Annotated in this window: 106 protein-coding genes (2 of these 106 only partly in view); 55 read left to right on the forward strand and 51 right to left on the reverse strand. The window is 71.0% G+C overall.

The genetic code is table 11. The features are described 5' to 3' along the window. The 4 genes in view from B4N89_RS17530 to B4N89_RS17545 are tightly spaced (at most 35 nt apart) and all read right to left on the reverse strand, a layout consistent with a single transcriptional unit that may run on beyond the window. Positions 1–1,470 carry the 5' portion of an acyl-CoA synthetase gene (locus B4N89_RS17530; protein WP_078976764.1) on the reverse strand. It extends 108 nt beyond the left edge of the window, so 1,470 of the gene's 1,578 nt are visible here — the first part of the coding sequence; the start codon lies at positions 1,468–1,470; its stop codon lies off the left edge, out of view. A gap of 2 nt (positions 1,471–1,472) precedes the next feature. Continuing rightward, positions 1,473–2,360 carry an SDR family oxidoreductase gene (locus B4N89_RS17535; RefSeq protein WP_235618668.1) on the reverse strand — a complete coding sequence of 296 codons (888 nt, stop codon included), beginning with the start codon at positions 2,358–2,360 and terminating at the stop codon, positions 1,473–1,475. Beyond that, positions 2,357–3,061, reverse strand: coding sequence for a nitroreductase family protein (locus B4N89_RS17540; protein ID WP_078976765.1), 705 nt, complete (start codon positions 3,059–3,061; stop codon positions 2,357–2,359). Before B4N89_RS17540 ends, B4N89_RS17535 begins: the two co-directional genes overlap by 4 nt. 35 nt (positions 3,062–3,096) lie before the next feature. Then, positions 3,097–4,272, reverse strand: a complete 1,176-nt coding sequence (locus tag B4N89_RS17545; protein WP_078976766.1) for a CaiB/BaiF CoA transferase family protein — start codon at positions 4,270–4,272, stop codon at positions 3,097–3,099. Between the two features lie 212 nt (positions 4,273–4,484). Here B4N89_RS17545 and B4N89_RS17550 point away from each other — a divergent pair, with 212 nt between their 5' ends. From B4N89_RS17550 to B4N89_RS17570, 5 genes are all read left to right on the forward strand, one after another. Beyond that, the gene (locus B4N89_RS17550) at positions 4,485–5,111 is read left to right on the forward strand and encodes a TetR/AcrR family transcriptional regulator (protein WP_078976767.1); all 627 of its coding nucleotides are present in this window, start codon (positions 4,485–4,487) and stop codon (positions 5,109–5,111) included. An 18-nt stretch (positions 5,112–5,129) separates the two neighbouring features. Continuing rightward, complete coding sequence (locus B4N89_RS17555) at positions 5,130–6,302, forward strand: cytochrome P450 (RefSeq protein WP_078976768.1); 1,173 nt, start codon at positions 5,130–5,132, stop codon at positions 6,300–6,302. 188 nt (positions 6,303–6,490) lie between these two features. Further along, positions 6,491–8,260 carry a serine/threonine protein kinase gene (locus B4N89_RS17560; RefSeq protein ID WP_078979427.1) on the forward strand — a complete coding sequence of 590 codons (1,770 nt, stop codon included), beginning with the start codon at positions 6,491–6,493 and terminating at the stop codon, positions 8,258–8,260. 114 nt (positions 8,261–8,374) lie between these two features. Further along, a complete protein-coding gene (locus B4N89_RS17565; RefSeq protein ID WP_143657998.1) occupies positions 8,375–9,235 on the forward strand; it encodes a hypothetical protein in 861 nt (286 codons plus the stop codon). 309 nt (positions 9,236–9,544) lie between these two features. Further along, positions 9,545–9,733, forward strand: coding sequence for a DUF397 domain-containing protein (locus B4N89_RS17570; RefSeq protein WP_078976770.1), 189 nt, complete (start codon positions 9,545–9,547; stop codon positions 9,731–9,733). A 105-nt stretch (positions 9,734–9,838) separates the two neighbouring features. Here the strand turns inward: B4N89_RS17570 and B4N89_RS52630 are convergent, their stop codons facing one another. The 6 genes from B4N89_RS52630 to B4N89_RS17595 all read right to left on the reverse strand — a co-directional run bounded on the left by B4N89_RS52630 (position 9,839) and on the right by B4N89_RS17595 (position 14,880). Continuing rightward, positions 9,839–9,961, reverse strand: a complete 123-nt coding sequence (locus B4N89_RS52630; protein ID WP_020556480.1) for a hypothetical protein — start codon at positions 9,959–9,961, stop codon at positions 9,839–9,841. Between the two features lie 394 nt (positions 9,962–10,355). Beyond that, complete coding sequence (locus tag B4N89_RS17575) at positions 10,356–11,267, reverse strand: helix-turn-helix domain-containing protein (RefSeq protein ID WP_161500746.1); 912 nt, start codon at positions 11,265–11,267, stop codon at positions 10,356–10,358. A 224-nt stretch (positions 11,268–11,491) separates the two neighbouring features. Further along, positions 11,492–12,430: a TauD/TfdA dioxygenase family protein gene (locus B4N89_RS17580; RefSeq protein ID WP_078976772.1), complete on the reverse strand. Its 939-nt coding sequence runs from the start codon at positions 12,428–12,430 to the stop codon at positions 11,492–11,494. A 42-nt stretch (positions 12,431–12,472) separates the two neighbouring features. Beyond that, the gene (locus tag B4N89_RS53020; RefSeq protein ID WP_078976773.1) at positions 12,473–13,162 is read right to left on the reverse strand and encodes a TetR/AcrR family transcriptional regulator; all 690 of its coding nucleotides are present in this window, start codon (positions 13,160–13,162) and stop codon (positions 12,473–12,475) included. A 93-nt stretch (positions 13,163–13,255) separates the two neighbouring features. Beyond that, complete coding sequence (locus tag B4N89_RS17590) at positions 13,256–13,687, reverse strand: hypothetical protein (RefSeq protein ID WP_126640807.1); 432 nt, start codon at positions 13,685–13,687, stop codon at positions 13,256–13,258. Between the two features lie 221 nt (positions 13,688–13,908). Then, positions 13,909–14,880 carry a hypothetical protein gene (locus B4N89_RS17595; protein ID WP_078976774.1) on the reverse strand — a complete coding sequence of 324 codons (972 nt, stop codon included), beginning with the start codon at positions 14,878–14,880 and terminating at the stop codon, positions 13,909–13,911. A gap of 311 nt (positions 14,881–15,191) precedes the next feature. On the opposite strand from B4N89_RS17595, the gene hemL reads away from it, so the two are divergent. From hemL to B4N89_RS17635, 8 genes are all read left to right on the forward strand, one after another. Next, positions 15,192–16,508 (forward strand): glutamate-1-semialdehyde 2,1-aminomutase, encoded by a 1,317-nt coding sequence (gene hemL, locus B4N89_RS17600; protein ID WP_078976775.1) that lies wholly within the window; start codon positions 15,192–15,194, stop codon positions 16,506–16,508. 2 nt (positions 16,509–16,510) lie between these two features. Continuing rightward, positions 16,511–17,191 carry a histidine phosphatase family protein gene (locus B4N89_RS17605; protein ID WP_078976776.1) on the forward strand — a complete coding sequence of 227 codons (681 nt, stop codon included), beginning with the start codon at positions 16,511–16,513 and terminating at the stop codon, positions 17,189–17,191. 100 nt (positions 17,192–17,291) lie between these two features. Next, on the forward strand, positions 17,292–17,891 hold the full coding sequence (locus B4N89_RS17610; RefSeq protein WP_078976777.1) for a TlpA family protein disulfide reductase: 600 nt from the start codon (positions 17,292–17,294) through the stop codon (positions 17,889–17,891). A gap of 26 nt (positions 17,892–17,917) precedes the next feature. Beyond that, the gene (locus B4N89_RS17615) at positions 17,918–18,652 is read left to right on the forward strand and encodes a cytochrome c biogenesis CcdA family protein (protein WP_078976778.1); all 735 of its coding nucleotides are present in this window, start codon (positions 17,918–17,920) and stop codon (positions 18,650–18,652) included. Continuing rightward, positions 18,652–20,376, forward strand: a complete 1,725-nt coding sequence (gene resB / locus B4N89_RS17620; RefSeq protein WP_078976779.1) for a cytochrome c biogenesis protein ResB — start codon at positions 18,652–18,654, stop codon at positions 20,374–20,376. The genes B4N89_RS17615 and resB overlap by 1 nt, the downstream gene beginning before the upstream one ends. A 44-nt stretch (positions 20,377–20,420) precedes the next feature. Then, positions 20,421–21,440, forward strand: coding sequence for a c-type cytochrome biogenesis protein CcsB (gene ccsB / locus B4N89_RS17625; protein ID WP_078979429.1), 1,020 nt, complete (start codon positions 20,421–20,423; stop codon positions 21,438–21,440). A gap of 137 nt (positions 21,441–21,577) precedes the next feature. After that, positions 21,578–22,462, forward strand: a complete 885-nt coding sequence (locus B4N89_RS17630) for an SAM-dependent methyltransferase (RefSeq protein ID WP_078979430.1) — start codon at positions 21,578–21,580, stop codon at positions 22,460–22,462. 68 nt (positions 22,463–22,530) lie between these two features. Next, positions 22,531–23,154, forward strand: a complete 624-nt coding sequence (locus tag B4N89_RS17635; protein ID WP_078976780.1) for a rhomboid family intramembrane serine protease — start codon at positions 22,531–22,533, stop codon at positions 23,152–23,154. Between the two features lie 153 nt (positions 23,155–23,307). Here B4N89_RS17635 and B4N89_RS17640 read toward each other — a convergent pair whose 3' ends face one another. After that, positions 23,308–25,125 (reverse strand): N-acyl-D-amino-acid deacylase family protein, encoded by a 1,818-nt coding sequence (locus tag B4N89_RS17640; RefSeq protein ID WP_235618669.1) that lies wholly within the window; start codon positions 25,123–25,125, stop codon positions 23,308–23,310. A gap of 105 nt (positions 25,126–25,230) precedes the next feature. Between B4N89_RS17640 and B4N89_RS17645 the strand changes: the two genes are divergently transcribed. Further along, the gene (locus B4N89_RS17645) at positions 25,231–26,133 is read left to right on the forward strand and encodes an IclR family transcriptional regulator (RefSeq protein ID WP_078976782.1); all 903 of its coding nucleotides are present in this window, start codon (positions 25,231–25,233) and stop codon (positions 26,131–26,133) included. A 108-nt stretch (positions 26,134–26,241) separates the two neighbouring features. Here B4N89_RS17645 and B4N89_RS17650 read toward each other — a convergent pair whose 3' ends face one another. The 3 genes from B4N89_RS17650 to B4N89_RS17660 form a co-directional block, all read right to left on the reverse strand. Beyond that, entirely contained in the window at positions 26,242–26,691 is a 450-nt protein-coding gene (locus B4N89_RS17650; protein ID WP_078976783.1) for a PLD nuclease N-terminal domain-containing protein, read from the reverse strand. A gap of 91 nt (positions 26,692–26,782) precedes the next feature. Continuing rightward, positions 26,783–28,432: a DUF4139 domain-containing protein gene (locus B4N89_RS17655; protein WP_235618670.1), complete on the reverse strand. Its 1,650-nt coding sequence runs from the start codon at positions 28,430–28,432 to the stop codon at positions 26,783–26,785. A 1-nt stretch (position 28,433) separates the two neighbouring features. After that, positions 28,434–30,578, reverse strand: a complete 2,145-nt coding sequence (locus B4N89_RS17660) for a DUF4139 domain-containing protein (protein ID WP_143657999.1) — start codon at positions 30,576–30,578, stop codon at positions 28,434–28,436. A 114-nt stretch (positions 30,579–30,692) separates the two neighbouring features. Here B4N89_RS17660 and B4N89_RS17665 point away from each other — a divergent pair, with 114 nt between their 5' ends. From B4N89_RS17665 to B4N89_RS52635, 3 genes are read left to right on the forward strand one after another with little or no spacing between them, the layout of a single operon-like run. Next, positions 30,693–32,144 (forward strand): menaquinone biosynthesis decarboxylase, encoded by a 1,452-nt coding sequence (locus B4N89_RS17665; RefSeq protein WP_078979432.1) that lies wholly within the window; start codon positions 30,693–30,695, stop codon positions 32,142–32,144. Beyond that, positions 32,141–33,055 (forward strand): menaquinone biosynthesis prenyltransferase MqnP, encoded by a 915-nt coding sequence (gene mqnP, locus B4N89_RS17670; RefSeq protein ID WP_414646374.1) that lies wholly within the window; start codon positions 32,141–32,143, stop codon positions 33,053–33,055. The genes B4N89_RS17665 and mqnP overlap by 4 nt, the downstream gene beginning before the upstream one ends. Beyond that, the gene (locus B4N89_RS52635; protein ID WP_268812544.1) at positions 33,013–33,501 is read left to right on the forward strand and encodes an amidohydrolase family protein; all 489 of its coding nucleotides are present in this window, start codon (positions 33,013–33,015) and stop codon (positions 33,499–33,501) included. The genes mqnP and B4N89_RS52635 overlap by 43 nt, the downstream gene beginning before the upstream one ends. Before the next feature lie 19 nt (positions 33,502–33,520). Here B4N89_RS52635 and B4N89_RS17680 read toward each other — a convergent pair whose 3' ends face one another. From B4N89_RS17680 to B4N89_RS17725, 10 genes are all read right to left on the reverse strand, one after another. Beyond that, positions 33,521–34,009: an NUDIX domain-containing protein gene (locus B4N89_RS17680; RefSeq protein ID WP_321170723.1), complete on the reverse strand. Its 489-nt coding sequence runs from the start codon at positions 34,007–34,009 to the stop codon at positions 33,521–33,523. A 21-nt stretch (positions 34,010–34,030) separates the two neighbouring features. Beyond that, positions 34,031–34,195: a DUF397 domain-containing protein gene (locus B4N89_RS17685; RefSeq protein ID WP_235618672.1), complete on the reverse strand. Its 165-nt coding sequence runs from the start codon at positions 34,193–34,195 to the stop codon at positions 34,031–34,033. Continuing rightward, entirely contained in the window at positions 34,192–34,572 is a 381-nt protein-coding gene (locus B4N89_RS17690; RefSeq protein WP_268812515.1) for a Scr1 family TA system antitoxin-like transcriptional regulator, read from the reverse strand. The genes B4N89_RS17685 and B4N89_RS17690 overlap by 4 nt, the downstream gene beginning before the upstream one ends. 326 nt (positions 34,573–34,898) lie before the next feature. Beyond that, positions 34,899–36,002, reverse strand: a complete 1,104-nt coding sequence (locus tag B4N89_RS17695; RefSeq protein WP_078976788.1) for a ferritin-like domain-containing protein — start codon at positions 36,000–36,002, stop codon at positions 34,899–34,901. Between the two features lie 49 nt (positions 36,003–36,051). Next, positions 36,052–37,317 (reverse strand): acyl-CoA dehydrogenase family protein, encoded by a 1,266-nt coding sequence (locus B4N89_RS17700; protein WP_078976789.1) that lies wholly within the window; start codon positions 37,315–37,317, stop codon positions 36,052–36,054. Positions 37,318–37,332: 15 nt separating this feature from the next. Further along, positions 37,333–38,394 carry a methyltransferase gene (locus tag B4N89_RS17705; RefSeq protein WP_078976790.1) on the reverse strand — a complete coding sequence of 354 codons (1,062 nt, stop codon included), beginning with the start codon at positions 38,392–38,394 and terminating at the stop codon, positions 37,333–37,335. Beyond that, positions 38,378–39,106, reverse strand: a complete 729-nt coding sequence (locus tag B4N89_RS17710; RefSeq protein ID WP_078976791.1) for a hypothetical protein — start codon at positions 39,104–39,106, stop codon at positions 38,378–38,380. Before B4N89_RS17710 ends, B4N89_RS17705 begins: the two co-directional genes overlap by 17 nt. Positions 39,107–39,124: 18 nt before the next feature. Next, on the reverse strand, positions 39,125–39,793 hold the full coding sequence (locus tag B4N89_RS17715) for an iron-containing redox enzyme family protein (RefSeq protein ID WP_078976792.1): 669 nt from the start codon (positions 39,791–39,793) through the stop codon (positions 39,125–39,127). Positions 39,794–40,021: 228 nt separating this feature from the next. Beyond that, positions 40,022–40,468: a PaaI family thioesterase gene (locus B4N89_RS17720; RefSeq protein WP_078976793.1), complete on the reverse strand. Its 447-nt coding sequence runs from the start codon at positions 40,466–40,468 to the stop codon at positions 40,022–40,024. A 409-nt stretch (positions 40,469–40,877) separates the two neighbouring features. Further along, entirely contained in the window at positions 40,878–41,828 is a 951-nt protein-coding gene (locus B4N89_RS17725) for a hypothetical protein (RefSeq protein ID WP_078976794.1), read from the reverse strand. A gap of 170 nt (positions 41,829–41,998) precedes the next feature. On the opposite strand from B4N89_RS17725, the gene B4N89_RS17730 reads away from it, so the two are divergent. After that, positions 41,999–42,664 (forward strand): UbiX family flavin prenyltransferase, encoded by a 666-nt coding sequence (locus tag B4N89_RS17730; protein ID WP_078976795.1) that lies wholly within the window; start codon positions 41,999–42,001, stop codon positions 42,662–42,664. Between the two features lie 98 nt (positions 42,665–42,762). Here the strand turns inward: B4N89_RS17730 and B4N89_RS52640 are convergent, their stop codons facing one another. After that, positions 42,763–42,897 carry a hypothetical protein gene (locus B4N89_RS52640; protein WP_268812554.1) on the reverse strand — a complete coding sequence of 45 codons (135 nt, stop codon included), beginning with the start codon at positions 42,895–42,897 and terminating at the stop codon, positions 42,763–42,765. A 180-nt stretch (positions 42,898–43,077) separates the two neighbouring features. On the opposite strand from B4N89_RS52640, the gene B4N89_RS17735 reads away from it, so the two are divergent. The 7 genes from B4N89_RS17735 to B4N89_RS17760 all read left to right on the forward strand — a co-directional run bounded on the left by B4N89_RS17735 (position 43,078) and on the right by B4N89_RS17760 (position 49,567). After that, a complete protein-coding gene (locus B4N89_RS17735) occupies positions 43,078–43,536 on the forward strand; it encodes an Lrp/AsnC family transcriptional regulator (RefSeq protein ID WP_026219445.1) in 459 nt (152 codons plus the stop codon). A 55-nt stretch (positions 43,537–43,591) separates the two neighbouring features. Beyond that, the gene (locus B4N89_RS17740; RefSeq protein WP_078976796.1) at positions 43,592–44,551 is read left to right on the forward strand and encodes a threonine ammonia-lyase; all 960 of its coding nucleotides are present in this window, start codon (positions 43,592–43,594) and stop codon (positions 44,549–44,551) included. Positions 44,552–44,631: 80 nt separating this feature from the next. Next, the gene (gene mqnE / locus B4N89_RS17745) at positions 44,632–45,795 is read left to right on the forward strand and encodes an aminofutalosine synthase MqnE (RefSeq protein WP_078976797.1); all 1,164 of its coding nucleotides are present in this window, start codon (positions 44,632–44,634) and stop codon (positions 45,793–45,795) included. A gap of 42 nt (positions 45,796–45,837) precedes the next feature. Further along, entirely contained in the window at positions 45,838–46,218 is a 381-nt protein-coding gene (locus tag B4N89_RS49825) for a hypothetical protein (RefSeq protein ID WP_161500747.1), read from the forward strand. Beyond that, positions 46,211–47,296, forward strand: coding sequence for an SUKH-4 family immunity protein (locus B4N89_RS17750; protein ID WP_161500748.1), 1,086 nt, complete (start codon positions 46,211–46,213; stop codon positions 47,294–47,296). The genes B4N89_RS49825 and B4N89_RS17750 overlap by 8 nt, the downstream gene beginning before the upstream one ends. 144 nt (positions 47,297–47,440) lie before the next feature. Continuing rightward, on the forward strand, positions 47,441–47,746 hold the full coding sequence (locus B4N89_RS17755) for a DUF4229 domain-containing protein (protein WP_235618938.1): 306 nt from the start codon (positions 47,441–47,443) through the stop codon (positions 47,744–47,746). A gap of 516 nt (positions 47,747–48,262) precedes the next feature. Further along, entirely contained in the window at positions 48,263–49,567 is a 1,305-nt protein-coding gene (locus tag B4N89_RS17760; protein ID WP_101897107.1) for a dicarboxylate/amino acid:cation symporter, read from the forward strand. 59 nt (positions 49,568–49,626) lie between these two features. Here the strand turns inward: B4N89_RS17760 and B4N89_RS17765 are convergent, their stop codons facing one another. Further along, positions 49,627–50,640, reverse strand: a complete 1,014-nt coding sequence (locus tag B4N89_RS17765; RefSeq protein WP_078976801.1) for a helix-turn-helix transcriptional regulator — start codon at positions 50,638–50,640, stop codon at positions 49,627–49,629. A 74-nt stretch (positions 50,641–50,714) separates the two neighbouring features. Here B4N89_RS17765 and B4N89_RS17770 point away from each other — a divergent pair, with 74 nt between their 5' ends. Next, a complete protein-coding gene (locus tag B4N89_RS17770) occupies positions 50,715–52,469 on the forward strand; it encodes an MFS transporter (protein ID WP_078976802.1) in 1,755 nt (584 codons plus the stop codon). Between the two features lie 222 nt (positions 52,470–52,691). Here the strand turns inward: B4N89_RS17770 and B4N89_RS17775 are convergent, their stop codons facing one another. Next, entirely contained in the window at positions 52,692–53,168 is a 477-nt protein-coding gene (locus tag B4N89_RS17775) for a hypothetical protein (protein ID WP_078976803.1), read from the reverse strand. Positions 53,169–53,357: 189 nt separating this feature from the next. Next, complete coding sequence (locus B4N89_RS17780; protein WP_078976804.1) at positions 53,358–54,023, reverse strand: NAD(P)-dependent oxidoreductase; 666 nt, start codon at positions 54,021–54,023, stop codon at positions 53,358–53,360. A gap of 112 nt (positions 54,024–54,135) precedes the next feature. Between B4N89_RS17780 and B4N89_RS17785 the strand changes: the two genes are divergently transcribed. The 3 genes from B4N89_RS17785 to B4N89_RS17795 all read left to right on the forward strand — a co-directional run bounded on the left by B4N89_RS17785 (position 54,136) and on the right by B4N89_RS17795 (position 55,693). Beyond that, the gene (locus B4N89_RS17785; protein WP_235618673.1) at positions 54,136–54,522 is read left to right on the forward strand and encodes a winged helix-turn-helix transcriptional regulator; all 387 of its coding nucleotides are present in this window, start codon (positions 54,136–54,138) and stop codon (positions 54,520–54,522) included. 105 nt (positions 54,523–54,627) lie between these two features. Then, a complete protein-coding gene (locus tag B4N89_RS17790; protein WP_078976806.1) occupies positions 54,628–55,146 on the forward strand; it encodes a GNAT family N-acetyltransferase in 519 nt (172 codons plus the stop codon). A 49-nt stretch (positions 55,147–55,195) separates the two neighbouring features. Then, positions 55,196–55,693: a DUF4186 domain-containing protein gene (locus B4N89_RS17795; RefSeq protein ID WP_078976807.1), complete on the forward strand. Its 498-nt coding sequence runs from the start codon at positions 55,196–55,198 to the stop codon at positions 55,691–55,693. Positions 55,694–55,742: 49 nt separating this feature from the next. Here B4N89_RS17795 and B4N89_RS17800 read toward each other — a convergent pair whose 3' ends face one another. Beyond that, positions 55,743–56,702, reverse strand: coding sequence for a fibronectin type III domain-containing protein (locus B4N89_RS17800; RefSeq protein WP_235618674.1), 960 nt, complete (start codon positions 56,700–56,702; stop codon positions 55,743–55,745). A gap of 274 nt (positions 56,703–56,976) precedes the next feature. Between B4N89_RS17800 and B4N89_RS17805 the strand changes: the two genes are divergently transcribed. The 3 genes from B4N89_RS17805 (at position 56,977) to B4N89_RS17815 (ending at position 59,957) form a co-directional block, all read left to right on the forward strand. Then, entirely contained in the window at positions 56,977–57,825 is an 849-nt protein-coding gene (locus B4N89_RS17805; protein ID WP_078976809.1) for a hypothetical protein, read from the forward strand. Positions 57,826–57,900: 75 nt separating this feature from the next. After that, a complete protein-coding gene (locus B4N89_RS17810; protein ID WP_143658001.1) occupies positions 57,901–58,722 on the forward strand; it encodes a hypothetical protein in 822 nt (273 codons plus the stop codon). 86 nt (positions 58,723–58,808) lie between these two features. Continuing rightward, positions 58,809–59,957: a cystathionine gamma-synthase gene (locus B4N89_RS17815; protein WP_078976811.1), complete on the forward strand. Its 1,149-nt coding sequence runs from the start codon at positions 58,809–58,811 to the stop codon at positions 59,955–59,957. 96 nt (positions 59,958–60,053) lie between these two features. On the opposite strand, the gene B4N89_RS17820 is transcribed toward B4N89_RS17815, so the two are convergent. Both B4N89_RS17820 and B4N89_RS17825 read right to left on the reverse strand, forming a co-directional pair. After that, positions 60,054–60,749 carry a hypothetical protein gene (locus B4N89_RS17820; protein ID WP_143658002.1) on the reverse strand — a complete coding sequence of 232 codons (696 nt, stop codon included), beginning with the start codon at positions 60,747–60,749 and terminating at the stop codon, positions 60,054–60,056. Beyond that, positions 60,746–61,252: a hypothetical protein gene (locus tag B4N89_RS17825; RefSeq protein WP_078976813.1), complete on the reverse strand. Its 507-nt coding sequence runs from the start codon at positions 61,250–61,252 to the stop codon at positions 60,746–60,748. Before B4N89_RS17825 ends, B4N89_RS17820 begins: the two co-directional genes overlap by 4 nt. A gap of 297 nt (positions 61,253–61,549) precedes the next feature. On the opposite strand from B4N89_RS17825, the gene B4N89_RS17830 reads away from it, so the two are divergent. The 4 genes from B4N89_RS17830 to B4N89_RS17845 all read left to right on the forward strand — a co-directional run bounded on the left by B4N89_RS17830 (position 61,550) and on the right by B4N89_RS17845 (position 65,687). Further along, a complete protein-coding gene (locus B4N89_RS17830) occupies positions 61,550–62,047 on the forward strand; it encodes a MarR family winged helix-turn-helix transcriptional regulator (protein WP_078976814.1) in 498 nt (165 codons plus the stop codon). A gap of 167 nt (positions 62,048–62,214) precedes the next feature. Continuing rightward, positions 62,215–63,438, forward strand: a complete 1,224-nt coding sequence (gene ilvA, locus B4N89_RS17835; RefSeq protein WP_078976815.1) for a threonine ammonia-lyase — start codon at positions 62,215–62,217, stop codon at positions 63,436–63,438. A 348-nt stretch (positions 63,439–63,786) separates the two neighbouring features. After that, positions 63,787–64,827: an ATP-binding cassette domain-containing protein gene (locus B4N89_RS17840; protein WP_078976816.1), complete on the forward strand. Its 1,041-nt coding sequence runs from the start codon at positions 63,787–63,789 to the stop codon at positions 64,825–64,827. After that, on the forward strand, positions 64,827–65,687 hold the full coding sequence (locus B4N89_RS17845) for an ABC transporter permease (protein ID WP_078976817.1): 861 nt from the start codon (positions 64,827–64,829) through the stop codon (positions 65,685–65,687). The genes B4N89_RS17840 and B4N89_RS17845 overlap by 1 nt, the downstream gene beginning before the upstream one ends. A 94-nt stretch (positions 65,688–65,781) precedes the next feature. Here the strand turns inward: B4N89_RS17845 and greA are convergent, their stop codons facing one another. Together greA and B4N89_RS17855 are read right to left on the reverse strand one after the other, a co-directional pair. Next, positions 65,782–66,279, reverse strand: coding sequence for a transcription elongation factor GreA (greA, locus tag B4N89_RS17850; protein WP_078979433.1), 498 nt, complete (start codon positions 66,277–66,279; stop codon positions 65,782–65,784). Between the two features lie 297 nt (positions 66,280–66,576). Further along, on the reverse strand, positions 66,577–66,963 hold the full coding sequence (locus tag B4N89_RS17855) for a DUF4307 domain-containing protein (protein WP_078976818.1): 387 nt from the start codon (positions 66,961–66,963) through the stop codon (positions 66,577–66,579). A 169-nt stretch (positions 66,964–67,132) separates the two neighbouring features. On the opposite strand from B4N89_RS17855, the gene mca reads away from it, so the two are divergent. The 3 genes from mca (at position 67,133) to B4N89_RS17870 (ending at position 70,454) form a co-directional block, all read left to right on the forward strand. Continuing rightward, positions 67,133–67,987, forward strand: a complete 855-nt coding sequence (mca, locus tag B4N89_RS17860; protein WP_078976819.1) for a mycothiol conjugate amidase Mca — start codon at positions 67,133–67,135, stop codon at positions 67,985–67,987. Between the two features lie 117 nt (positions 67,988–68,104). Then, complete coding sequence (locus B4N89_RS17865; RefSeq protein ID WP_078976820.1) at positions 68,105–68,353, forward strand: hypothetical protein; 249 nt, start codon at positions 68,105–68,107, stop codon at positions 68,351–68,353. A gap of 37 nt (positions 68,354–68,390) precedes the next feature. Next, complete coding sequence (locus B4N89_RS17870) at positions 68,391–70,454, forward strand: thioredoxin domain-containing protein (protein WP_078976821.1); 2,064 nt, start codon at positions 68,391–68,393, stop codon at positions 70,452–70,454. A gap of 63 nt (positions 70,455–70,517) precedes the next feature. On the opposite strand, the gene B4N89_RS17875 is transcribed toward B4N89_RS17870, so the two are convergent. The 3 genes from B4N89_RS17875 to trhA all read right to left on the reverse strand — a co-directional run bounded on the left by B4N89_RS17875 (position 70,518) and on the right by trhA (position 73,582). Beyond that, on the reverse strand, positions 70,518–71,147 hold the full coding sequence (locus B4N89_RS17875) for a TetR family transcriptional regulator (protein ID WP_078976822.1): 630 nt from the start codon (positions 71,145–71,147) through the stop codon (positions 70,518–70,520). Continuing rightward, entirely contained in the window at positions 71,119–72,741 is a 1,623-nt protein-coding gene (locus B4N89_RS17880) for an MFS transporter (RefSeq protein WP_078976823.1), read from the reverse strand. The genes B4N89_RS17875 and B4N89_RS17880 overlap by 29 nt, the downstream gene beginning before the upstream one ends. Before the next feature lie 175 nt (positions 72,742–72,916). Further along, positions 72,917–73,582: a PAQR family membrane homeostasis protein TrhA gene (gene trhA, locus B4N89_RS17885; RefSeq protein ID WP_078976824.1), complete on the reverse strand. Its 666-nt coding sequence runs from the start codon at positions 73,580–73,582 to the stop codon at positions 72,917–72,919. Positions 73,583–73,827: 245 nt separating this feature from the next. On the opposite strand from trhA, the gene B4N89_RS17890 reads away from it, so the two are divergent. The 4 genes from B4N89_RS17890 to B4N89_RS17905 all read left to right on the forward strand — a co-directional run bounded on the left by B4N89_RS17890 (position 73,828) and on the right by B4N89_RS17905 (position 79,446). Beyond that, complete coding sequence (locus B4N89_RS17890) at positions 73,828–75,630, forward strand: phosphoenolpyruvate carboxykinase (GTP) (RefSeq protein ID WP_201260856.1); 1,803 nt, start codon at positions 73,828–73,830, stop codon at positions 75,628–75,630. A 302-nt stretch (positions 75,631–75,932) separates the two neighbouring features. Continuing rightward, the gene (locus tag B4N89_RS17895) at positions 75,933–76,694 is read left to right on the forward strand and encodes an isoprenyl transferase (RefSeq protein ID WP_078976826.1); all 762 of its coding nucleotides are present in this window, start codon (positions 75,933–75,935) and stop codon (positions 76,692–76,694) included. 291 nt (positions 76,695–76,985) lie between these two features. Further along, positions 76,986–78,302: a PhoH family protein gene (locus B4N89_RS17900; protein ID WP_078976827.1), complete on the forward strand. Its 1,317-nt coding sequence runs from the start codon at positions 76,986–76,988 to the stop codon at positions 78,300–78,302. Between the two features lie 586 nt (positions 78,303–78,888). Next, positions 78,889–79,446, forward strand: a complete 558-nt coding sequence (locus tag B4N89_RS17905) for a lytic transglycosylase domain-containing protein (RefSeq protein ID WP_321170696.1) — start codon at positions 78,889–78,891, stop codon at positions 79,444–79,446. Positions 79,447–79,542: 96 nt separating this feature from the next. On the opposite strand, the gene B4N89_RS17910 is transcribed toward B4N89_RS17905, so the two are convergent. Further along, complete coding sequence (locus tag B4N89_RS17910; protein ID WP_078976829.1) at positions 79,543–80,703, reverse strand: steroid 3-ketoacyl-CoA thiolase; 1,161 nt, start codon at positions 80,701–80,703, stop codon at positions 79,543–79,545. Positions 80,704–80,950: 247 nt separating this feature from the next. Here B4N89_RS17910 and B4N89_RS17915 point away from each other — a divergent pair, with 247 nt between their 5' ends. After that, entirely contained in the window at positions 80,951–82,258 is a 1,308-nt protein-coding gene (locus tag B4N89_RS17915) for a TetR/AcrR family transcriptional regulator (RefSeq protein ID WP_078976830.1), read from the forward strand. Positions 82,259–82,526: 268 nt separating this feature from the next. Here the strand turns inward: B4N89_RS17915 and B4N89_RS17920 are convergent, their stop codons facing one another. From B4N89_RS17920 to B4N89_RS17930, 3 genes are all read right to left on the reverse strand, one after another. Then, positions 82,527–83,051 carry a carboxymuconolactone decarboxylase family protein gene (locus tag B4N89_RS17920; RefSeq protein ID WP_078976831.1) on the reverse strand — a complete coding sequence of 175 codons (525 nt, stop codon included), beginning with the start codon at positions 83,049–83,051 and terminating at the stop codon, positions 82,527–82,529. Between the two features lie 3 nt (positions 83,052–83,054). After that, a complete protein-coding gene (locus B4N89_RS17925; RefSeq protein ID WP_078976832.1) occupies positions 83,055–83,606 on the reverse strand; it encodes a peroxiredoxin in 552 nt (183 codons plus the stop codon). A 386-nt stretch (positions 83,607–83,992) separates the two neighbouring features. After that, positions 83,993–84,328: a cupin domain-containing protein gene (locus B4N89_RS17930; RefSeq protein ID WP_078976833.1), complete on the reverse strand. Its 336-nt coding sequence runs from the start codon at positions 84,326–84,328 to the stop codon at positions 83,993–83,995. A 72-nt stretch (positions 84,329–84,400) separates the two neighbouring features. On the opposite strand from B4N89_RS17930, the gene B4N89_RS17935 reads away from it, so the two are divergent. Then, positions 84,401–85,375 (forward strand): GlxA family transcriptional regulator, encoded by a 975-nt coding sequence (locus B4N89_RS17935; RefSeq protein ID WP_078976834.1) that lies wholly within the window; start codon positions 84,401–84,403, stop codon positions 85,373–85,375. A gap of 196 nt (positions 85,376–85,571) precedes the next feature. After that, a complete protein-coding gene (locus B4N89_RS17940) occupies positions 85,572–86,075 on the forward strand; it encodes a hypothetical protein (RefSeq protein ID WP_078976835.1) in 504 nt (167 codons plus the stop codon). 99 nt (positions 86,076–86,174) lie between these two features. On the opposite strand, the gene B4N89_RS17945 is transcribed toward B4N89_RS17940, so the two are convergent. From B4N89_RS17945 to B4N89_RS17960, 4 genes are all read right to left on the reverse strand, one after another. Then, positions 86,175–87,626, reverse strand: coding sequence for a class II fumarate hydratase (locus B4N89_RS17945; protein ID WP_078976836.1), 1,452 nt, complete (start codon positions 87,624–87,626; stop codon positions 86,175–86,177). A 90-nt stretch (positions 87,627–87,716) separates the two neighbouring features. Further along, on the reverse strand, positions 87,717–88,358 hold the full coding sequence (locus tag B4N89_RS17950; RefSeq protein WP_321170697.1) for a LutC/YkgG family protein: 642 nt from the start codon (positions 88,356–88,358) through the stop codon (positions 87,717–87,719). A 2-nt stretch (positions 88,359–88,360) separates the two neighbouring features. Next, positions 88,361–89,857: a lactate utilization protein B gene (locus B4N89_RS17955; RefSeq protein WP_078976838.1), complete on the reverse strand. Its 1,497-nt coding sequence runs from the start codon at positions 89,855–89,857 to the stop codon at positions 88,361–88,363. Beyond that, positions 89,854–90,669 (reverse strand): (Fe-S)-binding protein, encoded by an 816-nt coding sequence (locus tag B4N89_RS17960; RefSeq protein ID WP_078976839.1) that lies wholly within the window; start codon positions 90,667–90,669, stop codon positions 89,854–89,856. The genes B4N89_RS17955 and B4N89_RS17960 overlap by 4 nt, the downstream gene beginning before the upstream one ends. 152 nt (positions 90,670–90,821) lie before the next feature. Here B4N89_RS17960 and B4N89_RS17965 point away from each other — a divergent pair, with 152 nt between their 5' ends. The 3 genes from B4N89_RS17965 (at position 90,822) to B4N89_RS17975 (ending at position 95,373) form a co-directional block, all read left to right on the forward strand. Continuing rightward, positions 90,822–93,599, forward strand: coding sequence for an alpha/beta fold hydrolase (locus tag B4N89_RS17965; protein ID WP_235618675.1), 2,778 nt, complete (start codon positions 90,822–90,824; stop codon positions 93,597–93,599). Continuing rightward, positions 93,599–94,495 carry an ABC transporter permease gene (locus B4N89_RS17970; protein ID WP_235618676.1) on the forward strand — a complete coding sequence of 299 codons (897 nt, stop codon included), beginning with the start codon at positions 93,599–93,601 and terminating at the stop codon, positions 94,493–94,495. The genes B4N89_RS17965 and B4N89_RS17970 overlap by 1 nt, the downstream gene beginning before the upstream one ends. A 191-nt stretch (positions 94,496–94,686) precedes the next feature. Continuing rightward, positions 94,687–95,373 (forward strand): DUF402 domain-containing protein, encoded by a 687-nt coding sequence (locus B4N89_RS17975; protein WP_235618677.1) that lies wholly within the window; start codon positions 94,687–94,689, stop codon positions 95,371–95,373. 166 nt (positions 95,374–95,539) lie between these two features. On the opposite strand, the gene B4N89_RS17980 is transcribed toward B4N89_RS17975, so the two are convergent. After that, on the reverse strand, positions 95,540–96,448 hold the full coding sequence (locus B4N89_RS17980; RefSeq protein WP_321170698.1) for a LysR substrate-binding domain-containing protein: 909 nt from the start codon (positions 96,446–96,448) through the stop codon (positions 95,540–95,542). A gap of 267 nt (positions 96,449–96,715) precedes the next feature. On the opposite strand from B4N89_RS17980, the gene B4N89_RS17985 reads away from it, so the two are divergent. Further along, entirely contained in the window at positions 96,716–98,716 is a 2,001-nt protein-coding gene (locus B4N89_RS17985) for a ricin-type beta-trefoil lectin domain protein (RefSeq protein WP_078976842.1), read from the forward strand. 75 nt (positions 98,717–98,791) lie between these two features. Here the strand turns inward: B4N89_RS17985 and B4N89_RS17990 are convergent, their stop codons facing one another. Continuing rightward, entirely contained in the window at positions 98,792–99,607 is an 816-nt protein-coding gene (locus B4N89_RS17990; RefSeq protein WP_235618678.1) for a DUF1707 SHOCT-like domain-containing protein, read from the reverse strand. Positions 99,608–99,617: 10 nt separating this feature from the next. Next, entirely contained in the window at positions 99,618–101,009 is a 1,392-nt protein-coding gene (locus B4N89_RS17995) for a PLP-dependent aminotransferase family protein (protein ID WP_078976843.1), read from the reverse strand. Between the two features lie 149 nt (positions 101,010–101,158). Between B4N89_RS17995 and B4N89_RS18000 the strand changes: the two genes are divergently transcribed. From B4N89_RS18000 to B4N89_RS51475, 3 genes are all read left to right on the forward strand, one after another. Beyond that, positions 101,159–102,091, forward strand: coding sequence for a DMT family transporter (locus B4N89_RS18000; protein WP_078976844.1), 933 nt, complete (start codon positions 101,159–101,161; stop codon positions 102,089–102,091). A gap of 59 nt (positions 102,092–102,150) precedes the next feature. After that, positions 102,151–103,809, forward strand: coding sequence for a fumarate hydratase (locus B4N89_RS18005; RefSeq protein ID WP_078976845.1), 1,659 nt, complete (start codon positions 102,151–102,153; stop codon positions 103,807–103,809). Between the two features lie 278 nt (positions 103,810–104,087). After that, on the forward strand, positions 104,088–104,372 hold the full coding sequence (locus tag B4N89_RS51475; RefSeq protein ID WP_268812516.1) for a WhiB family transcriptional regulator: 285 nt from the start codon (positions 104,088–104,090) through the stop codon (positions 104,370–104,372). Between the two features lie 7 nt (positions 104,373–104,379). Here B4N89_RS51475 and B4N89_RS18015 read toward each other — a convergent pair whose 3' ends face one another. Both B4N89_RS18015 and glpX read right to left on the reverse strand, forming a co-directional pair. Then, positions 104,380–106,416 (reverse strand): MFS transporter, encoded by a 2,037-nt coding sequence (locus B4N89_RS18015; RefSeq protein ID WP_101897110.1) that lies wholly within the window; start codon positions 106,414–106,416, stop codon positions 104,380–104,382. A 242-nt stretch (positions 106,417–106,658) separates the two neighbouring features. Next, positions 106,659–107,690 (reverse strand): class II fructose-bisphosphatase, encoded by a 1,032-nt coding sequence (gene glpX, locus B4N89_RS18020; RefSeq protein ID WP_078976848.1) that lies wholly within the window; start codon positions 107,688–107,690, stop codon positions 106,659–106,661. A 216-nt stretch (positions 107,691–107,906) separates the two neighbouring features. On the opposite strand from glpX, the gene B4N89_RS18025 reads away from it, so the two are divergent. Both B4N89_RS18025 and B4N89_RS18030 read left to right on the forward strand, forming a co-directional pair. After that, positions 107,907–108,431, forward strand: coding sequence for a DUF4245 domain-containing protein (locus tag B4N89_RS18025; RefSeq protein WP_268812517.1), 525 nt, complete (start codon positions 107,907–107,909; stop codon positions 108,429–108,431). Between the two features lie 357 nt (positions 108,432–108,788). Continuing rightward, entirely contained in the window at positions 108,789–111,554 is a 2,766-nt protein-coding gene (locus B4N89_RS18030) for an immune inhibitor A domain-containing protein (protein WP_235618679.1), read from the forward strand. Between the two features lie 162 nt (positions 111,555–111,716). Here the strand turns inward: B4N89_RS18030 and B4N89_RS18035 are convergent, their stop codons facing one another. Further along, positions 111,717–111,980 carry an exodeoxyribonuclease VII small subunit gene (locus B4N89_RS18035; RefSeq protein ID WP_078976850.1) on the reverse strand — a complete coding sequence of 88 codons (264 nt, stop codon included), beginning with the start codon at positions 111,978–111,980 and terminating at the stop codon, positions 111,717–111,719. A 29-nt stretch (positions 111,981–112,009) separates the two neighbouring features. Further along, on the reverse strand, positions 112,010–113,759 hold the 3' portion of the coding sequence (locus B4N89_RS18040) for an immune inhibitor A domain-containing protein (RefSeq protein WP_078976851.1). The gene runs 953 nt beyond the window's last position; 1,750 of the gene's 2,703 nt are visible here — the last part of the coding sequence; its start codon lies beyond the right edge, outside the window; it ends in the stop codon at positions 112,010–112,012.

A 113,759-nucleotide genomic window follows, 5' to 3' on the forward strand; every position in this document is an offset into this window, starting at 1 on the left:
GCCGGCCAGGTGGGTTTGGGTGTGATTGGTGAGTTCTGTCAGGGTTAGGGTGTGCGCCGGGCGTAGGGAGACCACCGCGGTGACTCGTTCGCCGAATCTCGGGTCGGGGAGGCCGACCACCACCGCGTCGTAGATTGCCGGGTGGGCCTTGAGGACGCCCTCGACCTCTTCGGGGAAGACCTTTTCGCCGCCGGTGTTGATGCATACCGAGCCGCGGCCGAGCAGGGTTACGTCGCCGTCGTCCTCGACGCGGGCGTAGTCGCCGGGGATCACCCAGCGCACGCCGTCCGGGTCGACGTGGAAGGTGTCGGCGGTCTTGACCGGGTCCTTGTAGTAGCCGAGCGGGATGTGGCCGGTGCGGGCGATGCGTCCGGTCTCGCCCACCCCCACCGGGCGCAGGTCCTCACCCAGGATCGCGGTCTTCGGCTTCATCGGGAATCGGCCGCCGGGGGTCTGCGAACCGCCCGCGCCGAACTCCGAGGCGCCGAAGCTGTCGGCGATGTACAAGCCGGGGATCAGCCGGGTGAGTTGGGCCTTGACCGTGGGGGAGAGCAGGGCGCCGCCGGAGCCGATCACCTTGAGCGTGTCGACGGCGTACGCGCCGCTCTCCAACTCGTCCGCGATCGGGCGGGCCATCGCGTCGCCGACCAGCATCATCGTCACGCACCCCTCGCGGGCGACGGTGCGCAGGATCTCGGCCGGGTCGTAGCGCGGACCGGTCCACAGGACCGCGGTGCCCGCCCCGAACAAGGTGATCCAGGTGATCCACTGGCCGTTGCCGTGCATCAGCGGCGTGGTCAGCATCTGCACCAGCGGCGCGCCCCCGGCCTTCTCGGCGAGCAGTTCGGGGTCGGCGATCGGCTCGCCGCCGAAGTTCCCGCCGCCCATCGCCGCGCAGAAGATGTCGTGCGCACGCCATTCGACGCCCTTGGGGAAGCCGGTCGTGCCGCCGGTGTAGACCATGTAGCGGTCGTCGGGGGAGCGCGGCCCGAAGTCGCGGTCGGCGCTCTCGGCCGCGAGCGCCGCCTCGTAGTCGATCGTGGCGTCGAGCCGGTCGTCGTTCTCGTCGGCCAGCACGAACACCGGCCCGAGCGCGGGTGCGTCGGCCCGCACCGCGGCGACCTTGGGCAGATAGCCGCGCTCGACGACCAGGGCCGCCAGGTCGGCGTTGTCCACGATGTAGCGCAGTTCCTCTTCCACGTAGCGGAAGTTGATGTTGATCGGCACCATCCGCGCCTTGAACGCGCCGATCATCGCCTCCATCCACTCGGCCCGGTTGCGCGAGTAGATGCCGATGTGCGCGCCCACCGGCAGACCCGCCGAGGCGAAGGCGTGTGCGGCCCGGTTGGCCCGCTCGTCCAGTTCGCGATAGGTCAGCCGTACCTCGCCCGCGACCAGCGCGAGCCGGTCCGGACACGCGTCGACCACCACCTCGAAGAGGTCGGCCAGGTTGAACACCCGCTGGGTCATTGTCAGTTCCCTTCCGCGACGATGCCGCGCAGGCCGTCCGCACCGAAGACCGGCTCCAGGAAGGTCCGGAAGTCGGGGCCGCGGCGCAGGTGGTGGCCGCCGTCCACGTTGATGTTCTGGCCGGTGATCCAGGTCGACTCGGGGCCCACCAGGAACGCCGCGAGCGCGGCGATGTCCTCGACCCGGCCGACCCGCTCCAGCGGGGTGCAGGCGAGGTAGTCGTCCAGCACCGGGCCGCCGGCGGTGACCGCGCCGACCATGTCGGTGGCCACCAGGCCGGGCAGGATGCCGTTCACCCGCACGCCGCTCGCGCCGAGTTCGTCGGCCGCGAGCCGGACCAGGTGGTCGATGCCGGCCTTGCTCACCCCGTACGCGCCGAACCAGCGGTGCGTGACGGCGGAGGCGATCGAGGAGATGGCCACGAACGAGCCGCCGCCGGCCGCCGCCATCAGCCGGGCCGTGTGCTTGAGCACGAGCATCGTGCCGGTCAGGTTCAACTCGACCGTCTCACGCCACTTGGCGGTGTCGATCCGGGTCAGCGGACCCATCGTCGAGTTGCCCCCGGCGGAGGCCAACACCGCGCGCAGCGGGCCCAGTTCGGCCGCCGCCGCCACCGCCGCCTCGACCTGCGCCTCGTCGGTCACATCGGTCACCGCGTACCCGACGCGCGCGCCGGCCGCGGCCACCTTCTCCAGTTCGGCCACCGCGCCGCGCAGTCGGTCCTCGCTGCGGCCGGCGATCAGCACGTGCGCCCCGTCGGCGGCGAACCGCTGCGCACAGCCGAGCCCGATCCCGCTGCCACCGCCCGTCACCAGCGCCACCGAACCCCGCAGCGGCGGCTCGGCACGTGTCACCGCGCCCTCCGCGCCCACCGCACTCTCCGCGCTCATCGGCCGGCTCCTTCCACGTCGGTGGGGGTGTACGCCGCGCCCGCCGCGGGCCACAGCGGTGCGGGCACCTCGAAGCCGACCGGCTCGCCCCACGTGTTGCGATAGGCCACCTCGTGCGCCGGGGTGCGCGGTGCGATGCCCCACGTGCCCGTCGGGTAGCCGAACGACACGCAGCACGCCATGTGCCAGCCCTCGCCGCCCGGCACGCCCAGTACCTCCGCCACGGCGTCGCGGTGCGCGATCCCGAGCACCGCCGTCAGCGCGCCGCCCACCCCTTCGGCGCGCGCCGCCAGCATCGCGCTCCACACCGCCGGGAAGATCGAGCCGCCGGTGGGGTCGTGCCGGGCGAAGCCGAACAGGAACAGCGGAACCTGCTCGAAGTTGTCCGCGAGCCACTGCGAGGAGCGGCGCATCCGGACGAACGACCGGCTTTCCGCGCTGTCCGGATCCGCCTCGGCGGCGGCCACGCGCGGCGCGTACACGGTCGTCCACAGCGCGTCCATCGCCTCCCGGTACAGCGGTCCGAGCCGGCCCTTGACGCCCGGGTCGTCCACCAGGAGGAAGCGCCAGGCCTGGGCGTTGCCGCCGCTGGGCGCGCGCACGGCCGCGTCCAGGATCCGGGCCTGGACCGTTGTCGGGATCGTGTCCGGGGCCACCCGGCGCATCGCGCGAGTGCTGTACAGCGCCTCGTGTAGTTCCATGAAATCCCTTACCTGTACTGGGTGGTGATGCGGCGTCAGACGACCGCGCCGGCGTTCCGGAAGCGCTCGACCTCGGTCGGGGACAGGCCCCACGCGGCGAGCGCGGCATCGGTGTCGCCACCGGCGGCGGCCGGGCCCGGGTGCACCGGGCGGGCGGGCACGGCGGCGGCGGTGCGGGAGAACCTCGGCGCGGGAGCCGGTTCGGGCAGACCGTCGGCGTGCAGGAACGTGCCGCGGGCCACGTGGTGCGGGTGGGCCGGCGCCTCGCCGGGCGAGAGCACGGGCGCGAAGCAGGTCTCGGTCCCCTCCAGGAGCGCGCACCACGCGTCCCGGGTCCGGGTCGCGAACACCTCGGCGAGCCGGGCCTTCATCGCGGGCCAGTGCGCCGGATCGTGTTGCCGGGAGAGGTCGGCGAACACGGGGTCCTCGGCCAATCCGAGCCGGTGGATCAACTCGGCCCAGAACCTCGGCTCGATCGCGCCGACCGCGATGTAGGCCCCGTCCTCGGTCGCGTACACGTCGTAGAACGGCGCGCCGCCGTCGAGCATGTTGGTGCCGCGCGGACCGAGCATGCCGGCGGCGCCCATGGTGAACCAGGTCGCGCCGAGCGTCGCGGCGCCGTCGATCATCGCCGCGTCCACCACCTGCCCCCGCCCCGAACGGCCGGCCTCGACCAGCGCGGCGACCAGGCCGAACGCGAGCAGCATTCCGCCGCCGCCGAAGTCGCCGACCAGATTGAGCGGAATGCTCGGCGGTTGCCCGGCCCGGCCGATCGGCTCCAGCATCCCGGCCAGCGCGATGTAGTCGATGTCGTGCCCGGCGGCGGACGCGAGCGGGCCGGTCTGTCCCCAGCCGGTGAGCCGGCCGTACACCAGCCGCGGATTGGCCGCGGCGACCACGTCCGGGCCCAGGCCCAGGCGCTCCATCACGCCCGGCCGGAACGGCTCGATCAGCGCGTCGGCGTCCGCGCACAACCGCAGCGCCAAGGCGACGCCGTCCGGGTGCTTGAGGTCGAGCGCGATCGAGTGTTTGCCCCGGTTCATCGGGTTGCGCGGCGGCTTGGCGTAGCCCTTGCGGGCCTCGGCGGCGCGGTCGATCCGCAACACGTCGGCGCCGAGATCGGCGAGCAACATGCCGCAGAACGGGCCCGGCCCGAGGCCGACGAACTCCACGACGCGGATTCCCGCGAGCGGTCCTGCGGTGGCGGTCACGGCGGCTCCGGCGTCGATCGCATGCGGAAGCGGGTCCGAAACGGGCCCGGAAATTACTGGAACACGTTCTCAGTGGATCTGACGAGACGTCAGACTAGACTTCCGTCTCATCCGTGGGCAAGATCGCCGCGGAACGAGTCGGCACCCGATCCGACCGCCCGCGAACATCCCGCCCGACCCGCGTGCACGACTCCCACAGGACAGGCTCACCGGTGGCCGAACCCCGTACCGAATCGACGATCACCCTCACCAGATCGCTCACCCGCGACCAGCAGGCGCGGCGCGAGCGACTGGTGCGCGCCGCGTGCGATCTCGCCCTGGAAGGGGGCTACGCCGCGGTGACGATGCATGACGTCGCCGACCGCGCGGGGGTGGCGCGGGCCACCGTGTACCGCTACTTCACCTCGAAGAACCACCTGCTCAGCGAGGTTTCGGCGCTGTGGATCGGCGAGTTGTCCGACGAACTCGCCCGTCGACCGCTGCCCGCGGACCCGGCCGGGCGACTGGCCGCGCTGCTGTGTCGGATCGTCGAGGTCAGCGCGGAGAACCGCCTGCTGACCGAGGCGGTGGTGCAGGCCGCGACCGCGCCGGACCCGTCCGCCGGACAGTCCCAGGAGAACTTCCACCAGAGCATCCACCGGATCACCGGCCTGGCCTTCGGCGAGCCCGGCGAGGACGCGGACGGCGCCGTGGCGGCCCGACGGCACGACATCGAGACGGTGCTCGGCCACGTCCTGCTCTCCGGTCTGGTCAGCCTCACCGCCCGCGGTCGCGCACTCGACGAGGTCCAGGACCTGATGCGCACCGCCGTCCGCCTGTTCGTACCGCTCGACACGTGATCACCCCGGAGGCCTGCCGTGACGACTCCCGCGATCCGCGACATCCATCTGCTCGACCGGGACTGGTACGCCGGTGACCCCTACGCCGACTACGCGTGGCTGCGCGAGCACGCGCCGGTGTACTACAGCGAACGCGCCGGCGTCTGGGGACTGTCCCGGCACGCCGACCTGTCCTGGGCCGAGCGCAACCCGGAACTGTTCTCCTCGGCCAAGGGCTCGCGCCCGCTCGGCTACCCGCAGCCGTCGATGATCGACTCCGACGACCCGCTGCACTACCGCCGCCGCAAGCTGGTCTCGAAGGGCTTCACGCCCCGGCAGATCGCCGCGATGGAGGACCACGTCCGGGACATCGTGACCTCGCTGATCGACGCGATGCTCGCCGGCGGGCGCAGCGCGGAGTTGGTCCGCGCCTTCTCCGCGCCGCTGCCGATGACGCTGATCGGCGAACTGCTCGGCGTCGGCGCCGAACACCGCGACCAACTCCAGCACTGGGCCGACGTGATGGTGATGCTCTCCGACGGCGGCGAACTCAGCCACAAGGCCGGCGAGGCGTTCACCGAATACGTCGCCTACACGACCCAGGTGATCGAGGACCGGCGCAAGACCCCCTCCGACGACCTGATCGGGATCCTGGTCGACGCCGAGATCGACGGCGGGAAGTTGTCCTTCGAGGAACTGATCGGCGAGTCCCTGCTGCTGCTCGTCGGCGGCAACGAGACCACCCGCAACGTGATATCCGGCGGCATCGCCGCACTGCTCGCCCACCCCGGGCAACTGTCCCGATTGCGCGAGGACCCGGCGCTGATCCCCACCGCCGTGGAGGAGTCGCTGCGCTGGGTGTCGCCGGTGGTCAACATGGCCCGGCACACGACACGTGAGGTGGAGCTGCACGGGACGGTGATCCCGGCCGACTCGACGGTGATGATGCTCTACGGGGCGGCCAACCGGGACGCCGAGGTGTTCGCCGACCCGGAGCGCTTCGACGCCTTCCGCTCGCCCAACCCGCACATCGCCTTCGGAAGCGGACCGCACTTCTGCCTCGGATCCTCGCTGGCCAGGCTGGAGATCCGGGTGGCCTTCGAGGAACTGCTGCGGCGCCTGCCGGACCTGCGGTTGGCGCCCGGCGCCACGCTCGCGCACGGGCCGTCGTCGTTCATCCGGGGGCTGGTCGAGCTGCACGTGGAGTACTGAGCCGACGGCGGCCCGCCTCCCCGGCCCGGCCGTCGTCGCGCCTTTTGCCCCCGCTCCGGCCCGGGGTCGGTCCGGGTCCCGGTGCGAGGGAAGCACCTCGGATCCGGGCCGGACCGCTCGTGATTCGCCCGCGCAAAGTGGACACCCGCGTATTCTCGGGCCAACTGCCGGACGACGAGGGGGGCGCCGTGAAACGGCTCGAACCCGCGGATCCGCGGCGGATCGGCGGATATCGAGTGCTTCGCGTGCTGGGGGCGGGCGGAATGGGCCGGGTCTACCTCGGCCGCAACCCGGGCGGCCGGGTGGTCGCGATCAAGGTGGTGCGCTCCGAGTGGGCCGACGACCCGGGATTTCGCGAGCGCTTCCGGCGCGAGGTGGACGCCGCGCGACGGGTCGGCGGCGCGTGGACCGCGCCGGTCCTGGACGCGGACACCGAGGCGGACACGCCCTGGGTGGTCACCGGCTACGTGGCCGGACCCAGCGTGTACGAGGCGGTGTCGGGCCGCGGGCCGCTGCCCGAGGAGACCTTACGCACGCTGGGCGCGGGCCTGGCCGAGGCGCTGACCGCGATCCACGCGGCGGGCCTGGTGCACCGCGACATCAAACCGTCGAACGTGCTGCTGTCCCTGGACGGGCCGCGCGTGATCGACTTCGGCATCTCGCGCGCGATGGACGCCTCGGTGCTCACCCGGACCGGGCACACCGTCGGCTCGCCGGGCTTCATGTCGCCGGAGCAGGTCGACGGGCGCGACATCGGGCCGGCCAGCGACGTGTTCTCGCTCGGCTCGGTCCTGGTGTTCGCGGCGACCGGTGCCGGGCCGTTCGGCGAAGGCAGCGGTCAGGCGCTGATGTACCGGATCGTGGCCCAGGAGCCGCGCCTGGACGACCTGCCGGGGTGGTTGCGCGAGGTGGTCGCGGCGTGCCTGACCAAGCACGCCGGATCCCGGCCGGCCCCGGCCGAGGTGCTGGCGGCGTTGGCGCCGGCGGGAACCGGTGAACTGGTCGCGGGGAACTGGCTGCCGGCGGACCTGACCACCGCGCTGTCCCGCCGCGCGGTCGAACTCCTGGAACTGGACGAGGACGGGCCGCAGGACGCGGGCGGATTCGTGGCGACCGGCAGCGGGTCGCCCACGTGGGACGACCGGCCGGCGGGGGCGCCGGCGGAGCCGACCGAGGGGACGGACGGCCCGGCGGAGCCGACCGGTGCGGCGTACCCTCCGCCGGGGCTCCCGCCGCCGTCCCCGTCCCCGGTGCCGGCAGCGCCGGCAGCACAGCCCGCGATCCCACGGTCTCCGAATGCGTCCGCGCTCCCCGGGGCGCCCGAGACGTACGTGCCCGACCGTACGCCGTCGCCGAAGCACTCGCGCCGGAGCGCCCCGTGGGTGTACGCGCTCGTCGTCGTGCTGCTGCTCGCCGGCGGCACCACGGCGGCGCTGCTGTGGCACGGGGGTGGCGACAAGGACACGCCGGCGGCCGCACGCGAGTCCGGTTCGGGGCCGTCGTCCGCGTCGGAGTCGTCGCCGAGCCCGTCCTCCTCGGGGCAGGCGTCCCCGAACCCCTCGTCCCCCGGCAGGGTGTCGCCCGGCTCCACGACGGACACCGTCCCGGTGTCCTACTACGGCACCTGGACCGGCAGCACGACCTCGGACTACGGCAGTGTCACGCAGATCGTCGTCACGCTGACCGGCGGCAAGGTGGGGGACAGGAAGGTCGGCGTCACCAAGTTGACCGGCACACCGGTGGGCGGCCCCCCGGCCGACTGCGACGCCGACCTGGAACTGCTGTCGGTGTCCGCGGACAAGGGCGTCGAACTGACCAGCCATCTGACCCGCAACCAGGGCTGTGTGGACGGTCGCGTCTTCGTCAAACAGCTGACGCCGACCACCTTGTCCTACGAGTCACCCGGTGACAGCCCGTGGACCTCGTCCTCCAAGGGACAACTGACGAAGAAGGGCTGACCCCCGGCCGGGAACCATCGTTCCCGACCCATGCGTCAAACTGGACACCTGTCGAATGCGGAACGGCCGTCGGGCCGGTAATGCCCGGTCGAGTGGGGGATGGCGAGTTCGGACATGCGGCACAGCCCTGAGAACGCGGACGACGAGCACGGCGCCGACGTGCTCGACGAGCGTTTTCGCGAACTCGTGGTCGACCTCGCCCCGCAGGTGCCGCTGCCGCCCGTCGCCGGGATCCACCGGGTGGTGCGCCGCCGGCGGCTGCGCAACCGGGTCCTGGCCGGAGTCGCCTCGCTGGTGGTGGTCGCGGGTGGGGTGACCCTGGCGAGCACCGGATTCGGCGGCGACGACGCGAAGCCGACGCACCGGGAACAGGCGGCCGTGACCCCGAGCATGCCCCCGTCCCCGGCGGTGACGTCGGTCGGCCCGCCCACGACGTTGAGCGAGACGTTCTACCCGACCGCCCAGGAGTTCCCGGCCGTGGCCGGGATCTACGACAACTGGCGGGTGGTGGAGACCCGGGAGGCGATGGGCGAGGAACTGGGCCCGTGTACCTCCGAGACGATCGCCGGCCTCGGCGCGGTACAGACCGAGGAGCGGCTGTACCGGCACGACGGACAGGGCGGCGGCCTGGTGCGGCTGGTCCGCTACCCGGACGAGCGCACCGCCGTGGCGGCGGTGGCCGACTTCACCGGCGGGCTCGCCGGGCCCTGCCCCGCGAGCAACCGACCCAACGCGATGGCCGACGGCACGTTGCGGATCACGGCGCTGAACGCGGACGGCTCCGCCTGGCGGATCCAGGGCCTGGTCAGCGGCGAGGACCAGTACGCGGACTTCGGCGTCGTGCGCAACGGCCCGGTGGTGGCGGTGGCGCAGGAGACGACCATCGGTCCGGCGAAGGCGCCGCCCACGGACGGGTTCCTCCTGTTGGTCGACACCCTCCGGAAACGGCTGGGAAAGCCCGGGTCCGGGCCCTGATGTTCCGAATTCCAGCCTTTCGCCGGCCAATACCGCGGGCAATAGGCGAGCCCGGTCGTCGAATGCTGCGAACGGGTGAGCGACACGGCAATCCGACACCTGGCTATTCGCCACTCGCGCGCCGGCCGGATTTCACGCGTACGGCCCAGGGGGTATGCAACGCCGTGGCCGACAACAGGCGCTAAGCTGTGCGCGCGCCCTCGAAGTCGGTCAACCCGCAGAGGTGTCCACCCTGCATGGAATCACCCTGCACGGAATCATCCGGCTGCCGGCTCACCTATTCTCATCGGCTCTTTTCGGAGGCAATGCATGGCGGAGTTCGAGCCGCTGGGAAGCGCATGGCGCAAGAGCACCAAGAGCGCGGACGTGAACTGTGTCGAGGCCAGGCACCGGGACGAGGTCGAGGTCAGGGACTCGAAGGCGCCGGTGTCGCGGCTGGCGTTCGGGGCCCGGTCCTGGGGTTCGTTTCTGCATGCAACCGGTCGTTCGGCGAACTGATCCGGTTGCTCCCGGCGACTGTGCGCGCCGATACGTGAGGCGGCCTGCCGTTCGGCAGGCCGCGATTGATATGGGCGCAGGGCCCGAGGACGGGTTTGGTATCCGTTACCCGATGAGGGTGAGCAGTCCGGCGGCCCGGAGCGTGTAATAAAGCGCTCCCGCTGTCACCGCGGCCACGGCTACCAGCAGAAAGATCACGCGGAGCATCCTCTCGAAGTCGTCCTGCACGAGTTCACCTCCTTTCCCCGATCAGGCGTCCTTTCGTTTCGACGGTGTGTACCGTGCAAGGGCGGGGAGGACGGCGTTGTTGCCCTCATCTGTGATTGTGCATGCGGATGTCCGCTTTCGCCAGAGTGAGTCGAGTCTGCTATGCGTGGTCCCACGCAAAAAAGAACGAGTTGTCCCGAGAAGTCATAAAAACTGACCTCGGGACAACTCGTTCGAAGCCTCGCAGTGGCCGCTGCGAAACCGTGCTGCTCATCGACATCGAGCAACGGATACGTACCTGTCATTATGCGCAGGGATGTGCAATCAGCCAAGTGGCTCTTGGCATGTAATCAACTCGCGTCCTGGCTGCGCGCGTGCTGTCGGCCGGCCTGCTGCCACAACGCCCGGTACACCCCTACTCGGGGGGATCGATGCCGGTGGGCGGCGGGGTCGAGCCCGGTGCGAAGCGTTCGAGCGCGGCGTCCAGCATCGCCGGCGCCTGCTCTCGCGACGCGAGTTGTTCGAGGCCCCAGAACGTCTCCAGGTAGGAGAGCGGGGAAACGGTCGGCGGATCCTCCGGGTTGCCCTCGCGGATGACGATGTTGCCGGAGGGCGTTTCGATGAACAGCACCGCCTCGTCCTCGAGGTCGGGGAACTCCATGAGCTGGTAGGCGATGCGGGCCCGGTGGTACAACCCGGACTCGAACGGCACCACGCGGATCGTGATGTTGGGCCACTCCGCGTACTTGCGGATGCGGCGGATCTGGTTCCGCATGACCGCCGGGCTGCCGACCGCGCGATGCATCACGCTCTCGTCGACGATGAAGTGCAGTGTGGGTCCGTCCGGGCGCATCAGCCGCTCCTGCCGGTCCATCCGCAGGGCGACGTTCTCGTCCAGCGCGGGACCGGCCGGCGTCATCACCCGGAGCACCTCGCGCGAGTACTCCTCGGTCTGCAACAGGCCCGGGACCAGGATCGGTTCGAAGTTGCGGATGACCGTGGCCGAGGACTCGTAGCCGAGGAAGACCTTCGCCTCCGCGGTGAGGATGTTCCGGTAGGCGTACCACCAACTGCGTTGCTTCGACGCCCTCGCCATGTCGATGAACTCGGCGACTCGGGCCGGCTCCACCACACCGTAGTGCTGGAGCAGGGCCTTGAGGTCGGTGGTCGAGATGTTGACCTGACCGGTTTCGATCCGGATCAGCTTGGAGAGCGACCAATCCATCTCCAGCGCAACGTCCCTTTGGATGTAACCGCAGGCCTCGCGCGTCTGCCGCAGCAGGGCGCGGAGCCTGCGTCCCTGGAACATCGGGTCCCGTGTACCCATCGGCCGCCCCCCAAAGGTTGTCGGCAGCGATCTCGCATCCAGCGAGGGCGCAGAACGGGTGGTGCACAAATGCCACCCGGAGAACAGCATCGCGTCGAATCGGCCGACGCGACAAGCCCTCACCGAGGTCCGAAGCACGCGGATCCGGCGCCTGGTCGGTCGACGCGGCGCCGGATCCGGGGGATGTCCGCACAAGGGGGTCGAGCGCTGCCCGCAGGGGCCGATCAGCCCTCCAGCGCGAAGGACTCGGCGCCGTCCGGGCCGACCGGCTTCGAGCCCTGGAGGGTCACCCGCTGCATGGAACGGCGCATGCCCGGCGGCACGTCGGTGGGCACGAGGTGCACCGTCGCGCGGTTGTCCCAGAACGCGATGCTGCCCGGCTGCCACCGGAAGCGCACGCTGAACTCGGCGTCGGCGATGTGCGCGTAGAGCATCTCCAGGACGTGGGCGCTCTCCTGGCGGGTCAACTCCCGGATGTGACTGGTGAAGTTCGGGTTGACGAACAACACCTTCTCGCCCGTCTCCGGGTGCACCCGCACCACCGGGTGCACCGCGCGCAGCCCGTCGCCCAGGAACTGTTTGCCCAGCTTGCTCTGCATCTCGCCGCGCTTGATCGGCAGCGCGTTGTGGTGCACCGCGTGCAGGCCGTCGACCAACTCCTTGAGCGGGTCGGACAGTCGCTCGTAGGCCAGGGCGAGGTTGGCCCACTGGGTGTCGCCGCCGTACGGTGGCACGATCACCCCGCGCAGGATGGACGCGGTCGGCGGGTCGGGGATGAACGTCACGTCGGTGTGCCAGCGGCTCTCCACGAAGCTGCCGCCGCCGCCCATGCCCAACTGCTGGTTGTCCAGCAGCAGGATCTCCGGGTGTTCGGGGAAGGCGGCGGGCAACGTGGGGTGTCCGGGGGCGAGTTCGCCGAAGGCGAGGGCGAACGCCTTGTGCTGTTCCTGGGTCAGGTGCTGGTCGCGGAAGAACACCACCTTCCACTTCAGCCAGATCGCCCTGATCTCGGCGACCAGCTCGGCGCTCAACGGCCGGGCCAGGTCGACGCCGAAGATCTCGGCGCCGATGTGCCCGGCCATCGGCCGCACTTCCAGGCCGAGCGCGGCGGCCGCGGCGGGGGTGGGGTCCTCGTACGTGGGCTGGTCGATGATGCTCGTCATGGCCGAACCTCCTGAGCGAAGCGAAGTCCCGTGGCGGGACCGCTATGCGGACGGGTCGAGCGCGGCCGCGGTCCGGGCGGAGACCGGGGCCAGGTAGAGCGCGACGGCGGTGTCGGTCAAACCCGCCAAAAAGAGCTCCCGAGCGGTCGGGGTGTGCCGGCCGGGGTGGTGCAGCGCCATCTCGCGGTCGGCGAGGGCGTGGGTGAGGTAGGACGACATCAGCAGCCAGCGGTCGTCGCGCAGGTGCGCGGGCAACTCGGCGAGCAGGCCGAGCATGCGCTCGCGCACGGTGTGGATGCCGCGCGTCCACTCCTCGCGGGCGAGATCGCGGACGGCGGTGCCCTCCAGGAACGCCGCGTGCACACAAAAGCGCAGATACCAACTGGGCTTGCCGACCTCGCCGAGGGTGTCGGCGAGCGGGTACAGGAACGCCTCGACCAGACCTCGGGCGTCGTATCCGCGCCCGGCGGCGTCGAGTTCGTCCAACATCGCCAGGCGCCGCGCGTTCACCGGCTCCATACGATGCCGGAAGACCGCGTCCACCAGGGCCTCCTTCGACCCGAAGTGGTAGCGCGCGGCGGCGGTGTTGCGCTGCCCGGCCTGGGCGCCGATCTCGCGCAGCGAGACCCCGTTGATGCCGCGTTCGGCGAACAGCCGCTCCGCCGCCTCGATCATCAAAAGGCGTGCGCCGGCGCCGCGGTCCGACGCCGAAGCGCCGTGCGTCCCTGTCATGGCCGCACGTTAAACCGCGTGAGTGAATAACTCAAGTGGGTTAATCAAGCTCGTCCGTCGAGCCCGGGTCCGCCGCACCGCGGCGGCGGGCGCTCAGGAGTGCATCAGGCAGTACAACTGGTGCCCCGCGTGGTGCAGATCGCGGGCGAACTTGGTCCAGTCGTGCAACATCCGATACAGCAGATACGCGTCGCGCGGCACCCGACGGTCCGGGAACGTCGACCAGATGAAGGCCGCCGCGCCCAACTCCTCCTCGGTGGCGTTGCGCAGCACGTCCATCAGCATCGGCGGCAACTGCATCACCGCGTGCGCGGGATGCAGCACGACCAGCTCCAGCGGCGGCGTCGCGTCGGGCGGGGTGTCCCCGAGCAGCGACAACACCATCGCGCTGACCGTCTCCGGCTTTACGATCGACACGTAGGAATTGGTGGGGCGTTCGACCGTGTCGGTCGGATCGATCAGTGGTGGCACCCGCGCGGCGGTCGCGCGATCGGGTGCGCCGAAGTACTCATATGTCACGCCCACGTGTGCACCTCCCGACCATGGTCGGTTCCGTGACACGTGCGCACACCCGTGGCGCCCGACGCCATCGCTCCCTGCTCGCTTGTCTCGGTCTGCTCGCTTGTTTCGATCCGAGGGGGATCGAGGGGGACTCGTTGAAGATCGTCGCAGGTCGCGCGGGCTTCCCATACCGCGGTTGGGTAACAGGTGTGCACCACTCGGAACCGGTGCCGCGCCGGCATGCGTCAGGACTCCCGGCCAGGCGGCCCGCCCGCGAGGATCCGCGCGAGCGACATGTCGTTCAACGCCTTGACGAAGACCCCTGTTCGCACCGAACCCGCCGAACGCGCGGTGATCTTCACCACGTTCGCCCCGACCACCTCGGCCCGGACGTCGGCGAGCATCGCGTTCCACGGCACACCCTGCGCGGTCGGCTCGCCGCCGGTGAACACCCCGTGCAGCCGATCGGCCTCGGCCCGGGCGGCCTGTTCCGACTCGCGGGCCACGCACAGCACGTTCGTCCCGGGCACCCCGGCCTTGCCCGTCACACCCACCGCGATCCGGGGCCCGCTCGGCTGCTCGCCACCGCCGGCGCGGTCGGTGAGCACCGCGGCCAGCGGCCGGTCCAGGCAGTCGGCCAGCGCGCGCACGGTCGGGTCGGCGCCGAGCCGGGTGCCGCCCCGGGAGAGGTCGGCGCCAAGCAGGGTCGAGCCGTAGCCGATCTGCCGGTCGGCGACCCGCACCGCGTTGAAGTGGTCCACCCCCGACGGCAGTTTGCGCGCCAACGCGTCGTCGACGGACAACTCGTTGTCGGCGCGCAGGCGGTACACGCTCGCCGCGGTCGGGTCCGGCTTGCCGCCCAACTCCTTCAGCTTGCCGACCACCGCGCCCTTGTCGAAGCCGCCGGCGATCACCCCGCCCTGCTGCGGCGGCCGGCCCGCCGACCACGCCTCGTTCGTCTTCGCCGGATCGAACCCGAGCGCCGGCGCCACCTGGGGCCCCATCGCGGCCAGATCGGGATAGCCGGTGCCGAGCAGCGCGCCGTACGGTCCGGTCGCGGCGGTGCCGCCGTTGGCCTTGGCGATCGCGGCGGTGTCGCCGTATTCGAACCAGCCCCGGGTCGACGCGTCGTCGCGCACCCCGTCCAGCGCACCGCGCAGGCCCGTGGATCCGGCGTCGTGGGAGTCGCCGCCGCACGCCGCCGTCCCGGCCAGCATCAGCAGCGTCGCCAGTGTCGGAACGAGGCCGCCGGCTATCCGCCCGCGTCGCCCGGACCGCCCACTCCGACGTGTTCTCGCCGCCACGCGCGCACCCCGATCGTCGTGCTGCACCCCACCGGACATGCCTCACCCGTGGGCACGAGTCCGGGTGGTCCGATCATACTGCGCCATACCCCCGGTTTCGCTTCCCGGATCCCCGGGAACCAACGCGAATCCGCGCACACCCGCTCCGGTCGTCGTAGGCCGGCGGCGCCCGGCGCCGCGGCGGGGAGCGGAGCGGGTCCGGATTTGTTTGAGAGCATGACCGGGTGAGCTCTGCCAACGAGAACCCCGCACCCGCCTCCGCCGCCCTGTTCGCACGCGCCCGGGCCGTCACCCCCGGTGGCGTCAACTCGCCGGTACGCGCCTTCCGCGCGGTCGGCGGCACCCCCCGCTTCATGGTCTCCGGCACCGGCCCGTACCTGACCGACGCGGACGGCCGCGAGTACGTGGACCTGGTCTGCTCGTGGGGCCCGATGATCCTGGGCCACGCGCACCCCGCCGTCCAGGAGGCCGTCCGCGAGGCGGTCGCGCGCGGCACGTCCTTCGGCACCCCCGGGGCCGGCGAGGTCGAACTCGCGGAGGAGATCGTCTCCCGGATCGCCCCGGTCGAGCAGGTCCGCCTGGTCAGCTCCGGCACCGAGGCGACCATGTCCGCGATCCGGCTGGCGCGCGGCTTCACCGGCCGGGCCAAGGTGGTGAAGTTCGCCGGGTGTTACCACGGTCACGTCGACGCGCTGCTCGCCGCGGCCGGCTCCGGCCTGGCCACCTTCGCGCTGCCCGACACGCCCGGGGTCACCGGCGCCTCGGCCGCCGACACCATCGTGCTGCCGTACAACGACCTCGTCGCGGTCGAGTCGGCCTTCGCCGCGCACGGCGACGAGATCGCCTGCGTGATCACCGAGGCCGCGCCGGGCAACATGGGCGTGGTCACCCCGCGTCCGGGCTTCAACGCCGGGATCAAGGCGCTGTGCGAGCGGCACGGCGCGCTGTTCGTCTCCGACGAGGTGATGACCGGCTTCCGGGTGTCCAAGGCGGGCTGGTTCGGTCTGGAGGGTGTGGTCCCGGACCTGATCACCTTCGGCAAGGTGATGGGCGGCGGCTTCCCGGCGGCGGCCTTCGGCGGGCGCTCCGACGTGATGTCCCAGCTGGCCCCGCTGGGCCCGGTGTACCAGGCCGGCACGCTGTCGGGGAACCCGGTCGCCACCGCCGCCGGCGTGACCACGCTGCGGCACTGCACCGACGCGGTGTACAAGCACCTGGACCGAACCTCGCTCGCGCTGCGCACGGAGGTGTCGGCGGCGCTGGCCAAGGAGGGCGTGGCACACACGGTGTCCACCGCCGGGAACATGTTCTCGATCTTCTTCACCGACGCGCCGGTACACGACTACGACCAGGCGCGCACCCAGGAGTCGTTCCGCTTCGGCCCGTTCTTCCACGCGATGCTGGACGCGGGCGTGTACCTGCCGCCGAGCGCCTTCGAGGCGTGGTTCCTCTCGGCCGCCCACGACGACGCGGCCGTGAACCGTATCCTCGACGCGCTGCCGGCCGCAGCCCGCGCCGCAGCGAGTGCCCAGGAGAACTGACGATGGCTCAGAAGCCGCAGACCAACCGCGACGTGACGATCGTCCACCTCATGCGCCACGGCGAGGTGCACAATCCGCACGGCATCCTGTACGGCCGCCTGCCCGACTACCACCTGTCGGAACTGGGCCTGAAGATGGCCGAGCGGGTGGCCGACCACCTCGCCGGGCGCGATATCACCCACGTGGTGTCCTCGCCGCTGGAGCGCGCCCAGGAGACCGCCGCGCCGATCGCCGGCCGGCACTCCCTGGAGATCGCCACCGACGATCGCCTGATCGAGGCGGAGAACATCTTCCAGGGCAAGACCTTCGGGGTCGGCGACGGTTCGCTGCGCAACCCGGGGCACTGGAAGCACCTCACCAACCCGTTCAAGCCCTCGTGGGGCGAGCCGTACATCGAGCAGGTGGTCCGGATGATGGGCGCGCTCGGCGCTGCCCGAGACGCCGCGCGCGGGCACGAGGCGGTGTGCGTCAGCCACCAGTTGCCGATCTGGGTGACCCGCTCGTTCGTCGAGCGGCGGCGCCTGTGGCACGACCCGCGCAACCGGCAGTGCTCGCTCGCCTCGCTCACCACGTTCACCTACGAGGGCGACAAGATCGTCTCCGTCGGCTACAGCGAGCCCGCTCGGGACCTGCTGCCGGCCAAGCTCGCGGGCAAGAAGCAAAACAAGAGCTTCGGGGCATAGCCCCCTATTTATTTGGGACGAATCGGGATGATTTAAAGCAGTGTCGGTGGCACGACGGACCCCGAGTGGAGCGGTCGTGAGGGCATGCGAAACTTTTCACATGCTCACACGCCGCCTCCCTCGTCGTGCCGCACTGCTCACCGCCGCGGCCCTGCTCGCTCTCACCGGTTGCAGCGGGATGAGCGCGGGCGGCAAGAGCGGCGGCGACGGCAAGGGCTATGTCGACAGCGACAAGAGCGGCATCGCCCGGGCGAAGCCGGCCGACCGCAAGATGGCCCCGGCGGTCTCCGGCAAGACGCTGGACGGCAAGGACATCAGCCTCGCCGAGTTCAAGGGCAAGGTCGTGGTCCTGAACGTGTGGGGCTCGTGGTGCAATCCCTGCCGGGCCGAGGCCGCCGACTTCCAGCGCGCGTACGTCGAGAACGCGGACAAGGGCGTGCAGTTCCTCGGGATCAACACCCGCGACGGCAGCCAGGAGAACGCGCTCGCCTTCGTGAGCAGCAAGGGCATCACCTATCCGAGCCTGTGGGATCCGGACGCGCGCGAGATCCTGAAGTTCACTGGCAACCTGAACCCCAACGCGATCCCCAGCACGCTGGTCATCGACCGTGAGGGCCGGATCGCGGCCCGGGTGCTGCGCGGGATCGACATCGACCAGCTGCGCTCGATGATCGACCCCGTGTTGAACGAGAAGGCCTGATCGAGGTGCTTCTCGCAGCCCAGGGGATGAACGACACGGTCTACACGGGGTCGCTGTTCGCGGCGATGCCGATCGCCCTGCTCGCGGGGTTGATCTCGTTCTTCTCGCCGTGTGTGCTCCCGCTGGTGCCGGGCTACCTCAGCTATGTCACCGGAGTCTCCGGTGCCGACCTGAAGGACGCCCGACGCGGTCGGCTCTTCCTCGGCGTGCTGCTGTTCGTGCTCGGCTTCACCGCCGTCTTCGTCTCCATGGGCGCCGCCTTCGGCTACTTCGGTCAGACCCTGACCGAACACCAGTCGACGCTCACCAAGGTCTTCGGCGGCGTCACGATCGTGCTGGGTCTGTCGTTCATGGGCGTACTGCCCGGACTCCAGCGCGAGTTCCGCGTGCACAAACGACCGACCATAGGTCTGGTCGGGGCACCCCTCCTGGGCGTGGTGTTCGGCCTCGGCTGGACCCCGTGCATCGGCCCGACGTTGTCGGCCGTACTCACCCTGTCCACCAGTGAGGCGAGTGCCAATCGGGGAGCGCTGCTCACGGTCGCGTATTGCCTGGGCCTCGGCGTTCCGTTCCTGCTCACCGCGGTCGCGTTCCGCAAGGCCCTCGGTGCGTTCGGGTGGGTCAAGAAGCACTACGTCTGGGTGATGCGCCTGGGCGGCGGCATGCTCGTGCTGCTCGGGGTGCTCATGCTCAGCGGGGCGTGGGACCACCTGATGCGCGAGATGCAGTCGTGGGCCCAGCAATACACGATCGGATTCTGATGAGCATCGAGACCCACAGCGACGACGTCGTCCGGGCCGACCCCGGACCGGACGACGACCCCGAGCGGGTCGCGGCGACCGAGGCGCGAGCCGGCGCCGGGATGTCCACGGCGCCCGTACAGGACAGTGGCGACGAGGAGATCCGCCAACCGCAGTTGGGCGCGGTCGGCTGGCTGCGCTGGCTCTGGCGGCAGTTGACCTCGATGCGCGTCGCGCTGATCCTGCTGTTCCTGCTGTCGATCGCGGCGACGCCGCCGACGCTGATCCCGCAGCGGCCGGTCAGCCCGATCAAGGTCAGCCAGTATTTCCGCGACCATCCGACCCGCGCGAAGATCATGGACAAGTTCCAGCTCTTCGACGTGTTCTCGTCGTGGTGGTTCGCCTCGATCTACATCCTGCTGTTCGTCTCGCTCCTGGGCTGCATCGTGCCGCGCTGCTGGGCGCACGCGAAGACGCTGCGGGCCAAGCCGCCGGAGGCGCCGCGCAACCTCTCCCGGATGCCCGCGTACGCCCGGTGGGAGACCTCGGCGGACCCCGACGCGGTGTTGGCCGCGGCGCGCGCCACGCTGAAGAAGCGGCGCTTTCGGCTCAACCCGGGCAGCGACACGATCGCGGCGGAGAAGGGCTACGCGCGCGAGACCGGCAACCTGCTCTTCCACATCGCGCTGTTCGGCATTCTGGTCGCGTTCGCCCTGGGCAGCCTGTACAGCGTCAAGGGCGGCAAGATCGTGGTCGAGGGCGGCAGCTTCGCCAACGTGCTCACCCAGTACGACGACCGCCAGTTCGGCGCGCTGGTCGACGAGGACAACCTGGAGCCGTTCGGATTCCGGCTGAAATCGGTCGACCAGACCTTCCAGCCGACCGGGGCCAAGCGCGGCGAGCCGCGCTCGTTCACCGCGCACATCGAGTCCTGGTACGGGCACGAGGGCAAGGACAAGTCGGGCACGATCCGGGTCAACCACCCGCTCCAAGTGGGCGACACCAAGGTCTTCATGATCGCCACGGGCTACGCGCCCGAGGTGACCGTGCGCGACGCCAAGGGCAAGATCGCCTACAAGGGCCCGACCGTGTTCCTGCCGCAGGACGGCAACCGCACCTCGACCGGCGTGATCAAGGTCCCGGACGTCAGCGCCGGCCTCAAGCAGCTCGGCTTCGACGCGCAGTTCCTGCCCAGCGCGCCGATGGACCAGGACGGCAACCTCCTGGTGGACCCGAAGCGCGGTCCGATCTCGGTGTTCCCGTCGCTGCTCAACCCCCGGTTGATGATCAGCGGTTACGAGGGCGACCTGGGCATGGACTCGGGCGTGCCGCAGAACTACTACGCGCTCAAGGCGAACAAGATGTCGAAGTTCATGGACGGCAACGACATCTGGCGCAAGGCGCTCAAGGTCGGCGACACCGTGGACCTGCCCAACGGCGCCGGCACGATCACCTTCGACGGCGTCAAGACCTGGGCCAACTTCCAGGTCGCCAGCGAGCCCGGCAAGGGGCTCGCGCTGATCAGCACGATCGCCGCGATCGTCGGTCTCGTATTGTCACTGTTCGTACGCCGCCGCCGGATGTGGGTGCGCGCGGCGGAAGGCCCCGACGGTCACACGGTCGTCGAGGTCGGCGGGCTCGCCCGCACCGAGGGTGGGGGCCTCGGCGATGAGGTACAGGAGTTCGTGGACGCGTTGCGCGAGGCCGCGCCGGCGAACTCTCCCGGCACCAAGGTCAAGGAGTGAGCGTGGGCGTCAACGAAAACCTCGCCCAATTCAGCAATGTGCTGATGTATTCGGCGATCGCCGTCTACCTGATGGCGTTCTTCGCCTATTGCATGGAATGGACCTTCGGCAGCAGCGGGACGGTGGCCAAACGCTCCGCCGACCTGACCGTCGAGGTGCTGGAACCGGCCGCCGCCGAGGGCGCGGGCGGCGGGGTCGCGCTGGCCGAGCGGCCGGTGGTGGTGCTGCGCGACGGCGCGGACACCGGCGCCGGCGCCGAGGACGAGGGCAACGTGGCGGGCGGCAGCGAACGGGCCGACCGCATCGGCCGGGTGGCGGTCTCGCTGACCGTACTGGCCTTCCTGCTGCACGCCGGGTCCGTGCTGACGCGCGGCATCTCGGTGGAGCGGGCGCCGTGGGGCAACATGTACGAGTTCTCCACGTCGGTCGCGCTGATGGTGGTCACCGCGTTCCTGGCGCTGCTGTGGAAGTACCCGGTGCGCTGGCTGGGCCTGTTCGTCACGCTGCCGGTGCTCACCACGCTCGGCGTGGCGGTGACGGTGCTGTACACCGACTCCGAGCAACTGGTCCCGGCGCTGGACTCGTACTGGCTGTGGATCCACGTCGCGTCCGCGATCGTGTCGTTCGGCGCCTTCCACATCGGCGCGCTCGCCTCGATCCTGTTCCTGTTCAAGCAGCGCTACGAGCGCCGGCAGGCCGACCCGGCCGACACCAAGCGGGGCCGCTTCGACGACCAACTGGCCCGTCTGCCCAGCGCTTCCTCGCTGGACAAGACCGCCTACCGGGTCAACGCGATCATCTTCCCGCTGTGGACGTTCGCGATCGTGTGCGGCGCGATCTGGGCGGAGAACGCGTGGGGCCGCTACTGGGGCTGGGACCCCAAGGAGGTCTGGTCCTTCATCACGTGGGTGGCCTACGCGGCCTACCTGCACGCGCGCGCCACGGCCGGCTGGAAGGGCTCGAAGGCGGCGGTGGTCTCGCTGGTGGCCTTCTCGTGCTTCCTGTTCAACTACTACGGGGTCAACATCTTCGTGAACGGGCTGCACTCGTACGCGGGGGTGTGATTCGCACATTCCTCGACGGGTCCGCCCCGTTGCCCCGACCGGGCAACGGGGCGGACCCGTCTCGGCGTTCGCCGCCCCGTGGGAACTGGCCGATTTCCTCGGTGTCCGAGTGGTCACACAGCGCTATGGTGGCGACCATGGCAGTGGACGAATACTCGGAAAGTGCCCAGGCCGCTCCCACTCCCGAAGAAGTCGGCGCCTCCTACGACGAGTTCGGTGATCTGTACGGTCTGATCCTCGGCGACGCCGCCATCCACGTCGGCATGTGGGTGACGCCGGGCGCACGGACTCGGGCCGCCGGCCTGACCGACCTGGCCAACCTCGCCATGGATCGGCAGACCGACCACTACATCGCCGCCCTGGACCTCGGGCCGGACGATCAACTGCTCGACATCGGCTGCGGCACCGGCGGCCCGGCCCTGCGGGCCGCGCGCGCGACGGGGGCCCGGGTCACCGGCATCACCGTCAGCGGCTCCCAGGTGGAACTGTGCCGGGCCCGCGCCGACGAGGCCGGACTCGCCGACCGGGTGGGCTTCGCCCTCGCCGACGCGATGGACCTCGGCAAGGAGTACGAGGACGAGTCGTACGACGCCGCCTGGGCCATCGACTCGTTCGCCCACATGGACAATCGCCTCGCCGTGCTGCGCCAGGCATGGCGCGTACTGCGTCCCGGCGGACGGCTGTTGTTCACCGAGTTCACCAAACGCGGCGAGCCGACCCCGGAACACCTGGCCGTATGGCGCGCGGTGTGGACGTCCCCACCGCCCCAGGCACCCGCGGCCCTGCTCGAACGCGTCACCACCGAGGCCGGGTTCGACCTCGAACGCCTCGAGAACCACACCGACAGCTTCGTGGTCACCGGCGACCTGATGGACATCTTCTACCGCGAGCACCACGAGCGGATCCTGGCCCGTTACGGCGCGGAGACGACCGCGAGCATGGACGCGGCGATGCCGAAGCTCCGCGAGTTGATCGACGAATACATGGGCTACTACGTCTTCGTGGTCCGCAAACCACACTGACCCCCGGCACGCCGACGGTCCATACTGTGGCCCGTGGCGGCATCACGTGCCGCCGGGGAGGGTGGAGCATGTCATCCCGCATATCCATATCGGGAGTTCGCGACGCGGTCCTGATCACCGGCGTGCTGATCGGCGCCGTCTGGGTGGTCCAGGCGATCAACTACGCGACCGACGACTCGCTGCTGACGCACGGGGTGACACCGCGCCGGGCGGACGAACTGCCCGACATCCTCACCGCGCCGTTCCTGCACTTCGGGATCGGGCACATCGTGTCCAACACGCTTCCGCTGATGGTGCTCGGCTTCCTGGCCGCGCTGCGCGGGGTCGCCCGGTTCCTGCTCGTGCTGCTCACCATCACCGTGGTCGGCGGCTTCGGGGTGTGGCTCACCGCGCACTCGGGGTCGAACACGGCGGGCGCGAGCATCCTGGTCTTCGGCCTGTTCGGGTATCTGATCGTGCGCGGCTTCGCCGACCGGCGACTGCTCGACGTGCTGATCGGTTTCGCGGTGGTGGCCCTGTACGGCAGCTCGTTCGCGACGGGAGTCCTCCCGCTCGCGGAGGGCGTCTCGTGGCAGGGCCACCTGTTCGGCCTGATCGGCGGAGTGATCGCGGCGGTTGCTTTCCGTCGCCGCCGCCCCACCGCCCACCGCGACACGCCACAGCCCTCCCCCGACGGGCTGCCGATCATCTGAGGGCCGCCGCCACGGAACCGGCCACCCGTACGCCTTCGCGACCGAGTCGCCGCCATCCGCCGCCGAAGGCGAGGGTGAAGGTCACCGGCCGGGGTGGGTCGGTGGCCTTCACCGTCGATCCCTCTTGTCCCGCAAAGGGCCGCCGGGTGTGGGTCAGCGGGCGCCGCGGATCAGGCGGCCGGGGCGGGCGCCGGTGTCTTGGCCGTTGCGGCGGGTGATCTGGCCGGCGACGATCGTGGCTATGTAGCCCGTGGCCTGCTGGAGCATGCGGCCGCCGCCGGCGGGGAGGTCGTGGACCATGCGGGGGCGGTGCAGGGTGAGGGTGTCCGGGTCGATCACGTTCAGGTCGGCGCGTTTGCCCTCGGCGATCACGCCCCGGTCGGTCAGGCCGTACAGCGCGGCGGTGTCCATCGTCTGCTTGCGGACGAGGAACTCCAGCGGCAGCCGCTCGCCGCGGGTGCGGTCCCTGGCCCAGTGGGTGAGCAGGAACGTGGGCTGGGACGCGTCGCAGATCATCGAGCAGTGCGCGCCGCCGTCGGCCAGGCCGAACACGCTCGCCGGGTGGGTCAACATCTCCCGGATCGCCTCGTGGTCGCCGTCGGAGTAGTTGAACATCGGCACCATCAGCGTGGTCCGCGCGTCGTCGGCCAGTTGCAGGTCGTACAGCGTCGCCAACGGCTCCTCGCCCCGGGCCCGCGCGATCGCGACCACGGTCCGGTCCGGCAGCGGCTCGTAGTCCGGGACGGGGTCCATCGGGTACATCCGGTCGAGCATGTACTGCATCGCCAGATTGACCGAGTCACCGGGGACGTTCGGGTCGCTGGGCAGGTCCGCCTCGGCCAGAATCGCCGCCTTGACCTCCGGCCGGGCCAATTCGGCCGCGAACGCCGCGTCGTCCAACTCGCCCGCCACGCGCCGGTCGTCCAGCGCCCGGAAGGTCGGTCGTTTGCTGAACGCGTTGCGGGTGCCGAACCCGGTCAGCATCCCGAACGGACGTCCCGCGATCTGCGGATGCAGTTGCGCGCCCGCCTCGTTCGCCGCCTGCGACTCGGCCATCAACTCCCGCCACAACTGCGGCGCCGCGTTCACCTGGAGCAGCGCGAACGACACCGGCATGCCGATCTCGGCGGCGAGTCGACGCATCCAGGCCACCTCCGAGGCGGGCTTGACGATGTCCTCGCCGGACGAGCCGGTCGGCGCCAGTTCGAACACGGCCCGCCCGCCCGCGGCCATCGCCCGGCCCAGGCCGAAGAGTTCGTCCTCCGTGGCGAAGGTGCCCGGCACCGGCTCGCCGCCCATCGCCTTGTGCGCGACGGTGCGCGAGGTGGAAAAGCCCAGCGCGCCGGCCTCGATCGCCTCGGTGACGATCGCCGCCATCGCCGCGATGTCCTCGGGCGTGGCCGGTTCGTTGCGCGCGCCCCGCTCGCCCATCGCGTACGCCCGCACCGCGCCGTGCGCGACCTGGACGCCGATGTCGGCGGCGAAGGTACGCCGCTCCAGCACGTCCAGGTATTCGGGGAAGGTCTCCCAACCCCACGTCATGCCCTCGGCCAGCGCGGTGCCGGGGATGTCCTCGACGCCCTCCATCAACCGGATCAGCCAGTCCTCGCGACCCGGCCGCACCGGGGCGAAGCCGACCCCGCAGTTCCCGGAGACCACCGTGGTCACCCCGTGCGAGGTGGACGGGTCGAGCACCTCGTCCCAGGTGGCCTGGCCGTCGTAGTGGGTGTGGATGTCCACGAAGCCCGGCGTGACCAGCCGGCCGGCCGCGTCGATCGTCTCGGCCGCGGCGCCGTCCAGGGCCGGATCCGGGCCGTCGTGCCGGCGCACCGCGACGATCAGTCCGTCCCGGATCCCGATGTCGCCGGCGAACCGATCCGCGCCGGTGCCGTCGACGATCGTGGCGTTGACGATCTTGAGGTCGTAGACGGGGGTCCCGACGTCGTGCACAGGAGTTTCGAGGTCGTTCACAGCAGCCTCCCCGGTAAGGTGGGCAGACCGTACGGCTGCGCACTGTGCGAGTCAAGATGTGCACTATGCGAAAAGATCGGCGGATCGATCCGATATGGTCCCGCCATGGCCCCACGCCCCTCGCCACAGACCGACCGACTCGTCTCGCTGATCGACGCGATCGCCGAACGGCCCGCCGAGGGGCTGACCCTGTCCGAGATCGCCCGGCACCTCGCGGTGACCCCCGCGACCTGCCATCCGATGCTGGCGAGCCTGACCTCACTGGGCTGGCTGATCCGCCACCCCACCCGGCGCACCTACCGACTGGGTCCGGCCCTGGTCGCGGTCGGGCGCGCCGCCGCGCGCGGGCTCGGCGTGCTCGACGTGGCCCGGCCGGTGATGCGCCGGCTGCGTGACGAGACCGGGCTGACCTGCTTCGCGATGACCCCCGGGGAGCGGCACGTGGCCATCGCGGAGGTGGTGCGCGCGCCGGGCGCGGAACCGCACCGGCCCAACATCGGTGCCCAGGCCCCGATCACCCCGCCGCTCGGCATCGGCTACGTGCCCTGGGCCGACGAGCAGACGGTCCGCCGCTGGTTGGACGAGGCCGACGGCCCCGTCGCGCGGACCCGGATGGAGCATGCCATCGACAACGCGCGGCGCGGCGGGTTCGCGATCGAGCTGGTCACCGATGTGGAGACCCGGCTGGGCGAGACGCTGGGCGAGTTGGACGAGCACCTGGAGGGCCTGGATACGCTCGGCGCGGGCGCGTCGGCGGCCCGGCTGCGCACCCTGCTGGAGGAGATCGCGGCCGAGATCGGCGGCTCCGACGGTGGCCAGATCGACGAGCTGGAGGCCGATCGGGACTACCGGGTGGGCGCGATCAGCGCACCGGTGCACGCCCCGGACGGCGACCTCGTACTGATCCTGAGCCTGCGCGGCTTCGCGCCGCGCACCGACGGCCGCACTCTGGAGCGCACCGGCCGACTGCTCGCGGACGCGGCGGCCGAGGTGGCCGCCGCACTGTAGACACCGTCGCCACGGCGACGAGCGATACACCGCCACCACGGCGACGAGCGCCGGCCGGATCGCCGGCCGGCGCTCGTCCACACGGCACGCGCGGTCCCCGCGCCGCGCTCAGTCCTTGTCCTTCGCGTCCTTGTCCTTCGCGCGGCCTTCCGGGTTGTCCCGGTCGGGGCTGCGCAGGTCGTCCTCGCGGTGCTTGAGGTCTTCCTCCCAGCGCCGCAACATCTCGTCCTCGTCGGTGCCGGGCTTGGGCGCGTCGCCCGGCTTGCGCTCGTTCCTGGCCAGCGACGCCAGGAACTCGGGGTCGTCGTCGGGGGCCATCTGCCGGCCCCGGCCCCGGCTCACGAACCCGCCACCGGAGCCGGGGACGTGCTCGTTCCTGGGACGTCCGGCGACGAACCAGCCGATCGGTCCGAGGAAGACCGGCCAGAACAACAACAGAATGAAGACCCAGGCGATCTTGGGCAGGCTGCGGACCTTGCGTTCATCAGTGGTCAGACAGTCGATGAACGCGTAGATCCCGACGGCCAGGGGCAGCAGCAACAGCAGGACCCTGATCATGTGGCGGTCTCCCAGGCAGGTACTCGGCGCTCGGTACTCGGACGCGTCTCCCATCCAGCGTAAACGGTCGGCTTCATGAACACCGGATCGCTCACAACCCGGTGACCTTGCCCGACGCGTGCAGCTCGTACACCAGCGTCAGCCGCCGCCGCTCGCCGGCCGACAACGCCACGTCGTAGCGCACGATCCCCTGGTCGTCGATCGCGTCCGGGGCCGGCTCCGACAGGTCGCGGCGCACCTTGACCTCGACCGCCGACACCTCCGACACCGGCACCCGCTCGCGCAGCACCACCGTCCCGGGCGCCTCGGCTCCCGGCGCCGCGATGTGCGAGACGAAGACGGTCACGGTACGGGTGATCACCGTGCGCCCGGTGAGCGCCGCCGTGGTGCGCGACTCGGTGACCTCGCGGACCACCCGGAAGTCGTCCTCGCTCCCGAAGGGCAACCGCACCTCCTCGCCCGGCGCGGCGAAGTCGAGCCGCCCGCGGCCGACGTAGCCGCTGCCGCGCACCAACTCCACCGGGCCCGCGAGCAGCACGTGCCCCGCGTCGTTGGCGAACCGCACGACCTGGCTCACGTACTCCGACAACTCCGGCGCGCACGCGGCCTCGGGCGCGCAGTCGGCGGAGAAGGTGGTCAGCCGGACCCGGTGCGGCCGGCCGTCGCCGGGCACGTCCACCGGCCCGGGCGCGGCCAGTACCCGGACCTCGCCGCCGTCGTCCACGCCGGGCAATTCGGCGGTGCCCGAGGGGGCGGCCGCGACCTTGCCGACCGCGGCGATGTCCTCCTCGCGCAGGTCCACCTCGACCTGCTTCTTCTCCTCCTGGGTGCGCTCGCGCAGGGTGAGCCGGTCCTCGACCAGGCTCGGCGGCCGTGCGGCAAGGGTCGGCCGCGCGGTGGACAGGGACAGTGCGATCCCGGACCAGTCCTCGCCGGTGCGCTGCCAGACCATGGCGTCGCACTCCAGCTCGATCGAGCGACGGTCGGGAGCCAGCGTCGCGCGGTAGGCCGGTCGCCACAGCGCGCAGGGCACCAGGTGCGTCACGCGCAGCTCGGCCGAACCCGCCCGCTCCGCGTCGATCACCACCTCGACGGTCGCGGTCAGCTCCTCCGGCGCCCGCTCGGCGAGGTCGAGAGCCGCCTGCGCGTCGCGCGACCGGCGGACCAGCGCGCTCTTCTCCTCGGTCAACGTGTGCAGGTCGGCAAACCGCAGTTCGGCCTCGGCGGAGAGCCGGTCGAGTTCGCCGGCCCAGCGCTGCGGATCGGTGCTTCCGTAGCCGGTGTGCTCGACGATCTCGCGGCGCAACTCGTGTTCGGCCTGCGTGATCAGCGCGAGTCGGCCGCGCAACCGCTCCTCGCGCCGGGTCAGTTCGATGTCCTTGGTATGCAACTCGTGGACCAGTCGGCGCAGTTCGGATGCGTCCGGACCCGGACCGTTCGCGGGTTCGGGGGTGTACGTGCGTACCACCCGTGCGTCGATCGCGGTCGCGGTGCCGTCGTCGGCGACCACCTCGGCGCGCAGCGACCGGTCCACCGCGAGGGGGGTCACCGGCCCGATCAGGACCCGCTGTACCCCCTCGGTCAGGCCGAGCCGGCCGGACCGGGTCACCTGGGCCCGGTCCTCCAGGCAGGTCACCGCGGTGATCGGCAGCGTCTGCGGCTTGGGATCGGCCGGCGTGCCCTGCGTGCGTGTCGACCGAGCCGTCGGTTGCGTCGTCGGCCGAGCCATCGGCTGCGTCATCTCAAACCCTCCTGTTGCCGCCGACCACGGCCTTCGCCGCCGGGATCCGGATCTCGTAGCCGCCGGTCAGGTCCTTGCGCTCGCCCGGGGCGAGCTCGACGTGCCACACCCGCGCGCCCGCGACGTGGCGTCCGTCGCGCAGCTCGGTGTCCTCGACCCAGCGCGGGGCGCCGTCGTGCTCCTCGATCCGCACGTCCTTGTCGTCGGTGACCGGGACCCGCTCCAGGATGTCGAGCCGGATCGGGCGGGCGAGGTGGTTGACCGCCTCCACCTCGATGCGGTGGTCGAGCACGACGGTGCCGCCGCGAAGACCCGCGGTCGACTCGCGCATGTGCGCGTTGCGCGAGACCTGCACGCTCTCCACCACGCCCACCCCGACCCGCTCGCGCGCACCCGGCGCCAGCGTCGGCAGCGGCACGGTCATCAGGAATTCGCCCGCCACCGACACGTCGGCCGGCCCCGCGAGCAGCGCGTGGGGGGAGGCGTTGGCGAGTACGACGGTGCCGAACACCGCGTCGTCCAGGGCGGGCACACAGACGAACTCGGGGTCGAGGCCGATCTCGATCTCGCACACCGGGATGGTGTGCCACGCGCCGTCCGCGGCCACCTCGGCCGGGGCCGCGGTGTCGAAGCGGTAGTCGTACGACCCGGCCGCGTCGCGCGGCGCGAGCGCGTGCTCGGGCAGGGTGAGCCGGGTGACCTCGTCGGCGCGCCGGCGGTACTCCGCCGCCACGCCCCCGGGTTCGGACGCCGCGGCGCGCAACCGGCCCCGGGCCTGCGGTTCGTCGTCGGCGCCGCGCAGTTCGAGCGCGGCGTAGTCGAGCAGGTCGGCGCCCGGCTCGGTCGGGACCGACGGGTCCTCGTCGGTGTCGACGAAGCGCGCGTCGGCCTCGGGGGCGAAACCGGACTCCTGGAACGCGGCGAAGCCGGCGCCCCCGTACGTGTCGCCTCCGTACGCGTCGCCCCCGGCCGCCTCGGCCGAGGCACCGCGGCGGAAGCGGCTGCGCGGGGCGGGGCGGGCGGCGGCGGGCGGGGGCGGGCCGCCGTAGCCGCCGGGTGCCATCGGCGCGGCCAGGGGTGCCGGGGCCGCGGTCACCGGGGCGGGCGGCGGGGCGGCCCGGTACACGATCCGGTCCTCGTCGTCCATCGTTTCGCTCGCCACGGCCATCTCCACCGCGCCGGCCGCCGCCCCGGGCCCGGGCCGGCTCGATCGCGCCCGCTCGGCCCGGCTCGCGTCGTACCCCGCGAACAGGTCGGCCAGCCCGGTCGGCGGCTCGCGCCACCCCGCGTGCGCGGGCGCGCTCTGCCGCCGGCCCAGCCGCAGCGACTTGAGCTCGGGCAGGTCGGCGCCGCGGGCCAGGTCGGCGGTGGACAGCCCGAGCCGGACGTCGGACCAGTCCTCGCCGGTGCGCTGCGCGACGCAGGCCCGCATCACCAGCGTGCCGCCGGTCATCGCCTCGTCCAGGCGCAGTTGGTACATCGGCGCCCAGCGCGCGCCGGGCACGTGGTACTCCACCGCGAGTTCGACCGGGCCGGCCCCGCCGGTGTGCTCCAGGGTGACCACGGCGGTCCCGGACGCCTGGGCCCGCTCGGTCCGCTCGGCGCCGGACCCGGCGTTGAGCCGGAACCGGTACACGTCCACGTCGCGCATCGCCTCGCGGATCTCCGCGTCGCAGGCGGTGATCCGCTCGTGCAGCGCCGCCGACCGCTCGTCCGCGAACGCGGCCAACTCGAGCAGCGCGGACACCGGCGCGGTGCGCGGCGGGTCGCCGCGGCGCACGGGCGGCGACACCGGCTCCAGGCCGGCGATCCGGCCCAGTTCCGCGTCGAGACGGGCGCGTCGCTCGCGCAGCGCCCGCAGCCGCGACTCGGCGGCCTCCAGGTCCCGCAGGACGTCCGGCAGATCCGCGTCGTCGACCACCTCGACGTCGACCGCGGGCCGCACATCCGTGACCCGTACGCCGGCACCACCCGCGACCACCCGCGCCCGCAACCGGTCGCCGTACGCGGTCAACGGGAAACCGGTGATCCGCACCCGTACCGGCCCCGACGCCTCCGCCGGCAGGTCCACCTCGCAATTTCGTACGCATACCGCCCCGACGGCGTGAACGACCACCGAACGCAATTCCGAAGCGACCGTGAGCATGTACCCCTCCCTGCCCGTCCCTGCCCGTCCCTGCCCGGCACGAAGGCACCAACGTAGCCCGAGGGGGCGGGTGCGCGTGCGGGTCCGGCGAGTCCGTATCGGATACTGGCACGCATGGCATACGGGACCTTGCGCGCTTTCCTGAAGGCACTGGAGAAGCGCGGTGACCTCAAGCGCGTGCGCGCCGAGGTCGATCCGCATCTCGAGGTCGGCGAGATCACCGATCGGGTGAACAAGGCCAAGGGCCCGGCGCTGCTCTTCGAGAACGTCAAGGGCAGTTCGATGCCGCTGGCGATGAACGTCTACGGCACCGACGAGCGCATGCTGATGGCGCTCGGGCTGAAGAGCTACGACGAGTTGTCGGAGAAGATCGGCGGCCTGCTCAAGCCCGAACTGCCGCAGGGTTTCGGCGGGATCCGCGAGGCGTTCGGCAAGCTCGGCGCGGTCGCGCACATCCCGCCGAAGAAGATCAAGGACGCGCCGTGCCAGCAGGTGGTGTACAAGGGCGACGAGGTCGACCTGGACACCATCCCGGCGCTGTTCACCTGGCCCGAGGACGGCGGCTCGTTCTACAACCTGGGCCTGACCCACACCAAGGACCCGGACACGGGCGTGCGCAACCTGGGCCTGTACCGCCTCCAGCGGCACGACAAGCGCACCATCGGGATGCACTGGCAGATCCACAAGGACAGCCGCAACCACTACCAGGTGGCCGCCAAGCGCGGTGAGCGGCTGCCGGTGGCGATCGCGTTCGGGTGTCCGCCGGCGGTGACGTACGCGTCCACCGCGCCGCTGCCCGGGGACATCGACGAATACCTGTTCGCCGGCTTCATCGGCGGCAAGCGGATCGAGATGGTCGACTGCGTGAGCGTGCCGCTCCAGGTCCCGGCCGAGGCCGAGGTGGTGCTCGAAGGCTGGTTGACCCCGGGCGAGATGTTGCCCGAGGGCCCGTTCGGCGACCACACCGGCTTCTACACGCCGCAGGAGCCGTTCCCGGCACTGACCATCGACTGCGTGACGATGCGCGAGAAGCCCCTGCTCCAGTCGATCGTGGTGGGCCGGCCGCCGACCGAGGACGGGCCGCTGGGCAAGGCGACCGAGCGGTTCTTCCTGCCGCTGCTCAAGATCATCGTGCCGGACATCGTGGACTACGACCTGCCCGAGGCGGGCGGCTTCCACAACTGCGCGATCGTCTCGATCGACAAGAAGTACCCCAAGCACGCGCAAAAGGTGATGAGCGCCATCTGGGGCGCGCACATGATGTCGCTGACCAAGCTGATCGTGGTGGTGGACGCCGACTGCGACGTGCACGACTATCACGAGGTTGCCTGGCGGGCTTTCGGCAACACCGACTACGCGCGCGACCTGATGCTGGTCGAGGGGCCCGTGGACCATCTCGACCACGCGTCCTACCAACAGTTCTGGGGCGGCAAGGCGGGCATCGACGCGACCCGCAAGCTGCCCGAGGAGGGCTACACCCGCGACGGCGGCTGGCCGGAGATGGTCGTGTCGGATCCGGAGACCGCCGCCAAGGTGACCCGCCGATGGAAGGAATACGGGCTGTGACGTCCGCTGCTCTACCCGCTCCCGGAGCACCGTCGGAGGTCGGCCGGGTCAAGGCGTTCCTGCGTCTGGTGCTGATCGAGCACTCGGTGTTCGCGTTGCCGTTCGCGTACATCGCGGCCTTCACCGCGATGTACGAGACCAACGAACGCCTGCACTACTGGGAGCTTTTCCTGGTCACCGTGGCGATGGTCGGGCTGCGCACGTTCGCGATGGCCTGCAACCGGATCATCGACCGGGAGATCGACGCGCGCAATCCGCGCACCGCCACGCGGGAGTTGGTCACCGGCGCGGTCTCGGTACGCACCGCGTGGATCGGCGCACTGGTCGCGCTGTTCTTCTACCTGCTGGCCGCCGCGCTGCTGAACCCGCTGTGCCTGGCGCTCGCGCCGGTGGCGGTGATCCCGATGGTGATCTATCCGTACGGCAAACGCTTCACCAACGTCCCCCACGCGATCCTGGGCATCGCGCAGGCGATCGGCCCGGTCGGCGCGTGGTTGGCGATCACCGGCTCGTGGTCGTGGGAGGCGGTGGTCCTGGGCCTGGCGGTGGGCACCTGGATCGGCGGCTTCGACCTGATCTTCGGCTGCCAGGACGTCGCCGCCGACCGCGCGCACGGCGTCAAGAGCGTGCCGGCCAAGTGGGGCATCGCCGCCGCGCTGAACGCCTCCAAGATCAGCCACGTGGGAACCACGCTGCTGCTCGTCTGGTTCGGCGCCCTCACCGGCGCGGGCTTCTTCTGGTGGCTGGGCCTGCTGATCGTGGCGGCGGCCTTCGTCTACGAACACAGCCTGCTCAAGCCGGACGACCTGAGCAAACTCAACCGAGCCTTCTTCACCACGAACGGCTTCATCGGCATCGCCCTGTTCGTCTGCGCCCTGCTGGACCTCGGCATCCGCGGCCTGCGCCCGTAGCCCACCATCCGGCCACCGCAACACCGCCCCGGACCACAGCCACCCCAGGAGCACCGCGGGCGTGCCATCCGCACGACGCGGCCGACCGGACCACGGGAAGCTCACGGCCGAGTTGGCCCGGCCCAAGGTCGAGGCGGCGATCCCGGCCGAGACGGCTGCCGCTGGAGTTCCTCGTCCGCAAGCAGACGATGGACACCGCCGCGCTGTACGGCCTGACCGACCGGGGCGTGATCGCCGAGGGCAAACGCGCCGACCTGAACGTGATCGACCCGGACACCCTCACCCTGCACCGCCCCCGCATGGTCCACGACCTCCCCGCCGGCGGCGGCCGCATGCTCCAGCAGGCCACGGGCTACCTGGCCACGATCGTCGCCGGCCAGATCACCCGCCGCAACGGCCAAGACACCGGCGCCCGCCCCGGCCGCCTGATCCGCAGCGCCCGCTGACCCACACCCGGCGGGCTCGTTATGGGGCAAGGGGACGATGGTGAAGGTCACCGGCCCATGTCGGCCGATGACCTTCACCATCGTCGTTCAGCGGCGGATGGCGGTTACTCGGTCGCGAAGGCGTACGTCGGTGATGCTTTCGGTACCGCCACGCGGCGTCGGCGACCTCGTCGTCCTCGCCCTTGCCCGCGTTGGCGGGGATGGAGTGGATGTCGATGTGCACAGGATCGTCCCGGAGCGGAACGACGAGATCGAAACGGATACCCGTCTCCTCGGCGAGCTCCCGCATGGCCGCACCGATCAGGGTGGTGCCGGTGGGCTCCGGATGACCACCGGGAAGGAGCCACGCGTCGAGGGCGAGGTGGCGGACGAACAGGACCTGCCGGCGGCGTCGGTCAGGATCGCGCCGGCGGTGGCGTGCCCTCGGAATTCCTTGCGGTCGGTGGCACGGGGAAGGCGCCGCAATCTCGGATGCCCACGTGACGGAGGCCCGCCGTCCGGCATCCAGGTGAAGTCCTCTGGCAGGCGGCTATTCGCGCAGCTCCGCGACCAGGGCCGCCCACGCGCGGGCGCGCAGTGGAATGACAGGGGACGCCGCCAGCTTGCTGTCGCGTACGCCCATCGCCCGGTCGTCGAAGGTGGCCACCTCGACGCAGCTCTCCCCCTCGGTGTAGGAGGACTTCCGCCACTTCACAGGCTCGTCTCGATCGCCGTGCATGCTTCCCGCCTCTTCCTGTCGATCAACTCGAGCGAGGCAGCCGGGTCGAGCGCCGCCCCCTCCAAACGCTCGAACAGCACCCGCAGTTCGGCCGTATCGTCGGGGCCGGTCACCAGGGCCGACCCTGATCGCATGTCGATCCAGGCCACCATCTTGCCGGGCGAGGATTCCAACAGATAGAGCGGAATCGAAGACGCTACGGGAGAACTGGAGGGCAGGACCTGGATCCGCACCGACTCGAAGCGCGCGGCAAGGTCGAGGAGGTGTTCGAGTTGCTCGGCGAGCGTGGCCAATCCACCGACCGCACGACAGGCCCCATGAGCTTGCGGGCACTGACAAGACACATCGGGCATGGCTTTCCGGCCGGCTACCACCGATGCACGTCGGCGCGGAGCGACGTGATGAGCCGGCCGGCCCGAGCAGGTCCCGGATGGCTGCTCGCGTCGTGGCCGCCGCCGGTCGACCGGTCAGGTGCTCGGCAGCCCGTCGGGCGAAAGTCGTGTCGCGTCGCGGTGGCGTTCCGCGGCGCAAGGCCACGGCCGCCGAGACGACATCGACGCCGCGCTGACGACCTGGAACGATTTCCTGGTCACCGCCGAGGGCATCCGGTCGATCAAGGTTACCGAGGCCGTCGCGAAAATGCGGGCTCGCCTGCAGCGGCTCGAGCACGTGCCCGCCGCTACTCCGTGCCCAGTTCCATTGCCGCGTCGATCTCTGCCTTGCGGGTGGCGAGTTCGGTGGCGGCTCGGGCTTTGTCGTATTGGTCGGCGATTTCCTCGTCCTGGCGCATCAGGGCCAGGAGGTCGGACTTGGCGTGGTCAAGGACGCCCATGGACTCGTAGGCGGAGCGGACGCCGTCGCCCCACAGGCCGATGTCGCGGACCACCGGCACGATGCGGCTGAACAGGTGGGAGCGGTAGAGGTGGAACATCTCCGACGACTCGACGCACTCCATGCACTCGTCGACCGGCATGTCCAGCGTCTCGAACACCTCGCGGCCGGTGAAGCGGTCGCGCATCAGCAGGCTGCCCTCGATCACGAACTCCTCGCGCTCGGCCCGCTCCCGGTCGGTCAGTTCGCGGTAGTAGTCCTTGAGCGCGAGGCGGCCGAACGCCACGTGTCGGGCCTCGTCCTGCATCACGTAGGCGAGGAGGTGCTTGACCAGCGGCGCGGTGGCCAGGTCCCGGTACAGGCCGAAGGCCGCGAGCGCGAGGCCCTCGATCAGTACCTGCATGCCGAGGTAGGGCAGGTCCCAGCGGCTGTCCTCCAGCGACTCGGCCAGCAGCTTGGCCAGGTCCTGGTTGACCGGGTAGTACATGCCGATCTTCTCGTGCACGAAGCGGCCGAACAGCTCCACGTGCCGCGCCTCGTCCATGGTCTGCGTCGCGGCGTAGAACTTGGAGTCCATGTCCGGCACCGACTGCACGATCCGGGCGGAGACGGTCAGCGCGCCCTGCTCTCCGTGCAGGAACTGGCTGAACAGCCAGGAGCCCTGGTGGCGGTCCACCTCGTCGCGGTCGCGCTGCGACATCCGGCCCCACAGGTCGGAGCCGTGCAGCGGGTTGAACTCGTCGGGCAGGCCGGCCACGTTGATCGGGTCGATCTCCAGGTCCCAGTCGATCCGGTCCCGGGCGTCCCACTGCTTGTCCTTGCCCTTTTGGTACAGCGCGAGCAGCCGCTCCCGACCTCCGTCGTATTCCCAGGAGAAGCGGGCGGACCCGGCCATCGGCACGTTCCAGGTGTCGGCGGACACCGGGGTGGAGTAGAGCGGGAACGACGTCACGACAGTCCCTTCGTGGTCGGATCGGTGGTCGGATCGGTCGGGTCCACGGTCAGATCAACCCCTCCGCCGCCAGGGGGTTCCTGGTCAGGGCCCGTTCGACGCCCAGCCACATCGCGCCCGCCATCTCCAGAATCTTGGGCTGGCCCATCAGGTGCTGACTGATCGTGGTGAGGTCGCGCAGGTGGCGCTCGATCGGGCAACCACGGTAGATCGAGGCGCTGCCGACCGCGTCGGACAACACGCCGGCGGCGTCGCGGCAGGTCCGGATGGTGTGCATGTAGCCGCCGACCAGGGCCGCGCGCAGCCGCAACGACGGTTCGGCGCCCTGCTCCAGCGCCGACCACAACTCGCCCAGCACGTCGTACAGATGGCTGCGCGCCGCGCCGACCATCGCGTGCGCCTGGGCGACGCCGGTCCGGACCCGGGGGTCCTCCCGGGCCGGGCGCATCTCGGGCACCGCGATCTTGTCCGCCAGCAGGTCCTCGGCCGCTTCCAGCGCCGCCCGGGCGATGCCGAGCGGCACGCCGGGGAGGTTGGCGAAGAACATGCCCGGCCAGGCGTACAGGACCCCCTCGCGGCGGCGTTCGCGCAGGTCGCGGAAGCGGAAGGTCTGCTCGGCCGGGACGAATACGTCGTCGATCCGGTAGTCGTGGCTGCCGCTGCCCGCCAGGCCGGTGGTGTACCAGGTGTCCAGGATCTCGAACCGCTCGGCGCGCAGGAGGGCGACCCGGGTCTCGGGCCGGCCGTCGTCGGTGTGCGCGGGGGCGCCGTCCTCGTACACGATCGCGCCGCCGATGATCACGTCGGCGTGGGTGCAGCCGCTGCCGAACTGCCAGCGGCCGGTCAGGCGATAGCCGCCCTCGACGCGGTGGAGCCGACCCGCCGGCACGATCCAGCCCGCGGTGACCGCATCCAGGTCGGGGTAGAGCTTGCGGCCCACGGCGTCGTCCAGCGCGGAGCTGTAGTAGCCGCCGTCCGAGCCGATCATGGCGCACCACCCGGCCGCCCCGTCGGCCGCGGACAACTCCTCCACGATCCGGGTCTGGGTACGGATGTCCACCTCGGGCCCGCCCCACGCCCGGGGCATCGGCATGCGGAACACCCCGGTCGAGCGCAGCGCGTCGACGGCCCGGGGGGTCAGCCGGCGACCCCGCTCGTTCGCGTCGGCCTCCTCGCGCAGCACCGGGGCCACGGCCCGGGCGTTGGCCAGGATCGCGGCACCGTCGACGGGCCTGCCGCAGACGGGCCTGCCGCCACCGGGCCTGCCGTCGACGGAGCCGCCGTCGACGCCGGTCGGGTCAATCGTGCGGGACATGATCGATACCCCTTCTCAGGCCGGCGTCGCTTCGATCACCCGGAAGTCGAAGCGGGGGAGTGCGGTGATCCGGGTCGTCGCGAAGCCCGTCGCGTGCAACAGGCGCCGAAACTCCTCCTCGGTACGCTCGCGGCCGCCGGTGGCGACCAGCATGTGCAGGTCCAGCAGGAGTGCGGCGGCCTCGGACCGGCTGCCGGGGGTGACCGTCTCGGGCAGCGCGCGCTCCAGCAGGAACAGCCGGCCCGCCGGGGGGATCACCGCGCGGATGTTGCGCAGGATGGCGCCTGCTTCCTTGTCGTCCCAGTCGTGCAGGATCTGCTTGAGCAGATAGGCGTCGCAGCCCGAGGGCACCGCGGCGAAGAAGTCCCCGCTCACCACCCGCGCCCGGGCCGCCACCCCGGCGGCGGCGAGTGTGTCGGCGGTGGCGGCCAGACCGGTGGGCACGTCGAACACCACACCCTCGACCTCGGGATGGGCCCGCAACACGTGCGCGAGGAGGGTGCCGTCGCCGCCGCCGAGGTCGACCACGGTACGAAACCGCCCCAGGTCGGCGGCGGCGAGCGCCTCGGGCGCCACGTCGCGGGTGTGCTCGGCCATGGCCAGGTTGAACGTCTCGGCGGCGTCGGGATGGGCCGCGTAGTACTCGGTCCACCCCATGCCGTGGGCCAGCTCCCACGGCGGCTCGCCGGTACGCACCCCCGCGACCAACTCGCCCCAGCTCCGCCAGACTTCGGGCCCGCACATCATCCGCATCAAGCCGCGGATCGAGTCCGGCGCGTCGGTGCGCAGCGGTTGTCCCAGCTCGGCCAGCTCGAAGCGGTCCGCGCCGACCGGGGTCAGCACCCCCATCCCGGCCAAGGCCAGCAACAGGCGGTGCAGGGACGGCCCGTGCGCACCGATCCGTTCGGCCAACTCGGCGCTGCTCCGCGGCCCTCCGGCGAGCAGGTCGGGGATGCCCAACTCGGCCGCCGCGTGGACCGCCTTGCCGGCCAGCACCTGCACGATCATCGCGGAGAGCCGGGCCGAGGGCGGCGGTTTTCGCCCGTCCCCGCCCACGGCGTCAGCCGCGGAGCGCATCGGTCGGACACAACGTCGATTCGGCCACGTCGGCGGCGATTTGCTTCATGGTGACCTTTCGATGGAAATAGTGGTAGCTCCGGGAGACCGCGTAATCGACGTGTTCTTTCCGGTCGGTCATGAAGTAGGTCACGTAGTCGCAGATGGCCTCGTCGCCCAGAAGATGCAGGGGCGCGTGACGCACCGGAATCGTCCCGAAGTCCACGAACATGGGCAGGATCTCGTGCCGAATCAGCCCGGCGACGTAGTCGAAGCCCTTGGCGTGCGAGAGCAGCGCACAGTTGCGCATGATGATGCCGAGCAGGAGGTCGCCCTTGAAGGAATGTTCGATCGCGACATTGTTGACCTCGATGATCCGCCGGCCTGCGGCTCCCGGTATCACCTCGTGATAGATCGAATCGGGCGCGGCCGGGGTCAACCTGAAGATGGCCGCCATTCGGCCGTCGAAGGTGACCTTGTAACAACTCGACGCCACTCCGGGGAGGAACTTCTCGCGATAGATGCCGAGCGGCCTGAGCGCTTTCTCCAGGAAGTCGCGGTATTCTTCGCGTTCCTGGGTCTCGGTGATCATGCACGTCTGGTACTTGCGCACCTCGGCCAGGACGGATTCGTCCTTCGGCGCGGCCACGAACGCCACCGGTGAGGTCGCCATCGCGTGGTCGGTCGGAATACCGTCGTCCTCGGGCCGCAGCTCTTCCCGTACGCTCCTCATCCCGTCGGATCCTCGACTCTAGGACGGGATGGGAGTGGTCAGCACATCGTCGAACATCCGACTGTAGTAATGGATCGTCATCCTCCTGCCCTGGATGACGTCGGCCATGTCGGATTCCTTCACCAACAACTCGTTGACGGCGCGCTTCACGTCCTCGATGTGCTTGGCGTCGAACCCGCCGTGGCTCTTGATGAATGTCACCTGGTTGCGTTCGAGGCCGTACTGGTCCCGGAGCACCTGCGCCATGACCTTGCCCAGTTCCGCGCCGAGGCCCTCGGTCAGACTGGCCACGCCGAGGATGCCCACGGGGTTGCCGTAGGTGGCCATGTAGTAGTTCTGCGAGACCAGTCCCCAGGACCCGGGCTTCGGCGGCACGGCGAGCACCCGTGCCACGTCCTCACCCAGGTTCCGCAGGTCGTTCATACAGAATTGGTCGTGATTGTTCTCTTCCTGGACCTGCTCGAAGAACCAGTCGCGCAGACCCCGGTAGTCGTCGCCGAGCCGCGCGCCGGCCAGCGACAACATCCGCGAGGTGTGTCGCACCATGTGGTACGTCTCGCGCAGGTAGCTCACGTAATGCTCGCGTTTCATCGCGCCCCCGAGTACGAGCTCGATCAGCCCGTTCTTTTCGATCGAGGCCTTGTAGTCCTCTTCCGTCGCGGCGAGCAGGTCGTCGAAGTTGCTCATGATCGGTGCTCCATTCGTTCCGGCGGGCTGACGGACGGTGGTGGCGACAATCCGGCCGAGGCGGGGTTCGACCGCGGTGCGAGAGCGATGACGAAAAGCGGAACCGGGAGCGGGAACCGAGAGCGGAAACGGAAACGGGAAAGGAAGCGGGAACGGGAAAGGAAGCGGGAAAGGAGCGGAAGCGAGAGCCGGGTCGGCAGCGCGAACGGCGGCCGGGCGACCCGGCGATCAACGGGTTTTCGGCGGCGGCTTCGGGAACGGGAGCAGCCGGTAGGTGCCGATCGCCCGGGCCAGGATCCGGCCCTCGGTATCGGTCAACCTGGCCTCCAGAAAGGCGGAGCTGTTGCCCCGCGACGTGATGTGCCCCGTACCCAGGAGCCGACCCACGGAAATCGGTTTCACGAAGTCGGTGGACAGGGAGACGGTAACCGGCATGAACTCCGCGTCGGTGAGACCGACGATGGCCGAACCCATGCACTCGTCGAGCATGGCGACAATGAACCCGCCGTGCACGTTGCCGGCCGGGTTGGTGAACTCGGGCAGGGCGGTGAAGGAAAGGTGGATCGAATCCGATTTCTTGTCGAGTTCGAGCAGCGTCCAGTCGACGAGAGCGGCCACCTGCGGCAGATCCCCCAGGCGGTCGAAAACCGTCTCTTCGACGTTCGTATTCGGCACCGGCGATTCTTCTTTCCTCGATTTTGCCGGACATTTCGCGGCTCGACTCGAGCGGCTCGCCCATGCGTCCGACCTCCGAACATTCGGCCGCGCTTGTCAGCATGGTGAGGTCGGAGGGCGAATGTCAACCACTCCGACAAGATCATGCGAGAGCGACGGGCGATTAGCACCCGACCGGGTGAAGGCAAATGGATCGGTGGCCAAGATCGCGAATGGAGATCAAATATCGGCCGCCGGACCAGCGAATCGTGGGCCGTCGATCCGGCCGATTCCCGCGAGTTCGCGCCCCGCATACGGGCGCCCGCGTACGGCTCCCGACCCCGAACGCGACTCGGCCGCCCCGCGCGATGCGGGACGGCCGAGGACGTGTGTCCGCGCCGGGAACGCGCGGGGTCGAACGGGTCGGGGCTCAGGCGGCCTTGTCGTCGCCGAACAGGCCGCCGCCGAAGGACTTCAGCAGGCCGTTCAGGTCGATCGTCTCACCGGCCGGGGGCGCCTTGGGCGAGACGCCGCCGGAGAGCTTGGAGTACTTGAGGTCGATGGTCACCTCGTTGGTGCCGTCGCCCTTGTCGTCGGCGGTCACCCGCACCGGGAACGGCGTGCCGTTGGCCGCCACGTAGATCGTGGAGACGGTGCCGTCCTCGTCCTTCGAGATCAGCGGGATCGTCTTGACCCCGTTGATGTCGGTGATCGGGCCCTTGGTCAGCTTCGGCTTGTCGGTCGGGTCGGACGAGTCGGAATCCGAGTCGGAGTCCGAGCCGAAGAGGTTGTCGAGCGACGGAGTGCCGCCGCCCTTCAGCAGATCCTGGCCGAACTTGCTCGCGTCGGTGTCGCCGAACTTGACATATTTGCCCTCGACCAGCTTGGCGGCCTCGGTGAACATCGTGTCGAATCGGTCCCCCGACTGCTTGTCACCGCGGGAGGAGGAACCGGACTTGCCGGACGGGGATGCCGCCTCGGCCCGCTTGCCCAGGTCGACGACGGTCTGGATGGTGCCGGGCGCGAGCCGGACGTAGAACGCCTTGTCGACCGCGATCAGGTCGAGCGCCTTGCCCTGGACGGTCACCTTGCCCTCGGCCCGGTTCTCGGTGCCGATGCGCAGGTCCACGCCGACCGGCGCGTCGTAGACCTTCCCCGTTCCCTCGATGTGCAGGTTCGTGAGGTCCTTGTAACCGTTCTCGGCCTGCTTGGACAACGCCTCCACGCTCAGGCCCTCGTTCGAAGGACCCTTCGGGTCGAGCGCGTTGCCGCCGGCGGCAACGGACTCGAAGGGGTCTTTCGAGGACGACTCGCCACAACCGGCGGCGAGCAGGACCAGCGGAACGGTCAGGGCCGCGGCGGATATCCGGATCGGACGCACAGTTGAACTCCCGGTCGAGGAACGATCGATGGCATTCCGAAGGATGCCTACCCGCATGGTAGGCAGCTTTGTCCACTCGATTGCGCCACGGGTGGCGCGTCGGGTCGAACGACCCGAGCCACACCCCTCCCCTGCGGGAGTCGCCCACCCCGCGACGCGACAATGGGGGCATGGACGCGGAGCGCAGCAATAGGGGAGAACGACGTCCGTGGCTCGTCGGTGTGTCGGGGGCCTCGGGTACGCCGTACGCCGCCGCGGTGCTGCGCGCGCTGCTGGACGCCGGGGAGGCGGTGGACCTCGTGGTCAGCCGGGCCGCCCGGCTGACCCTGCTCGACGAGACCGGCATCGCGTTCCGGGACGCGCACTGGCGCGACGACCTCACCGCGTGGACCGGGCTCGACGAAGCCGCGCTCGACCGGGTCCGCTACTGGTCGGCAGGCGACCTGGGCGCGGGGCCGGCGAGCGGTTCGTACCCGGCCAAGGGCATGGTCGTGGTCCCGGCCAGCACCGCCTCGGTCGCGGGCATCGCCATCGGCCTGTCCAAGGACCTGCTCCAGCGCGCCGCCGACGTCACGCTCAAGGAGCGCCGTCCACTCGTGGTGGTGCCGCGCGAGACACCGCTCACCGGCACCACGCTGCGCCACCTGGTCCGCCTCGACGACGCCGGCGCGGTGATCCTGCCGGCCTCGCCGGCCTTCTACGCGGGTGCGCGGGACGTACAGCGCCTGGTCGACTTCGTCGCGGGCAAGGTGCTGGACGTGCTCGGCGTCCACCACGACCTGTACCGGCGCTGGGACGGCGAACTCGGCGGCGCCCGACGCGAGGCGACCGGATGAGCCCGACCCGACGACCGCGGCCGTTCCCGCATCCGCAACCAAAAAGGCCCCCGTGAGAACGGGAGCCTTGGCGGGTCGTGCCGGATCTGCCGAGATGATCAGCGAGCGGTCTTGCGGCGGCCGACCAGGCGCTTCACACGCTTGAGCGTGCTCGACGGCTGGGTGGCTCGTGAGCGTTCCGCGATCTCATGCAGTTCCTGCATATGGGCGCGGGCCATCTCCAGGGTGTACACGGTGTCGTCTCCCAACGAATCGTCATCAGAGGCTTGTGGCTTCTGATGCCTTTGATTCTAAGGGTTAGAATCGAAACCGTCCAATGAATTACAGGCATGACGAGGGTTTGTGCCTGCGTCATGTCGTAGTCCCCTGGCGGACCCCCGGTGGACACCATCGAATACCTGGAGGAAACGGACATGGATGCCGTCGACCGCAAGCTGATCCAGGCGCTGCGCGGCAACGGACGGGCCTCGTACGCCGAGCTGGGCCGGCTGGTGGGCCTGTCCGGACCGAGCGTCACCGATCGCATCAACCGCCTCGAACAGGCCGGCGTGATCACCGGCTACCGCGCCTCCGTCGACCCGGTCTCGCTCGGCCTGGGCGTGACCGCGCTGATCGGGATCCAGCTCTCCGACGCGGCCGACCACGACGACGTCAGCCGCCGACTGCGCGACCTGGACGAGATCGAGGACTGCTGGTTCATCGCCGGCGACGACTCCTTCATGCTCAAGGTCCGGGTCTCGGACATGGAGGGCCTGGAGAACGTGGTCCGGCGCCTGTCCGGCACGCGCGGCGTGGCCCGCACCCGAACCACCGTGGTGCTCTCCACCAAATGGGAGTACCGCGCCGCCGAGCTGCCCGAACCCACCGAATAGCGCACCCCGACCGGCATCCGAGTGCTCGTCGAGGTGCCCTCGTAGGGTGGCGGACATGACGAATCCGGTGACACTCGAAGACCTCCGGGCCGCACAAAAGCGCATCGCGGGCACGGCCGTACGCACCCCCCTGCTGCCGCCCCCGCACGGCGACGTCGACCGGCCGCTGTGGCTCAAGCCGGAGAGCCTGCAGCCGATCGGCGCGTTCAAGATCCGCGGCGCGTACAACGCGATCGCGGCGCTGACCGACGCCGAACGCTCGCGCGGGGTCGTCGCACACTCCAGCGGCAACCACGCGCAGGCGGTGGCCTACGCGGCCCGCCTGTTCGGCGCCAAGGCGGTGATCGTGATGCCGGACACCACCCCGCGCGTCAAGATCGACGCCACCCACGCGCTGGGCGCCGAAGTGGTGATCGTCACCCCGGAGCGGCGCGACACCGCCGCCGTGGAGCTGGCCGAGGAGCACGGCTACGCGTTCGTACCGCCCTACGACGACGCGCGGATCATCGCCGGCCAGGGCACCACCGGCCTGGAGATCACCGAGGACCTGCCCACCGTCGACACCGTGCTCGTCCCGGTCAGCGGCGGCGGCCTGATCTCCGGCATCGCCGCCGCGGTCAAGCTGACCAGCCCGCACACCAAGGTGATCGGCGTCGAGCCCGAACTGGCCGCCGACGCCGCCGAGTCCTTCCGTACCGGCGTGCGCACCACGTGGTCCACCACGCGGACCTACCGCACCATCGCCGACGGCCTGCGCACCACGTCCGTGGGCGTGCTCCCGTTCGTGCACATCCAGGCGTACGTGGACGACATCGTCACCGTCACCGAGGACCAGATCCGCGAGGCGATGCGCTTTCTGGGCCTGCGCGCCCGCCTGGTCGCCGAACCCGCCGGTGCCGTGGCCACCGCTGCCTACCTCTTCCGCCAGGACGTGCTCCCGGCCGGACGCGAACACGTCGCCGTGGTCAGCGGCGGCAACGTCGACCCCGCGCTCTACGCCGAGGTGATGGCCTGAGCGGGCGCGTCCGGTGCCGGGCGTAACCTCGTACAAGCCGCGCAGCGGCGGACAAGAAGACCAAGAGGGAGTACTCACGCATGGACGCGGGCCTGCGCAGGGAGATCGAGGACAAGGTTTTCGCCGGGGAGCGCCTGAGCCGTGAGGACGGCATCGCGCTCTACGCGAGCGACGACCTGGCGTGGCTCGGCGGGCTCGCGCACCACGTGCGGACGGTGAAGAACGCCGACAAGGTGCACTTCAACGTCAACCGCCACCTCAACATGACCAACGTGTGCAACGCGTCGTGCGCCTACTGCTCGTTCCAGCGCAAGCCGGGCGAGAAGGACGCGTACACGATGCGCATCGAGGAGGCCGTGCGGCTCGCGAAGGAGATGGAGCCGGACGGGATCACCGAACTGCACATCGTCAACGGCCTGCACCCGACCCTGCCGTGGCGCTACTACCCGAGGTCGCTCAGCGCGCTCAAGGAGGTGCTGCCGAACGTCGCGCTCAAGGCGTTCACCGCGACCGAGATCCACTGGTTCGAGAAGATCTCCGGCCTGTCCGCCTCGGACATCCTCGACGAGTTGATGGACGCGGGCCTGGAGTCGCTGACCGGCGGCGGCGCGGAGATCTTCGACTGGGAGGTCCGGCAGCACATCGTCGACCACGACACCCACTGGGAGGACTGGTCGCGGATCCACCGGCTCGCCCATTCGAAGGGCCTCAAGACCCCCAGCACGATGCTCTACGGCCACATCGAGGAGCCGAGGCACCGGGTCGACCACGTGATCCGGCTGCGCGAACTCCAGGACGAGACCGGCGGCTTCCAGGTCTTCATCCCGCTGCGCTACCAGCACGACTTCCACGACAGCAGGGACGGCATCGTCCGCAACCGGCTCCAGGCCCGGACCACGATGGCCACCGGCGCCGAGGCGCTGAAGGTGTTCGCGGTCTCGCGGCTGATGTTCGACAACGTCCCGCACGTGAAGTGCTTCTGGGTGATGCACGGCCTGGCCACCGCGCAACTCGCGCTCAACCACGGCGCGGACGACCTCGACGGCTCGGTGGTGGAGTACAAGATCACCCACGACGCCGACGACTTCGGCACGCCGAACAAGATGACCCGCGACGACCTGCTCGAACTGATCCGGGACGCGGGCTTTCGCCCGGTGGAGCGCAACACGCGCTACGAGACGCTGCGCGAGTACGAGGGTCCGGACCCGGCCCGGCGCGACACGCCGCAGCCGATGAAGCTCTGAACCGACGCGGCCCCGGCCGATCGGCGACGGGGGAGCGGGGCGGTGCGGGACGGCGTGCGCGCGGACGCGGCGGCGTTCCCGCGCCGGTTCGGCCCCCTCGCCGAGGCCGCGCTGCCGGTGGGGCCGCCGCCATATGCGCCGGCGGCCGGGCGGGACGGGTTGCGACTGGGGTTCACGCACGAGGTCTCGGCCGGTGACCTCGGTCCGGGGCGGGTGGCGCCGATCGGCTCGGGGAACATCCCCGACGTGCTCGACTCCCACGCGCCGTCCCGGCGCCTTCTCCGCGACGTCGGATTGGTCGACGCGCCGCCGGTGCGGCTCGGCGGCGTGGGTGCGGACGTCGACCTGCTCGTGGACGCCGACGACGGCCGGGTGCACGGCTGGTATCGCGACGACGAGGCGGGAGGACTGCTGTATGGCTGACGCGTTGCGGATCGTGATCACCCGGCGCGACGTCGAGGAGTGGTTCGGGTCCGACGAGGTGGTCCGGTACGACCTGCCCGCGATCGCCCACGAGCCCACCCGGCGCTTCCTGGCCGAGGTCGGCCTCCCCCGCCGGGCGGCGCTGATCGGCTTCGCGCCCGACGCCGAGCCCGCCCCCGGCCGGGACGGGCGCATCGTGCTCGGCGCCTACGGCTCGCTGCGCACGGCCGACCAGGCGGTGCTGCTCGACGGCGCGACCGGCCGGGTGTACGCCGAGGAGCGCTATGGCGACCCGGCGCTGATGTCCGTCGACGTGTCCACGCTGGTGCGCAACTGCGCCCTGGCCGAGGCGATCCGCCCCGGCCGCGGTCCGGTGCGCACCGCCGAGGAACTGATCGACCTGCTCGGCGAGACCGAACCCGAGTTGAACCCGGGGCACTCGTTCTGGCACACCTCCTTCGCGCTGTGGCAACTGCGCCGCGCGGCGCTCCCGGGAGAGGGCCTGGCGGTGCGGATCACGCCCGCGATGCTCGACCTGGTCTACGAGAACGAGTTCTCCGGCTACGACGAGCGGCAACTGCCGGCCGCGATCACGCACGAGCCGACCCGACGGTTCCTGCTCGACGTCGGGCTGATCGACGCATGGGCGTATCTGGACATGCGCAGCGACGGCAAGCCGCTGCCGACCCTGGCGGAGCTGGCCGCCGAGCGCCGGGCGGACTGGGACGACGAGCCGGAGCCGCCGGCCGACGCGGAGCACCTGGTGGTGCTCGGCTACGTCAGCGAGGACGGCGATCTGCTCGTGGACGGCCGTACCGGCGTGGTCCGGCGCTGGAACACCGGCGGCGACGAGCCGTTCCTCGACACGCTCGACACCGACCTGTCCACACTCGCCTTCACGATGTGGGTGATCGGCCGGATGCACCGGCAGGGCGAGCGGTTCGGGATCGGCATCCACGACGTGTGGGAGTCGATCGCGGTCGACCTGCTGTCGTCGGTGGACCCGCTCGCCTGGGCCGAGCCGGGCAGCTATTGGGAGGAGATGATCCTCGACGGCATCAACGGGCTGGGTCCCTGACCCGGACGGGCCTCGCGTCGAAAGGATCGCCGATTCGGGGCCGGGATCCGGGTCCGAAACGGGAGATGCTTGACTGGTGGTGGCGGCCCGGGTTCGCGCCCGCGGCCTCTCGTACCGCGTCCGCCAGTGGAACCGAAGGTGACCATGTCGAATCCCGCGCTGCGTTACTCGCTCTACCGGCTCGGCATCTTCGCCGCGCTGTTCGCGGCGGCCATGGGCGTGTTCAGCCTGTTCGACATGGAAGGCGGCGGCAACGTCTTCATCGCGATCGCCATCGCCGCGGGGCTGTCGGCGGTGATCAGCTACCGGTTCCTCAACACGCAGCGCGAGGCCATGTCCGAGGCCCTGTACAACCGGGTGCAGGCGGCCAAGGACCGGATCGCCGAGGACAACCGCGCCGAGGACGAGGCGACGGGCGCGATCTCACCGCGCGCCCGGGAGGCCTCCTAGGTTTTGTCCGGCGGATCTCGGCGGGGCGCCGCGCGTGCGGGACGGGTCGAGCGCGTCGTGCCCTGGGACGTCGGGTAAGCGAGGTGTGGCCGGCGGTGTCCCTCGGTGTCCACCGGTGTCCGTTCCGTAATTCTTTGCGTTTATCGGTTTGCTGTCGCTATCCTCGCCTCATGATCGGTGCAGGCGACACGCAGATGACACACGGTGCGGTGGGTTTCCCGCTCGTGTCACGTCGTCATGTCGACCTGGGCCGTTGCGCCACCGCGCTGTGTTGCGGCTGACCGCTGCCGTGCCCCTGTCGGGCCGACGCCCTCACGCTCGTCGTCCCGACCGCCCGCACGTCGGCCTTTTGCGGCCGTTCTGCGCGAAGTAACGCTTCCTCGTAGTTCTTCCTGCGGGCACTCGGGTGCCTTTTGATGCGCAGGTTCACGGCCGCTCCGTACCGCCACTCTCCGTCCCCCACGGTGCCCGTTCAGGAGCCCTGCCTTGTCATCAGCAGTCGATTCCCTCAAGACATTGAAGCGAACGCCCTTTTGGGCGCAGATAGCCGCCGGCCTCGTGCTCGGTGTGGTCCTCGGCTTCATCGCCAAGGAGTACAGCGTCTCGTGGCTGACCGAGACGCTCGACCAGATCGGCACGATCTTCGTCCAGCTGCTCAAGCTGGCCGTACCGCCGCTGGTGTTCACCGCGATCCTGGTCAGCGTGGTCAACCTGCGCAACGTGAACAACGCGGCCCGGCTCGCCGCCCGCACGCTGATGTGGTTCCTGATCACGTCGCTGATCGCGGTCGCCATCGGCCTGACCATCGGCCTGGTCACCAACCCGGGTGACGGCTTCAAGCTGCCGGCCGACCCGGGCAAGGCGCCGAAGACCAACGGCGACTGGCTCGACTTCCTCACCGGCATCATCCCGACCAACATCGTCACCGCGTTCTCCGAGGTCAAGGTCCTGCAGATCGTGTTCCTCGCGGTCGTGCTCGGTTCCGCGATCCTGTCGGTCGGCGCCAAGGCCGAGCCGCTGGTCAAGGGCGCCGAGCTGGTTCTGGAGATCATCCAGAAGGCGCTGTGGTGGGTCATCAAGCTGTCCCCGCTGGGCACGCTCGGCCTGATCGGCACCTCGGTCGCCACCTACGGCTGGGACCTGATCAAGCCGCTGGGCACGTTCACCGCCGACATCTACATCGGTTGCGCGCTGGTGATGTTCGTGGTCTACCCGCTGCTGCTCTGGCTGGTCGGCAAGGTCAACCCGCTCAACTACTTCAAGGGCGCGTGGCCGGCCATCCAGCTCGCCTTCGTCTCGCGCTCCTCGGTCGGCACCATGCCGGTCACCCAGAAGGTCACCGAGCGCCTGGGCGTGCCGAAGGACTACGCGTCCTTCGCGGTGCCGTTCGGCGCCACCACCAAGATGGACGGTTGCGCCGCGGTCTACCCGGCGATCGCCGCGATCTTCGTGGCCGAGGTCTACGGCGTGAACCTGGGCATCAAGGAATACCTGCTGATCGCGTTCGTCTCGGTGATCGGCTCGGCGGCCACCGCCGGTCTCACCGGCGCGATCATCATGCTGACCCTCACGCTCAGCACGGTGAACCTGCCGCTGGCCGGCGTCGCCCTGCTCCTGGCGATCGACCCGATCCTGGACATGATGCGCACCGCCACGAACGTGGCCGGCCAGGTGGTCGTGCCGATCCTGGTCTCCGCCCGGGAGAAGACGCTCGACCTGGAGATGTACAACAACCCGCGCGACCTGGAAGCCCCCGACGAGCCGGCCAAGCCCCACGTCCCGCTCCAGAAGACGCCGGACCGCGAACCGGTCTCGGTCTGACCCACCCGAACCGACGCCCCCGCTTCCCTCATGCCGAAGGGAGCGGGGGCGTTGTCGTGTCAGCCCCGGGACGCTTCCTCGGCCGGTTCGGGCTCGCGGTCGGGCTCGGGGGGCGGGGTTGGGGTGGCTGCCGTGTAGCGGCGGGCCAGGGTTTGGACGTATTCGACGAGTTCGGGTGGGTCCTGGATCTCGAAGTCGGCGTCGAGCAGGCTGATGTAGACGGCCAGGCTCTCGATGCTGGGGGCGGTGGTCTCGAAGACGCAGGTCTCGTCGTCGATCACCGCGAACGAGCCGAAGGCGGGCGGCACCCGGTCGGCGACCGTGCCGATCGGGGCGCGCACCAGGACCCGGGCCTGGAACTGCCCGCGCGCGTTCTGCACGCCCTGGTTGACGAAGGCGGCCACGTCGCCGTCGGCGGGCAACTCGCGCGGGGTGAAGCGCGGTCCGTGCGGCGGGCGCGGAGTGATCCGGTCCAGTCGGAAGGTGCGCCAGTCCGCGCGCTCCAGGTCCCACGCGACCAGGTACCAGCGGCCCATCCGGTGCACGAGGCGGTAGGGCTCGACCCGGCGCGAGGACTCCTTGCCGTCGTGCGAGCTGTAGCGGAAGCGCAGTTGCTCGTGGTCGCGGCAGGCACCGGCGAGTACGGTCATCACGTCCATGTCCACCGCCGGGCCGGCGGCGCGCACCGGCACGGTGTACTTCTGGAGCGCCTTCACCCGGCGGTGCAGCCGGGACGGGAGCACCTGGTCGAGCTTGCCGAGCGCGCGCACCATCGCCTCGTCCATGCCGTCCCCCACGCTGCCCGCGGCGATCCGCAGACCGACCACGACGCTGACCGCCTCCTCGTCGTCGAGCAGCAGGGGTGGCAGCGCCTTGCCCGCGCCGAGCCGGTAGCCGCCGACCACCCCTCGACGTGCGTCGACCGGATAGCCCAGACTGCGCAGGCGTTCGATGTCGTAGCGGACCGTCCGCCCGCTCACCCCGAGCCGTTCGGCGAGTTCGGGGCCGGTCCAGTCGGGCCGTGTCTGCATCAGCGAGAGCATGCGCAACAGGCGCGCGGAGGTTTCCAGCATGAGCCGAAGTCTGCCGGCTCCGAGGCCGCCATACAGGAACGAACCTTGCCTGTTTCCACTCTAGTGTCGAAGACGTGGAAAAGAGCCCGGAAATCAGCGGCGAGCAGACCCTCGCCACCCCGTCGTCCCCGTCCTCCCGGCCCGTTGTCGGCTCCCGGCAGCGCTGGCTCGGACTCCTGGTGGTGCTCGCCGCCACCTTGATGAACCTGCTCGACTCCAGCGTGGTGGGCGTCGCGGCACCGGCGATCCGCCGGGACCTGGGCGGCGGCTACTCCAGCCTCCAGTGGATCGCGGCCGGCTACACGCTGGCCCTCGCGGTGGGCCTGCTCACCGGCGCGCGGCTCGGCGACATGTACGGCCGCAAGCTCATGCTGATGGTCGGCGTGGTCGGCTTCGTGGCCCTGTCGGTGGCCTGCGCCGCGGCGTGGTCCCCGGAGACGCTGATCATGGCGCGGGTGCTTCAGGGGCTGTTCGGGGCGCTGATGATCCCGCAGACGTTCGGGCTGCTCCGGGACCTGTTCCCGCCGGCCGAGCTCGGCAAGGCGTTCGCGGTGTTCGGCCCGGCGATCGGGTTGTCCACGGTGCTCGGGCCGATCGTCGCGGGTGTGCTCGTGGACGGCGACGTGTTCGGCACCGGGTGGCGGATGATCTTCCTGATCAACCTCCCGCTGGGCGCCTTCGCGCTGTTCGTCGGTGGGCGGGTGTTGCCGAAGGTGGCGCCGAGCGAGTCCGGCGGGCGGCTGGACGTGGTCGGCATGGTGCTCGCCGGGGTCGGCACCTTCATGCTGGTGCACCCGCTGGTGCAGGGTCGCGAACTGGGCTGGCCGCTCTGGTCGTTGATCGAGTGCGGCGCGTCGCTGCCGGTGCTCGCCGGGTTCGCGGTGTACCAGCTGCGGCGGCAGGCGTCCGGTCGGACGCCGCTGATCGGGCTCGGAGTGTTCCGGCGCCGGTCGTACGCCTCGGGCGTCGGGTTCGTGATGGTGTTCTTCGGCGCGATCGTCGGCATCTCGATGGCGATCGGACTGTTCCTGCAGATGGGCCTCGGGTACACGCCGACCCGGGCGAGCCTGACCATGGGCGCGTGGGCGGTCGGCGCGTTCGTGGGGTCCGGGTTCAGCGGTGTGGTGATGGGCAAGCTCGGTCGGCGCATCCTGCACATCGGGCTGACCGTGATGGCGGCGGGGACCGGCTGGCTCTACCTGGTCTTCAGGCAGGCCGAGACGGGCCCGGGCAGCGGCGATCTGCTCGGTCCGCTGGCGGTGTTCGGGCTCGGGATGGGCATGATCTTCGTCCCCGTCTTCGACATCATCATGGGTGAGGTCGAGGACCACGAGGTCGGCTCGGCATCCGGTGCGCTGGAATCCCTGCAGCAACTCGGCGCCTCGCTGGGCATCGCGGTCCTGGGCACGGTGTTCTTCGGGGTGATCGGCGCGCAGGCCACGCACAACTTCGACACGTCGGCGGCGCCGAGGCTGCGCGCGGAAATGAGCGTCGCGGGCGTGCCGACCGGGACGCAGGACACGATCGTGGCCGGCCTGCGGGCCTGCCTGGACGACCGGGAGAACGCCACCGACCCGGACACCGTCCCGGCGAGCTGCCGCACCCTCCAGGTGCCGCCGGCCGCGACCGGCGCGGTCGCCGAGGCGAGCGCGGACACCCACACCCGCTCCTCGCTCGACGCGATCCGCCGCACCACCCTGCTGGCCCTCGCCCTGACCGCGGTCGCCTTCGCCCTGGGCTTCCTCCTCCCCAAGCGGGCAAGGGAGAACCAGCCCACCGAACCCACCTCGGAAACCTCCACCGCAACCCGCGAACCGGCCCTGGTCTGATGCCCGTTCCCCCATCCCGCCGCCCGGCCCGAGCCCCGAAAGGGGCCCGCGCCGGGCGGCGGCACGTCTTTCACGATCACGCCTCGCGGAGCCGGGTACAGAACTCCGTCCACCGATCCACGGCTTCCGGCAGCTCCAATGCCGCGACCTCCGCGGGGGCCAGGCCCACTGTGTGGATCAACCGCTCGGCCGGCCAGTCCGGTTCCTGGAGCGGGACTGAGGTCAGCCGGCGACCCGCGCGGCGGTCTTCGCGTTCGCGCGGTTCAGGGCGCGGATGATCAGCCACTGGTCCGTCATCGCGCCGAACGTGGCGAACAGGCCCATCACGACGCCGACGACCACGTGGCCGGTCTGCGCGGCGAGTTCGAAGCCGACCAGGTGGATCAGCAGGCGCAGGCCGAAGCGGATGGCGACCAGGGCCAGCGCGAGCATCCGGGTGTGGCTGTTGCGCATCATCGCCTTGAAGAACTTCATCCGCGCCCGCATCACCGTGAACGAGACGACGACGTTCACCACCACGAGCGGGATCAGGTACGCCCACAGCGACGGGTAGCCCTGCGCCACGTCGCAGCCGCCGACCGACACGCCCACCATCGCGAAGTACCACGCGGGCAGGCCCTTGGGGGCCTCGACCGGGGCGGGGTCGGCGACGGTGGTGGCGGTGGTGTTCTTCGTGAAGGCGATGGTGGCGATGCTCATGGTTCCCGGCTCCCCGATTTCGGCCCGTTCCGGCCCGTTCGCTGACATGCATCAGCCTGCCGCCCCGGGGCCGGCGGACAGGACGACCGACCGACGTACACCGCCTGTCCACCGAACGGCTGACACGGGGCCGGCCACGGCGCGGGCGCGGCCATCGGTCGACCCGACGGCCGCGCCCGCGCCGTGGGCTCAGTACGCCACGGTGAAGCGCTCGCCCGTGTGCTGGGGGGTTTCGATCTCGTCGAGCAGGGCCACCGCGTAGTCGGCGACCGAGATGCGGCTCACCCCGTCCGCGTCCACGACCAGGTCGTCGCGGCCGGTGCGGTAGGAGCCGGTGCGCTCGCCGGGGCCGATGTCGGCGGCGGGGGAGAGGTAGGTCCAGGTCACGTCGGTCACCGTGCGGTAGTGGTCGAGGGCCGCGCCCTGCCCGCGCATGACCTGCACCGCCAACTCGGGGATGCCCTCGGCGTCCCACACCCGGCCGCCGTCGGGGGTGCGCAGCGAGCCGGCGCCGCCGACCACGAACAGGCCGAGCGCGGGCGCCGCGTCGCCGAGCGAGCGCAGCCCCTCGGTCAGCGACTTCGCCGCGGCCACCACGAGCGCGGCGTGCGCGGCGCCGTCCACGTAGCCACCGCCGATCGCGCTCACCAGCGCGTCGTGCCCGGCCGCGACCGAGGCCGCGGACGCCGGGTCGGTCGCGTCGCCGGTGACGACCGTCAGCCGCTCGTGCTCCTCGCCGGCGAGTCGGGCCGGATCGCGCACCACCGCCGTGACGTGGTGACCGCGCCCCAGGGCCTCGCGAAGGATGTGCACACCGATACCGCCGTTGGCGCCGAACAGGGCGATCCTGGCCATGTTGAAATCCTCGTTCTTCGGAGCGGAAAAGCTACGACACCCATCCAACACCGCAGCTCGGGCCAATTGTTACTCCCGGATACCGAGCACCTTGAAGTGCTATTGTTTCCTCGTGGATACCAGTGACGGGGCCGGTCTCGCGGCGAGGTTGCTGACCGACTCGCCGGACTGCCGCAGCCGGCACGTCCTGGACCGCCTCGGCTCGCGGTGGAGCGTGCTGATCATCCTCAACCTGGCGGCCGGCACCCTGCGCTTCACCGAGCTGCGCCTGCGGGTCCGGGGCATCACCCCGAAGGTGCTCACCACCAACCTGCGCGACCTCGAACGCGACGGGCTGATCCGCCGCGAGGTCTTCGCCGAGGTCCCGCCGCGTACCGAATACACGCTGACCCCCCTCGGCGAAAGCCTGATCACCACCTACCGGGCGGTCCAGGACTGGGCCGAGGCACACGTGGACGAGGTGCTCGCCAACCGGGAGTCCTACGACGGGGCCCACTGACCGCACCGGCCATCCCGGCCCCACCCGCCACACCCACCGTCGACCGCCGGCGACCGGGCGCGGGGTTGGTCGGGCGTCGATCGCACGGCGCGGGAGAATGGTTGTATGACAACGCCCGTCCGGCTCTCCGCGATCGATCTCGTCACGTACACCCCCGGTCTGGCCGCGCTGCTCGTGGACGCGGTGGACGACGGGGCCGGGGTCGGCTTCCTCTCCCCGCTGCCGATCGACGCGGCCGCCGAGTGGTGGGCGACGCAGGCGGTCGAGATACGCAACAACCGGATCATCGTGTGGGCGACCTCGGATTCCGAGGGCGTCACCGGGACCATCCAGCTCCGCTTCGCGGGCATGCCGAACAGCCGGCACCGTGCCGCGATCTCCAAGCTGCTGGTGCACCGACGCGCCAGGGGCAACGGCATCGCCCGCGAACTCCTGTCCACCGCCGAGCAGTTCGCCGCCGCGTCCGGCCGCAGCCTGCTCACCCTGGACACCCAGACCGGCAGCGGCGCGGAACGCCTGTACAAACGCGCCGGCTGGATCGAGTCGGGCGCCATCCCGTCCTACGCGGCGGACGCCTCGGGTGTGCTGCGCTCCACCACGATCTTCCACAAGCACCTGGTCTGAGCCGGACGAGCACCCGGCCCGGGCCGGACGGGTTACCGTTGGAGGCGATATGACGACCAAGACCTCCAAGGGCGCCAGGCCCGAGCCGCTCGATGCCCGCCTGGACGCGATCGGCAAACTTCCCTCCCGTGCCCGGTTCCACCTTCCCGGCCGGGAACGCACCGTCGCCATGACGCTGGGCGAGTCCGGCGTGCGCTGGTACGCGTACGACGTGATCGCCCGGCGCATCGGCCCCGCCAAGCCGAGCAGGGACGGCCGGCAGACCCCGTACCGGGGCCACCCGGTCTTCGTCGCGCAGCATGCCACGGGCACCTGCTGCCGGGGCTGCCTGGAGGAAGTGCACGGCATCCCCCAGGGCCGGCCGCTCGACAAGGCCGAGTTGAACTACGCGGTCAACCTCGTCTGCGGCTGGCTCACCCGGGAGATCGGCCCGGTCGCCAAGACCCGCACGAGTCGCCCGCCGCGATCGGCGATGCCGGCCGTCCCGGAGAACCCGACCGGCGCCCCGAGGACGGGTCGCGGTCTGCGGGCGTCCAAGTCCCGCTGAGCCGAGCACCCGCCGCGCCGTACCCGCCGATGCCCGGCCCGCACGGCGCTCACGGCCCGCCCGGCGTCGCGGCGCCGGGCGGTGCGTCGGTGACGGTCAGGTCGGCCGAGAACTCGCCCCACGTCCCGTCGGGCAACTGGCCCCGGATCTTCAGCACGTGCCCGACCGCCCGCTGATCGCCCAGCGGCAGGCTGTACCGCGCCGTCTCCGTCGGCGGCGCCGCGCCCCACTGGACCGTGGTCAGGAACCGCCCGTCCAGATACACCTCGTAGCTCGCGACCACCCCGTCCACGTCCGGCGGGGTCCAGGTCAGGTCGACATAGGTGCCGTCCGCCGCGGTGCGCGGGATCGCGCGCAGGTCGGTCGGCGCGGTGTTGCGACCGTTCCCGGCGCCCTGTTCGGTGACCACCGTGACGGGGCTGCTCGCCGGCGACTTGTTGTCGGCGGCGTCGCGCGCGGTGACGGTGAACACGTACTCGGTGCCCGGGCGCAATCCGGTGACCACCGCCGTGGTGCGATCCGCGGCGACGCTGTGCACCCGTACGCCGGCCTGCCACACGTCGTACGCGGTCACCCCCACGTCGTCCGTGGCGGCCGCCCACGTCAGCGTCGCCCCGTCCTTGCCCCGGGCCTGGCCGCGCAGGTTCCCGGGCGCGGTCGGCGGCACCCGCTCGCCCTGGACCACGGACGGCGTGGTGGCCGGCACCTGCGGGCTCGCCGCCGACACGTTCCCGGCCTTGTCCTTGGCCCGCACGGAGAACGTGTACGCGGTCCCCGGCGTCAGCCCGCCCACGTCCACCATGTGCCGCCCGCCGGTGACGTCCAGCACCTTGGCGTCGCCGCGATACACCTCGAACACCGCCACGCTCGGATCGGCCCGCCACATCACGTGCACCGAGACCGAACTCGACGCGAGCGCGCTCACCTCGACGGGCACCGGCGGCGGCGTGGTATCACGCCCGTCGTCCGAACACCCGGTCACCGCCAGCGCAACGACCAAGCCGGTCAAGCCGATCCGTGCCACCCGTCGCGCCACAACGCCTCTCTCCACCGATCACCAGAGGAGCAATTGGTCTAGACATATATGACACAGTCCCCCGCCCCGGAACAAGAGCACGGCTCCGCGCGTGGCCCCGCCGGGCCGCCGAACCCGCCGGTCGGATCCGGGGAACTCCCCGTGACTTTCCCGGGAATCGCGCAATCCCTCGGGTTCGGGTGTGGGAGTTCGCGCCACCCGCTTGAATGGACCTCGACGCTGGGGTTTCGGGAGGCGGGGGCGTTCCATGGTGCGCAAGGTGGGGATGGCGACGGCCCTGATCGTGAGCGGGGTGCTCGCGGCCGGGTGTTCGGGCGGGTCGTCCAAGGGCGGGCCGTTCGGCCTCGGGGTGAGCGATTCGCCCACCGTGACCCGGAGTTCGACGCAGAACCCGGAACCGCCGCCGCCGCCCTCGCCGGATCCGGTCACCCCGGAGCCGGTCACCACCAGTGCCACGCCGCGTCCCACCACGACCGCCCGCCCCGACGTGACGCTGACCGCCGCGCGGGCGCAGACCGTGGTCTCCGCCGTCGCGCTCGTCCCCAAGGACTGGGGCGACACCTACGTCCCCCAGGAGCAGAACTACGAACACACCGCGCTCGACCGGGTGATCACCGGCACCGACTGCAAGCAGGCGCTCCAGGGCACCACCCCGGGGGCGCTCGCGACGATGGGGCGCTACGTGTACATCCCCGACGGCAAGCCGAGCGTGGACAACCTCAGCAAGACGCTCGCCACGTCCTCCGCGACCGTGTACTCCACCGCCGTCGCGGCCCGTACCGACATGCAGATCGGACTCGCCGACGCCCGGCGCTGCCCGAACCAGGTGCTCGGCGGCGACGAGAAGCTGAACGGCATCCAGGTCCTGGACCTGACCGTGGAGGGCATCGACGAGGTACACGTCGCCCGCGCCCAGTGGGTCTCCGGCCACGGCGGCGCGCCGTTCCAGTACGTGTGGGTGACGGCTCGGCAGGGACAGATGGTGCTCACCGCGGCGGTCGTCGACCGGGGCGACAAGACCTTCGAGTCGGCCAAGAACCAGGCGATCGACGCGCTGGCCAAGATGATCGCCCGCACCACCGTGCACCTGCGCTGACCCGACGCGACCGCGCCGACCTCGCGCAAGCACGGTGAATATCATGTGGGTTTCCGCTCACGGGGGAGTCATCGGATGAACGGCACGAGAATCCGCGCGGGAGCCGGCCCGAAACGAACGATGCTCCGCGCGATCGGCCCGCTCCTGGCCGCCCTGGTGCTCGCGGGTTGCGCCGACAGCGGCGACGGGCCGTTCGCGGTCGTTCCGAACTCGACATCCACCGACGCGAGCCCCGTGGCCAAGGGCCCGGGCACGACCGCGTCCACCTCCGCGACCCCCCGCCCGTCCGGCACCACCGCGCCGCCGAGCCGCAGCCCCGAGCAGGCGCAGACGCTCGCCCGTTCGCTGGCGCTGGCCCCCGAGGACTGGGGCGGCGGCTTCGTCAAACAGAGCACCTACGAGTTCGCCGGCGAGACCTGGACCGACTACGCCGCCGACTGTACGCAGCAGACCGTGCCGCTGCCGTCGAGCATCATCGGCCAGTGGGTGCGCCAGGTCCAACAGTCCGACGCAGCGCAGTCGAACGCGCTCTCCAGCGGCAGCACCAGCGCGATCGTGCACAAGGACACGCGCGGCGCGCGCGATCAGGTCCAGAACGCGCACCAGGTCAAGGACCGCTGCCCGACCCGCACGTACACCGACGGCACCCAGGCCAAGGACACCCCCGGCGCCCCGCAGCCCACGTTCGCCGAGGCCGACGAGGTGTTCGCCGAGGAGGGCCTGATGTACCTGAAGTCGGGCGGCAGTCCGTACGCGTACGTCGTGGTGACCCTGCGCAAGGACACCGTGGCGATGTCCGCCTACTTCAGCGCCCCCGGCCCCGAGCACATGGCCGACGTGCGCACCCGCGCGACCCAGGCCGCGCGCCTGATGCTCGACCGCCTGCTGCGCTCCTAGGAGCGCCCCCGGCCCGCCGGTCGCCCGGTCCGCCGGATCGGTCGGATGCGCGCCGGAGGGCGTCGGGGCGACTAACGTTTCCGGTCATGACCCAATCGCACGGCTTTGAGACCCTGGCGATCCATGCCGGGCAGGAACCCGACCCGCTGACCGGGGCCGTGGTTCCGCCGATCTACCAGGTGTCCACCTACAAGCAGGACGGCGTCGGCGGGCTGCGCGGCGGCTACGAGTACAGCCGCTCCGGCAACCCGACCCGCACCGCGCTCGAAGAGTGCGTCGCGGCCCTGGAGGACGGCACCAGGGCGCTGACCTTCGCCTCCGGACTGGCCGCCGAGGACTGCCTGCTGCGCGCCCTGTGCGCGCCGGGCGACCACGCGGTGATCCCGGACGACGCCTACGGCGGCACCTTCCGACTGTTCGCGAAGGTGGCCTCGCGCTGGGGGATCGAGTACACCCCCGCGCATGCCGGCGACCTCGACGCGGTACGGGCCGCCATCCGGCCCGGCGTCACGAAGATCGTCTGGTGCGAGACGCCGAGCAACCCGCTGCTGGGCGTCGCCGACATCGCCGCCCTCGCGGCCGTCGCGCACGACGCGGGCGCGCTGTTCGTGGTCGACAACACCTTCGCCTCGCCCTACCTCCAGCAGCCGCTGACCCTGGGCGCGGACATTGTGGTGCACTCCACGACGAAGTACATGGGCGGCCACTCCGACGTGATCGGCGGCGCGCTCGTGGTCAAGGACGCCGGTCTGGCCGCCGAGTTGGCGTTCCACCAGAACGCGATGGGCGCCGTGCCCGCGCCGTTCGACGCGTGGCTGACGCTGCGCGGGCTCAAGACGCTGGGCGTGCGGATGGACCGGCACTGCGCCAACGCGGAGCGGGTCGTGGACCTGCTCTCGCGGCACCCGCGCGTGGCCGAGGTGATGTATCCCGGGCTGCCGGGACACCCGGGCCACGATGTCGCGGTCAAGCAGATGAAGGCGTTCGGCGGCATGGTGTCGTTCCGGGTGACCGGTGGCGAGGAGGCCGCCGTTCAGGTGTGCAACCGGGCCGAACTCTTCACCCTGGGCGAATCCCTCGGCGGCGTCGAGTCGCTGATCGAGCACCCGGGCCGGATGACGCACGCCTCGGCGGCGGGCTCGCCGCTGGAGGTCCCGGGCGACCTGGTGCGGTTGTCGGTGGGCATCGAATCCGCCGACGACCTGCTGGCCGACCTGGAACGCGCCCTCGGCTGAGGTCCGGTTCTCCGGAGCCGCGAGCGCCGGGGGGCGGTCGGCCCACCCGGCGCTCGCGGCTCCGCCGGCCTGCGCCGAGTTCCGCCGGCACCGGCCCTATCGTGTCTCGTTCGTACAGTCCGCGCAGGCCGCGACCAGGTTGCCGGCCTCGTCGTAGACGGTGATCGAGACCGGGGACCCGCCGGTGAAGGTCCACAGGTAGGCCACCCCGGGCAGGTCCGCCGGGCGGTCCAGGCGCATCGATCGGGCGCCCGCGGCGTCGTGGAGTTCGCCGCGCAGGGCCGGGGCGGTCGTACTGCGGCCGATCAGGATGGTGACCACCAACCGCTGTCCGGCGGGCGCGTACCGGCCCGAAGGCATGATCGCCGTGTCCAGCCGCCCCGGGGTGGGCAGGAAGCGACACCGCGCCGCCTCCGGTTCGGCCGCGCCGCCCAGGCACCAGGACGAGTCGCCCTCCGGGCCGGTGTCGCCGATCCAGGCCGAGGCGCCGAAGCCGACGTCGGTGCGCGGGTCCGACGACTCGCTCCGGTCCACCGGCCACAGCGGCGTGGGATCCGGCGGCGCCGGCGGCAGGCCGCCCCCGCCGCCGCTGCCCGGGACGGCCAGCCACAGGCCGCCGGCCGCCGCGCCGGCCAGTACGACCGAGCCGAGCACGTGGCGCAGCCTGCGCAGCGCCGCCCGCCGCCGCACCCGCCGGGCCAGGTTCGGCGGCAGTGGCCGATACGGGAACTCCGGCGGCTCGGGCACCTCCTCCGCGTCCGCCGCGCCCGGCGGCGACACGGTCACGCTCATCGGTACGCCTCCGCGCCCGCGGCGAGATCCGTCGCCTCCCGCACCCCGACCGGCGCCGCGCGGACCAGTCCGCCGCCGGCCAGGACCTGGGCCATCCCGCGCCGCCACGCCCCGGACACCGTCTCCACCGGCAGCCCCATCGCCTCTGCCGCGTCGTACTCGTCCAACCGCGCGTAAAGCCGCAACACCACTGCGGCCCGCTCCATCCGGCCGAGCCGGTCCAGCGTGCGGAACGGCTCGCCCGCGTCCGGGAGTTCGTCGTCGTGCCCGCGCGGCCCCGGACGCCACGGATCCAGGTAGCCGGCCATCAGCGCCCGCCACGCGGTGCGTACCGGATCCCGGCTCGGCAGCCGGCTCCACTTCAGACAGGTATGCGCCAGCGCCCGCTCGACCCGGCGTTCCGCCCGTTGTCGGTCACCGGTGAGCAGGTCCGCGGCGTGCAACAACTGCGTGCCGACCGTATGGACGAAAACCTCGAACTCGCGAGCGTCGCGCTTGTGCACGGTGCCTCCCGCAGGTCTGCCGAGCGGATGCCGTCGGGCCCGGCTCGGTGCCGTCGCCGCTCTGTCTGTGCTGCTGCCCCACACCCGTCCGGGTAGTCGCGGGTCGCGACATATCGCCCCTCGGCGCCGCATCCCCGTCGCCGGGCCCGCACTCCGGCGACGGCGGCAAAACACCCCGTTGTGGCCACGGTGGAACCCTCGGCCCGATTGCGGGGTGGAATCGTCCGGTCGGGGCCCGGTGATCCCGGTCCGCGCAATATCCTCGGGGCATCACATCGGATCGACGAACGAGCGGCGATGACACCGGAACAGGACCCGATCGACCCCACCGGCTCTGCGGACCCGCTCTACGACCGCCTGCAGCACGAGGTGGCCCTCTTCGCGCGGCGCGCCGAACAGACCCGCCTCGGCGCGGTCGGCGAACTGCGCAACTCCATGGACCGCGCGGCCTACCTGCTGCTCGGCCGGTTGGAGGCGGGCGGCCCGATGGGCGTCAAGGCCCTCGCACAGGCGATGACGATCGACTCGTCCACGGTGACCCGCCAGGTCACCCCGCTGGTCGAACAGGGCCTGGTCGACCGGGTCCCCAACCCGGACGACGGCCGCGCGGTCCTCCTCGAACTCTCCACCGAAGGCCGCGACCGCCTCCACCAGGTCCGCAACGCCCGCCAACGCCTGATGGCCGAAATCTGCGAAGGCTGGAGCCTGGACGACCGCGAACGCTTCACCGCCCTCCTCACCAGATTCAACGCCTCCATGGAACGCCGCCAAAACCGCACCACCTCGGAGTCCTGACCCCGGCGATCGGACCATCACGGCGCGGGCCACGCCCCAAGGGCGGCCGGCAACCACACCGAGCGAACCGCCGGCCGGCCGGTGACGGGGGCGCGGGCAACCCCGTACCCGCCGGGTGGCGCGGCACCCCGCGCGGGGTCCGGGGCCGTTGGTGCGACACTCGGCGTATGAGCAGCCCTGCCTCGGACGTGGTGAATCTCCACGACATCCGCCTCGCGCGGAAGATGTTGGAAAGTGTCGTCCGCGAGACGCCGATACGGTCCTGTCGGGCGCTGACCGATCGGGTCGGCACGCCCGTCCACCTCAAGTGCGAGAACCTCCAGCGCACCGGGTCGTTCAAGATCCGCGGGGCCTACGTGCGGATCGCGGGACTGTCCGACGCCGAGCGGGCCCGGGGCGTGGTCGCCGCCAGCGCCGGCAACCATGCCCAGGGCGTCGCGCTCGCGGCCCGCACCCTCGGTGTCGCGTCCACCGTGTTCATGCCGGCCGGCGCGCCGCTGCCCAAGGTCGCCGCGACCCGCTCCTACGGCGCCGAGGTGATCCTCGGCGGGGACAACGTCGAACACGCGCTCGCCGCCGCGCGCGCCCACGCGGACGAGACCGGCGCGGTGTTCATCCACCCCTTCGACCACCGCGACGTGGTGGCCGGCCAGGGCACCGTGGGCCTGGAGATCCTGGAGCAGTGCCCCGAGGTCGAAACCATCCTCGTGGGCACCGGCGGCGGCGGCCTGCTGGCCGGAATCTCCGTGGCCGTCAAGGCACTTCGCCCCGACGTCAAGGTGATCGGCGTACAGGCCGCGTCCGCCGCCGCCTACCCGCCCTCGCTCGCCGCCGGCGCCCCCGTGTCGCTGCCCTCGTTCGGCACGATGGCCGACGGGATCGCGGTCGGCCGCCCCGGCGAGGTGCCCTTCGCGCTGATCCGCGCGTACACCGACGCGATCCGGACCGTCGGCGAGGAGTCCCTGTCCCAGGCGCTGCTGCTGTGCATGGAGCGGGCCAAGCTGGTGGTCGAACCGGCCGGTGCCGCGTCGGTGGCGGCGCTGCTCGAGGCCGGCGAGCCGATCGAGGGCCCGGTGGTCGCGGTGTTGTCCGGGGGCAACGTGGACCCGCTGCTGATGTTGCGGGTATTGCGGCACGGCCTGGCCTCGGCCGGCCGCTACCTCTCACTGCGCGTCCGGATTCCCGACAGCCCGGGCGCACTGGCCACCCTGCTCGGCCGGTTGGCGGAGACCGACGCCAACATCGCGGCGGTGTCGCACGTACGCACCGACGCCACGCTGCGCGTCGGCGAGGCGGACGTGGACCTGCAACTGGAGACCAAGGGACGCAGCCACTGCGCGGCGGTGGTGGAGGCGCTGTACGGCGCCGGGTACACGGTCAGCAAGAGCTGAGTGCGAGCGCGACGCACCGGGCCGGCCGGCGGTCGGCAGCCGAACGGGCGCCCCCACACCCCTCTTCCGGCGTGCGTACCCGGCGATTGTCGGTGCCGTGTGCTTGGCTCGATCCTCGAGCCATGCCCGTCCACGAAGGACGCGGCCGAGCGGGACCCGGGACCGGGGCGGCGCGATCGACGTGACCGACCGATGACGCAGACGCCGTCGGTCGGTCACGAAGAGTTGCGCTCGCGGTGAAATGCGGTCGCGCGCTCGCCGTGTCCGGGCGCATGGTGGAGATCCGAATGATCCATCCGACCGCGGCCCCACCCCCTGCCCCACCCGCACGAGGAGTGATCCACCGACATGCAGGAAGCGATCGTCGCCGAAGGTCTGGTCAAGACCTTCGGCTCGGTCCGAGCGCTCGACGGCGTGGACGTGAGTGTGCCCACCGGCACCGTCCTCGGTCTGCTCGGCCCGAACGGCGCAGGCAAGACGACATGCGTACGCGTACTGACCACACTGCTCAAACCCGACTCGGGGCGAGCGGTGGTGGCCGGTCACGACGTGCTCAAGAACCCCAACGAGGTCCGCCGCTCGATCGGTCTGTCCGGGCAGTTCGCCGCCGTGGACGAATACCTGACCGGCCGGGAGAACCTCCGGATGGTCGGCGAGCTGTACCAGCTGAGCGGTCGCGACGCCAAGCGTCGCGCCGACGAACTGCTCGCCCAGTTCGACCTGTCCGAAGCGGGCGATCGGCCCGCCAAGACCTATTCCGGCGGGATGCGCCGCCGGCTCGACCTGGCGGCGGCCCTGGTGGTCAGCCCGCCGGTGATGTTCATGGACGAGCCGTCCACCGGGCTCGACCCGCGCAACCGCATGGCGTTGTGGCGCGTGATCGAGGAACTGGTCGCCGGCGGCACCACGTTGCTGCTGACCACGCAGTATCTGGAGGAGGCCGACCACCTCGCGCACGAGATCGCGGTGGTGGACCACGGCAAGGTGATCGCCCGCGGCACCGCCGACCAGCTCAAGGTCAAGGTCGGCGGCGAGCGGGTCGAGGTGGTCGTGCACGACGCCGAACGACTGACCGACGCCACCGAGATGCTGACCGGTTTCGGCAAGGGCGAACTGGGTGTGGTCAAGCTTCAGCGCCGGATCACCGTCCCGGTCACCGGCGGCGCCAAGCTGCTCGCCGAGATCATCCGCGAACTGGACGCGCGCGGCATCGAGATCGACGACATCGGGCTGCGCCGGCCCACCCTCGACGACGTGTTCATCTCGCTCACCGGGCATGCCGCGGAAAGCGAGAACGACAACGCCGACAACGCCGACAACGACGGCGACGACGAAGACCGGAGCGAGGCCGGTCCGCAACGCGGTCGCGGCAAGGCGGTGAAGCGGTGATGGCTGTCGTGACGAAGACGCCCCTGGGCGAACCGGTGACCCGAAGCGGCGTGGCCCAGTCGATTCACGACTCCCTGGTCATCGCGCGCAGGAACCTGATCAGGATGACCAGGATTCCGGAGATGATCCTGTTCGGGGTCATCCAGCCGGTGATGTTCGTGGTGCTGTTCACGTACGTCTTCGGCGGCTCGATGACGGTCGGTGGCAGTACCGACTCCGGCGTCTACAAGGACTTCCTGATGGCGGGCATCTTCGCCCAGACCGTCACCTTCGCCACCGCGGGGTCGGCCGCAGGCATCGCGGACGACATGCAAAAGGGGCTCATCGACCGGTTCCGGTCGTTGCCGATGGCGCGTGGAGCCGTACTGACCGGCCGCACGGTCGCCGACCTCGCCCAGACGGCGATCACGATGTTCGTGCTCGCGGTCGTCGCGCTGCTCGTGGGCTGGCGCACCGGCTCCGCCGACTCGACCAGCGTCGCGCGGGTCGCGGCCGGCTTCGGTCTGCTGCTCCTGCTCGGATACGCGTTCACCTGGATCGGCGCGCTGATCGGACTGTCCGTGCGCACCCCGGAGGCGGCGACCTCGGGAGGGATCATCTGGCTGTTCCCGGTCACGTTCATCTCGAACGCGTTCGTGGACTCCAGCCGGATGACGCCCTGGGTGCGGCACATCGCCGAGTGGAACCCGTTCAGCGCGACGGTGCAGGCGGCCCGGGTGCTGTTCGGCAATCCGGGTGTCGTGCAGTCCGACGCCTGGCCGATGCAGCACCCCGTGTGGGCCTCGCTGATCTGGTCGGGTGTGATCATCGTGATCTTCCGCGCGCTTGCGGTCCGCAAGTACCTCCGGGCGACCGGCTGAAGCCGCGCTGAGCCGACGAAAGCCGTCGGCGCGTACGACAAACGCAACGGCCCGGCCCCCCTCGCGCGGGGACCGGGCCGTGTCGCGTCGGTGCTCAGCCCCGGTAGGGCTTGGCGTCCACGACCTCGACACTGGTGGTCTTGCCGTTCGGCAGCGCGAACGTGGCCTGGTGACCGATGGTCTTGCCATTGATCGCCTTGCCCAGCGGGGACTGGGGCGAGTAGACCTCGATGTCGGTCACGGCGTCCTCGCGCGAGCCGAGCAGGAAGGTGGTGGGGTCGTCCTTGTCGCCGTCGAAGACGACGGTCACGACCATGCCGGGCTCGACGACGCCGTCGTCCGCGGGCGCCTCGCCGACCTTGGCGTTCTGGAGCAGGCCGATGAGCTGGCGAATGCGCAACTCCTGCTTGCCCTGCTCCTCCTTGGCCGCGTGGTAGCCCGCGTTCTCCTTGAGGTCGCCTTCCTGGCGGGCCTCTTCGATCTTCACGGCGATCTCGGCACGGCCGGGACCCGACAGGTCTTCCAGCTCGGCCTTCAGCCGGTCGTACGCCTCCTGGGTGAGCCAGGTGACGCTTTCGCTGGTCTGGGTCACGGGGTGCTCCTCGTAGGTTTGCGACGGGGGTGCGTACACGGTGCGTACGGAATACACGGTGCGTACGAAAGAGGTACACACGACCCCCGCGCCGCCCGGGCGGGCCCCGGCGGCGGAGGGGGTCACATATACCAGCGCCCCCTCACCGTCCGCGGTGTGAACACCTCGGGTCGTGAGGGGACGAAGCTTCGAGAGTAACAATCTCCCGCCGTCCGGGGCAGTCACCCGAGTCCGGGTGACATGCGACACCGGCGGGTGCGGCGCGGGACGCCCACGGGCGCGGCAGGGCCGCGTCGGTCAACCGACGGTGTGACAGTTCTCCAGTTCGGCGGTGTTCGGCTTGCCCGCCGTCTGCAGCGTCTCGGTGCGCTCGATGTGCTTCTCGCCCTTGGCGAACCGCAGTTCGCGGCGTCCGACCTCGGCGCCGTCGCGATCGCGCGAGCGCAGTACGCAGACGGCTTCCTTGTCGGCGTCCTTGCGGATCTCGACCTGGGCCTCCACCGAGGAATCCGAGGTCACCCGAAAGCTCGGAATAGACCCGCGCACGCCGGGGTTCGCCACATCGAGGCCGATCCACACCGTCCCGGCCACGAGCACGACCATGAAGACCGCGAACGCGATCCGCAGTTTGCGATCGCTTCGGGTGGCGCCCTTGCCGTAACGGGTGACGGGCGTTGCGCTCACCGGGTCTCCTGCGGGACGGGCCCGGGTTTGCGCCCGGGCGAGATCTATCGGCCACTATATGTCGGGTGCAAGAGCGGCCCTCTACAGGTCCCGGCGGTTCACCCGGCGGCTGGGACACGGGGCACGGATGAGGAGCGACGTTCCGGTGAGTGACGATCGACTGAGGCTGATGGCGGTGCACGCGCACCCCGACGACGAGTCGAGCAAGGGCGCGGCCACGATGGCCCGCTATGTCGCCGAGGGGGCCGAGGTCCTCGTCGCGACCTGTACCGGCGGCGAACGCGGCTCGGTACTGAACCCCGCTCTCCAGGGCGACCCGGAGATCGAGGCGAACATCCACGAGGTGCGCCGCAAGGAGATGGACGCGGCCCGCGAGATCCTGGGTGTGGAGCAGGCCTGGCTGGGCTGGGAGGACTCGGGGCTGCCCGAGGGCGACCCGCTGCCGCCGCTCCCCGAGGGCTGCTTCGCGCTCCTCGACGTGGACAAGGCGGCCGAGCCGCTGGTCCGGCTGATCCGCGAGTTCCGTCCGCACGTGATCACCACGTACGACGAGAACGGCGGCTACCCGCACCCGGACCACATCCAGACGCACAAGATCACCATGGTGGCGTTCGACGCCGCGGGCGACCCGGACGCCTACCCGGGCGCCGGCGAGCCGTGGCAGCCGCTGAAGCTGTACTACAACCAGGGCATCTCGCGGGCGCGGATCGAGGCGCTGCACGAGGGCATGCAAAAGCGCGGCCTGGAGTCCCCCTACGGCGAATGGCTGGAGCGCTGGGGCGACCGGGACGAGCGCGACATCACCACCCGTGTGCCGTGCGCCGACTGGTTCGAGACCCGGGACCGGGCGCTGATCGCGCACGCCACCCAGGTGGACCCGGACGGCTTCTGGTTCCGGGTGCCGATCTCGGTACAGCGCGAGGTGTGGCCGACGGAGGACTACGAACTGGTGCGATCGCTGGTGGACACCGACCTGCCGGAGGACGACCTGTTCGCGGGTGTGCGGGTGGGCGTGCGCCGCTAGGCGTGGTCGATACGTGTGAGGGCCCGGGAGCGACTTTCCGGGCCCTCGGTGCATACGTTCCGGCGATCGGATGTCACTCTTGACACCGAGGGGTTCCGATCCAGGAGGTAGTTCGTCATGTCGCTCGCGGTCCAGCTCGCGGTCGAGGAAAGCAAGGTCACGCCCGGCCTGCTCGGATTCGTGGTGGTCGCGTTCCTGGCGGTCGCCACCTGGCTGCTGCTGAAGTCGATGAACACGCGGCTCAAGCGGGTGGACTTCGACGAGAGCGGCAAGCCGGCCGAGAGCCGCGAGCCCGCCGACACCGACGCCGCGCCGCGGACCGACGCGGCGCGGAAGAAGGAAGACAACGGCGCGCCCGTCGCCTGAGCGGTCCCACACGCGACGGTCCTGCGAGGATGGCGCCATGCCGAATCGTCTCGTCGGGTCCACGTCGCCCTACCTGCTGCAGCACGCCGACAATCCCGTCGACTGGTGGCCGTGGGGTGAGGAGGCGTTCGCGGAGGCGCGTCGCCGGGACGTGCCGATCCTGCTCAGCGTCGGGTACAGCGCCTGCCACTGGTGTCACGTGATGGCGCACGAGTCCTTCGAGGACGAGGCCACCGCCGCGATCGTGAACGCCGACTTCGTGGCGATCAAGGTCGACCGCGAGGAGCGCCCGGACGTGGACGCGGTCTACATGGAGGCCACGGTCGCGCTGAACAACGGCCAGGGCGGCTGGCCGATGACCGTGTTCGCCACCCCCGACGGCGAGCCGTTCCACTGCGGCACCTACTACCCGAGCGAGGCCCGCCGGGGCATGCCCTCGTTCCGCCAACTGCTGCACGCGGTCAAGACCGCCTGGAACGACCGCAACGACGAGGTGCGGCGCACCGGCACCCAGATCGCCGCCTCCCTGGCCGCCCCTCGCGAGTTGCACACCGACGGCGCGGCGCCGACCGCCGAGGAGTTGGACGCGGCGCTGACCCTGCTCGCGCGCGAGTACGACACCGCGCACGGCGGCTTCGGCCACGCGCCCAAGTTCCCGCCGTCGATGGTGCTCGAATTCCTGCTGCGCCACCACGCCAGGACCGAGTCCGAGGCGGCCCTGGGCATCGTCCAGGAGACCTGCGAGGCGATGGCGCGCGGCGGCCTGTACGACCAGCTCGGCGGCGGCTTCGCGCGCTACTCGGTGGACGAGGCGTGGGTGGTGCCGCACTTCGAGAAGATGCTCTACGACAACGCCCAGCTGATCCGGGTCTACACCCACCTGTGGCGGGCCACGGGCAGCGAGTTCGCCCGCCGGATCGCGTTGCAGACCGCCGACTTCGTGGTGCGCGAACTGCGCACCCCCGAGGGCGCGTTCGCCTCCGCGCTGGACGCGGACAGCGCGGACGCCGAGGGCCACTTCGTGGAGGGCGCGTTCTACGTGTGGACCCCGGCCGAGCTGGTCGAGGTGCTGGGCGCCGAGGACGGCGCGTGGGCGGCCGACGTGTTCGGGGTGACCGGGGAGGGCACCTTCGAGCACGGGCGGTCGGTGCTGCAACTGGCCGACGACCCCGAGGACTTCGAGCGGCTGGCCGACGTGCGGGCGAGGTTGCTGGCCGCGCGCGGGGAGCGGGAGCGGCCGGGGCGCGACGACAAGGTCGTGGCCGCGTGGAACGGGCTCACGATCGCCGCGCTGGCCGAGGCCGGCACCCTGTTCTCCCGCCCGGACCTGCTCGACGCCGCGCTCGCGGCGGCCGACCTGCTGGTCGCGGTGCACCTGGGCGGCGACGAGGACGACGAGCTGGGCGACCGGCTGGTGCGCACCTCGCGCGACGGCCGGCCCGGGCCGAACGCCGGGGTCCTGGAGGACTACGCGGACGTGGCCGAAGGGTTCTTGGCGCTGTACGCGGTGACCGCCGACGACGCGTGGCTGACCTTCGCCGGGGTGCTCGTGGACGTGATCCTCGGGCACTTCACGGACGAGGACGGCGCGCTGTACGACACCGCCGACGACGCGGAGGAGCTGTTCCGCCGCCCGCAGGACCCCACCGACGGGGTCACCCCCTCGGGCTGGACCGGCGCGGCCGGCGCCCTGCTCGGCTACGCGGCGTATCTGGGCTCGGCCGAACACCGCGAGGCGGCCGGACGCGCGCTCGGCGTGGTCCGGGTGCTGGCGGCCCAGGCGCCGCGCGGGATCGGCTGGGGCCTGGCGGTCGCCGAGGCGTGGCTGGACGGCCCGCGCGAGATCGCCGTGGTCGGCCCGCGCGACGACGACGCGACCTGGGCGCTCTACCTGACCGCGCTGATGACCACCGCGCCCGGCGCCGTGGTCGCGATGGGCGACCCGGCCGAGGACCCGCCGGTGCCGCTGCTGCGCGACCGCACGCCGGTGGGCGGCAGGCCGGCGGCGTACGTGTGTCGGCACTTCACCTGCGACGCGCCGGTGACCGACCCGGAGCACCTGGCCGACCAGGTCCTGGCCAAGGCGGTGGCCCGAGCCTGAACCCGCCGGTTCCCGCCGGTCCCCGCCCCACCCGGCCCGAACCGGGCGGGGACCGGGCCGGCATCAGGGCCCGTCCCGCAACCCCGCCTCCAGGATCCCCAGCGCCCGGTCGACCAGCACCGCCGGATCCCCGACGCAGCCGCCCTCCGCCCAGGTCAGGATCGCGTCCGACATCGCCGCGTTGATCGCCGAGACGGCCACCCGGAGGTCGAAGTCCCGCGCCGACCGCCCGGTCCGGGCGGCGTACGCCTCGGCCATCAGGCTCCACGACTCCATCTGCTGCTCGTAGCTGCGCCGCCGCAGCGCCGGCACGCGGACCACGAGCGACATCCGGGTGACCATCTCCTCGCCCTCCTCGCGCATGATCCGGCGCAGCGCGTCCACCACGCCGGTGCGCACGATCCGGATCAGGCTGGTGCCCTCGGGGGCGCTGCGCAGGATCTCCACGAGCAGCGGGTCGTACTCGTCGGTGAGTACGACGTCCTCCTTGCTCGGGAAGTAGCGGAAGAAGGTGCTCGGCGAGATCTCCGCGGCCTCGGCGATCTGGTCCACGGTGGTCGCGTCGTAGCCGTGCTCGCGAAAGAGCCGATAGGCCTCGCGACGGATCGCCCGCCGGGTCTTGATCTTCTTGCGCTCGCGCAGCCCCGCGGGGGCGACGGGCAGGTCAGGGATGGAGGACTCCTTCGCGGTCATGGTCCGATTCTCCCGGTCCACCCGCGCCGTCTCCTCCCGGTCCACCCGCGCCGTCCGTCGGCGCCGGGGTCGTCGCGGCGCGGCGGGGCAGGAAGACCGCCACCGCGGCGGCCAGCACCAGTGTGGTGACGCCGCAGATCAGCAGGCTCGAGTTCATCCCGTGCACGAACGCGTCGCGGGCCGAGTCGAGCAGCGCGGGGTCGGCGCCGTGGCCGGCCACCTTCGCCGCGCCGCCGATCGACTCGCGCGCGGTGTCGGCGACCGGTTCGGAACGCCCGCCGGTGTCGATCCGGTCCACGTAGGCCGACGCGAGCACGCTGCCCAGGATGGCCACCCCGAGCGCGCCCGCGACCTGGCGCAGGGTCTGTACCAGGGCCGACCCCATCCCGGCGCGCTCCGGCGCGACGCCCGCCATCACCGCGTCCATCGCGGGCACCAGGGACAACCCGAGGCCCATCCCCGTCGACACCAGCCAGCAGGCCGTCCACCCGTAGCCGTCGTCGGCCGAGCCGGTCGCGCCCAGCAGCAGCCCGCAACCGAGCAGGAACATCCCGCTGGGGATGACCACCTTGTAGCCGAAGCGCGGCGCGACCCTGTCGCTCGCCAGCGCGGTCACGAACAGCCCGCCGAGCAGCGGCAACAGCCGCAGACCGGTGCCCAGCGCACTGCTTCCGTCCACGCCCTGGAAGCGCTGCGGAACCAGGAACAACACGCCCGACATGGCGAACGACGGCACCAGCGCGGAGATCGTGGCCCACAGGAAGTTGCGGTCGCGGAAGAGCCCGAAGTCGATCATCGGCTGCCGGGCCCGGCTCTCGCGCACCGCCACGCTCGTCGCGAGCAGCGCCGCCGCGCCGAACAGGGTGAGCACCCGGGCGTCGCCCCAGCCCCACTCGGGCGCCTCGATCACCGCGAAGATCAGCGTGGTCAGCGCGGCGGTCACCAGGACCGTGACCGCCACATCCACCCTGGGCGCGTCGGCGGAGCGGGAGACCGGCAGCAGGAATCCGCAGACCAGCAGGGCGAGCCCGACCATCGGGATGTTGATCAGGAACACCGATCCCCACCAGAAGTGCTCCAGGAGCAGCCCGCCCAGGATCGGTCCGAGCGGGATGCCGAGCGCGGTGCTCGCGGCCCAGATCGAGATGGCCCGGCCACGCTCGGCGGCGGGGAAGAGCGAGGGCAGGATGGACAACGACAGCGGCATGATGAACGCGCCGCCGACGCCCATCAGCGCGCGGGCCGCGATCACCCCCTCGACCGAGCCGACGAGCGCGCCGACCATCGAGCCGACGCCGAATACGGCGAGCCCGACCAGCAGGAAGCGCCGTCGGCCGTAGCGGTCGCCGATCAGTCCGGCCGGGAGCATCAGCGCCGCGAACACCACGATGTAGGAGTCGGCGATCCACTGGAGGTCGCCCGTGCTCGCGCCCAATCGGTCGCTCATCGTGGGCATCGCCACGTTGATGATCGTGGTGTCCAGGCCGACCACCAGAAGGCCGACCACCAATGCCCCCAGGGCCCACCACCGCCTGGGATCCGGCGGCCCCTCGGCCTCGCTCGTGCGGCTCGGCTCGTCCGTCGTCGCTTCCATGACAGCAACCTCCTATTGAGTGCTTCTACATTATGACAGTAGCTCTCAAAAGTCAGCGACAGTCAGATTGCTCGGCAAAGGGCAGCCCAAGCTCGGGGGAAAATCCGGAAAAGCCCGAAGGCCCGCAACTCCCGGGGGAGTGGCGGGCCTTCGGGCCGACGAGTGTGGCGTCGGGTCAGCCGAGCGCGACCAGCGCGACGGCGACGAAGTGGCTCGCGAACGCGAGCAGCGTGAAGGCGTGGAAGACCTCGTGGAAGCCGAACCACTGCGGCGAGGGGTTGGGCCGCTTGATCCCGTAGACCACCGCGCCGAGGCTGTAGAGCACGCCGCCGACGATCACCAGGACCACCACCGCGACGCCGCCCTCGCGCATGAACTCGGGCAGGTAGAACACCGCCGCCCAGCCGAGTACGACGTAGATCGGGGTGTAGAGCCACCGTGGCGCGCCGATCCAGAAGACTCGGAAACCGATGCCGGCGAGTGCCCCGATCCACACCGCCCACAGCAGTATTTGATCGCTTTTGCCCAACAATAGGATGGTCAGCGGGGTGTAGGTGCCCGCGATGATCAGGAAGATGTTGGCGTGATCGAGCCGCCGCAACACCGCCTCGCCGCGCGGTCCCCAGTTGCCGCGGTGGTACACCCCCGACGTGCCGAAGAGCATCGCCGCGGTCAATGCGAACACGCCGGTCGCGACGCGGGACTTGGCGTCGTCGGACAGTGCGACCAGGACTATGCCCGCGGCCACGGCCAGCGGGAAGGTGCCCGCGTGGATCCATCCGCGGAGCCTGGGTTTGATGGGCGACAAGGGCGCCGTGAAGCCATGTGCGTCCACACTCATGGGGCCGAGTGTACTTACGGCGACGTAGGTTACCGGTAAGTACGGAGTGAGACGCATCACGGGAGATCTTGTCCCGGAGGGGCGCGAAAGCGCACGTCTTTGGGGTTTTCGGTCCGGGACGGGGCACAACTTCCAGGTGGGGGCCCGATCCCGGGCGGTTCCGTGTTCGGCCGACCGGATAAAATCCCCGCAACCCTCAACCCGACGCCGGGGACTCGCCGTCCCGGGCGCGAAATGGAGCGATCGTGGCCAACGAGGTCCCGACGAAACACAGGCAGCTGCTCGACTGGGTGAGCGAGATCGCCCGGCTGACCCAGCCCGACCGAATCGAATGGTGTGACGGTTCGGAAGAGGAGTACCAGCGCCTCGCCGACCTCCTCGTCGAGAAGGGCACCTTCCGCAAGCTCGACGAGAACAAGCGCCCCAACAGCTACTACGCGACGTCCGACCCTCGGGACGTCGCGCGTGTCGAGGACCGGACCTTCATCTGCTCCGAAAAGGAGGAGGACGCGGGTCCGACCAACAACTGGATAGCCCCGGCCGAGATGCGCGCCAAGCTCGACGGGCTGTTCGCCGGTTCGATGCGTGGTCGCACGATGTACGTGGTGCCGTTCTGCATGGGTCCGGTCGGCTCGCCGCTGGCCGCCTACGGCGTGGAGATCACCGACTCCGCCTACGTCGCGGTGTCGATGCGCACGATGACCCGCATGGGGCAGGCGGTCCTGGACTACCTGGGCACCGACGGCGAGTTCGTCAAGGCCGTGCACACCGTCGGGGCACCGCTCGCCGAGGGCGAGGCGGACGTGCCGTGGCCGTGCAACACCGAGAAGTACATCACGCACTTCCCCGAGGACCGGGAGATCTGGTCCTTCGGCTCGGGCTACGGCGGCAACGCCCTGCTCGGCAAGAAGTGCTACGCGCTCCGGATCGCGTCGGTCATGGCGCGCGACGAGGGCTGGATGGCCGAGCACATGCTGATCCTGAAGCTCACGCCTCCCTCGGGCGCCGAGCCGAAGTTCATCGCCGCCGCCTTCCCCTCCGCGTGTGGCAAGACCAACCTCGCGATGCTCCAGCCGACCATTCCGGGCTGGACCGTGGAGACCGTCGGCGACGACATCGCGTGGATGCGGTTCGGCGAGGACGGCCGGCTCTACGCGATCAACCCCGAGGCGGGCTTCTTCGGGGTCGCGCCGGGCACCGGCGAGCACACCAACGCCAACGCGATGAAGACCATGTGGGGCAACTCGGTCTTCACCAACGTCGCGCTCACCGACGACAACGACGTCTGGTGGGAGGGCATGACGGAGGAGCCGCCGGCCCACCTGATCGACTGGAAGGGCAACGACTGGACGCCCGAGTCGTCGACCCCCGCCGCCCACCCCAACGCGCGCTTCACCGTCCCGGCCGCCCAGTGCCCGACGATCGCGCCGGAGTGGGAGGACCCGAAGGGCGTGCCGATCTCGGCGATCCTCTTCGGTGGTCGCCGGGCCAGCGCGGTGCCGCTGGTGACCGAGTCCTTCGACTGGCAGCACGGTGTCTTCCTCGGTGCGAACGTCGCCTCGGAGAAGACCGCCGCCGCCGAGGGCACGGTCGGCGAGCTGCGCCGCGACCCGTTCGCGATGTTGCCGTTCTGCGGCTACAACATGGGCGACTACATGGCGCACTGGCTGGACATCGGCAAGGCGACCTCGGCGGACAAGCTGCCGAAGATCTACTACGTGAACTGGTTCCGCAAGGACGCGGACGGCAAGTTCGTGTGGCCTGGCTTCGGCGAGAACAGCCGGGTGCTCAAGTGGATCGTCGAGCGCCTGGAAGGGCTCGCCGACGGCCTGGACACCCCGATCGGCGTACTGCCCACGCGCGAATCGCTGGACCTCAAGGGTCTGGACCTGAGCGACGCGGAGCTGGACCTGCTGCTGAGCGTGGACCGGGAGATCTGGAAGCAGGAGGCCGCACTGGTCCCCGAGCACCTGGAGAAGTTCGGCACCCACACCCCGCAGGGACTGTGGGACGAGTACAACAAGCTGGTCGCGCGACTCGACGGCTGAGCCGGCCCGTACGTCCACATCGAGCGGACGGTGCGCCGACGGTGAGCTGACTCGACGTCAAAATACCGGTACGCTCCGGGCCCGGCGGGATCTCCTCCCGCCGGGCCCTCGGCGTTTCGACCGGATCCTTCCCCGGCCGGGACCCGGTCGGCCCCCAAGCGCGTGTCGTGGCGCGACACGCCGTGCGCGGGCCGACCTTCACCGCATCTTCACGCCTGTCCTCCGCCGCGTGAGATCGAGCGGACGTCGGACGGGAGTAGGGTTTTCGGCGCGGGTGATCACGGACGGAGGAGCAGGTGGACATGGGCCTGCGGGACCTCGCATACGGCGCGTACGGAAAGCGCATCGAGGCGTCGCTCGACCGTACGGTGATACCGCGTCACGTCGGCGTCATCCTCGACGGCAACCGCCGTTGGGCGAAGGCGTACGGCGAGCAGGTCGCCGAGGGGCACCGCAAGGGCGCCGACAAGATCCACGAACTGCTCACCTGGTGTGAAGAGGTCGGCGTCGAGGTGGTCACCCTGTGGCTGCTGTCCACCGACAACCTCAACCGGCCGCCCGACGAGCTGGCCGACCTGATGGTGATCATCGAGAACGCGGTCACCGACCTGGCCGCCGCGCGGCGCTGGCGGGTTCACCCGGTGGGCGCGCTCGACCTGCTGCCCGAACACACGCGCGAGGTGCTGAAGCGATCCGAGGCCGAGACCGCCGACCTGACCGGCGTCTTCGTCAACGTCGCGGTCGGCTACGGCGGTCGGCACGAGATCGCCGACGCGGTCCGCTCGCTGCTGGTCGAGCACGCCGGCAAGGGCACCTCGATCGAGGAGTTGGCCGAGGTACTCGACGTCGAGCACATCGCGGAGCACCTGTACACGCGCGGGCAGCCCGATCCGGACCTGGTCATCCGAACCTCGGGTGAACAGCGGTTGTCCGGCTTCCTGTTGTGGCAGAGCGCGCATTCGGAGTTCTACTTCTGCGAGGCCTTCTGGCCGGACTTCCGAAAAGTCGACTTTCTCCGGGCGTTGCGCGACTACTCCGCCCGCCATCGTCGCTACGGGGCCTGACGCCTCGTCACCGGGCTTGTCGGAGCCACCGGTTCCACCGGTGTGTGATCATCCGGTTTGTGTTGGACCCCCCGCGACCGGGCATAACCCCGTCGGGCCGGCGCACATCATGTGGGCCGGTGCGATATGTGGGTGACACCCCGTCACCTGCCCGGGAGGCCCTTCCGTGCACTTCAAGCTCCACTGTTCACGGCGACAGGAGGGTCGGGCACCCGGCCTTCGGGCCGGGTCCCGGACTCCGAGCGATCAGGGCGCACGGTGCGCGTGCCCTGAGAGGGGGCGAGGCACTCCGTGGCCACGATCCAACGCCGTGCTCCGCAGCACCGGACGTATGTCCTCGACACCAGCGTGCTCCTTGCCGATCCGTCGGCGCTCTTGAAGTTCGACGAGCACGAGATCGTTCTGCCCGTCGTCGTGATCACCGAGTTGGAGGCCAAGCGGCACCACCCGGAGCTGGGCTACTTCGCCCGGCACGCGCTGCGGATGCTGGACGAGCTCCGCACGCAGTACGGGCGGCTCGACGCGCCGGTGCCGATCGGCGAGTCCGGCGGCACCCTGCGGGTGGAGCTCAATCACATCGACGCGACGGTTTTGCCGCCCGGCTTCCGGCTGGGCGACAACGACTCGCGGATCCTGGCGGTGGCCAGGCACCTCATGGCCGAGGGACACGATGTGACGCTGGTGTCCAAGGACGTCCCGATGCGGGTCAAGGCCTCCGCCGTGGGGCTGAGCGCGGAGGAGTACCGCGCCGAACTGGTGAACACCTCGGGCTGGACGGGGATGGCCGAACTCCAGGTCGACTCGGCCGATATCGACGCCCTGTTCGAGCACGACCGCACACACATCGAACAGGCCGCCGATCTGCCCTGTCACACCGGTCTCGTGCTGGTCTCCGAGCGCGGCAAGGCGCTCGGTCGGGTCACCGCCGACAAGCAGGTCCGACTGGTGCGCGGCGACCGCGACGTGTTCGGTCTGCACGGGCGCAGTGCCGAGCAGCGGATAGCGCTGGATCTGTTGCTCGACCCCGAGATCGGCATCGTGTCCCTGGGCGGCCGGGCGGGCACCGGCAAGTCGGCGCTGGCGATGTGCGCGGGCCTGGAGGCGGTCCTGGAGCGCAATCAGCACCGGAAGGTGATGGTCTTCCGGCCGCTGTACGCGGTGGGTGGTCAGGAACTCGGCTATCTGCCGGGCACCGAGAACGAGAAGATGAGCCCCTGGGCCCAGGCGGTTTTCGACACGTTGTCGGCGGTGACCACGTCGGATGTGATCGAGGAGGTCGTCGCGCGCGGGATGTTGGAGGTGCTGCCGCTCACCCACATCCGCGGGCGTTCGCTGCACGACGCGTTCGTGATCGTGGACGAGGCGCAGTCGCTGGAGCGCAATGTACTGCTGACCGTGCTGTCGCGGATCGGCAGCAACTCGCGGGTGGTGCTCACCCACGACGTTGCCCAGCGGGACAACCTGCGGGTGGGCCGGCACGACGGAGTGGTCGCGGTGGTGGAGAAGTTGAAGGGGCATCCGCTGTTCGCGCACGTGACGCTGACCCGATCCGAGCGCTCGCCGATCGCGGCCCTGGTGACCGAGATGCTGGAGGACCTGCCGGGCTGACGGATGCCTGGTGAACGACCCGGGGGACTGCTTCGACCGGCCCCGTCGGCGACGTCTCGACTGCTTCGAGACGTCGGCGGCGGGGCTTCGACGTGTCCGCATATTCCGGGTGGAAACGGTCCGCGGCGAAATGGAAAAGGCTTGGCGATTCCGGGAGTTGTGATGTTCGACACGTCTCCGGAAATTGCTTCCCGATGTTTGGCTGAGGCAGGCTGCTGGACTTGTAAGACCTCCGCGTACAGCTCGGCCCGAAAACTCAACACATGACCTGCTGTACGCCACCCACGGCACGAGCCCGGCGAACGATCGGGCGCGCAGGCCGAAACGCCCCCCGAGGGGGCGGGGGAGACCGGAGGTTGGACCCGTTCGCCGCTTGGATCGCGGTGCACGCCTGCCGGAAGGAACGTGTGTGAGCCGGATCTCGGTTCGGGGGATAGCCGTGGCGTCAGCCACCGCTGTCACGGCCGTTGGCGCCGTGGTCGGATTCAGTGGCACGGGCGTTTCCGCGTCCGCCGACGCCCAGACGGCAGACGAAGCGAGCACCACGAAGCTTCTCGAGGTTCCCGCGGCCCCCGCGGCGCAGCGGTTGAGCACCGGTATCACCCACCAGGCCGACGCGCAGACCGCCGCCTACGACGAGGCGCAGCGCGTGCAGGCCGAAGAGGCCGCCCGGGTCAAGGCCGAGCGCGACGCGGCCGACAAGGCCGCCGCGGAGAAGGCCGCCGCCGACAAGGCGGCCGCGGAGAAGGAAGCCGCCGAGAAGGAAGCCGCCCAGAAGGAGGCCGACCGCAAGGCGGCCGCCGAGCGCGCGGCGCGATCCGACAACCGCGGCGCGGTGGAGAAGGTGTCGGCGTCCGCCGCCGACGCCCAGTCGATCGCGAAGTCGATGATGAGCGCGAGTTCGTACACGTGCTTCAGCAACATCGTCGAGCGCGAGAGCGGCTGGCGGGTCAACGCCACCAACAAGTCCTCCGGCGCGTACGGTCTGATGCAGGCGCTGCCGGCGAGCAAGTACGCCTCCGCCGGCGCCGACTGGCGGACCAACCCCGCGACGCAGATCAAGTGGGGCCTGAGCTACATGAACGAGCGCTACGGCAGCCCGTGCCAGGCGTGGACGTTCTGGCAGAGCCACAACTGGTACTGAGCAGGCCGCGGGTTTCCCGACCCGCCCCTCCCTCACCTACGACCGGGCCCCGCCCGCCTTTCGGCGCGCGGGGCCCGGTCGTATGCGGCGGGTGTCTCAGACGCGTTCGATGATGGTGCCCGACGCGTTGGCGCCGCCTGCGCACATGGTCACCAGCGCGAACTGCTTGTCGGTGCGCTCGAGTTCGTACAGCGCGGTGGTCAGCAGTCGACCGCCGGTGGAGCCGACCGGGTGGCCGAGCGCGATCGCGCCGCCGTTGACGTTGACCTTGTCCAGGTCGGCCTTTTGTACCTGGGCCCAGGACAGCACGACGGACGCGAACGCCTCGTTGACCTCGAACAGGTCGATGTCGGACATGGCCATCCCCGAGCGGGCGAACAGCCGCTCGGTCGCGTCGTTCGGGCCGTCGAGGTGGTAGTGCGGGTCGGCGCCGACCATGGCCTGCGCGACGATCCGCGCACGCGGGCGCAGGCCCAGCGCGCGGGCGCGGTCCTCGTCCATGATCAGCAACGCCGCGGCGCCGTCGGAGATCTGCGACGAGTTGCCCGCGGTGTGGATGCCGTCGGGCAGGACCGGCTTGAGCCGGGTCAGGCTCTCGATCGTGGTGTCGCGCAGGCCCTGGTCGCGGTCGACCACGGCGGTCTCACCGGTGGGGTTGCCCTCGGTGTCCAGGATCGGGGCCTCGACCGGGACCACCTGCGAGGTGAACCGGCCCTCGTCCCACGCCCGCTTGGCGTTGGCCTGCGAGCGCACACCGAGCGCGTCCACGTCGGCGCGGGTGATGCCCCGGTTGCGGGCGATCCGCTCGGCGGCGGTGAACTGGTCGGGCAGGTCGATCGCCCAGTCCTCCGGCTTCGACTTCTGGCCGGGCTTGGCGGTGTGGCCGAGCGGGTTGCGGCTCATCGACTCGATGCCGCATGCAACTCCCGCATCGATGGCGCCGGTCGCGATCAGCCCGGCGATCAGGTGCACCGACTGCTGGGCCGATCCGCACTGGCAGTCGATCGTGGTGCCGCCGGTGCGGTGCGGCAGTCCGGCGTAGAGCCAGGCGTGCTTGACGATGTCGCCGGACTGCTCGCCGGCCTGGGTGACGCAGCCGCCGATCACCTGGTCGATCAGCTCGGGGTCGATCCCGGCCCGTTCGATCAGCCCGCGCTGTACGGCCGAGAGCAGCTGCACCGGGTGCAGCCCGGCGAGCCGGCCGTTGCGCTTGCCGATCGGGGTGCGCACGGCTTCGACGATGACGGGGTTGCCCATGGGTCGCTCCTAGCGAGTCCTGAGTGGCCGGTCCTCGGGCCGGGCCACGGTGGCGACGGGGTGCCGGCCCGAGCCGACCAGCCTGATCTCACCCTGCACCAGGTGTATGACTAAGTCAAGGATATGGGGATCTCGGGCGGGTTCGGCGGGGGTGCCGAAATGGTCGATGATGGGGCGGATGGGATGGGCGGGGACTACCGGAACGTGAGATTCCGCATGGGAATCCCAGGCGTACTACGCTTGCCTCGTGTTGAGCGATCGAGCGGGTGCGGAGCGTCACAACAGGCCGCGAGCGGATCGACGCGCGGAGATCATCAGACACGCCTGCGCGCTGTTCGCCAAGCGCGGCTACGGTGCCACGACGGTCCGTCAGATCGCCGAGTCCGCCGACATGCTCTCGGGCAGCCTGTACCACCACTTCCCGTCCAAGGAAGCGATGTTGCTCGAGGTGCTCGACTCCTTCTTCGCCGACATCATGAGCCGGCAGCGGGCCACCGTCGAGCGCGGCGGCGCCCCCGTCGACACCCTGCGCGGACTGCTGCGGGACAGCCTCGAAGTGATCGGCAACAGTCCCGACGCGGCCATCGTGGTGGTCGGCGAATCGCGCCGGCTCTCCGGGAGCGACGGTTTCGTGTGGCTGTCCGATCGCACCGTCGAGGCATCCGCGTTGTGGGGGCGGGTGTTGCGGCGCGGCGTCGAGGAGGGCAGCCTGCGCCGAGACCTGCATCCCGTACTGCTGTCGCTGATGCTCCAGTCGGCGGTGTGGGGGATGGCCCAGTGGTATCGGCCGACCGGGCGCTACGACCCCGACGCCGCCGCCGGTCGGCTCGTCGACCTCTTCGTGCGCGGCATCGTCCGCCCCGGACGCTACGCGTCGCAGCACATCTGCACCCTGCTCGGACCGGCCCGCCACATGATGCCCACACTGCGCCGGAGCGGCTCCGGTGACGACGTCCGGGTCGAGGCCGAGCGGCGGATGGCCCGGGTGCCACGCCGCACCGACGCGCGCACCCGGATCCGGATCGCCTCCAACCTGCTCTTCGAACAGGACGGGTACGCGGGCACCACGGTGCGCCGGATCGCCGATCTGGCCGGTGTCCCGGTCGGCAGCCTCGCCCATCACATCGGCTCCAAGGAGCAGTTGCTCGGCGAACTCCTCGGTGAATTCCTCGGCGATCTGCGCACCGCCTTCGACAAGGACGCCGCCGATCGACCGGAGCCGGTCCAGCGACTGGCCGGTCTGATCGGGCACACCGTGGAGGCGCACGCGTGCCACGGGGTGTCGACGGTGCTGGCGATAAACGAGGTACGCGGCGACGAACTGCCCGCGAGCCGGCTGTCCGCGCAGCGCGCCAAGGTCTCCGACACGTGGACCCGCGCGCTGGTCGCCGGCATCCGCTCGGGCGACTTCCACCCGGACCTGGACCCGGTGTTCACCCAGCGGGTGTTGCGCACGGCGATCTCGACCGGGAGCCGGATCTATCGCGGGATGGGCGTGCGGGACGCGGTCGGGTTGTATCGCGAGGTCGCGTTGGCGGGGATGGCGGCGTCGTGAGGGCGGGGCCCGGGGCGGGCTCGCCGCCGGTGTCGGCGCGGCTGCGGTGGACGGCCCGGTGGTGGCGGGCGACCTGGGTGCGCGGCGCGGTGCGGGTGCGGTGGGCGATTCGGTCCCGGCCGGTGGGGTGGTCGCGCGCGGGGCGGTGAGGGGTGCGACGCGGGAGAGCCCGCCCCCCGGGTGGGGACGGGCTCTCGCGTCGTTCTCGCTTGCCGTACGCGGGTGTTCGGGTTCGGGGTGTGCTCGGCCCGGCCCGAACTCCGGTGGCTCAGCCCTGCTCGGACTCCAGCGTCACACCGACCGCGTGGATCACGGCGGCGATCTTGATCGCCTCCTGGATCGTCTCGCGCGGCATGTTCTCCTTGCGCAGGACCTGCTCGTGCGACTCCAGGCACCGACCGCAGCCGTTGATCGCCGAGACGGCGAGCGACCACAGTTCGAAGTCGGCCTTCGGGGCGCCCGGGTTGGCCATGATGTTCATCCGCAGCCCGGCCCGCAGGTTGCCGTACTCCGGGTCGCCGATGAGGTGCATCGACCGGTAGTAGACGTTGTTCATCGCCATGACCGCGGCGGCGGCCTTGGCGGCGTTGTACGCCTCCTCGGACAGCCGGCTCTTCGCCTCGGGCTCCAGCTCGGCGAGCACCTTCGGGCTGCGCGTGGCGATGGCCGACACCAGTACCGTGCCCCAGAGCGTCTGCTCCTGGAGCTTGGAGTTGCCGACGACCGAGCCCAGGTTGAGCTTGAGGTCCTTGGCGTATTCGGGCAGTGCGGCCTTCAGGACGTCGAGACCCATGGATCAGGCGTCCATCAGCTTGGCGGCGTCGAGGGTCTCGCCGCCCTTCTGCCAGTTGCACGGGCACAGCTCGTCGGTCTGCAGCGCGTCGAGGACGCGCAGGACCTCGTCGGGGTTGCGGCCCACCGAGCCGGCGGTGACCATCACGAACTGGATCTCGTTGTTCGGGTCGATGATGAAGACCGCGCGGTCGGCGACACCGTCGGCGTTGAGCACGCCGGCGGCCGAGGACAGCTCGCGCTTGAGGTCGGACAACATCGGGAACGGCAGGTCGGTCAGGTCCGGGTGGTCCTTGCGCCAGGCCAGGTGCACGAACTCGGAGTCCACGGACACGCCGAGCAGCTGCGCGTCACGGTCCTGGAAGTCCTCGTTGAGCCGGCCGAACGCGGCGATCTCCGTCGGACACACGAAGGTGAAGTCCTTCGGCCAGAAGAAGACGACCCGCCACTTGCCGTCGTACGACTTGTTGGTGATCTGCTCGAAGGCCTTGTCCGCCTCCAGCGACACGACGCCGGTGAGGTCGTACTCGGGGAACTGGTTACCGACAGTAAGCACTGGATCTCCTCCGCAGGGGGGCCGGGGAGGCAGGTTCACCGCCCCGGTCGGACGTACGTCGATCACGATGCCACAGCCAAATTGATAGATGAAATAAGCAATGGTTCATCTATTGATCGTGATCACTTATCAGTGTGGAGGAGATGGGGAACGACCAGCTCAGCCGGCCCGTGCGGATGTTCGACGGCCGCCGGAGGGGGCCGGAAGGAGCATACGCGTCACTCTCGCGAGTGCCGAATCGGCGCATTTGGGGGAGGGGCGGCCCCGGTCGCCGAACGGGCGCGCGGGAGTGCCCGCGACGCCCGGCGACCGAACGGATGGATGTGAGGGCGACGATTACGGGGTGTGGCGACCCGGGTCGTCGGCCGCCGGGCACTCCGGCCTGCCTAGCCTTCCGGATAGAAGAGGAACAGCGTGCAGCCGGTGGTGGTCGAGGGGACGTGCCACGACCCGGCGGGGGCGTGCAGGAAGGTGCCGGCCGGGTAGTCGCGCGCCCCGTCGTCGAAGGTGCCGGCGACCACGTAGACCTCCTCCGGGCCGGGCTCGTGTACATCCCGGCGGGGCCAGGCGGACCCCGGGTCCATCTCCAGCACGCCGGCGTGCGCACCGGTCGGTCCCCGCCACAGCGGGCGGAAGCGAACTCCCGGGAAGAGCACGCGGATCGGGGCTTCGTCGACGGACGCGGACACATAGCCCGGCTGGGCGAGGATCTCGGGATGCATGCTCCTCACGGTGCCGTGGGTGGGCCGCGGTGGGACAGGGCCCGGGCGGACACCATGGGGTACGTTCCTGCCATGCATCGTGTGGTGGCCCTGGTGCGGCCGGTGCAGTCGACGTTCGAACTCGGCTGCGCGGTCGAGGTCTTCGGCACCGAGCGGGCCGGGGTGCCGCGGCACTACACGTTCGAAACGTGTACCGAGACGCCGGGGCCGGTGCCGACCACCGGCGGATACACGATGCACGTGCCGCAGGACCTGGCGGTGCTCGACGCGGCGGACACCGTGATCGTCCCGGGGTGGCTGCCGGTGGAGACGCCGCTCTCCGCCGGCGTGCGCCACGCGTTGCTTCGGGCGCACGTGCGTGGGGCGCGTCTGGTCACGATCTGCTCCGGGGTGTTCGCCCTGGCCCGCACCGGGCTCCTGGACGGCCGCTCGGCCACCACGCACCGGGCCCGCGCCGAGCAGTTGCGCCGGGAGTTCCCCCGGGTGCGGGTGGAGCCGGACCGGCTGTACGTGGACCACGGCGACGTCGCCACCAGTGCGGGCGCGGGCGCGGGTCTGGACCTGTGCCTGCACCTGGTCCGGCGGGACCACGGGGCCGCGTACGCGGCTTCGGTGGCGCGGGACATGGTGCTGCCGCCCCGTCGCGAGGACGGCCGGGTGCGGTATCCACCGGCCTCGGCGCCCGGGGACGGCCTCGACGACCTGTTCGCCTGGGCGGGCGAACGCGTCGGCACACCGCTGTCGGTCCCCGACCTGGCCGCGCACGTGGGCGTCTCGCCCCGCACGTTGGCCAGACGCTTCGCCGACCGCCTCGGCACGAGTCCGGGCGCGTGGCTCGTGTCCCGCCGGGTGGCCGAGGCCCGCACGCTCCTGGAGGAAACCGACCTGCCGGTGGAAGCCATCGCCACGCGAGTCGGCTTGGCATCGGCGGTCAACCTCCGCCGCCGCTTCCGCACCCAGGTGGGCACCACCCCGGGCGCATACCGCCGGGCGTTCCGCGCGCGGAACGGCTCCGTCGGTTCGGACGCCGGGCCCCGGCGGCCGTAAGGGCACCGACACCTTCCGGTCCGCGCCACGGCGGTGCGTCGGGCCGCGCGGGGCAAGTTGCATCCTGTCGGTTGTGGGCTGGGAGGGTGAAGGGCGATATCACCCATGGCGCCCAAACGAATACGATGGGTGCCATAGGGGATGTGGCGACACTCGAGTCCTCCCCGAGTGGTCCGACCCTCATCGAGAGGTATCCATGCGTCCGAAGCGATTCGAGCCCTGGTTGGCGGAACTGCTCAGGCAGTCCGGCGCGGTCACCGACGTGGCGGTGCGAACCGAGGCCGGCGAGCAACGGGCTCCTCGGCCGGGCCCGTACGGGGTTTCGCTTCGGCTGCGCAACGGGGCCACGATCGAACTGGGCATCACGGCCGAGTCGGCGCCGGGCGACCAGTACGTGCAGACGGAGACGGAGGTGCGCGGGGAGCCGCCGGCGCGCGTCGAGTCGGTGCCCGCGATCGACGGGGCCAAGGTCAAGGTGGCCGACGTCGAGGAATGGCTCGCCGCCCTGGCGGTCAACAGTGGGAGTCCCGAACTGCGAAAGGTGAGCACACGCTACTCGCAGGAGGACCCGCCGGGGGCGATCCCGTACGGCGTCGAACTTCGTTGGCACAGCGGAGCGAAGACCCGGGTGAACTTCCAGCACGCCTACAGCTCCGGTGATCGCCCCGGAGCGGCGTACCAGTGCCCGGACATCATCTGAGTCGAGGCTCGCCCGCCTCCCGCGCGCACCTTCCGGACCGTGCCCGCCGCCGATCCGCCGGCGACGGGCGACGGGCATCGGCCGCGGGCTGTCGGGACGTCACGGCCGGGTCATCCCCAACACGTCCAAGGCGGTGTCGAGTTCGGCCTCGGTGAGGCGGCCGGCCTCGACGTGTCCGCGTTCGATGACCACCTGGCGGATCGTCTTGCGTTCGGCCAGCGACTGCTTGGCGATCCTCGCCGCCTCCTCGTAGCCCAGGAAGCGGTTCAGCGGGGTGACCACCGACGGGGAGGACTCGGCGTATTCGCGCATACGCTCGACGTCGGCCTCGATGCCGGCCACCGTACGATCCGCCAGTACCCGCGTGACGTTGGCCAGCAGGCGGATCGATTCGAGCACGTTGCGGGCGATCACCGGCAACATCACGTTGAGTTCGAAGTTGCCCGCCGCGCCGCCGAAGGCCACCGCCGCGTCGTTGCCGATCACCTGCGCGACGACCTGGCCGACCGCCTCCGGGATCACCGGGTTGACCTTGCCCGGCATGATCGAGCTGCCCGGCTGCAGGTCCGGCAGCCGGATCTCGGCCAGCCCCGTACGCGGCCCCGAGCCCATCCAGCGCAGGTCGTTGACGATCTTGTTCAGGCCGACCGCGACGGTGCGCAACTGGCCGGACAGCTCGACCAGTCCGTCCCGCGCGCCCTGCGCCTCGAAGTGGTCGCGCGCCTCGACGAACGGCAGCCCGGTGGCCGCCGCGATCTCCGCGATCACCCGGGCCGAGAAGCCGGGCGGGGTGTTGATCCCGGTACCCACCGCCGTGCCGCCCAGCGGCAGTTCGACCACGCGCGGCAGCGTCGCGTGCAGCCGTTCCACGCCGTGGCGCACCTGCGCCGCGTAGCCGCCGAACTCCTGCCCCAGGGTCACGGGTGTGGCGTCCATCAGGTGCGTGCGGCCGGACTTGACCACGTCGGCGAACTCGGTCGCCTTCGACTCCAGGGAGGACGCGAGGTGGTCGAGCGAGGGGATCAGCCGGTGGGTGACCGCGAGCGCCGCCGCGATGTGGATCGAGGAGGGGAAGACGTCGTTGGACGACTGGGACGCGTTGACGTGATCGTTGGGATGTACGTCCCGCCCCAGTCGCTCCGTCGCCAGGGTGGCCAGGACCTCGTTCATGTTCATGTTCGACGAGGTGCCGGACCCGGTCTGGAACACGTCCACCGGGAACTGGTCCGCCCAGCGGCCACCGACCACCTCGGCCGCGGCCTGCTCGATCGCCTCGGCCGTCTCCTCCTCCAGCACGCCCAGTTCGGCGTTCACCCGGGCCGCCGCGCCCTTGATCCGGGCCAGGGCCTCCACGTGCGCCGGTTCCAGGTGCTGCCCGGAGATCGGGAAGTTCGCCACCGCGCGCTGGGTCTGTGCCCGCCACTTGGCGGCGACCGGCACCCGCACCTCCCCCATCGAGTCGTGCTCGACGCGGAACTCGCCGGACGGGTCCGCACCCGCACCCGCGGTCGGTCCTGCGGTGGGCTCCGCGCTCGCTGCTGCCTCGGACATCGCTGTGGCCTCCTAGAAAGCGTTCCCTGGCGACAACGGCTTGTCGGCCCGGCCTGTTCCTGCGGATCGGGCCGGGCGGTCCCGAGCCGCCTAGCCGATCAGCAACACGTGCAGCGTTCGCGGCCCGTGCACGCCCATCACCCGTTCCAGTTCGATGTCGCTGGTCGCCGACGGACCGGAGATCCAGGTCTGCGGACGGCGCGGGTCGAGCCGGGCCACCGCCTCCGGCACGGTGCCCACGACCTGGTCGGCGCGCACCACGCACAGGTGGTAGTCCGGGAGCAGGGTGAGCACCCGGCGGCCCTGGTCGGGGCCGGTGTCCAGGACGATCGTGCCGGTCTCGGCGACGGCGAGCGCACACCCGGTGGCCACCGCGTCGATCGCGCCGATCTCGTCCCGGCTCAGCTCCGGGGCGTCCACCACCAGTTCCGCGCCGAGCCGGTTCAGCCAGGCCATCTTGTTCCCGCGCGGAACCACCAGGCGGGTGACCCCGGCCCGGCGCAGCAGGTCGCTCGCGCCGAGCAGCAGGTCCCGGGTGTCGTGTACGCGCAGCACGGTGGCGTCGTAGTCGGCCAGCCGCGCGGCGAACCGGGCGACCGGGTCGAGTCCCGCCGGGCGCTCGCGCCGATACGTCCGGCGTACCGGCGGCGGCTTGGGCCGGTCGTCGAGGGCGGCGCGGAGTCGGTCCAGGACCACCGTTCGCGCCTCGCGGTCCGCCTCGTGGCGTTCCACCGTCACAACTCTCGACCCCCTTCGGTGCGCTTGTACCAGGACCGGAACGACTCCGCCGGGGGCGCCGGCGCGTCCCGGTCGGCGAACCACGCGCCCACCGGCCCGGACACGCGCTTGGGCAGGGGGACCCGACCGATCACGCCGTGGCGCACGAAGTGCGCGCCGACCCCGGCCACATGTTGGGCGAAGCCGATCCGCCACGGCTTCTCGAACATCCAGCGCAGCGTCTTCATCCCGGCGTCCTCGGCCCGGTCGTGCGGCCCGCGCCCGCCGTCCACAACCTGTGCACGAAGATGCACCAGCACCTCGGGGATGTCGATCCGCACCGGACACGCGTCGAAGCACGCCCCGCACAGACTCGACGCGAACGGCAACGACGCGGTCTGCGCGTCCACCGGATGCCGGGCGATGCCGCGCAGTTGCGGAGTGAGGATCGCGCCGATCGGCCCCGGGTACACCGACCCGTACGCATGCCCGCCGGTGCGCTCGTACACCGGGCACACGTTCAGACAGGCCGCACACCGGATGCAGCGCAGCGCCTGGCGGCCCACCGGGTCGGACAACACGTCGGAGCGGCCGTTGTCGAGCAGGATCAGATGGAACTCCCGCGGCCCGTCCCCGGGGGTGATTCCCGTCCACATCGACGTGTACGGGTTCATCCGCTCCCCGGTGGCGCTGCGCGGGAGCAGTTGCAGGAACACCTCCAGGTCGCCCCACGTGGGCAGCAGCTTCTCCACGCCCAGAACGGTGATCAGCGTCTCGGGCAGGGTCAGACACATGCGCCCGTTGCCCTCCGACTCGACCACGCACACCGTGCCGGTGTCGGCGATGGCGAAGTTGGCGCCGGAGACCGCGACCTTCGCGCGCAAGAACTTCTCCCGCAGGTGCAGCCGCGCGGCGGCGGCGAGCGCGGCCGGCTCGTCGCTCAGCCGTTCGGGCGCCGGCCGGCCCACCCGGCCCATCTCGCGGACGAAGATCTCCCGGATCTGCGCCCGGTTGCGGTGGATCGCGGGCACCACGATGTGCGACGGCAGGTCGTCGCCGAGCTGCACGATCAGCTGCGCGAGGTCGGTCTCCCACGCGTGGATCCCGGCCTCGGCCAGCGCGTTGTTCAGCTCGATCTCCTCGGTGGCCATGGACTTGACCTTGACCACCTCGTCCACGCCCTCGGCCCGGACGATGTCGACCACGATCGCATTCGCCTCGGCCGCGTCCCGGGCCCAGTGCACCACGCCCCCGGCCGCGCGGACCGCCGCCTCCAGGTGTTCCAGGAGGCCGGGCAGTCGGGCCAGCACGTCGTCCTTGATCGCCTCGCCGGCCCGGCGCAGCAACTCCCAGTCGGGCAGCTCCGCGACCACCGCGTCGCGCTTGGCCCGGATGGTGTGCGTGGCCGCGCGCAGATTGGCCCGCTGGACGGGGTTCGCCAGCTCGGCCTCGGCCGCCTCGGGGAAGGGCGGCATGCCGACGAAGGTGGGTTCCCTGCGTACCGCCGCGGTCATCGGGTCGCCTCCGGTCCGGGGGCGTGCCCCACGACGAGGTCCGACGCGCCGGGCAGGCCCGGCCGGTACACCGGCACGTCCGGCAGCGCGTCGGTGCGGGCCAGGATGTCCGCCAGGTGCAGCACCCGGACGCCCGCGTGTTGTCGGGAGACGAGTCCGCCGATGTGGGTCAGGCACGAGTTGTCCCCGGCGCACAACACCTGCGCGCCGGATTCCAACACGGCGCTCACCTTGTCGTCGCCCATCGCCGCCGACGTCGGCGCGTTCTTCACCGCGAACGTGCCGCCGAAGCCGCAACATTCCTCGGCGCGCGGCAGGTCGACCAGGGTCAGTCCGCGCACCGCGCGCAGCAGTCGGGTCGGCCGATCGCCCACCCGCAACATGCGCAGCGAGTGGCAGGTGGGGTGGTACGCGACGCTGTGCGGGAAGTAGGCGCCCACGTCGGTCACCCCGAGCACGTCGACCAGGAACTCGCTCAGTTCGTACACCTTCGGCGCCACCCGCGCGACGCCCTCCGGCAGCGTGCCGCCGGCCGTGCGGGCCACCGTGGCGGAATGCTCGCGCACCATCGCGGTGCACGATCCGGACGGCACGATCACCGCGTCGTAGCCCTCGAACGCCTCGACGAAGGACCGGACCAGCGGTACCGCGTCGCGCCGGTAGCCGGAGTTGAAGTGCATCTGGCCGCAGCACACCTGGTCGTACGGGAACTCCACCTCGTGTCCGAGGCGCCGCAGCACCCGGACCACGGACGCGCCGGTCTCCGGGAAGAGCGTGTCGTTGAAGCACGTGATGAAAAGGGCAAGACGCACGATTTACCTCCGCGATCGACTGTACGGACGTCCCGTGGCACACGCCCGGTCAGACCCGCCGGGCGCGTCCGGTCGTGTGACGAAGGGCGCGGCGGGGGCGTCGGGATCGGGGCCGGTCTCCGACCTGCGCGGTTGCCACGTAGGGTCTGCGCATGAGCCTCCGGACGGCATTCGGCCGCCCCTTCGCCGCCGTGCGCACGCGACTGACCACGCGTCGGTCGCGGGTCCTGGCCGGTGTCCTCGCCCTCGTGGTGGTCGCAATCGCGGTCCTCGGCGTCGGCGTGGTGGCCGGTGACGACGCCGCGACGCCGGTACGCGCCGCCGAACAGCGCGTGGACGTGGCCGCGGGACCGGGCGATCCGGCCCGGATCGGCATCGACACCACGCTGTTCGTGCCGCCCGGTGTGCGCGGGCCCGCGCCCGCGGTGCTGCTCGCACACGGATTCGGCGGCAGCAAGGCCGAGTTGCGCCGGGACGCGGAGGCGCTGGCCCGTTCGGGGTATGTGGTGCTGACCTATTCGGCGCGGGGCTTCGGCGGCTCGGCGGGGCAGATCATGCTGGACCAGCCGGACTACGAGGTGGCCGACGCGCGGGCGCTGATCGACTGGCTGGCCGCGCGGCCCGAGGTGCGCCTGGACGGTCCCGGCGATCCTCGGGTGGGCGTGGCGGGTGCCTCGTACGGCGGCGCGCTCTCGCTGCTGACCGCCGCCTACGACCCGCGCGTGGACGCCATCGCGCCGCAGATCACCTGGCACGACCTCGCCGACGCGCTGCTGCCGAACGCGGCGGGCGGCGGGCCGGCCGAGGGGGTGTTCAAGAAGATGTGGGCCGGGCTGTTCTTCTCCTCCGGGACCAGCCCGCTGGGCGGGCTCGCCCCGATAGACGCGAAGACCGGATGCGGGCGGTTCGACGACCGGGTGTGCCAGATCTACCGCGAGGTGGCGGTGTCGGGGAAGTCCACGCCGCAGGCGGTCGACCTGCTGCGGCGGGCCAGTCCGGTCTCGGTCGCGGACCGGATCGCGGTGCCGACGCTGCTGATCCAGGGCCAGAACGACTCGCTGTTCCCCCTCGACCAGGCGGACCGCAACGCGGCGGCGATCGCCCGCAACGGCGCGCCGGTGGAGATGGTGTGGACGGCGGGCGGGCACGACGGCGGGCGGCCGCAGAGCGCGATGGTGCGCGACCGGGTCACGGGGTGGTTCGACCGCTGGCTCAAGCCGGCCGCCCCCGCGCCCAAGGCCGGTGCGCCGACCGCGGCCGGGCCGTTCCGGGTGACCCGCTCCGGCGGGGTGGACAGTGCGACCCGGGAGCAGCGGCTGCGGATCGCCGACACCGACCACTACCCGGGCCTGGGCGGAACCCGGCAGCGCGAGGTGGTGCTCGCGGGGCCGGAGCAGACCGTGGCCAACCCGCCCGGGGGTGCGCCGACGTCGGTGTCCGGGCTGCCCGGCCTCGGCCTGCTGTCCGGCGCGGGCGGGCCGGCCGCGCTGGCCGCCGGCGCGGGCGACCTCGGCGGGATCGCCTTCGACCTCCCCGGGCAGAGCGCGTTCTTCCAGAGCGACCGGGTCGACGGCAGTGTCCGGATCACCGGTTCGCCGACCGCCCGGGTGCGGGTTTCGGGCGCCGACGACATCGTGCTGTTCGCGAAGTTGTACGACATCGCGCCGGGTGGGGCGAGTGTGCTGCCGCATCAGTTGGCCGCGCCGATCCGGGTGAGCGGGGCGCAGGGCGGGCGGGACGTGGAGATCCGGCTGCCGGCGATCGACCACGAGGTGGACTCGGGTCACCGGCTGCGGCTCGTGCTGACCGCGACCGACCTGGGCTTCGCGTCGCCGAATCCGCCCGCGAGCTACCGGGTCGCGCTCGCCGGGCCGCTGACGCTGCCGTCGGTGCCGCGGTTGCACGTGGCCTCGACCGGCTACGCCTGGTGGACGTGGGGCCTGCCGCTGATCGCGGTCGTGGTCGCGCTCGCCCTGCTGCTCACCGGGCGGCGGCGGGCGGCGGCGGCCGCGCCGGATCCGGATCTGGCCGACGTTCCGCTGCAGATCCGGGGCCTGACCAAGCGGTACAAGGGCGGCAAGCTCGCCGTCGACGACCTGTCCTTCGGGGTCGAGGCGGGTCAGGTGCTCGGTCTGCTCGGCCCCAACGGCGCGGGCAAGACCACCACACTGCGCATGTTGATGGGCCTGATCCTGCCGGACGGCGGCGAGACAAGGATCTTCGGTCGAGTCGTCGGGCCCGGCGCGCCGGTGTTGTCCCGGCTCGGCTCGTTCGTCGAGGGCCCGGGCTTTTTGCCGCACCTGTCCGGGCGGGAGAACCTGTCGCTGTACTGGCGCGCCACCGGCCGGCCGCACGAGGACGCGCACTTCGACGAGGCGCTGGAGATCGCCGGGCTCGGCGAGGCGCTGGATCGGAACGTACGCACCTACTCGCAGGGCATGCGCCAGCGCCTGGCCATCGCCCAGGCCATGCTCGGCCTGCCGGATCTGCTGGTGTTGGACGAGCCGACCAACGGGCTCGACCCGCCGCAGATCCGGGCGATGCGCGACGTGCTGATCGGCTACGCGGCCACCGGCCGCACCGTGGTGGTCTCCAGCCACCTGCTGGCCGAGGTCGAACAGACCTGTACGCACGTCGTGGTGATGCACCGGGGCCGGCTGATCGCCGCCGGGCCGGTCGGTGAGATCGTCGGCAACGGCAACACGCTGGTGATCGGAACTCCCGTGCCGGACCTGGCGATCGCGACCCTGAAGGACCTGCCGGGCGTCGGCTCGGTGGAGCCCGAGGAGGGCGGCGTACTCGTGCACCTGGCGGGCGCGCAGACCTCCGTCCTGGTGGCCGAACTCGTCGGCGCCGGCGTCGCGGTGGACCGGGTGACCGCGCGTCGCCGGTTGGAAGACGCGTTCCTGACGCTCATTGGGGAGTCCTGATGACCCGTACGCTCCCCGAGTTGCCGACCGACGAGGGCGCGCACCCGATCCCGGGCGCGGCACACGCGCACGGTTATCGCCCCCGGCACACGTTGCCTATTCGGGTCGAGGCCGTGCGCCAATTCCGGCGCCGGCGCACGCTGTTCATGATCGGGCTGCTGCTCGCGCTGCCGTGGATCCTGGTCGCCGCGTTCAAGATCGGCGGCGATCCGTCGGCGGACTCGGTGCCGACGCTGGTGGACGTGGCGACTCGGAGCGCGCTCAACTTCACCGCGTTCACCCTGTTCGTCTCGACCGGGTTCCTGCTGGTGGTGGCGGTCGCGCTGTTCTGCGGCGACACCGTGGCCAGTGAGGCGAGTTGGTCCTCGCTGCGGTATCTGCTGGCCGCTCCGGTGCCGCGTGCCCGGCTGTTGCGGGTCAAGCTCGTGGTGGCGCTCGGCTACAGCGTGCTGGCCCTGGTGCTGCTCCCGCTGATGGCGATGATCGCGGGCGCGATCGCCTTCGGGTGGGGGCCGTTGGACCTGCCGGTGGGTGCGTCGCTGCCCACGGGCGAGGCGCTGGCCCGGATGTCGGTGGTGGTCGCCTACGGCGTGGTGGCGCAACTGGTGGTGATGGGCATCGCGTTCTGGCTGTCCACGGTCACCGACGCCCCGCTGGGCGCGGTGGGCGGCGCGGTCGGCCTGGTGGTCGTCTCCAACATCGTGGACGCGGTGACGGCGCTCGGATCCTGGCGGGACTACCTGCCCACGCACTGGCAGTTCGCGTGGGTCGACGTACTCCAGACCGACCCGGAGTGGGACGGCATGATCAAGGGCTCGGCGGTGTCGGTCTCGTACGCGGTGGTCTTCCTGGCCTTGGCGTTTCGCCACTTCGGCCGCAAGGACATCGTCTCGTGAGCCCCGCCGAGGCTCCGGTGGTCGGGGGTGCGGCGGGCGCCGGCCGACCTGCTCGGTGAGGTCTTCGGCGGGCTTCGGGCCTACGGCGGCCCGCGGTGCGTCGGCGTCCGTACCCGGATGTTCTTCGCATGATGGCCCACCCGTAACATGACTTCCGGTCAGGTGTTCCGGGCGCTGGGTACACCAAGCTCATGTCTAACATCCTGCGCATGCACGAGCACTTCGACGATTCCCGTTCCGCGGCCGGCACCTGGTCTCCCGGCGACCAGGTGCTCTGGCGTTATCTGCGCGGGGACCAGGTCCTGGACTGTCGGCCGGTGACCGTGGTTCGCGACGACCCGGACCAACTCGCGGTCTGGCTCGCCGGCGGGACCTCACGGGTCAAGCCGATGTTGCCGGACGGTTCGGACATCCGGACCGCGCCGATCGAACGCAGATTCCGGCTCGGTCGGATCCCCTCGGTGGTCGAGTGGCACGGGACGGGCGTGTTGATGCTGGCCCGGCCGGGCGAGCCGTGGTCGGTCTGGCTGTTCTGGCAGCCCGGCTGGCGGTTCTCCGGCTGGTACGTCAACCTCGAACGCCCGCGCACCCGTTGGGCGGGCGGCGTGGACACCGAGGACCACGTGCTGGACGTGTGGGTCACCCCGGATCGCCGCTGGGAGTACAAGGACGAGGACGAACTCGCCGCCTCCCGCGAGGCGGGCCGGCTCACCGACCGTCAGGTCGAGGCGATCGAGGCCGAGGGTCGGGCCGCCGTCGCGGCGATCGAGGCGTGGGGCGCGCCGTTCGACCAGGGGTGGGAGAACTGGCGTCCCGACCCGGCCTGGCCGCTGCCGCAACTGCCCGACGACTGGGCGGACAACGTCCGCATCGCCTAGCGACTCCGCTTTCCCGGGCCCGACTTCGGTCGGGCCCGACGTGTGCGCGGACCGGTTCGTCGGGCCCGACGAGCAACGATCGAGGCGGGTGGGCTCGCGGACGCCGTTGCGACGGCGACGGCCCGTCGCCGACCCGAACGGCGCCGTCACGCCCCGGCGCCGGCCCTCACCGCACCACCCGTACCGGCAGATCGCGCACCGCGCGCCGCAGCGCGACCGCCAGGTCGGCGAACTCCGCGCCCCGGCCCGTGCTGGAGCGCATGACCAGGCCGATGCGTCGGTACGGCGCGGGCGCGGCGAAGCGGGACACCGCCAGCTGCGAGCCCGGGCGGGTCTCCACGTCGATCGCGGTCTGCGGGAGCAGGGTCACGCCCAGGCCGCCGGCGACCAGCTGGACCAGGGTGGGCAGGCTCGCCGCGCGGGTCGCGCCCGCCTCGGCCGCGCCGACCTCGCGGCAGACGTCCAACGCCTGGTCGCGCAGACAGTGGCCCTCGTCCAGGAGCAGTACGTCGAGGCCGCGCAGGGCGGAGCGGGACAGGTTCCGGCGGCCCGCCAACTCGTGGCCCTCGGGCACGATCAGGGTGAAGTCCTCCTCGTACAGCGGGATCTCCTCTACCCCGCCGAGCCCGGGGGAGGGCAGCGCGAGCAGGAGCAGGTCCAGCCGGCCGCCGGTGAGGCCGTCCATCAGCGAGCCGGTCTGCTCCTCGTGGACGTACAGCTGGAGGTCCGGGTACTCCTCCCGGGCCAGCCGCAGCAGCGCCGGCAGCACGTACGGCGCCACCGTCGGGATCACCCCCAGGTGCAGCGGCCCCGTGAACGGGCGCCGGGCCGATTCGGCCTCGTCCACCAGGTCGGCGAGCGCGTCGAGCACGCGGCGGGTATGCCGCGCGACCCGTTCGCCGGCCGGGGTGAGCAGGACCCGCCGCGTGGTGCGCTCCACCAGCTGCGTGCCCAGGGCGTCCTCCAGGGCGGCGATCGCCCCGGACAGCGCGGGCTGACTGGTGCCCACCGCCGCCGCCGCGTCCCGGAAGTGCAGGTAGTCGGCCACCGCGGCGAAGGCCCTGAGCTGCGACAACGTCGGCGTGCGAGTACTGATGGGAACCACCTGTCGGGTGCGTGTGGGCGGCCGATCCCCCGGCTCCTCCACGATAGGGCAACCGTCCGGACCGGCCCCGTGCCGCGGACGCGTCCCGCCGCTCCGCTCGGGTGGCCGGCCGATCCTTGTGTCGCACGTCACTTCTCTTCCGGTGTACCCACCGGTAGCTTGCTCTCGCTCCACAGTGCCCAAGTCCCCTTTGGGCGGCTCGTGCGTGTTCCTTCCATGCCACGAAGGCGAGGGTGCATGTCCAGATTCGAGCGAATGCGGACGCTACGACGGGTGCGCGGCAGGGTGGTGCCGGTGGCGCTGATGGCGACCCTGATGGGTCTCACCGGCGGCCTGACCGCGACCGGGTCGGCCGGTGCGGCCCCGGCGGGAGCCGCCGCCACCGCGCTGTCCCCCCAGCTGGAGGCGATCCGGCAGGCCGAGGCCCTGGCGCTCTACGGGAGCACCGGGATCAAGCCGATCGCCGAGCGCAAGACGTCGCTGATCTCGCTCGGCGACAGCGAGATCGCCGGCGAGGGCGTCGGCGTGTACGAACCCGGCACCGACGGCCCGGACAACTGGTGCCACCGGTCGCCCGAGGCGGCGATCCACAAGACCGGGATCCCGACCGACCTGACCTACAACGTGGCCTGCTCCGGGGCGTCCACGGTCAACATCAGGATCGGCGGCAGCAGGCAGTACGCCGACGAACCGGTGCAATCGGACAGCCTGGCGATCAAGGCGCGCAACACCCGCGTACAGCTGATCCTGCTGGTCGCGGGGGCCAACGACGACATCCAATTCGGCCCGACCATGACCGACTGCGTGACCAGGCGGGTGTTCTTCCAGGGCGAGTGCTACGGCACGTACCAGCCCGGCTGGCAGGCGCGCGCCGACGCGATGCGACCCAAGGTCGAGCAGACCGTGCGCGACCTGAAGACCGTCATGGCCGACGCGGGCTACGCGAGCGGCGACTACAAACTCGTGCTGATGGGCTACCCGTCGCCGATCGCCCCGGATGTGGAGGACAACCCCGACTTCCCCGGCTGGTACGCCGGCGGCTGCCTGGGTTATCTGCGCGACGCGGCGTGGGGGCGCAACGAGGCGGTGCCGATCTTCGAGCGGGCCGAGCGCCTGGCCGCGGCGAACACCGGTGTCACCTACCTGGACAACTCGCGGCTGTTCCACGGCCACGAGGTCTGTACCGACAACACCTGGGCACGCGGCCTGTGGTTCGCCAACCCGAACGTGTTCGATCCGAACACGACCCGGCAGAGCTTCCACCCCAACGCGCGCGGCCACCTGGCGTTCGCGTCCTGCCTGACCCAGCTGTACGCCTCGGGCTGGAATCAGGCCGGTTGCGCGGACCCGACAAGCACCGGACAGGCCAGGCTGTATCAGGGTGTGCTCAGTGCCGACTTCCGGCAACTGCGCAACGAGGGGACCGGGTTGTGCGCCGACGCGTACGGCTTCTCCTCGCGCAACCGGACCCCGGTGGACCTGTGGCCCTGCCACGGCGGGCGCAACCAGGGCTTCCGGTACGACGCCGCGAACCAGTCGTTGCACACCGAACTCAGTGAGGACCGGTGTGTGGACCCGCTCGGCGGCGGGCGCGCCGCGGGCACCGCGCTGGTGTTGTGGAACTGCGACGGCGGTACCAACCAGCGCTTCGTCGAGGTCGCGGGCACGCTGCGGCCGGCCGATACGCAGACCCTGTGCGTGGCGGCGCCGGCGGCCGACGCGACGCTCGGCGCGAAGCTGGTGCTGGCCGGGTGTGACGGCTCGGCGGGGCAGCGGTGGGTCAAGGAGCCCGCCGCGCCGGTACGGTTCGCCGAACTCGTCTCCGGCGCCAGGTGCCTGGACGTGGACGGCGGCACGATGTCGTCCGGGCAGGCGGTGCTGGCCTGGGACTGCACCGGCAACACCAACCAGAAGTGGTGGCGCAACCCGGCCACGGGCCAGGTGCACAGCCTGAAGGACCCGGCGTACTGCCTGGACAACCGCGGCGCCACGGCGGCGGGCGCGGGTCTGGGCATCTGGCGGTGCGACGACGCGCACGGGGCGTACCTGAACAACCTGCGCTTCGATTCGGACGCGGCCGGCCGCCTGGTCAGCCGGGTCTCCGGCCTCGCGGTGACCGCTCCGGCGGGCAACGGCGCGGTCACCCAGCAGCCGGCGAGCGCGTCGCCGGCGCAGACGTGGACCGCGGGGGTCTCGGTGGCCCTGCCCTACTCGGTGATTCCGTACGACGCGTACTGAGCGCGCACGTCCCACGCGGTCCCCGTCCGGATGCCGGGACGGGGGCCGCGGCGGCGGCGGGTTCCGGGGCGCGGCTCAGTCGCGGTCGGGGTCCTTGCGGAGGGGGTCCTCGCGGCGGACGGGCTCGTCCTTGCGGAACATGTCGCGCTCGCGGCTTCGGTCGAGTTCGCGGCGGTACTCGGTGTCCGGAGGCAACTCGCGGACGCGGTCCGCCTCCATCTCGCGGGCGCGCTCCATCCCCACCTCGCGAACGCGCTCCGCCTCCATCTCGCGCTTGCGCTCGCGTTGTTCCTTGCGCCGCTTGACCCGGACCGAGACGCCGCCCATCACGGCGAGGCCCTTGACCACCACGACGGGTGCGCGCGGGTCGTCGGTGTACTGCTCGTGCACGTCGAAGCTGCCCATGAAGCCGAACCCGTGGTCGCGCACGGTGACGCCCTCCGGGATCTTGATGTCGATCCCGCCCCAGAGGGTGAACACCCGGATGACCAGCTCGGGTTGGTCGAACACCGCGTCGGTGAGGTCGATGTCCACCCCGCCCATCACCGCGACGGCGTTCAGCTTCCCGCCCGCGCGCCAGCGGCCCTTGCGGGTGGAACCACTCCAGAACGCGAACATGTTCGACCGGGCCGGGGTCGGCGGCACCGATGTGGTCGCGGCCGGCTCGTAGCCGATCGGGGCGGGTGTCGGGAGGTCGACGATCAGCGGCTCGAGTTGGCTCACCGTCCTCGCGGCCAGCGCCGCGTCCACCCGTTCGGCGTGTTCGTCGGCGGTCAGACGACCCTCCGCGAGCGCGTCGTGCAGTACGTTGACGTAGCGGTCGCGGTCCGCGTCGGACGCCCGCAGCTCGGGTATGGGCGGTTGCGATCGACGCTCTGGGCTGGTGTCCACGGGGTCAAATCTAGCCCGGGGGTGCACCTGCCGGGAGTACGGACCGCGCGAGCAGCCGGACGGCCTCGCGCAGCCGGTCGGGGGACAACCCGGCGTAACCGATGATCACCGCCGGCGGGCCGGTCGCGAACGCGCGCAGGCCGGCCATCGGCTCGACCCGTACGCCCAGCGCCCCGGCCCGGCGTACCGTGGCCGACTCGTCGGAGCCGGGCGGCAGTTCGACGTAGAGGTGGATGCCCGCGGCGACGCCGTGCACCCGGGCGGCCGGCAGGTGTTCGGCCAGCGCCTCGACCACCGCGTCGCGGCGGGCGCGGTAGTGCGCGCGCATCGCCCGCAGGTGCCGCTCGTACGCGCCGGTGGCCAGCATCCGGACCAGGGTCAGCTGGGGGAGGGTGGCCGAGCCGAGGTCGGCGTTGGTCTTCAGGTCGTGGATCTGCTCGATCAGCGGTGCGGGCAGTACGGCCCAGCCCAGTCGCATCCCGGGGGCGAGCGCCTTGCTGGTCGAGCCCAGGTGCACCACCCGGTCCGGCGCCAGGCCCTGGAGGCAGCCGACCGGGTCGCGGTCGTAGCGGAACTCGGCGTCGTAGTCGTCCTCGACGATCAATCCGTCGTGCGTGCGGGCCCAGGCGACCAGGGCCGCGCGGCGGCGGGGGGACAGGACCACGCCGGTGGGGTACTGGTGCGCCGGGGTGACCAGCACCGCCCGGGCGCCGGTGCGGGCCAGCGCCGCGACGTCGACGCCCTCGGCGTCGGTGGGGGCGTAGGCGACGGCCAGGCCGTGGGTGGTGAAGATGCCGCGCTGCCGGTCGCTGGAGGGGTCCTCGACCGCGAGCACGTCCCGGCCCAGTCGGCGCAGCGCCTGGGATACCAGGGACAGGCCCTGGGCGACGCCGTTGACCACCACGATGTGCTCGGGTCGGGCCTGGGCGGCGCGGACCCGGCCCAGGTAGTCGGCCAGCGCGGCGCGCAACTCGCCCGCGCCGGACGGGCCGGGGTAGCCGAGTGCGCGGTGCGGGGCGGTGTTCAGCACGTGCCGGGTCGCGGCCACCCACGCGGAGCGCGGGAAGGCGGACAGGTCGGGCACCCCGGGCTTGAGGTCGTGGGTGATCGGGACCGCCGTGCCGGGATCGGGCGCGGCGGCCGGCTGGGGCGCGGTGCAGGCGGCGGTCACCCGGGTGCCCGAGCCGTGCCGGGAGACCAGGTAGCCCTCGGCGACCAGCTGCTCGTAGGCGTCGACGACCATGCCCCGGGAGACGTCCAGGCTGTCCGCGAGCGCGCGGGTGGACGGCATCCGGAAGCCGGCGGGCAGCCGGCCCGAGCGGATCGCCTCGCGCAGGCCCGACTGCACCTGGGCGCCGAGGCGGCCCGCGGATCGGTCGAGGTGGACGAGGAGTTCGCGCATGGGTGCCTGCCCTGGGTGGCGGGGAAGGGAGGGGATCGCAGGCCCGCCCGGGACGGAAGGGTCGTGGGCCCGCGTTCCGAAGTGGTCCGGTTTTTCGGGGCGGAAGTGGCTCTGCCGAGGGCTCCACCGGCTTCATAACGTTACGACACATGACGCTCTCCTCGATGTCCCCCCGCTCGATCGGTCTGCTGTGCGCGGCCTCCGCGCAGGGGCTGATCGGCGCCGCCGCCGGCGTCTCCGCGGTGCTGCGCGACTATCCGGTGACCGGCGGCCAGATGCTCCGCTACACGCTGGCCGCACTCGTGCTGTTCGGGGTGCTGCGGGTGCGTCGGATCCCGCTGCTGCGGCCGACCCGGCGGGAACTGGTCCGGCTCGGACTGCTCTCGCTGTCCGGGCAGACGGTGTTCAACCTGTGCCTGTTCGCCGCGCTCGACCGGGCCGACCCGGCCACGGTGGGCAGCATCCTGGGCGCGACGCCGCTGCTGCTCGTGCTGGTCGCGCCGCTGCTCGGCGGGCGCCGGCCGAGTCGGTCGGTGTTCGCCGCCGCGGTACTGGTGGTGGCGGGTGCGGCGGTGGTGCAGGGGCTCGGTGGCGGGACGGCGCTCGGGTTGGTGTTCGCGTGCGGGGTGGCGCTGTGCGAAATGGGCTTCACGCTGATCGCGGTGCCGCTGCTGCCGCGGCTGGGTGCCTGGCGGATCGCGGCGTACGCGACGGCGATGGCGATTCCGCAGATGGCGGTGGTGGGGGCGTTCACCGATGGGTCGGACCTGATCCGGATGCCGTCGGGCACCGAGTCGGTCGCGCTGCTCTACCTGGCGCTGCCGCTCACCGCCGGGGCGTTCCTGCTCTGGTACTCGGCGCTGGCCCGGGTCGAGCCGGAGCGGGCCGGGCTGTTCATGGGCCTGGTGCCGGTGACGGCCGCGCTGTCCGGCCTGGTGCTCGGCACCGGCACACCCACGGTCGGCCAATTCGCCGGCGCACTCCTGGTCGGCGTGGGCGTGGTCCTCGGGCTGCGTGCGGAGGAGGACGAGCCGGCCGCGCCGCACGTGGAGCCGGCTGCGGCGGCGACCTCGAAGCCGTGAGCGATCCGGGGCCGCTCTACTCTGGACGAGGCCCCGTTACCGCATGAGTGAGGATCACGATGTCCGCCCCTGAGAACTCCTTCAGCGCCTACACGGATCTGCTGCCGCTCGGGGAGGACACCACGCCCTACCGGCTGCTGACCGCCGACGGTGTGTCCACGTTCGAGGCGGGCGGGCGCCGGTTCCTCAATGTCGATCCCGAGGCGATGCGGCTGCTCGCGCGCACCGCGATGCGCGACATCTCGCACCTGCTGCGCCCCGGACACCTGGCCCAGGTCGCGCGGATCCTGGACGACCCCGAGGCGTCGGCCAACGACCGCTTCGTCGCGCTCGACCTGCTCAAGAACGCCAACATCGCGGCCGGCGGCGTGTTGCCGATGTGCCAGGACACCGGTACCGCGATCGTGATGGGCAAGCGCGGGCAGCACGTGCTCACCGACGGGCGGGACGAGGAGCACCTGTCGCGCGGCATCGCCGGTGCGTACACCGAGCTGAACCTGCGCTACTCGCAGATGGCCCCGCTGACCATGTGGGACGAGAAGAACACCGGCAACAACCTGCCCGCCCAGATCGAGCTCTACGCGACCCCGGGCGAGGCGTACAAGTTCCTGTTCATGGCCAAGGGCGGCGGCAGCGCCAACAAGTCGTACCTGTACCAGGAGACCAAGGCGGTCCTGAACCCGCAGAGCATGCTGCGCTTTCTGGACGAGAAGATCCGCTCGCTCGGCACCGCCGCCTGCCCGCCGTACCACCTGGCGATCGTGGTCGGCGGCACCAGCGCGGAGCACGCGCTCAAGACCGCGAAGTACGCCTCCACCCGCTACCTGGACACGCTGCCGGGCCAGGGCTCGCCGCTGGGGCACGGCTTCCGCGACGTGGAGTTCGAGGCCGAGGTGCTGAAGCTGACCCAGCAGATGGGCATCGGCGCGCAGTTCGGCGGCAAGTACTTCTGCCACGACGTGCGGGTGATCCGGCTGCCCCGGCACGGCGCGTCGTGTCCGGTGGCGATCGCGGTGTCCTGCTCGGCCGACCGGCAGGCACTGGCCAAGATCACCGCCGAGGGGGTGTTCCTGGAGGAGTTGGAGACCGACCCGGCCAAGTACCTCCCGGAGACCACGCACGACGACCTCGACGACGCCGTCGTACGGATCGACCTCAACCGGCCGATGAGCGAGATCCGCGCCGAGCTGTCCAAGTACCCGGTCAAGACCCGGTTGTCGCTGACCGGCCCGGTCGTGGTCGCGCGCGACATCGCGCACGCCAAGATCAAGGAACTGCTCGACGCGGGCAAGCCGATGCCGCAATACCTGCGCGACCACGCGGTCTACTACGCGGGCCCGGCCAAGACTCCCGAGGGCTACGCGTCGGGTTCGTTCGGCCCGACCACCGCCGGGCGGATGGACTCCTACGTGGAGCAGTTCCAGGCCGCGGGCGGCTCGTTCGTGATGCTGGCCAAGGGCAACCGGAGCAAGCAGGTCACCGACGCGTGCAAGACGCACGGCGGCTTCTACCTCGGCTCGATCGGCGGCCCGGCCGCGCGCCTGGCCCAGGACTGCATCAAGAAGGTGGAGGTCCTGGAGTACCCGGAGCTGGGCATGGAGGCGGTCTGGAAGATCGAGGTCGAGGACTTCCCCGCCTTCATCGTGGTCGACGACAAGGGCGAGGACTTCTTCGCCGACGTCACCACGCCGACGTTTCGGATCAATCGGCGGCCGTGAATCCGGTCGGTTTCGTCGCGGCCCGGGTGTCGAGCGCGCTCGACACCCGGGCCGCGGCCGTCACCCCCCGGGCCTCTCGGCGGGTTCGGGGTCGAGGGGGGTGTGCACAAGCGCGGCCGCTGTTTGCGCCGGTCGGAAAGCGGGGCGGGGTTTGTCGGTTTCCTTGACGTTTCCTTGTGGTTACTTGTCGTCGCCTTGTCACGCCGGCACGCATGCACGGGATTTCGTCGGGTAGGCGACACCCACCGAGCCGACCAAGCCGACGTGAGGAGCACAGCGTGACGGAACGGATCGACATCATCCGCAGCGTCCGCGCGACCTGGACACCGCCGCCGGCCGGCGCGTGTGCGAGCGTGGACCGGGAGATCTTCCTCGGCTACCCCGGAGAGCCCGTGGTCGCCCGGCTCGCCCGCGAGGAGGACGCCAAACGCGTCTGCGCACGCTGCTCGGTCCTGTTGGAATGCCGGGAGAGCGCCTTGGCCGAGACCAACCCGGTCGGGGTGCGCGGCGGGCTGACGCCGAACGAGCGTGGGGCGGTACGACGCCGGCGCGCCTATCACTGATCCGCCGTCACCCCGGGTGCCGGTCCGCCTCGCCGACGATGTGGTCGTGCGGGGTGTCCGTGGTCAGCCGGGCCAACTTGCGCAGCAGCGCGCTCAGTTCCTCGGACTGTTCGGGTGACCAGTCCGCCATCACCTCGGTGAGCATCTGCCGACGGGCCTCGACCAGCGCCTCCAGCGTCTCGTGGCCCTTGGCGGTGAGCGCCATCGTGCCCTCGCCGAGCCGCTCGATGTGCCCGGAGAAGGTCAACTCGTCCGCGTAGCGGCGGACTCTGGCCTCGGGTTCGTGGATGCGGACGGCGAGGTCGGGGATCGAGATCGGCCCGAGCTGATCGAGTTGCACCAGCCCGTACGCGCACGGCACCGACAACTCCACGCCCGAGCGGCCGATCATGCGTTCGTAGCGCGACCAGCCGTTCTCCCGGTGCACCATCTGTGCCATCGCCCGCTCGATCTCGTCGACGGAACTGCGCGCGGTGGGCGACATCAACGGGGTCTGCTCGGTCTCGCGGGTGGCCTCGCGCAGCGGTACCTCGCGCAGCAGGAACGACAGCAGGAACGCGACCAGCACGATGCAGGAGGCGGCCAGGAAGACGGTTTGGAGCGACTGCGCGTACGCGTGGACGAATCCGGTCTTGGCCGCGGGCGGCAGCCGGTTCAACTCGGCCGGGTTGATCGCCGACGAGGATCCCGGCGAGGTGCCGGGCGGCAGCCCTTCGCCCCGCGCGGCGGCCTCGCGCAGGTGGACCGCCAGGCGGTTGTTGAAGATGGTGCCGAAGATGGCCGCGCCGAACGAGCCGCCGATGGAGCGGAAGAAGGTCGCGCCGGCGGTGGCCACGCCGAGTTCGGCGTAGGGCACGGCGTTTTGCACGGCGAGCACGATGACCTGCATGACCAGGCCCAGGCCGACGCCGAAGACGAGCATGTACAGCGAGGAGGCGGCGGTGGTGGTGAACTCGTCCATCCGCGACATCAGGAACATGCCGACCGCCATCACGGCGGTGCCCAGGATCGGGTAGATCTTGTATCGGCCGGTCCGGCTGATCAGTCGACCGCTGACGATCGAGGTGACCAGGAGCCCGCCCATCATCGGCAGCAGCCGCAGGCCCGACTCGGTCGGCGAGGCGCCGTTGACGACCTGCATGAACAGTGGCAGGAAGCTCAGTCCGCCCATCATCGCGAAGCCGACGATGAAGCCGATGCCCGCGGTCACCGAGAAGATCCGGTTGCGGAAGAGGGACATCGGGAGCACCGGTTCGGCCGCGCGCCGCTCGACCACGACGAAGGCGACGAGCAACACCACGGCCGCGACGCCCAGTGCGACGATCTGTCCGGAGCCCCACGGGTAGGTGGTGCCGCCGAAGGTGCTGAGCAGGACCAGGCAGGTGGTGCCGGCGGCCAGGAGGGTGATGCCGAGGTAGTCGACGCTCGGCCGGGTGTGCACCTCCTTGGCGTGCAGCGCGGCGGCGATCACCGCGAGGGCGATCGCGCCGATCGGGAGGTTGATGTAGAACACCCAGCGCCAGGTGAGGTGGTCCACGAAGAACCCGCCGAGCAGCGGCCCGGCCACCGAGGTCACCCCGAACACCGCGCCGAACAGGCCCTGATACCGCCCGCGCTCGCGGGGCGGCACCACGTCGCCGATGATCGCCTGCGACAAGACCATCAGCCCGCCGCCGCCGAGGCCCTGGATGGCGCGGAAGGCGATCAACTCGGTCATGCCCTGGGCGATGCCGCAGAGCACCGAGCCGATCAGGAAGATCACGATCGACGCCTGGTAGAGCTTCTTGCGCCCGAACAGGTCGCCCAACTTGCCCCACAGCGGCGTGCTCACGGTCGACGCGAGCAGATACGCGGTGACCACCCACGACAGGTGATTGAGCCCGCCGAGGTCGCCGACGATGGTCGGCAGCGCGGTCGACACGATGGTCTGGTCGAGCGCGGCCACCAACATCCCGAGCATCAGCCCGGTCAACACCAACCCGAGCCGGGGTGCGGCCTCCACCCCGGCCGGACTGCTGCCATGCCTGCGCTGCGGCGCGCTCATCCGGTGGCCTCCTCGATCGACGCTCAAGGAGGATCCCCATAAAAAGGTACAAAATCCGCACCTATTAGTGGGACAAGAGGCGGGGTCCAACCGAAAGCCGCGCAAGCACGCGGCCTCGCAATTCCGAAGCCTCGCGATCACCCAAGCCTTCGCGCCAAACGCCGACCGAGCGAAAATCCAGCCCGGCCGGCGTTTGAGGCCACCTCGGCCGAAGGCCGGGTCATCTCACCCCGGCCGCACGGCTAACGGGCGTGGTCGAAGTCGATCGCGCTGTACGCCCGCAGCTTCGCCAGCCGATGCTGGCTGTCGATCTGCCGGATCGTGCCGGACTTCGACCGCATCACCAGCGACGAGGTCAGCGCCGTGCTCGCCCGATACCGCACCCCGCGCAGGAGTTCGCCGTCCGTGATCCCGGTGGCGACGAAGAAGACGTTGTCGCCGCGCACCAGGTCGTCGGTCAGCAGGACGCGCGAGAGGTCGTGCCCCGCGTCGATCGCCTTCGCCCGCTCCGCCGCGTCCTTGGGCCACAGCCGACCCTGGATCACGCCACCCATGCACTTGATCGCGGCGGCGGCGATGATGCCCTCGGGCGTGCCGCCGATGCCGAGCAGCAGGTCGACGCCGGTGCCGTCCTTGGCCGCCATGATCGCGCCGGCCACGTCGCCGTCGGTGATGAACTTGATCCGGGCGCCCGCCTCGCGGATCTCCTTGACCGTCGAGTCGTGCCGGGGGCGGTCCAGGATGCAGACCGTGACGTCCTCGACGGCGCTGTGCTTGGCCTTGGCCACCCGGCGGATGTTCTCCGCGATCGGCGCGGTCAGGTCCACCACGTCGGCCGCCTCGGGGCCGGTGACCAGCTTCTCCATGTAGAACACCGCCGAGGGGTCGTACATGCTGCCGCGCTCGGACACCGCCATCACCGCGACCGCGTTGTTCATCCCCTTCGCGGTCAGCGTGGTGCCGTCCACGGGGTCGACCGCGACATCGCACTCGGGCCCGTGGCCGTCGCCGACGCGCTCGCCGTTGAACAACATCGGGGCGTCGTCCTTCTCGCCCTCGCCGATCACCACCACGCCGTTCATCGACACGGTGTGGATCAGGCTGCGCATCGCCTTCACGGCGGCGCCGTCCGCGCCGTTCTTGTCGCCCCGACCGACCCACCGGCCGGCCGCCATCGCGGCGGCCTCGGTGACCCGGACGAGTTCGAGCGCGAGGTTGCGATCCGGTGCTTCCGGCGCGACTTCGAGTTGCGGGGGTACAGATTGGTCCGTCATGCGGCGGGCCTTCCTGTAGGGGAACCGGTCCGTAACCACGAGGGGTGCCCTGATCCCCCGGAGCCGTGTTCGCCATCGGGTGCGGGTGGCACGGCGATCGCGTGGCCCGGGTCCGGACTGGTTCCAACGGGATTGCCCCGATGTTATCGGTGGGCGGTGGTATCGGTGCGGGTAGGCCGTGCGGAACCGGCCGGCGGGCAATGCGACCATGTTCGGGTGGCGAGGAAGTCGGGTCGCGAGACCGTTCGAGACATGGTTCTTTCCCTGGGTGCGTGCGGCCTGGTGGTCGGTGCGCTGTTCCTGGTGGCTCCGCACAACGAGAGCGATCCCGTGCGGCGGGTGGCCTACGAGACGTCGTTCCGACAGGCGGCCCGGGTGGCCCCGTACCCGCTGCTCGCCCCGCAGGGCCTGGACGAGCGCTGGCGCGCGACCTCGGTGGACTACCAGGGCTTCGACCGCAACCAGACCAAGTGGCACATCGGGTTCATCAACCCCGACGAGAAGTACGCCGCGGTGGAGCAGAGCAACGGCTTCAGCGACGAACTGGTCCGGGACAAGGGCAAGCGCGGCCGACCGATCGGCGATCGGGACGTGGCCGGCGAGCAGTGGAAGGCGTACGACGGCCCCAAGTACCGCTCGCTGGTCCGGGTGCGCGACGGCGTCACCACGATGGTCACGGGCAACGCGACTTTCGAGGATTTGACCGTTCTCGCCGCATCCCTGCGTCCGGCCGCCGCCTGAGCCGAAATACGCGAGATCCGTCCGACGTTTCGGGGCGATTCGGGCGGCGCAGTGCACATGTTGCGCAGGTACCTGTAAAGGTTTTGTAAAGACACAACCTCCTCCCCTGCCCCGTTCGTTGCTCTCGCCCCTAGGGTCCGGAAGCCCGGTCCAACATGCGCCGGCACCGTCGTGACCCGATGGTTGCCGGCACAGGTCGGCCGGGCTTTCCGAGCCGGCCCGACGCCGTGTGCGCTTGATCAGATCCCGCGCGGCGTCGCTTTGCGTCCGGGGGATGGCCCCCCGGTCGGAAAGGGGAGCACGTTGAGTCCATTGATACCCGGGAGGGGTGCGACGCCGCCCCAAGGCGTCCGGCGGGTGAAGCGCCGCGTGGCACTGCTGTCCGTGTCCGCGCTTGCGATCACCGGCCTCGCGGCCACGACCGCGCCCTCGACATCCGCCACGCCTACGCGCGTGGACACCACAAAGGCGGTGTGGAACCCGGGCCCCGAGGACCACTACGTCAACTCCGTCGATGCGGCGATCGACACCAGCGCGCTGCCGGACGATCCGGCCAAGGCGGCGGCGCTCAAGGCGCAGAACGAGCGCAACGCCGCGACCAAGCGCAAGAATTCGGACGGCAACCCGCGCGCCGCCGCCCAGCTCAAGGAGCTGGAGGCCGAGGCGAGCCGCACGGGCAAGAGCCCGGCCGAGATCAAGGCCGAGCGCAGCGGCAAGCCCGTCGACGCCAAGCAGAACGCGAAGCTGCTCACCGTTCTGGTCGAGTTCAACGACCAGGCCAACGACGACTTCTCCGGGTACAAGCGCCCGACCAGCGTGTCGGACCCGACGTGTGTCACCGAGCCCCCCGGCACGGTGAAGAACGGGCCGCTGCACAACCAGCTGCCCAACCCGGCGCTGAACCCGAACGACAACAACACGCAGTGGGTGCCGAACTTCGACCAGGCCCACTACAACAAGATGCTCTACACCAAGGAGGGCATCACCGAGCGCATGCGCACCGACCTCAAGGGGCCGGACGGCAAGCCGGGCATCAGCCTCGCGGGCCAGACCATGCGCAACATGTACGAGGAGATGTCGGCCGGAAAGTACTCCGTCTCCGGCGAGGCCACCTCCTGGATCAAGGTTCCGCACTCCGAGGCCTGGTACGGCGCGGGCGCCTGCGGCAACGCCCAGCAGGACAACAGCGGCAGCCCGCAGAACCCGCTGGGCGCGCAGCGGCTCGCCATCGACGCGGTGGACCAGCTGGCCAAGTCGCAGCCGAGCTTCCCGTGGGCGGACTACGACAAGGAAGACCCGGGCGACGCCGACCACGACGGCAACACCCAGGAGCCGGACGGCGTGGTGGACCACCTGGTCCTGGTCCACGCCGGCAAGGACAAGTCCGCCGGCGGCGGCGCCGAGGGCACCTACGCCATCTGGGCACACGCCTCCACCGTGCTCTTCGGACACCAGGTCCCCGGCAGCAACATCAAGATCGCGAACTACATCGTCCAGCCCGAGGACTCCGGAGTGGGCGTCTTCGCCCACGAATTCGGCCACGACCTCGGACTCCCCGACCTGTACGACAACTTCAGCGGCGGGCAGACGGACCTGAACTTCTGGGACCTGATGTCGGCCGGTTCGCACACCGGCCCGCTGTTCCAGTCGCAGCCCGCGCACATGGGCATCTGGGACAAGTACGCGCTCGGTTGGCTGACTCCGGACCTGGTCAAGGTCGGTGACCGGCCCAAGGTCGCCACGCTGGGCCAGGCCGCGAAGACGCCCAAGGGCACCTCGCGGGGCATCCGGGTCAACCTGCCGAACAAGCAGGTCGCGGTCGGCAAGCCGCACGGCGGCAACGGCATGTGGTACTCCGGTCAGGACCAGGCCTGGTCCGACGTCCGGATCGAGCGCGGCATCGCGGTGCCGGCCGGCTCCGACGTGAAGTTCTGGATGTGGAACGACTACGTCATCGAGCAGGACTGGGACTTCGGCTTCGTCGAGGTGTCCACCGACAACGGCGCCACCTGGAAGCAGCTCGCGGTCAAGGACGAGGCGGGCGCGCTGGTCAGCACGCCGGCGGACTACCCGGACCCGCAGAAGAACCTGGCCACGTTCCGCAAGACCAGCGGTCTGACCGGTTCCAGCAACGGGTGGCGGCACGACAACGTCGACCTGACCCCGTACGCGGGGCAGAACATCAAGCTGCGGTTGGACCTCAACACCGACGCCGCCTTCATGGAGAAGGGTTGGTTCGCCGACGACTTCTCGCTCACCAACGGCGGCACCACGGTGTGGTCCGACGACGTGGAGCAGGGCGACAACGGCTGGACCGCGATCAAGGGCACCAACGCGATCACCAAGGGCGAGGGCTGGGGCCGGACCAACGGCACCTTCGAGCGGGAGCAGTACTACCTGCTGGAGTGGCGCAACCTGTCCGGCTTCGACGAGGGCCTGAAGTACGCGTACACCGCCGGCGAGAACGGCAAGACCAACCGGGTGCCGTACAACGCGCCGGGCATGCTGGTGTGGCTGCGCGACAACGAGTACCAGAACAACGGCGTCAACTTCAACATCAACAACGGGCCCTCGTGGGGTCCGAAGGGTGAGCTGTTGATCGTCGACTCGCACCCGGACCCGCTGCGCTACGCCGGCGAGGCCGCGGCGCAGTTCCCCAAGCCCGACCCGAACTCCCCGGGCATCGAGTCGAAGAACGTGTTCGGCAACCTCGGCTCCCGGTCGCAGTCGGCCAACGCGGCGTTCGGCTTCACCAAGACCACGCCGTTCACGGACTGCATCCCCGGCACCAAGTACTGCACCTCGTTCGAGGCGCAGAAGCCGGTGACGCTGTTCACCGACACGGTCGGCTGGGCGCCGGGCACCGAGATGTACAAGGGTCGCGCGCTGCCCAAGGACCGCTACGGCTCGGCCGTGGTCCCGGCGAAGGCGCCGTACACGACCAAGGTCACCAAGGCGGACGGCTCGCTGGACAAGGACGCGTTCGGCAAGCTGTTCCACGGCTCCGAGTTGGGCACGGGCAACCCGGGCTTCGACAAGGGCTACGGCGTGACCGCGCTGCCGGTGCTCCCGCTGCCGGGCGGCTCCGGCGCGGTGGTCTGGATCCTGCCCGCGCAGAAGTAGGTTCCTCCGCGCGTGACGGTCGCGTGGCGGTGGAGCCGGTAGGTCCGGTGGATCCGTTGGATCCGGTGGATCCGTGGGATTCGTAGGACGAAAGGGGCGCTCCCGAGTGGGGGCGCCCCTTTTGCCGTGCCGTTCGTGCCTCGTGTCGGGTCGGTCGGCGGGTCAGCCGTCCCGCTCGGCCGACGCGTCCGGTCCACCGTCGGCCGCGCCGGCGCGGACCGCCGCGTCCAGGCGGGCCCGGGCGCCGTCGAGCCACTGCTCGCAGACCACGGCGAGCCGCTCGCCGCGCTCCCACAGGGCCAGCGACTCCTCCAGGGTGATGCCGCCGGTCTCCAGGCGGCGCACGACCTCGATCAGCTCGTCACGGGCCTGCTCGTAGGCCGGTGCCTCGTCCTCCGGTACGGATGCGGTCTGCTGCTCGCTCATGGCGTCAGCCTAGTTCGTGGGTGTGGGGGTCACGGGCGGGCCGGGGTGACCCGCACGGCGGCGCCGCGGTTCGGGTCGCGCCCGGCCGGGCTCACCAGTGCGGCCGAGGCGCCGTAGGCGAGGGTGGCGCCGGGATCGCCGCTGCCGAGCACGGAGCCCTTGTACGGCACGCCGTAGTGCCCGGGGTCGGGCGAGCCGTCCGGAAGGACCACGCGGGTGCTGTACGGCCCGCGCGCGGGCACCACGGTCGACCCGTCGGTGAAGCGGTCCACGGGCGCGCCGTCGACGTACTCCACGCCCGGCGCCCAGCCGCGCGCGTCGGAGAACGCGCGGACCGGTTCGCGGGCGGCGAAGTCCTGGCACCACGCGCCGTTGGAGTGGCACGCGACGAACGCCGGGGTGGGGGCGAAGCCGAACGCGGCGTCGGCGGACTGGGCGCGGCTGTCCAGGTTCTTCCGCGGGTTGCTCTTCGCCGGGTAGTGCTCGGCCGCCTCGCCCGTCCAGCGGCGCGGGTCGGGATGGGCGTCCACGAGCAGCGTCTGGCCCTTGGCGCCGTAGCTGGGCGGCGCGCCGAGATTGAAGTTCACACCGTTGTTCTGGTATTCGGCGTCGCGCAGCCAGACCAGCATGCCGGGCACGTTGTAGCCCAACCGGCGGACCCGTACGCCCCGTTCGTCGCTGTGCCCGGCGGTGTAGGCGTGGCTCAGGCCGCGGTCGAAGCCGACGGGCGCGCGCCACTCCAGGAGGTAGTACTGCTCGCGCTCGACCTCGCCGGAGGTCTGCCCCCAGCCCGCCCCGCGGGTGACCGTGGTACTGCCCCTGGTCGCGGTCCAGCCGTTGTCGCCCCGCTCCGCGTCGTCGGACCACACCGTGCCGCCGTCGGCGCCGCCGGTGAGCGTGAAGTCGTCGGCGAACCAGCCCTTCTCCATGAAGGCGGCGTCGGTGTTGTAGGTCAGGCGCACGGCGATCGTGCGGCCCGCGTACGGGGTCAGGTCGACGTTGTCGTGCCGCCAGCCGTCGGTGGTGCCGGTCAGGCCGTTGGCCTTGCGCAGCTCGGCGAGGTTGTGGTTCGGGTCGGGATAGTCGGGCGGGGTGCTCACCGGGTTGCCGGCATCGTCCCTGACCGCGAGCTGGGTCCAGGTGGCGCCGTTGTCGGCGGAGGCCTCGACGAAGCCGAAGTCCCAGTCCTGTTCGATGGTGTAGTCGTTCCACATGGAGAAGGTCGCGGGGCCGCCGGCGGGGATCGTGAGGTCGCGGACCAGGCGCGCGTCGGACCATTCCTGGTCCCGCTCCGAGTACCACATGTGCGTGCCGCTGTGCGGGGTGCCGATCCGGACACGTTCGTCGGGCAGGTTCACCCGGACCGCGTCGCGGGTGCCGGGCGACGGGGCGGCGGCGGCGCCGAGCAGCACGGTGGAGGGTGCGCCGCCGACCGGGACGACCGGGGGATCGATCCAGCCCAGCACGTACTTCGACCACGCGCCCATGTGCGCGGGCATGGTCTGGAACAGCGGGCCGGCATGCGATCCGGAGGACATCAGGTCCCAGAAGTCGACGTCGGTGTCCCCGCCGCTGAAGTTGTCGTACAGGTCGGGGAGTCCGAGGTCGTGGCCGAATTCGTGGGCGAAGACGCCCACTCCGGAGTCCTCGGGCTGGACGATGTAGTTCGCGATCTTGATGTTGCTGCCGGGGACCTGGTGTCCGAAGAGCACGGTGGAGGCGTGTGCCCAGATGGCGTAGGTGCCCTCGGCGCCGCCGCCGGCGGACTTGTCCTTGCCG

Origin of the sequence: Embleya scabrispora (assembly GCF_002024165.1) — a bacterium.
GTDB classification, from domain to species: domain Bacteria; phylum Actinomycetota; class Actinomycetes; order Streptomycetales; family Streptomycetaceae; genus Embleya; species Embleya scabrispora_A.

Bases quoted from the DNA above. Each gene is read 5' to 3' on its own strand.
- B4N89_RS17535 (WP_235618668.1), bottom strand. From the start codon at position 2,360: ATGAGCGCGGAGAGTGCGGTGGGCGCGGAGGGCGCGGTGACACGTGCC.
- B4N89_RS17540 (WP_078976765.1), bottom strand. From the start codon at position 3,061: ATGGAACTACACGAGGCGCTGTACAGCACTCGCGCGATGCGCCGGGTG.
- B4N89_RS17565 (WP_143657998.1), top strand. From the start codon at position 8,375: ATGCGGCACAGCCCTGAGAACGCGGACGACGAGCACGGCGCCGACGTG.
- B4N89_RS17570 (WP_078976770.1), top strand. From the start codon at position 9,545: ATGGCGGAGTTCGAGCCGCTGGGAAGCGCATGGCGCAAGAGCACCAAG.
- B4N89_RS17575 (WP_161500746.1), bottom strand. From the start codon at position 11,267: ATGGGTACACGGGACCCGATGTTCCAGGGACGCAGGCTCCGCGCCCTG.
- B4N89_RS17580 (WP_078976772.1), bottom strand. From the start codon at position 12,430: ATGACGAGCATCATCGACCAGCCCACGTACGAGGACCCCACCCCCGCC.
- B4N89_RS53020 (WP_078976773.1), bottom strand. From the start codon at position 13,162: ATGACAGGGACGCACGGCGCTTCGGCGTCGGACCGCGGCGCCGGCGCA.
- B4N89_RS17595 (WP_078976774.1), bottom strand. From the start codon at position 14,880: ATGCTGGCCGGGACGGCGGCGTGCGGCGGCGACTCCCACGACGCCGGA.
- B4N89_RS17605 (WP_078976776.1), top strand. From the start codon at position 16,511: ATGGCTCAGAAGCCGCAGACCAACCGCGACGTGACGATCGTCCACCTC.
- B4N89_RS17610 (WP_078976777.1), top strand. From the start codon at position 17,292: ATGCTCACACGCCGCCTCCCTCGTCGTGCCGCACTGCTCACCGCCGCG.
- B4N89_RS17615 (WP_078976778.1), top strand. From the start codon at position 17,918: ATGAACGACACGGTCTACACGGGGTCGCTGTTCGCGGCGATGCCGATC.
- resB (WP_078976779.1), top strand. From the start codon at position 18,652: ATGAGCATCGAGACCCACAGCGACGACGTCGTCCGGGCCGACCCCGGA.
- ccsB (WP_078979429.1), top strand. From the start codon at position 20,421: ATGTATTCGGCGATCGCCGTCTACCTGATGGCGTTCTTCGCCTATTGC.
- B4N89_RS17630 (WP_078979430.1), top strand. From the start codon at position 21,578: ATGGCAGTGGACGAATACTCGGAAAGTGCCCAGGCCGCTCCCACTCCC.
- B4N89_RS17635 (WP_078976780.1), top strand. From the start codon at position 22,531: ATGTCATCCCGCATATCCATATCGGGAGTTCGCGACGCGGTCCTGATC.
- B4N89_RS17645 (WP_078976782.1), top strand. From the start codon at position 25,231: ATGGCCCCACGCCCCTCGCCACAGACCGACCGACTCGTCTCGCTGATC.
- B4N89_RS17650 (WP_078976783.1), bottom strand. From the start codon at position 26,691: ATGATCAGGGTCCTGCTGTTGCTGCTGCCCCTGGCCGTCGGGATCTAC.
- B4N89_RS17655 (WP_235618670.1), bottom strand. From the start codon at position 28,432: ATGACGCAGCCGATGGCTCGGCCGACGACGCAACCGACGGCTCGGTCG.
- B4N89_RS17660 (WP_143657999.1), bottom strand. From the start codon at position 30,578: ATGCTCACGGTCGCTTCGGAATTGCGTTCGGTGGTCGTTCACGCCGTC.
- B4N89_RS17665 (WP_078979432.1), top strand. From the start codon at position 30,693: ATGGCATACGGGACCTTGCGCGCTTTCCTGAAGGCACTGGAGAAGCGC.
- B4N89_RS17690 (WP_268812515.1), bottom strand. From the start codon at position 34,572: ATGCCCGATGTGTCTTGTCAGTGCCCGCAAGCTCATGGGGCCTGTCGT.
- B4N89_RS17700 (WP_078976789.1), bottom strand. From the start codon at position 37,317: ATGTCCCGCACGATTGACCCGACCGGCGTCGACGGCGGCTCCGTCGAC.
- B4N89_RS17705 (WP_078976790.1), bottom strand. From the start codon at position 38,394: ATGCGCTCCGCGGCTGACGCCGTGGGCGGGGACGGGCGAAAACCGCCG.
- B4N89_RS17710 (WP_078976791.1), bottom strand. From the start codon at position 39,106: ATGAGGAGCGTACGGGAAGAGCTGCGGCCCGAGGACGACGGTATTCCG.
- B4N89_RS17715 (WP_078976792.1), bottom strand. From the start codon at position 39,793: ATGAGCAACTTCGACGACCTGCTCGCCGCGACGGAAGAGGACTACAAG.
- B4N89_RS17730 (WP_078976795.1), top strand. From the start codon at position 41,999: ATGGACGCGGAGCGCAGCAATAGGGGAGAACGACGTCCGTGGCTCGTC.
- B4N89_RS17735 (WP_026219445.1), top strand. From the start codon at position 43,078: ATGGATGCCGTCGACCGCAAGCTGATCCAGGCGCTGCGCGGCAACGGA.
- B4N89_RS17740 (WP_078976796.1), top strand. From the start codon at position 43,592: ATGACGAATCCGGTGACACTCGAAGACCTCCGGGCCGCACAAAAGCGC.
- mqnE (WP_078976797.1), top strand. From the start codon at position 44,632: ATGGACGCGGGCCTGCGCAGGGAGATCGAGGACAAGGTTTTCGCCGGG.
- B4N89_RS17750 (WP_161500748.1), top strand. From the start codon at position 46,211: ATGGCTGACGCGTTGCGGATCGTGATCACCCGGCGCGACGTCGAGGAG.
- B4N89_RS17755 (WP_235618938.1), top strand. From the start codon at position 47,441: ATGTCGAATCCCGCGCTGCGTTACTCGCTCTACCGGCTCGGCATCTTC.
- B4N89_RS17765 (WP_078976801.1), bottom strand. From the start codon at position 50,640: ATGCTGGAAACCTCCGCGCGCCTGTTGCGCATGCTCTCGCTGATGCAG.
- B4N89_RS17775 (WP_078976803.1), bottom strand. From the start codon at position 53,168: ATGAGCATCGCCACCATCGCCTTCACGAAGAACACCACCGCCACCACC.
- B4N89_RS17780 (WP_078976804.1), bottom strand. From the start codon at position 54,023: ATGGCCAGGATCGCCCTGTTCGGCGCCAACGGCGGTATCGGTGTGCAC.
- B4N89_RS17790 (WP_078976806.1), top strand. From the start codon at position 54,628: ATGACAACGCCCGTCCGGCTCTCCGCGATCGATCTCGTCACGTACACC.
- B4N89_RS17795 (WP_078976807.1), top strand. From the start codon at position 55,196: ATGACGACCAAGACCTCCAAGGGCGCCAGGCCCGAGCCGCTCGATGCC.
- B4N89_RS17805 (WP_078976809.1), top strand. From the start codon at position 56,977: ATGGTGCGCAAGGTGGGGATGGCGACGGCCCTGATCGTGAGCGGGGTG.
- B4N89_RS17810 (WP_143658001.1), top strand. From the start codon at position 57,901: ATGAACGGCACGAGAATCCGCGCGGGAGCCGGCCCGAAACGAACGATG.
- B4N89_RS17815 (WP_078976811.1), top strand. From the start codon at position 58,809: ATGACCCAATCGCACGGCTTTGAGACCCTGGCGATCCATGCCGGGCAG.
- B4N89_RS17820 (WP_143658002.1), bottom strand. From the start codon at position 60,749: ATGAGCGTGACCGTGTCGCCGCCGGGCGCGGCGGACGCGGAGGAGGTG.
- B4N89_RS17830 (WP_078976814.1), top strand. From the start codon at position 61,550: ATGACACCGGAACAGGACCCGATCGACCCCACCGGCTCTGCGGACCCG.
- ilvA (WP_078976815.1), top strand. From the start codon at position 62,215: ATGAGCAGCCCTGCCTCGGACGTGGTGAATCTCCACGACATCCGCCTC.
- B4N89_RS17840 (WP_078976816.1), top strand. From the start codon at position 63,787: ATGCAGGAAGCGATCGTCGCCGAAGGTCTGGTCAAGACCTTCGGCTCG.
- B4N89_RS17845 (WP_078976817.1), top strand. From the start codon at position 64,827: ATGGCTGTCGTGACGAAGACGCCCCTGGGCGAACCGGTGACCCGAAGC.
- mca (WP_078976819.1), top strand. From the start codon at position 67,133: ATGGCGGTGCACGCGCACCCCGACGACGAGTCGAGCAAGGGCGCGGCC.
- B4N89_RS17865 (WP_078976820.1), top strand. From the start codon at position 68,105: ATGTCGCTCGCGGTCCAGCTCGCGGTCGAGGAAAGCAAGGTCACGCCC.
- B4N89_RS17870 (WP_078976821.1), top strand. From the start codon at position 68,391: ATGCCGAATCGTCTCGTCGGGTCCACGTCGCCCTACCTGCTGCAGCAC.
- B4N89_RS17875 (WP_078976822.1), bottom strand. From the start codon at position 71,147: ATGACCGCGAAGGAGTCCTCCATCCCTGACCTGCCCGTCGCCCCCGCG.
- B4N89_RS17880 (WP_078976823.1), bottom strand. From the start codon at position 72,741: ATGGAAGCGACGACGGACGAGCCGAGCCGCACGAGCGAGGCCGAGGGG.
- trhA (WP_078976824.1), bottom strand. From the start codon at position 73,582: ATGAGTGTGGACGCACATGGCTTCACGGCGCCCTTGTCGCCCATCAAA.
- B4N89_RS17895 (WP_078976826.1), top strand. From the start codon at position 75,933: ATGGGCCTGCGGGACCTCGCATACGGCGCGTACGGAAAGCGCATCGAG.
- B4N89_RS17910 (WP_078976829.1), bottom strand. From the start codon at position 80,703: ATGGGCAACCCCGTCATCGTCGAAGCCGTGCGCACCCCGATCGGCAAG.
- B4N89_RS17920 (WP_078976831.1), bottom strand. From the start codon at position 83,051: ATGGGTCTCGACGTCCTGAAGGCCGCACTGCCCGAATACGCCAAGGAC.
- B4N89_RS17930 (WP_078976833.1), bottom strand. From the start codon at position 84,328: ATGCATCCCGAGATCCTCGCCCAGCCGGGCTATGTGTCCGCGTCCGTC.
- B4N89_RS17935 (WP_078976834.1), top strand. From the start codon at position 84,401: ATGCATCGTGTGGTGGCCCTGGTGCGGCCGGTGCAGTCGACGTTCGAA.
- B4N89_RS17940 (WP_078976835.1), top strand. From the start codon at position 85,572: ATGCGTCCGAAGCGATTCGAGCCCTGGTTGGCGGAACTGCTCAGGCAG.
- B4N89_RS17945 (WP_078976836.1), bottom strand. From the start codon at position 87,626: ATGTCCGAGGCAGCAGCGAGCGCGGAGCCCACCGCAGGACCGACCGCG.
- B4N89_RS17955 (WP_078976838.1), bottom strand. From the start codon at position 89,857: ATGACCGCGGCGGTACGCAGGGAACCCACCTTCGTCGGCATGCCGCCC.
- B4N89_RS17965 (WP_235618675.1), top strand. From the start codon at position 90,822: ATGAGCCTCCGGACGGCATTCGGCCGCCCCTTCGCCGCCGTGCGCACG.
- B4N89_RS17970 (WP_235618676.1), top strand. From the start codon at position 93,599: ATGACCCGTACGCTCCCCGAGTTGCCGACCGACGAGGGCGCGCACCCG.
- B4N89_RS17975 (WP_235618677.1), top strand. From the start codon at position 94,687: ATGTCTAACATCCTGCGCATGCACGAGCACTTCGACGATTCCCGTTCC.
- B4N89_RS17985 (WP_078976842.1), top strand. From the start codon at position 96,716: ATGTCCAGATTCGAGCGAATGCGGACGCTACGACGGGTGCGCGGCAGG.
- B4N89_RS17995 (WP_078976843.1), bottom strand. From the start codon at position 101,009: ATGCGCGAACTCCTCGTCCACCTCGACCGATCCGCGGGCCGCCTCGGC.
- B4N89_RS18000 (WP_078976844.1), top strand. From the start codon at position 101,159: ATGACGCTCTCCTCGATGTCCCCCCGCTCGATCGGTCTGCTGTGCGCG.
- B4N89_RS18005 (WP_078976845.1), top strand. From the start codon at position 102,151: ATGTCCGCCCCTGAGAACTCCTTCAGCGCCTACACGGATCTGCTGCCG.
- B4N89_RS18015 (WP_101897110.1), bottom strand. From the start codon at position 106,416: ATGAGCGCGCCGCAGCGCAGGCATGGCAGCAGTCCGGCCGGGGTGGAG.
- glpX (WP_078976848.1), bottom strand. From the start codon at position 107,690: ATGACGGACCAATCTGTACCCCCGCAACTCGAAGTCGCGCCGGAAGCA.
- B4N89_RS18035 (WP_078976850.1), bottom strand. From the start codon at position 111,980: ATGAGCGAGCAGCAGACCGCATCCGTACCGGAGGACGAGGCACCGGCC.